Genomic DNA, 115,343 nt, shown 5'->3' with positions numbered 1-115,343 from the left:
TCTGACGCCTTTTCTGTACATCATCTTGTTCACGCTAATATTCGGAAGGCGATTCAGCCGACAGATCAGCACTCCGCTGCAGCGGCTTCTGCAAGGAGCCGAGCAGATTAAAGAGCGAAATTTACACTTTTCGATGACAGGGACATCGTCAATAACGGAAGTTAACCGGCTTACACATGCTTTTGAGGACATGCGTCAAGAGCTGGAGCAATCCATCGAGCGGGAATGGAGACTGGAGCAGGATAGAAGCACCATGTTTGCGGCTCTCGCTCACGATCTTCGAACACCGCTTACGATTATTCAAGGACATGTTGAGGGCTTGGAGCAGATGAACGGGGAATCGTACGAAGCCAAACGATCGCAATATCTGCAAGTCATCAAACGCAACACGACACGTGCTTCGAAGCTCCTTCAGGATATGAACACCATCGCGGAAATTGAGAAGGTCTCTTTTCGGCTTCAGCCGCTTCCCGTGGATCTTGAAGAACTGGCAGATGATAAAACCATGGAATATGCCGCTTTATGCGGCAATCACAACATAACCTTCCATACAGAGATCAACGATAATCGATTGAACAAAAAGCCCGTCCTCTTGGATCCCTATCGCATCATGCAGGTACTGGATAATCTCGTTTCGAACAGCATTCGATATACTCCTGAAGCCGGACAGATTCTATGGCGGATCGAAATCACCGAGGAGCAGGTGATGATGGCTGTTACGGATAATGGAGCAGGCTTTGGGCAGCAGCAGGATCTGCAGCAGGTATTTAAGCAGTTTTATCAAGGGGATCATCAATCCTCCAGACAAAAAGGCCATTCCGGTTTGGGGCTGTATATCGCCAAACTTCTCATTCAGCATCATGGAGGGCATATTTCTGCCGAGAACACCCCGCCTCGCGGGGCGACGGTGCGCTTTACCATACCGATATCGAGCCAAGAACCCTAAACTTTTCCAAGCATAACGAAGAGGCATCCTCCATGATCCAATGGATCGAAGGATGCCTCAACTCATTGTATGAAAGGCACTCTCTTTTCTTAGTCGTATTCAAGCAATCCTTATACCTTCAGTCGATAAATCGCCTTATTGTCGAGTCCGCGGATCATCGGTGTCCACGGCTCCGTTTCAAGTGTCGTATCCAGGGCATCCTCTACCATCTGCAGCTTGGCATCCAGCAGATCGATATGATGCAGCGCGACGGCTTCAGCCGTCTGCGGCTGAACCGGGCTCCCCCACTCTCCCAGGTTATGGTGGGAAAGTACGAGATGCTGTAGTCCCAATACCACTTCGGAATCCAGCGCGATGTCGTTCTGTATGGCCGCTTCCACGATCCAATTGGATGCCAGGGCGATATGTCCGATCAATTTTCCCTGATTGCTGTAGTCCGTAACAATGCCCATCTGAGCGATCATCTCTTCCGGCTTTGCGATATCATGAAGGATAATGCCCGCCCTAATCAAGTCCGGATTCAGAAACGGCCGCTGCTTGCAGATGAAATCGCCAATCTCCAGCATGCGGACAATATGATAGGCAAGTCCGGCAAAATAGGCATGATGATAGGTTTTGGCAGCCGGATAATGCATCAGCTTCTCTTCCACCTTCGACACACAATACTGCACAACGCTTCGTACCTGCGGCTCCGTAATCTCATTCATCGTAAGTTTGATTGTGTGTAGCAGATCCACGGGACGGATTGGCGCAGCCCTTACAAAATCGGTTAAGGAAACGCCGTCCTCATCTGTTGCTTTACGGATTCTGCTGATTTTGACTTGATGCTGATCCCGGTAGCTCAGCACGGTTCCCTGGATTTTGACTAATTGCATCGGCAGGAACGTTTCTTTATCCTGAATGGTCACATCCCAGTATTTGGCCGAGATCTGGCCGCTCGCATCCGAGAGAATAATGTCAAAATAATCTTTCGGCGGCGTGCCGTTGGTCTGTCTCATATTTAATTCCTTCAGCAAGTAAAATCCAACAAAATCATCTTGAACGCTAAGTTTATTAATAGGTTTCATCTGGTTCCTCCCCAAAAAATCCCGTTAAGTTAACTATAACAAAGTCCCGTGCAATGAGTCTATTACACTGGAATATTCGCTCTGCAAAATCACAGAATCATTAGCCAAACTTCAGCAGTTGACTTTGACACCAGTGTTATCGTTTAGCATGGGGTTAGACTTATTGAGAGGAGCTATAATTCAATATGAAAAACAATACGCAAAGTCAATCATCAGTGACGATCATAGGTCTGGGACCGATGGGTCAAGCCATGGCACGCACGTTACTGAATCACGGTTACGGGGTCACATTGTGGAATCGCACTGCCAGTAAAGCCAATGAGCTTATTGATCAGGGAGCGATCAGAGCGTCCACAGTCAAGGAAGCCTTGAATGCAAGCGAGGTAGTCATTCTCAGTCTTACGGATTACAATGCGATGTACGCTATTCTTGAAAACGACTCCGACATTCTCGCGGGTAAGGTATTCGTTAATCTAAGCTCGGACACCCCGGAGAAAGCCCGGGAAGCAGCCAAATGGCTGGCCGGACATGGCGCTTCGCATCTCACAGGCGGTGTGCAGGTTCCTCCGTCGGGAATCGGCAAGCCGGAGTCGTTCACCTTTTACAGCGGACCCTTGGATGTCTTCGAGTCACAAAAGGAGTTGCTTGAAGTGCTGACGAGCACGGATTATCGGGGTGAAGATCCTGGGCTCGCCGCGCTATATTATCAAATCGGAATGGATATGTTCTGGACGGGGATGCTTAGTTATTTGCACGCTGTTGCAGTAGGCAAAGCTAACGGCATCACAGCAGAGCAATTGAAGTCTCATGCGATCAGCACGATGGCATCGCTGCCGCAATTCATTGAGTTCTATACGCCGCGCATCGATGCAGGAGAATATCCGGGTGACGTGGATCGGCTTGCCATGGGCGCTGCCAGCGTTGAGCATATCGTCCATACCACACATGACGCAGGAATTGACGCTTCACTGCCTGAAGCCGTGCTGGAGATCTTTAAACGGGGGTTGGCCAACGGCCGTGGCGGAGACAGCTTTACCAGTCTGATTGAAACGTTCATGAAGCCCGCGGATCATGTCATTGAGCCATCCCGTGCTTCTACGAGTCATTTCTAAATTTCGATTCCGGCCTGCCAAGCGGATGGTTGCCGGTTTGCAGGCCGGATGTGGATGATACAAGAAAAAGCACCTCTACAGGTGCTTTTTCTAACATAGCCCAATTTGCACTCGAGTCTGGGCTGTACTAAGGTTTCCACGCTCCCGGATGATCGTCTTGGACCAGATCCAGCTCAACGGCTCTCGCATTCGTCTCCACCTGCTCCACGCTCTTGCAGCCGGGAATGACACAGCTGACAGCCGGATGCTTTAAGCACCAGGCCAGGGCCCACTCGGCCATATTCACGCCCTCAGGCACTTCGTTCTGCTTGATCTCTTCCACAAGCTTCAGCTTGGCATTGATCTCGTCCTGGTCACGATTCTTGCGCACATTGTCGCTGAACACCGTTCCCGGCTTGTACTTTCCGCTTAAGTACCCGCTCGCAAGCGGAACTCGCGCCAATACGCCAAGATCCTGCTTCAAACATGAAGGGAGGACCTCTTCCTCCGGAGCTTGGTCCAGACGGTTATATACGACCTGAATGGCTTTGGCATTCACCTCCGCTGCCTTATCGGTTTGATAGATATTTCTGTTGCTTCCGATGGATATGCCCAGATTGCGGATCGTTCCCGCCTGAACCTGCTTGTCCAGCATCGTCCACATGTCATCATTGTTGAACACTTCATCCGAGCCGGAATGGAATTGATACAGGTCGATGTAATCGGTACGAAGCGCTTTAAGTGACTCCTCCAGCTGAATTCGGATCTGCTTCGCATCCCAAGCGTTCTCCCACTGCTCATGCCATCGATGACCAAACTTCGAGGCAATGACCCAATCCTCGCGGCGGTCGCGCGACAAGAAATCACCGATGAAATTCTCAGACATATGATGAGGACCATAACATTCGGCTGTATCGAGCAGATTAACGCCGAGCTCCTTCGCATGCGTTAAGATGGCGTCGACTTCCTTTTGGTTGAAATCCTTCCCCCAATCACCGCCAAACTGCCAGGTTCCCACACCGACTACCGATACTTTCAGATCGGTTTTTCCAAGACGTCTGTATTTCATATACTCACCCCTACTCTTAGATTTCTGCGCCTATATCTTATGTGATATTGCAACCGTTTGCAACTCATGCTGTGGTCTCTTTTTTCTCGTCCATCACCCTTATTTTCATCCACTCGGATTGTTTAATAATAAGTCGTTATGGTGAACCCTATAATATGTAATCATTTCGTTATCATAGAACGGAATCAGAAAGGAGGATTGTCGGCGTGAATACCCGGACACTGGAGCAATGGATGCCGGACATTATAGAGAGTCTGAAAGCAAAAACACCCAATGACTTTCAGCGAATGATCGATGAATTTCTTCCTTATGACCTGGCCAGAATACATAGCCACCTCAGCGATACGGACCAAACCCGATTTCTGCAGTTTCTGAACGAGGAACAGCTGGCCGATATGATTCAGGAAATGGAGCATGACCAGCAGATCGAAGTTTTGGGCAAGCTGGGAAAAGAAAAAACAGCCATCATCCTGGACTTGATGGATAACGACGACCTCGCCATTCTGCTTGATGAGCTGTCGCCTGAGCAGAAAGACGAATTCCTCAAGGGAATGCGGGACGAGGAATCCCAATTTGTCCTGAACCTGATGAAATACCCGGCGGAAACTGCGGGACGAATCATGACCAATCGTTATGTGTGGATTCCCCAGCATTACACCGTATCAGAGGTCGTCCAGAAGCTGAAAACTTACGTCTCCATTTCCGAAACGATCAACTATCTGTACGTCATTGACCAAGACAAGAAGCTGATGGGCGTGGTGTCCTACCGTGGTCTTATCTTGGCCGAACCGGATGAATATATGGTCGATATCATGCACAGCCGGGTACTGTCCGTACCTGTGGATGCCGATCAGGAGGAAGTCGCGCAGATGATCCAAAAATACGATTTGGTCGCCATCCCCGTCGTTGAACAGGATAACAAACTTGTAGGCATCATTACGGTTGACGATATTCTCGACGTCGTCATCAAGGAAGCCGATGAGGACATTCGGAAAATGAACGCCACCGGGGGCAAATCCATTGACTTCAACACCAAAGCAACCGTTGCCGCCTTTCGAAGATTACCTTGGCTGGTCCTGCTCTTATTCATCGGTCTGATCTCGGGAACGATCATTTCCCGATTTGAAGAGACGCTGGCACAGGTTGTGGCGCTGGCCTTCTTCATGCCCATGATTGCCGGAATGACCGGCAACACCGGCACGCAGTCGCTAGCTGTTATTGTACGCGGCCTGACTACGAAAGAAATGACCAAGTCGCTGGTGTACCGGCTGTTAGCGAGAGAGCTGAAGGTCGGCTTGATGATCGGGGTCACATGCGGGATCCTGATATCCTTGATCGCCTACTTCTGGCAGGGCAATCTTTATCTGGGGCTTGTGGTCGGAAGCTCGTTGATTGCAACACTCATCGTGGGCACGATGGCCGGCACCATCATCCCCCTCATTCTGTTCAAATTCAAGATCGATCCGGCTGTGGCCTCCGGTCCACTGATTACAACCATTAACGATATTCTCTCGCTTGTCATCTACTTTGGTATCGCCACCCTGTTTCTTTCTTACATTTAGCCGAGCATGAGCTACTTCTTTTTTGGTTTACGGGCCAAATCGTGTGTGCACCTAGCCGCATTATGCCGCTTTTGATATAAGCATACAGGTTGCACGTTGTTGTCCTAATTATATGGTGAGTTTATCATATTTCCTTAGCAAAAAAGGGTTGCCTTACTTAAACATTACCAAAAAGTGACTAGGTCACTTCAAAGTGCGTACTTCTCAAGCCGAACCCTAACGTGCAAAATGACATTAATCAAGAACAAGACGTTAGGAGATGAATATATGAATACAGATCAACGTTCACATCATTCGCAAAAGACGGCATTGGTTGTAGGGGCCAACGGGGTGATCGGCCGCAACCTCATCGAATACCTTGCGACGCTTCCCGATTGGAATATCGTCGGCGTATCGCGCCGAGGCGGCGAATCCACGAAACGTATAAGCTATCTATCGGCCGATTTACTTGATCGCGAGGATACGGTCGCCAAATTAAGTCACTTATCGGAAGTAACTCACATCTTCTATGCCGCCTATCAGGACCGGCCAACTTGGGCCGAGCTCGTTGCCCCGAATCTGGCAATGCTCGTTCATGTTGTGGAAGCTATTGAGCCCATTGCTGCCAACCTGCAGCATGTCAGCCTAATGCAGGGCTACAAGGTATACGGTGCTCATCTCGGTCCATTCAAAACGCCAGCACGGGAGACGGATGCAAACCATATGCCGCCAGAATTCAATATCGATCAGCAGAACTTTCTTGAGGAGCGGCAACAAGGCAAAACCTGGACCTGGTCAGCCCTGCGTCCATCCGTAGTCAGCGGCTTCTCCCTTGGAAATCCGATGAATCTGGCGATGGTCATTGCCGTCTATGCCTCGATTTCGAAAGAGCTCGGCATACCTCTGCGTTTTCCAGGTAAGCCGGGGGCCTATCACAGTCTGCTGGAGATGACCGATGCCGATCTGCTCGCGAAGGCTACAGTATGGGCCGCAACCGATGAACGATGCGCCAATCAAGCATTTAACATCACGAATGGGGATCTGTTCCGTTGGAACGAGTTATGGCCAAAGATTGCGCAGTATTTTGAGATGGAAACCGCACCGCCTCTACAGATGAATCTGGAAGTTGTCATGGCAGATAAAGAGCCGGTCTGGAATCGTATGGTTGAGAAGCATGGACTTGCGGAGCACACGTATCAAGAGGTTTCCTCCTGGAAGTTCGGTGATTTTGTGTTCTCATGGGATTATGATTTCTTTGCAGACGGTTCGAAGGCCCGCCGCTTCGGATTTCATGAGTATGTCGATACAGAGGCCATGTTCATGAATATCTTTGACGAGCTCCGGCGGCGTAAGGTCATTCCCTAAGTTATCGTTCAAGCTGCATGACAAAGAGCCGGCTATACGTGAATAGTCGGCTCCTTCATTTATCATACCTGTTAATGACGATCCTCAAATGCAGGCTTCTCCAGCACCATGGCGGATTCGCCGTATTTTCGCTCGATATGAATATCGCCCCATCTGCACATTAAATGGAGAATTTCCTTCAAGCTCCAGCCATACTCGCTCAGTTCATACTCCACCTTGGGTGGAACCTGATTGTACGTTTTTCGTACGATAACGCCCTCCTCCTCCAGCTCCCGCAGATGCTGTGTCAGCATTTTTTGCGTGATCTGGGGAATCAGGCTTAAAAATTCGCTATTTCGTCTTTTACCGAAAGTAAGATGAAAGAGAATGACAGGTTTCCACTTTCCGCCAATGACCTCAAGCGTAGCTTCGACCGCGGTGTTGTACACTTTTTCCTTATACTCCATGAAAAGCCTCGCTCCTTCGTTCCACGATATGGCATTACCAGCGACTTCCGACCTCCCGCTTTACTTCTTCCACTATAACACGAACCCCTTCCTCAATCTGATCCAATCGTGCTCTGGAAATGCTGATACGTATAAACTTCTCGCGCATAAGGTTGTCAGATAGATAAAACAGCTTGCCGGACACCACATGAATGTTCCGCTCTTTCAGCCGCCTGATCAACCGCTCCAGGTTAACGGTCTGCGGCAGCTTAAACAGCTTATATATGCCGCCGTCGCCAGGTACGGCTTCAATCCATCCGGCTCCCTCGTATCGCTGCACCGCCGCATTCAGGGCTTGCATTCGAGTTTCATACTGGCTGTAAATCTTCTGTTTATGCCGTTCATACATTCCGTTGCTAATATAAATTTCAAGCGCCGCTTGGGACAGCAGCGACGTATCCCCATAACTTTTAAAAGCATGGAACGTATCGAGCAAACGTTCCGGCAGGACGACGGCTCCCAGGCGTAAACCGGGGAAAATAATCTTCGAGAAGCTCTTCAAATACACCACATGCGATGTTCGGTTGTAGGCATAGATGGGATCATATCCCCGTTCCTCGCCCAGATCGGCCATATAATCGTCTTCCACGATATAAACGTCATATTTCGCCGCCAGATTAGCAATGGCCTTTCTCTGCTCTGCGCTGTAGGAGTTGCCCAGCGGATTATGGTATCTCGACATCGTATAGAAAAATTTAATATGTCCGGATCGAAATTGCTCCTCCAGAGCCTGCAGGTCAATCCCCGCTGCAGTGCGGGTGATTCCGATAACGGGCACTCCTTCACTCTCCAACAGCTGCAAATAATTATTGTAGCTGGGCTGTTCGACCAGAATGACGGACTTTCCGCCGGGAAACGGCATTTTCGTCAAAATCTCAAGCGCCTGCTGGGCGCCTGCCGTAATCATAATCCTCTCCGCGGAAGTGAACACTTGAGCTCCTGCCAAATGGGAGACCAGGGTGCGGCGCAGTTTCTCCATTCCTTGCGGATCACCATAGGTAAACAGCTCATATTTATAGGTATCAATCGCCTTGTTCAGGCAATGCTGAAAATCCAGATACGGGAATACGTTCACGTCCGGAGAAGCCGAGGCAAAATCAATCAAACTCTTATCCATGTTATTCGAATCCCCATCTTTCTGGACTACATAATAACCGCTTTGCGAAACCGAATAAATGGCGTGCCGTTTCTCAAGCTCAGTATAAGCACGAATCACCGTACTAATGCTGCACCTGTAGGATTGTGCCGCACTTCGAACGGAAGGGAGCTTCTGCCCTGAACGATATTGGCCTTCCTGAATTTTCGATTCCATATCGGTAAGAATGGATAAATATTTTTTCATGATCCCGCCCCCTCGCGACTCTTATTATACAGGATCTCACCACTGTATCGGTACAGTTGTCAAAATAGGGAATGGTTTCGAACACATCATTATCCTATATTCAAGTAACCGTTCGCTGCGTTGGGAACACCTTCCCGGCCTTAAGAATGAAGAAAACTACGATAGGGAGCTGATTCATATGCCATCCATTTCGCATGCCGATTTTTTAACTACCGTACGTGAACGTCAAGCGGTAAAACATTTTGACCCCCAACACAACCTCAGCCATGAAGAGATTAAAGAAATGCTAGAGATCGCGAGTACCGCACCTTCCGCCTGGAATCTGCAGCATTGGACGTATCTTGCCATTACAGATAAGGCCACCAAAGACAAACTGTTACCCATCGCATATGGACAAAGGCAAATCGTAGAAGCCTCCGCTATCATCGCGATATTGGGAAACCTGCAGGCCCATCAACATGCTGAAGCGATATATGACCAAGCGGTTCAGGCGGGATTCATGCCAGATGAGGTCAAAACGAATCTGGTCCGGCAAATAATGAATTCCTACACCAATGCGCCTGAACTTGCCCGGGAAGAAGCGATACGGAGCGCCTCCATGGCCGCCATGCAGCTCATGCTGGCTGCAAGGGCGCGCGGTCTTGATTCATGCCCGATGGGCGGATACAACTCAAGCCTCTTTATTGAAGCATTCGGGGTTCCGCGCCATTTGATTCCCGTTATGCTGGTTGCGATCGGTAAGAAGTCCGTACCGGCTCATCCTTCAACCCGTTTACCCCTAGAAGAGACGGTCTTTTGGAATCACTTCTAATGGCAATAAAAAAAATCTAATATTTTTAGGTGAAAAACCTAATTTTATTAGGTTTTTGGAGAGGATCACGTCTGATAAAATGAATACAAGCGCTTACAATGTGATGATCCAAGGAGGAACCGTAATGAACAAGCCCGTACAGCCTAACGAACCGATCGTAACCCATATCTATACTGCAGACCCATCCGCCCACGTATTCGAGGGTAAAATTTATATTTATCCATCCCATGACCTGGATCATGAGAACACGTCCAATGATAACGGCGACCAGTATGACATGGAAGACTACCATGTTCTCTCGATGGAGAATGTGGATGCTCCATGCGTGGACCATGGCGAAGCTCTTCATGTGAAGGATGTGCCATGGGCCAAGAAGCAAATGTGGGCACCGGATGCTGCCTTCAAGAACGACACTTACTATTTATACTTCCCTGCCAGGGATCATGACGATATTTTCCGTCTTGGCGTAGCGACAAGCTCGTCTCCTTACGGCCCCTTTAAACCGGAGCCTCATTACATCCCGGGCAGCTACAGCATCGACCCCGCCGTATTCGTGGATGACGACAACCGTGCCTATATTTACTTCGGCGGCCTCTGGGGCGGACAGCTGGAACAATGGCAGACCGGATCGCACATTCCGGATGCGGAAGGGCCTGCCGCAGACGCGCCTGCCATCGGACCGCGGGTCGCTGAGCTGAGCGACGACATGCTTACTTTTAAGGAGGCGCCCCAAGAAATATCCATCGTGGATGACAAAGGCAACCCGATTGTTGCAGGGGATGAAGAGCGAAGATATTTTGAAGGACCTTGGGTCCATAAATACAACGGAACCTACTATCTTTCTTATTCCACCGGCTCAACGCACAAAATCGTCTACGGCACGAGTCAAAGTCCAACGGGGCCTTTCGAGTTCAAAGGCACGATTCTAACTCCCGTAATCGGCTGGACGACCCATCACTCCATCGTTCAGTTCCAGGATAAATGGTACCTCTTCTACCATGACAGCTCCCTTTCCGGCGGAGCGGACAACAAACGCAGCGTCAAGTTTACCGAGCTGACCTATAATGATGACGGCACCATTCAGACGATTGACCCGTACGGCAAATAAGGCAAGAGAAAGGCTGGATTCCAAGATGTGGAGTCCGGCTTTTTCTTTTCATTTTGTGTACCGCTCCTACGCTGTCGTTGTTTAGGGATATAAGGTTATGGCTGCCATTTTTATGATATCCTGTGGTTAAATGATCACATATTGATTATAATGAGTGGTAAGAGACGAAGAACGTCCCAGCGCATTCCTAACACGGAGTGAGGCCGGGACGTTCTTTTTTTATTTAGGAGGTAGGCGGTCGAATGGATTTTGAAAAGGCACATGGGATTTTTATGCATTTCCATCTGAGGAACAGAACCGGAGAACGAAGGGTCCGTCTGGAACGAGGACATGACGAGGCCGGGGCCTTATTCTGCCAAAATATATGGTGGCCGCTGCGTGGTGATTTCCGCGATCTACATCCTCAATTCGAGGTGTTGGATTGGCGCGGACGGTCATATTACTGCAGCTTTGCTTTCATCACCCCACATCTGAGACTAATCATCGAGGTTAAACCATTCAGCACGTATACAACCGAGATGGACCGGCAGAAATATTGTAACGATCTGAATCGGGAAACCTTTTTATTCGCCATGGGGTATCAGGTGATTTCATTTGCTTGCGATGATGTGACTCACCGCCCGGAGCTGTGTAAAGCACTCCTGCGAATGGTTATGAACCGATATCTGTCAGAACCACATTCAACAAGCATATCTTCGGTAACAGAACGTGAAATTATCCGATTTGCATGCATGCTTGCACGGCCCCTCCGTCCGATCGATGTGAAGACACATCTGCGCCTGAATCATCGGACGGCCCTTCGCTTCCTTCATTCTCTTTGCGACAAAGGACTGCTGATTCCCGTCACCGGATCGCAAGGCAAACATGTCGTGAAATATGAGCTTCATCCTTATGCAGCGCAGTGTCTATAACTGCTATGGAGAAGGCCTCCCGAACGGATGGGCTCGCGCTCTGCCGTAAAATAAACAAGCTGACCCATCGTTCATGGAGTCAGCTTGTTTGGCAGTTCGCATCGTTCATGTGCTGCAATCCCGCCCATTACACGCCCTTTTTAAACAAAGAGAATGAGTAAATCGCTGGAGCCGCCACAATCAGTATAATGACGGGGACTATGGCGACGGCGAGGCTCGCCTTCAGAAATGCCGTCAGGATCATGAATGCTCCGCCTGCCATCCATAAATACCCCGCAAAACGATGCGTTTTATTCCAATTATCCTGGCTATTCAGCGTCCAAGGCAGCTTAATGCCAACCGTATAGTTCTGTTTGCTCTTCGGCAAATAATTGCCGATGACCACGAGAAGCATGCCCACGATAGCCGGCGCAATCGTCTGGATCGGCAGCTCGGCCCCTATGGCCTTGAACAGCGTGATCGGCATGAGAATGAGAGACAACGCGGGGATGAGCCATAGACCCATCGTTCTTAAAACCGGGGCAGCGTTCATTTTCTTAGGATCGTTGTTAAGCGCTACATTGACAATGATGTTAATAACCGCCGTAATCAACGGAAGCACAAACGCCGCAACCGCCTTCGACACATAATTATCCGGATTGCCCGCCGCGTCCCAGTGAACTGCCACCTGCTCAGGCAATTGGCTGTACAGCGTCATCGATAAAATAATCGGCAGCAAGCATATCAGCGTTGTTATAACCAGCATCGAACTATTCTTTTTCTTCATCTTGTTTCCCCCCGTTAAATTGTGAAAACCACAGCATGATTTCTTCGAAGACGGACACGTTGATCTCATAGTAAATATAATTTTTATATTTCGTTTCAAATATAAGACCGGCCTTCTTCAGCTGCGACAGATGATACGAAATGGTTGCCCCGGTCATATCGAAATGCTGCCCGATCTCTCCGGCTGACATTTTGCCGCGCTTGAGCATAACCAGGATGTCCCGTCTCACCGGATCAGATAACGCTTTGAATGTTTCCGGAAACCCCAATGTGCATCACCCATATTTCTATTTAGAATTTCATCTAAATACATTATCTCTTATTCCTGTACCGAATTGCAATACCTATTTTGAAAAAAATCTAAATAGATGGTAAAAGGGCATCCCGGCAAGCCCCATCGCCATGATAGTAATTGTAGTTTTCCTATAAACAACAAAAGTCCACCTCGGACCAGCATACCGCTGATCCTCAGCAGACTAACTTCATGACTTGTTTATCCAAGCACCTTCTCAAATACCGGAAAGCTTGCCGCTCTCCCTGGGAAATTCACTTCTCCCCGCAGGTCATAACCTAAGCCTTGATACAGCTTGAGCGCAGCCGTGTTCTTGGCATAGGTATCCAATCGTAGACTCGTGTAACCCTCTCGCACGGCATATTCTTCGGAGAAGGCTATCAGTTTTCGCGCAACTCCCTGTCCTTGGGCTTTCGGATCGACAGCAAGCCGATGCATCATTAAATGAGGCCCTTTCAACTGCTTCCAGTTAATGGTCTCATACTGCTCATCCTGCGATTCGTCAAGAACGATGATCCCTAAGATGCGGCCTTCGCCCTCAGCTGCAAACAACGTTCCTCGCTGCAAATCCTCACCAATGACCTCTCGGTTCGGATACTGATCATCCCATTGATCACTGCCTCCAGCCTGCATGACCGCAACACAGCGGGCTATCAAATCCATGATTTCTTGAAGCTCCTCTATTCGTCCTGTCCGTATGTTCATATTCATCGATGCACCTACTATTGTTTTTTAGAACATTTTACTATGCTTGGACGGCTGCAACAACATGTACACATGAAACTCAACGTCATCCCACGAATTACTTGGGTGGGATAATACCTTTAAAGGTTCCATTACAGACACCCTTTTATTTAAGCAATGTAAGGGTCACCTCTATCGTATTCGTTACGAATGAGCGCTCCGGACGGGATTTCAACATGACGGTCAACCCAATCAGCGATACGATGAGCACCTGGGATAAAGCTTTCGCGTCCGTGTCGCTCGCAAGCTCGCCCGATTGTATGCCTCGTTCAATGGTTTCTTGAAATATGACCGCCAAGTACATCTGATGCTCCCTTGTCAGAATTTCAAATTTCTCATCATGAGGCGCAAGCTCAACCATCGTATTGATGCAAAAGCATCCTCGGCTGTGGCTTTCGGAATATTCCTCATCGACCACATTCTCAAAAAACGCTCGAAACGCCTCCCTGACCGATCGATGGTTTTGCAGCCTGGTCCGCACCTCGGAAGCATGTGACATCGTGTATTTGCGCAGAGCGGTTTCGAACAGCTCCTTCTTGTCTCCAAAGGCTGAGTAAATACTGGGCCGCTGAATGCCCATTCTGGAAGTCAAATCGCTTAATGAGGTAGCCTCATACCCCTTCTCCCAAAATAACTGCATCGCTGCATCTAATACTTTCTCTTCATCAAATTCGCGGACTCGTCCCATATTGAATTACCTCTCGTTACATTATTATTTTAAAGAAATTATATGATCACACTGGGAAGTAAATGGTTTTTCATTACCAATCAGTATAATAATTTTATGGTGTGTGGATGCTTTTGTCAAACACCAATTTTCTGTATATTGCAGAGTTATATTAAAAAAATCCGTTGTCACCTTTACGCTTGAAATAAACCCGTTGACATGGATCGTAAGGATAGGATATATTTATCAGGCGATTTATCATACCGATCAGTACATATAAAACTCGAAAGGGTTGGTGCACACAATGGAAGAGATGATAGCACAAAAAGCAGTCCATGACGAAACAGCGGCGAATGCATCAAAAGGGACGGTGACCACGGCCGAATCCGGTAATCGTATGCCTCTGACTCGATACGTTACCTTATTGTTTGCGATTGCTTGCGGTATGTCCGTTGCCAATATCTACTTCGCTCAGCCGCTGCTCGATGAGCTGTCGTACGAGTTCAACATGGACTATGCCGTCATTGGAATTCTGATTACCGTCACACAGATCTTTTATGCATTGGGACTGCTGCTGCTGGTGCCTCTGGGGGATTTACTGAACCAGCGCCGATTAATTATCGGGCAAATGGCGATCTCCATGGCGGCTCTCGTGATCGTTGGTACTGCTTCATCCGGCGCGATGCTCTTCGCAGGTTTGGCTTTGGTCGGATTGCTTGCCGTAGTAACGCAGACGATTGTGGCGTTCGTGGCGACCGTAGCTGCTCCTGCTGAACGAGGGCGAGCCGTAGGTATGGTAACCAGCGGAATTGTGATCGGGATCCTTCTTGCGCGAACCATTTCCGGAGTTTTGAAGGATCTTGCAGGATGGCGTTCGGTTTATCTATTTTCTGCCGCGTTGATGCTGCTCATGGTTTACGCCTTATATAAGACACTTCCAAATGTTGAGCGTAAGATAAAAACTCTTTCCTATTCTCAACTGCTGAAGTCGGTACTGGTGTTGTTCCTTCAAGAACGTCTACTACGTGTCCGCGCTGTTTTGGCTATGCTGATTTTTACAGCTTTCAGCATTTTGTGGACGCCATTAGTGCTGCCTCTTAGCGCGCCCCCACTATCCCTTTCGCACTCTGCCATCGGGGCGTTTGGTCTCGTAGGCGTCGTGGGTGCATTGGCTGCAGCAAAAGCCGGTAAGCTAGCCGATCGAGGTTACGGACAAAGAACGACCGGAATTGCATTGTCCCTGCTATTGCTGTCATGGCTGCCGATCAGCTATACAGAACGGTCCCTGTTTGCCTTAGTCATTGGTATTATTCTGTTGGACTTGGCGGTACAGGCCGTGCATGTCACGAATCAGAGTATGATTTTTGCATTGCGCCCGCAGGCGCGCAGTCGCATGGTTGCCGGGTATATGATTTTTTATTCCATCGGAAGTGCCGCCGGTTCCATTGCTTCGACCCATATCTATGCACAGTATGGTTGGCATGGAGTTTGTGTGCTTGGAGCCTCCGTCAGCGCTGTTGCTCTTATATTTTGGGCTGTGACCAAAGGCGATAAAGGTGCCCATTGACAATAAATTCAAACTACAATAGATCGCTCCCACAGGGTGGCGATCTTTTAGAATATCCACGAACAGTAGCAGCCTTGCCGGCCCATACGTCAATCATTTTGGAAACTCTGCGTTAAGGATGGCGTTCCTCAGAATAACAAAAGACACGCCGTATGGGCGTGCCTTCAACATATTCTTATGGTGTTTTCCCCAGGATCACTTCGCCTGTCGTCTTATTCCAGGACATCGGAATGCCAAGCTTTGTCGTGATCGGATCTCTACAGGATCTGTAATCCCTTCGGTGTGTGGTCCGGGACGTGCTCTACATTGTTATCCCTTCATCTACAGTGTGCGTTGTGAATAGCATACTCCTTGTGTATGTACTCTTAACGGCGGAACCGGTTGGCACATCGCTAAGCTAGCTCACCTTAGCGATTGCGCGAACCCTGTTCGCCACGTGGGATGTAGCGGCTCCCAGCCGTACTCCTTCCGAGCTTTGGCATTCGAAGCGCCGCGTTCGCCGCGCTTGCTCCCCGCTTGATATGCTGGAGCAGGCGCGTGCAGCGCCTCAGCATACACCGGCAGCCACGACGTTCCGGCAGCAGGCTCGTCATCTACGATATTGACCGGACCCGTCGGCCAGTCCAATGCCTGCAGTGCGGCATTCGCCGCATCCTCGACATGGAGAAATGACATAACGCCATCCGTTGCTGGAAGAGCTCGAGTTCGTACCTTTTCCGCCATCACCCCGTCGGCATCGTACCACGTGCCGGGACCGTAGAACATACCGTACCTTAAAATGACGTGGTTCGGCAGTTGTGCGACGGCATGTTCCAGTGAGATGATACCCTCTATCGTGGACTTGCGCGGCGCAGGCGCCTGGACATCTAGAGGAACATTCTCAGTGGCAGGATGATCCCCGGGTTCATAGGCCCAGGCAATGCTCTGGGCAATCATTCGTGTAACGCTATGGATCTGCGTGGCTTCTACCAGATGACGGGTGCCCTCCATCCGAATCCTCGCATTATCCTCCAGATTCCATTGGCTTAACGAAGTGAGCTGATGGATAATGACATCCGGCCGCACTCCCCCAATCGAGGCTATGATCCCTTCCCGATCAAAGGCATCCGCAACGATCCCCTTGGCTCCCCATGATTCAATCAACCCTTTCCGCTGAGGGTCGTGGATCATGCCTATAACTTCATGGCCAGCTTGCACCAGTCTGGGAAGTAAACGCTGGCCGATAACGCCGGTAGAGCCCGCTACGAATATTTTCATAAATGACAACCTCCATTCCGCTGCATATGTCCCACCCATCAAAAATGGGATATTGGCAGTTTCATCTTAGCATGACGGATGGGCAGCTATAAGTACCACTTTTCATCAAGTCAACCATGCCATTTCATTCGATTGAGAGGTTATCCCGCAGTTGAAAAGAGTATAGGACGCTCGCGTTTTTGACAAACGTGACCGAGCATCGTAGTTTGGCAAGCACGACAAGACACATTGGGACAAGCATGGATATAGCACCCGCCTTTTGATAAATGCACACATTATCGTAGTATTACAAGCACGACAGAGCACGCAGCAATAAGCACTCTTCATTCAACACAAAAACGCACCACATCAAGTGGTGCGTTTTTGCGGGTACAGCCTTCTTCTATCATTACTCTTCGTCTGTTACATCACTAACTGATACTTGCATGTGGCTGTGCAGCTGCCGGCACTCCGGCTGATCACACACGCCATAGAAGGTAGCGATTCGATTCGTATCCACCGTATCGACTTCAGCGCTGCAATGCCTGCACAAGATGACGCCCATTTCCAACTTTTTAACGGAAGTGTTCATGCTTCACTCATCCTCTCAAGTATCAGATTGTTATGCATTTTTTTTAATCATCCCATGTAATTAATGTACAATATAAATAAATAATACACAATATATATTAATTAAATTGTTATACATCGTTATATATGACGTCATATATATGGAGATAACATAAAAAAGCGCTCCATGTAGTAACATGAAGCGCTTCATGGCATGAATTTGCGAAAAATCACGCAATCACATGTTTTTTATCTTGGAAGAACTATATAGCTGTCACACATAGCTGGAGGCAATACTATTGCAAAACCCGCAAAACACGAGTTATACTAGCCATCATAAGGACGTGAAGAACACGCCGCTTCTATGCAAAGTGCTCCAATGAAGGATTGGGGTTGCATTGTATGGAGCGGTTTTTTTATTTTCTAGCGCAATCGCATTCCATCTAATACTAAGGAGGAAAATTGAACATGTCACGGTTTGATCAACAATATGAGCTCTGGATACACACGAATATTTTGAATGAAAAGAACCCCCGCAGGCTCGAAATCCTTCATAAAGGGTTAGGCCACGGTACCGTCGAGTTTCTGCGCTCGGTGTGGTTTCCCGCGATCGGTAATTTCAATGACTTGCATCCGGAATGGGAAGTACGAGATTTCAGCAATGGTTATCGTTATTTAGACCTTGCCTACATGCCCGGTGGTGCGAGAGGAGGCATCGAAATCCAAGGATACGGCCCGCATGCCCGCGATTTGGACGTAAGAAGGTTTAAGGATTTATGCCGCCGTCACTGCTTACTGGCACTGGATGGTTGGACATTCCTTCCCATTGCCTACCCCTCCATCGTCGAAGAGCCAAAACAATGCCAGCAGCTCATTTTATCCTTCGTCGGCAGATTTGTGGCGTCAGATGTACCTGCTTCCTTAAGTTGGCTTGAGGCAGAAGCTGTCCGATTTGCGCGGCGATTGCTGCGCCCGATAACCCCATTAGAACTCGCTAATCATCTTAGGGTGAGTGACCGGCATACCCGACGCTTATTGCATAAACTGGTCGAGCTTCAGATACTGGACATAGCAAGCGGTGAACAACGAGCCCGTACCTATAAACTCCGCTTGTAACACAGTACCGACGGGAGCATGCATCAGTTCCTGCAGATACCCAAGTGACGAATAAACAAACTAGTGGACACCCGATCCGTTATTCCGAAAAAACAGCCACTCTTCCCGTACTTCCGGACTCAGAATCCGCTATTTACTTTAATAACCACAAATTATCGCCCTTCTTTATGTAATAGCGGATCTGGTGTCCTCATATTGTCCAAAACCCACCCATCGAGACGTAATAGCAGAACCTCTGTCCTCATATTACCCTAAACCCACCCATCCAGACGTATAGCGGAACCTCTGTCCTCATATTACCCTAAACCCACCCATCCAGACGTATAGCGGAACCTCTGTCCTCATAACATCGCAGTAGCCAAACGCGAGACCACGCCTCATCAAAAACATCTCTAAACTCCGCTCATCTCTAAAGTCAACTTGTAACACAGTACCTGACGGGTACATGCATCAGTCATGCAGATATCCAAGAGACGAATAAACAAACTAAGTGGACACCAGATCCGTTATTCCGAAAAAAACAGCCACTTTCCCCGTACTTCCGGACTCAGAGTCCGCTATTTACTTTAAAAACCACAAATTATCGCCATTCTCCTGCAATAGCGGATCTGGTGTCCTCATATTACCCAAAATCTACCCATTCAGACGTAATAGCGGAACCTCTGTCCTCATATTGCCCATAACCCACCCGTGCAGACGTAATAGCGGAACCTTAGTCCTCATATTGCCCATAACCCACCCGTGCAGACGTAATAGCGGAACCTCTGTCCTCATAACGTTGCAGTAGCTAACCACGAGACCACGCATCATAAAAAACATCTGCTCTTCTTTCAATTCAACTTGTAACACAGTACCGACGGGAGCATGCAACAGTTCTTGCAGATACCCAAGAGACGAATAAACAAACTAATGGACACCAGATCCGTTATTCCGAAAAAAACAGCCACATTTCCCGTACTTCCGGACTCAGAATCCGCTATTTACTTAAAAAACCACAAATTATCGCCCTTCTCTATGCAATAGCGGATCTGGTATCCTCATATTACCCAAAATCTACCCATTCAGACGTAATAGCGAACCTTAGTCCTCATAACGTTGGAGTAGCTAACCACGAGACCACGCATCATTAAAAACATATCTAAGCTCTGCTCATCTTTCAATTCAACTTGTAACACAGTACCTGACGGGAGCATGCATCAGTTCTTGCCGATACCCAAGAGACGAATAAACAAACTAGTGGACACCAGATCCGTTATTCCGAAAAAAACAGCCACTTTTCCCGTACTTCCGGACTCAGAATCCGCTATTTACTTTAAAAACCACAAATTATCGCCCTTCTTTATGTAATAGCGGATCTGGTGTCCTCATATTGTCCAAAACCCACCCATCGAGACGTAATAGCAGAACCTCTGTCCTCATATTACCCTAAACCCACCCATCCAGACGTATAGCGGAACCTCTGTCCTCATAACGTTGCACCAGCCAAACGCGAGACCACGCCTCATAAAAAACATCTCTAAACTCCGCTCATCTCTAATCTCAGCTTGTAACACAGTACCTCGGGAGCATGCAACAGTTCTTGCAGATACCCAAGAGCAAGAGACGAATAAACAAACTAGTGGACACCAGATTCGTTATTCCGAAAAAAACAGCCACTTTTCCCGTTCTTCCGGACTCAGAATCCGCTATTTACTTTAAAAACCACAAATTATCGCCATTCTTTATGTAATAGCGGATCTGGTGTCCTCATATTGTCCAAAATCTACCGATTCAGACGTAATAGCGGAACCTCTGTCCTCATATTACCCTAAACCCACCCGTCCAGACGTAATAGCGGAACCTCTGTCCTCATATTACCCAAAACCCTCCCATCGAGGCGTAATAGCGGAACCTCTGTCCTCATATTACCCTAAACCCACCCTCCGAGACGTAATAGCGAACCGCAGTCCTCATAACGTTGGAGTAGTCAATTCAATCCAGTTGATAAACCCTAAGTCCCATATAACAGAATCCGTTCAGTTCGGCACCATCACCCGGTTTTGCAGCGTCGTCAGCATCTCATCCCAATAACGCCTCATGACCTCTCTCATATAAACGTCATCCAGCATCTCCTGGTGAATCGCGATGGTTGTTTTTCCAGTCTTAGTGGACAACACATAGATTTGCAGCCGGGACGGGTTGTCCCACTCCTTGCGTTTCCAGGTCAAGCGCAACTTATGGTAGGGTACGACCACCGTAAGTTTGCCGGTCACGCCTTCCTTCGATTCATACTCAAGCCCGACCTGCAGCTCCAGAGAAGGGACATCTCCGATCCATAACGACAGTCCCTCAGAAGACATGAGGAAATCCCAAACTCTCTCTTTTGTCACGGCCATCGTCTTTCTGACCCCAATCTGCACCCCGGCATCTTTGGATAAGCCGACCGGCACCCGCCCCATGACCTGCTCATACATGACGGCGATCCACTCGCTCCATTCACCGGATACCTGATGCTTCTCAACGATATGGTTTCGGATCTGCTCGTGTGACCAGAGCGGGCCCACTTCCTGCCCAAGGGCCACAATCCATTCCTCCCACGAACGTTCGGTTGCCTTCATCACTTCTTGTTTAAAAATCGTGCCTGCCATCGAGCTCTCTCCTCCCTGACGCTATCTGATGGAGTTTATTATATAATACAAACACTGACAAAGAAGGTCAGTGTTTATCTTCAGGATTGATAATATTTTAAGAGGGATTCCGCAATGTCGATCATGCCTGATTTCAGTTCCTCGGGCCCGATGATTCGAATCTTCCCGCCAAATGACAATAGGTAGTAGGCAACTTGCGTGTATAACATATGCTCATCCAGCCTGAACACCGCATGCTCCGCCGTACGTTCGACGAGGGCTTGACTGAGCAGCCAATGCGCGCATAAATCGTCCAAAGCTTGAGGGAGGCCTTGGATATGTACGGAAACCAAATGAGGATTGGATTCGGAACCTTGCCCCGATAACAAGCTGTCCAATACGTATTCCCGCGGGGAAAACGACGCCGGACGGTCAAACGCGTTGTCGGTATGCCGGATATCGCGCATACGGTCGACGCGGAAGCAGCGAATTTCACCGCGCAGATGGCAATGGCCCACCGCGTACCATTTGCTTTTCCAATGGACGAGTCCGTAAGGATCCAGGATACGTGGTTGTGTTATACCGTCATAGCCTGTGGCGTAGTCGATCTCGAGGCTGGATTGCCGGTCGATCCCCGCCTCGATCTCATGCAGTATCCTGGTAAGCGAAGAAGCTGTAGGAGGATGGATGGCCTCAATACTGCTTTCGTGGCGCTCCAAACGCTCCAGCTGTTCCGGATTCGTATATCGTTTTATTTTGGAAACGGCTCGATTAAGCGGCTCTTCGGATGGATAACCCGCTTCCCGTGCGAATGCGGCGGCATGAAGAAGCGCCTTTTGCTCATCGGCCTCAAAAAACAGCGGCTCCAGCTTGATATGCTCCGGGATGGAATAGCCTCCATCGCGCCCAATCTCGGATACGACAGGCACGCCGGACATGCAGAGCGCGTCAATGCATCGGTAAACCGTCCGGATATGTACGCCCAGCTCCTCCGATAGTTGTTTAGCGGTCATTCTTCTTCGTGATTTCAGCAGCCATAGCATCGCCAGCATATTATCGGCTTTAGACATCGTTATGCAGCAGCCCTTCCCTTGGAATTCATATATGTGATCACATTATATATCACTTCCTAGTAGAAGGTTTAGAGATTTCTTCCTGCTTAATCCGGATGGTAATCGATCCCCCACATTCCGATGAGAAAAGCCGACCCTCTGCAGGATCGGCTAGTCAATGAGTACATCGTGTGGCACTGCTACCTGTGTCGCACGGTGAGTGGTCCGTGGCATGCTTTTGAATGTCTGTCTATATCCTTGGATGGCTACTATATCTATGGATGGCTACTATATCTATGAATGGCTGCTATATCCTTGAATGATGCCTAACTTCATCAGCTGTCATAATCATGCCTCGCCAAAAATGATGACTTTTCCTCAATGATCATGGTCCACCGTGATGACAACGCTGCCCCTCTTGCGACCTTCATCCACATACCGGTGCGCCTCGGCCATTTGCTCCAATGCATACCTTCTGTCGATAACCGGCTTGATCTTCCCCGTTCCCAGCAGCTCCGCAAGCAATCTCAGATCCTCCATCAGCACCTTGGCTACCCCTTGCCCTTCAACGGTTACATAGCTCCCGCCCGGGGTGAGCAAATGCTTGCATCTGGATTTTGGCAGTTTACCGACCGCGTCCAGAATAATGTCGTATCGATCTCCGGTCGTCGTAATGTCCTCTTTGGTATAATCAAGGACCCGATCGGCTCCGAGCGACCTCACCAGTCCCACATTCACGGCACTACAAACGCCGGTTACCTCTGCTCCATAATGTTGCTTAGCAAGCTGTACGGCTAACGTCCCAACCGCACCGGACGCTCCATAAATCAGAACCTTGTGTCCCTGCCGGATATTCCCTTTTCTAAGAAAATGCAGGGCCGTCGTTCCTCCGAAAGATACGGCGGCGGCATCGTCATAAGTCACATGATCGGGCTTTAACAGCAATAACGCATCTTCACGCATGCAGATATATTGGGCATACGTACCGAATCGCATTCCCCTGAATGCCAAGACCTGATCGCCTACCTTGAATTGCGTAACATCCCTGCCAATCGCTTCGACTTCCCCCGCCAGCTCTACCCCGAGTATCGGTTGTCTTGGCTTTCTCAGACCCAGCACCAGCCGCATGGGAATCCTGTACAAAAGAGGACTGCGAAATCCCCGCACGCGGCAATCCCCCGAATTGACGGTGGTTGCATAAATTTTGATCCGAATTTCGCGATCCTTTGGGATCGGCTTCTCTATCTCTTGCAGCTGTAAAACATCCGGTGCTCCATAAGCGGTACATACCATTGCTTTCATGGGTTTCCTCCAAACTGGCATTTGCAATCAGTATATCTGCCGTCAGGTACCGGAACATAGATACTTAAGTATGGTTTTCTTATGGACAGCACAGTATGGTTCTCTCATGAATAGCGGTATTGGAAGGGAGATAGCTATGGATTAATATTTATACTACGATTGTCACCTTATAGTAAACCCAGCTCTCGTGCTCGCGCTACAGCTTCGGTACGGCGCGTGGCCTGGAGTTTATCGAAAATCATCCGGTTATGCCCTTTCACGGTGCTGAGCGTAACAAAAAGCCCCTCGCTAATCTGACGATTCGATAGCCCCTCGGCAATGAGACGCAGAACCTCCATCTCCCGCCGGCTTAGCGGCTCAAAATGAGTATCCGCAGGCCGAACAAACCCAGGAACGAATACGGATGTGACTCCACGTTCCAGTCCTTCAGCCTTAAATGCATGCAGCAGTCGCTCCAGATAGTCATGGATGGGCCATAACAGCTTCTGCTCCGGCTTGTTTACAGCACCTCTTAAGGGCAGCTGCTTCGGTTTGTCTACAGCTTCGCTTAACAACTTCTGCTTCGGTTTGTTTGCAGCCTCCCTTAATGGCCACTGCTTCGGCTTAACTATCTTCCGCCTCGGTTTGCTCAAAGCTGCTGCGCTTATCAATTCCCGCATCGGCTCCCCTTCATCGATAAACATCCGGATGAAACCGCCCGGCTCGCCCATCTCCAGCACATCCGCAATAACTTGTGCCGCTCTCCGTTTCTCCCCATGGGCATGAAGGGCCAAAGCCTGCAGCACCATCACCTTAAGCTGTTCGTTCACCCATTCCTTAACTTCCATATCCGTCCGCAGCTGTTCGAGGATCACCAGCGCTGTCGCCGTATCCCCCTGTGCCAGCAGCACCCTGGCTAGGCTTAGCTTGAGCTCAAACCTCTGGGCAAGCTGCAACGCTGAACTGACATCCCCTTGCTGCAGCAGGGCAAGCACCTGTGCCTCGGCAATATGGGGCAGCTGATGCGTGAAATGATGCTGACGAGCGAAGTGATCCGCCTTGGCTAACATGGCAGCCGCTTCGCTCACCGCTCCCCGTGTAAGCTTCAGCCTTGCGAGAAACACCTCGCAGGCCACGCCCCTGTCGATATGCTCGAACTGCCCGGCCAAGTGGAGGGCCTGCTGCCCATGCTGTTCCGCGGCATCCAGATCATTCCACTCGCTGCATATTCGGGCCAGTCCCAGATACGCCTCGCATGCTGCCGGCAGCGGAGGATCACCCGCCAAATCCAGAACGCGCCGATACGTCTCGGCCGCAACATATAACTGATTCTCCGCTTCCTGAATCATTCCGAGTCCGAGCGTCGCCATCATGTTGATCGTGATGTGCCCAATCTTCTGACTGATGATCACGGCTTCCTGATACGCCTTGCCAGCCGCGGCACGCTCCCCCTGCAGCTGGTAGGCATACCCCAGCGTCCATATCGTCGCTGTGCGCACGGGCAGATTATGCGGACTCAAAAATTCCAAGGCCCGGCGCGATTCCGCCATGATGGTTTCCGTCTGATGTTGACTGACAGCAAGCGTGGCACGTATGGAGGCGATATGCCCTATAAGATCCCGGGTATAATCGTCCTCCGCAGCTTGCAGATAGGTTTCGGCGGCTTGAAGTTTAGGTTCGATACCGGTCATTTGACCGACCATTAACATCGCAGAAGCATGCATGACATGTAGCGCGGGCCTTGCATCCATCTCCCCCTTAGGCAAGGAATCCAGCCAATGGAGCACAGGGCCTATTGCTCCACGGAAGATCAAAGGTGTCCCCTTCCCTTCAATAAGGCGTGCGGCGCGATCCACATCCGAAGCGGCAATCGCATGCTGGAAAGCTTCCAGCAGAAGATCTTGACGTTCATGCCATTCGCTGGCACGACGATGCAATTCGGACACGTCCCTCTCACCGCCAACCGCAGAAGCACCCGTTCGGGTCAGACGCTGCCGAAGCGCATCCGAGAACAGATGGTGATATCGGTACCAGCGCCTCTCCTTGTCCAGCGGAACAATGAACAGGTTGACGCGCTCCAGGTACTCCAAGGTTTCTTGCCCGGAGATGGCGCTCAGCCGAGAATCACGAACTTCGCTCCGAAGAACGTAGTCACACAATGGACCACACAACTGCTCAAGAATGGAGGTGTTTAGCAAAAAATCCTGAATATCCTCGGGCTGCTGCTGCAGTGCTTCTTCAACCAGGTAGTCCAGTACGTCACGGTGCTTGCCGCCGAAGGATCGGATAAAGGTGGCAGCGTCATGATGGACCTGCAAAGACAGCGCCGCTAATTGCAGGCCGGCAATCCAGCCCTCCGTGCGCGATTCGAGGAGCGCTGCATCCTCCGCTGACAAATCCAGTCCCATGGAGCGGCGCAGAAATTCAGAGGCTTCATCGGATGTGAAGCGCAAGTCTGATGTCCGCACTTCCGTCAACTGGTCCCGGACACGCAGCCGGGCCAAGGGCAGAGCGAGATCCTGGCGGCTGGCGATAACTACATGCATCTGCGGCGGCATGTGCTCGATGAGAAAATCAAGAGCGCTGTCTATCGCTTTGGAATCCAACACGTGGTAATCGTCAAGAACCAGAATGAACCGATTCGGCAGGGCCGCTATGTGGTTAAGGATGGCCGTGACGATACCTTCGAGCGGCAGAGGAAGAGGGGACGGCGCTTGGAGTTTGCTCATAATGCCCTCTCCGATTTCAACCCCGACGGTTTGCAGGGCGGCCACAAGATAAGCCAGGAATCTTGTTGGCTCACGATCCCCCTCCTCCAAAGACAGCCAGGCGACGGGCAGCGGGGAGTCTTTGATCCATTGGCTGAGCAGCGTAGTTTTACCGCAGCCTGCAGAGGCGGAAATCATAGTGAGCTTGCGCTGCAAACGCAGCCCCTCGTTCAAACGCTCGATTAGGCGGAGGCGAAGAACAGCCCTCGATCGGGGAGAAGGTATATACAATTTTGTAGACAAAATAGGCGTGGACATCATAACCCCCGTTATGCCGTCATTGCAGCATTTTTCAACATATATATTATGATAAAGTGTTCGACAGCCTACCGGTTTTCCCTCTTGTGCGCGATATTCGCTTGCTGCAGTCAAACGCAGAAGCATGATTTGCAGGGTGTGGCATACGATGTATCCGAAATGCTGGAGGCCCTGTAATTGAACCCATCAATCATGCAAAAGGAGGTTTCAGATGAAAATTCACCATTCAATTCCCTGGCGTGACAATCTGTATCTGTTCAACTATCGAAGCGTACATACCGAGCCGGTGGAATATTTTCATTATCATGAGGGGTTGGAGATTCTGTACATTCACGAAGGCGCCGGAAGATATATCGTCGATAATCAAACGTACTCGCTGAAGCCCGGCACTTTGGTGTTGATTAAACCTTTTCAAATTCACCATATTAAAGTCATCGTACCGCCGAATTACATTCGCAGCCTGCTGAAAATCAAAGCCTCCGTCATCGAGCGTTTCCTCACCGCACTCCCGCAGCTGACAACCGCGGTTTCACAATTGCTGGATCATCCGTGGTCCAATCAGGTGTTTCATCTGTCGTCCAAGGATTCCATATATTTAGAAAATCAGTTTCTGCAATTGCATGAAATGCTGGCCAGCGTTCCGCCCAAGGTTCAGAAGGAAGTTGTTGCCTTGTTTTTATTTCATTTCTTCACCTACTTTAATAGCCATATTTACCCGCCGGATCGTAGCGGGGGTTTCAAGTATCCTGCTCCCGCTGCTTCGATCGAGCCTGTCGGCGCCATGGTAAGGTGGATCGGCAAGCACTATCATCTATCCTTCACGATTAACGAAATGGCTGCGGAGCTTCATTTCTCTCCCAGTTATTTGTCCAAGCTGTTCAAAGAGCAGATGGGCATGACCATCATCGAATATACGAACAACAAGCGCTTGGAGGAAGCCAGAACGCTTCTTGGCTTGCCGTCTCTAACAATCGAAGACGTCAGTAAACAGACCGGATTCAACTACCCCTCGTATTTTATCGCCATGTTCAAAAAAAAGTACGGTTTGACGCCTCTTCAGTATCGAATGCAGACGGAATTATGATATTTTCAAGCAGCAATGTGGTATGGGGATTGGATTATAATTAGAGCGCTTAAACAATGATTCTGATCCTTGTTAAGTGAGGTGATGTGTTTCGCACAGAAAGATTTGTAAGGCAATTCATGCGACAGTACGGTGAATCGTGTCCAAAATAGCGAGGAGGTATCATGATGATCAAGCCATCCATCAAGTTCGGCATCGTATCCTTATTTTGCTTCATGCTTGTATTTGCATTCTACCCTGGTCATATCGTAAAGGCGGCAACCAAAACGGTCCCGGCCGGTGACGTCGCGACGCTGCGGAGCTACCTAGCCAGCGCGAATCCCGGTGACATTATTGAAGTATCCGGGACCTACTCGGTGTCGGATGGAACCATTGCAACCTCCCGGAACGGATCGTCAGGCAATTACATTACGATTCGCGGCACGGGCAGCGGAGCCACCTTTCATTTCACCGCATCGGCAGGCAATGCGGCTTTCCATATCAAGAACAGCTATTATAAGCTGGAGAATGTGACGATCAACTCCAACTCCAAATCAAACAAAGGCCTGCTAATTGAAGCCTCTCACGGCTACGTTACCAATGTAACGGTCAAAAATACGACGGCAGAAGCTTTCAAGATTCGGAAAAACAGCCAGTACTGGCTTGTCTCGAACAGTACCGCCCATAGCGCGGGGCAAGGCGGGAAGTTCGGCGAGGGCTTCTATGTGGGGGATGCCGATCAGAACTGGACCACACTGCCGAATCCGGATCGAAGCGGATATATTACGTTCCTGAATTGCAGCGCCATACAGACCAAAAACGACGGCTTTGATTTTAAAGAGGGTACGCATCATATCAAAGTGATCGGCAGCACGGTTGACTTTCAGAATACGGTGCCAGAGTCGACCGTGGGCAACAACGGAATATTCATGCGGGCCAATGACGTACAGATCATCAACACCACCGTCAAAAACAATGCGGCCACGGGCCAAGCGTTCAGAACAAGCAAAACCACGGCCTCGGACGGGGTGTCCTACGGAAGCAATCTGGAGCTTAAGAACGTAACCGCATCGAATATTTCGGGAGCGATGATTTACACGAACTATACTTCGAACAAATTGTATACCGACTATACTATGACCGGTGTTGCCGGAGGACTCTACGCTTCCGGCTCCAAAACAGCGACTTCTTCCAATCCGTCCTCCTTCGTGGAGATGACGTGGAGCGGCGAAGGCGGAGATACTTACAGCTTCTAGCACAAAGATATGCAGGCCACCTTATGGGTTTTCTTCAGGTGGCCTGCTGCTTCATGTTTTCCTAAGCGAATAACATAATCCGCTCTCATCTCCAATGATCGGATTTACGAAGAAAATGAGCAGATCAACAACGCTTCCCGGATCGTCTCGGCCACAATATCCGCTGCCGTTTGTCCCGCAGTCAGCCCTCTGGTGCCTTGCCCCGCCCACAATGACATATACTCCGGATTGTCTTGGCGATTAGCCGCGTTTCGGATGTCGCGGGTCACCGTATTCTGCGTAGGAAAAGGCAGCGGCTCTATGCCGCTCTCGTCCCATTGCCGGATGAATGCATTGCGGATTCCCCTTGCAGGCCGTCCCGAGAACGCTTTGGTGATTACCGCGCTCTCTTCCGTACTCTGAAGGAGCGCTTGCTTATAAACCTCATGCGCACCCGATTCGACCGCGGTCAGGAATCGCGTCCCCATCTGAACGCCTTGGGCTCCAAGAACAAGCGAAGCTGCGAGCCCCCGTCCATCCATCACGCCTCCGGCGGCAATAACGGGGATCTTGACGCGATCCACGATTTGCGGTACCAAGGCAAACGTTCCGATCTGGGCCCCCATCGGGTGCTCCGAAATATCAAACGTTCCACGGTGTCCGCCCGCTTCGCTACCTTGGGCAACGACGGCATCATACCCTGCCTGCTCAGCCAGCATGGCTTCGCGGACTGTGGTAGCCATCGCAACAACCCGAAGCCTAGCCGCTTTTGCTTGCTGCATATGAGGCTCATCCAGAATCCCGAATGCCGTACTGATGACAGGCACCTTCTCTTCGATCAGAACCGCGAATTGCTGCTCGAACCAATCCGGGGTTGCTACGTGGTCCTTGCCCGCATAGGGAATGCCAAGATCATCCCGCATCCGGTTTAACTCCTGTTGAACCTCTCCGATTCGCTCATGACGATCCCGGGCACCGGGCACAAAAAGGTTGACGGCAAAAGGCTGATCCGTCCGCTTGCGGATTTCCTGAATGCTGTCGCGAATGGCAGCCGGCTCCATATAAGCTGCACCCAACGTGCCAAGTCCGCCTGCGTTGGATACGGCGGCGACCAGTTCTACTGTTGTCGGTCCCCCGGCCATCCCTGCCTGCAAGAGCGGATAACGGATTTGGAACAGCTCGCACAGCTCGGTCTGCAGTTGAATGTTCATGATATCATCTACCTCCTTTAACACTACAGATATTATCCTATTAAATGAGAGAAACTTTCAAATAAAAGAAAAACGCCAATAGGCCAACCAAAAGATTCTGGATAACCTGGTAACATGAAAGCCGCTAAGCACATGAAACGTGTTTAGCGGCTTTTTATGGGTGTTTTCGTCCGGGGAGACCGTTCTCCCCGATGGTTACAACGTCTTCTAGGACATTTTCACCAAGCTGTAGTTTTTCTTGCCTTTGCGAATGATGATGAAGCGGCCGCCAATCGCTTGGTCGGCTGTCACCTCGTGACCGACGTCGCTGATACGCTCGCCGTTCATCAAGATGGCGCCTTTGGTAATATCCTCACGAGCTTGCCGCTTGGAAGGCTCGATGCCCAGATCCACGAGCCAGTCCACGATATTCTTCGTTTCCGGCGTAGCTTCAAATGTCGGCATCTCCTTAAATCCCTGCTCGATCTCATCGGCCGTAAGGGATTTAATATCGCCGCTGAACAAAGCCGCCGTAATGCGCTTGGCCTGCTCCAGCATCTCTTCGCCGTGCACGAATCTCGTCATTTCCTCAGCCAGCATTTTTTGCGCTTCGCGTTTATGCGGCTCGCTCTGCACCTTTTCGGCCAACTCGTCAATTTGCTCTTTGGTCAAGAAGGTGAAGTACTTCAGGTATTTCACAACGTCGCGGTCGTCGGTGTTCGCCCAGAACTGGTAGAACTCGAACGGTGTCGTTTTGTTCGGGTCGAGCCAGATCGCGCCGCCGGCCGTTTTGCCGAACTTCGTGCCGTCGGCCTTCAGCATGAGCGGTATGGTCAGGCCGAATGCTTTTGCTTCGGGCCCTTCTTTCTTCCGGATCAGATCCAGGCCGCTTGTAATGTTGCCCCATTGGTCCGATCCGCCGATTTGCAGCTGCACGTCCTCATGCTGGTACAGATGCAGGTAGTCGACCGACTGCAGGATTTGGTACGAGAATTCCGTAAACGAAATCCCGCTGTCAAGCCGGCTCGCAACCACGTCCTTCGCCAGCATCGAGTTAATGCTGAAGTTCTTGCCGTAATCGCGCAGGAATTCGATGATGTTGATTTTATGCGTCCAGTCGTAGTTGTTAACCATGCGGATTTGATTGTCACCCTCGGTTACGAAGAGCTTTTTCATTTGTCCGGTCAGCGCGTCAACGTTAGCCTGAACCTGCTCCAGCGTCTGCAGGGAACGCTCGGTTTGACGCCCGCTTGGATCCCCGATGGTGCCTGTCGCGCCCCCGATCAGAATGACCGGACGATGGCCGGCAAGCTGGAAGCGTTTGAGCATGATAAAGGGAATCAGGTGACCGATATGCATGCTGTCGCCCGTTGGGTCCACGCCGCAGTACAGCGAGATGGATTTTTCATTCGTAAGCTCCCGGAGGCCTTCGGCATCCGTCTGTTGGTTAATCGCATCGCGCCATTCCAGTTCGTCGATAATATTCACAGTGTTAACACTCCTTTTAGTTCAGTAATTTCCTTATAACGAAACGTCCAACTCGTTGAAAAACAAAAAATCGCCCCTTGTCTGTAAAGACATAGGGACGATTATTAACCGTGTTACCACCCAGATTGCACGAATGCTCTGCACGCTGCCGCGCGTCATTCATGCCGCTCATTAGACGAGATATCGTTCGTCGTTTCCGCTCGGCATTACCCGAGATACTCCAGAGTGTAATTCGCCGCCTTGGTGTGTACCGGGTTCCATCATCCCCCGGCTTTCTAGAACAGGGACCAAGCTGCTACTGGGCTCTTTCAACGTATGTCGCTTATAAGATTACAGACAGTATAGTGAATTCATAAATCAATGTCAACCTGCGTTTCGGACGGAAGTCCTGCTTTCCCCGGCAGGATGGGTAAACGCCGTTAGGCGAGCCCCCTTGGCATCAAGTGCGGCGCATGTACGCACGAACCGTAATGGGAGCAAAGATCGCCACGATAACCGCGGCACCAACCAAGGATATCGTGAGATCCCAGCCCACGGTGCCAGCGTTGGTGAGATCCCGAACGGCTGTCACAAGATGCGAGATCGGATTCATATTGACGAACCACTGCAGCCAGCCCGGCATCGTATCCACCGGCACGAACGCGTTGGAGAGAAACGTGAGCGGAAACAGCACGATCATCGATATCCCCTGCACGCCGGAGGCGGATCTTGCAATCACGCCGCAGAAAGCAAAAATCCAGCTAATGGCCCATGAGCACAAAATTACGACCAACCCCGCAAGCGCAACATAACCCAAGCCGCCCTCGGGCCGGTACCCCATAATATATCCCATCGTAAAGGTAAGCACTGTCGCAATGGTATACCGAATCGTGTCTGCCAGCAGGGCACCGGCCAGCGGTGCGATGCGCGCAATCGGCAGCGATTTGAATCGGTCGAATACGCCTTTATCCATATCCTCGCGCAGCTGAACGCCTGTGACGACGGAGGTCGTGATCACGGTCTGGACGAGGATGCCGGGAATGATGACGGGCAAATAACTCGCCACGTCACCGGAGATGGCGCCCCCAAAAATATAAGTGAACATCAGCGTAAAAATAATGGGCTGAAACGTGACGTCAAACAACTGCTCGGGCGTGCGCCGGAGCTTCAGCAGCCCGCGGTAGGCCATCGTCAACGAATTTCGAATCGTCTGACCCAAACTCGTGCGGTTCTTAAGCTGACGTTCCGTCCCAGGCTGAATCATGGTGCTGCTCATACCCGTGCCACCTCCCGATCATTGGATTCATAAGACTCTTGGGCAGCGTCTTCCTTCACGCCGTGGCCTGTGATCGTCAGGAATACCTCATCCAGGGTCGGCTTCTGCACGCTCATCTCGGACAAGCCGATTCCTGCTGTTCGCAGCTCGATCAACAGGTCTGTAACAAGACCCGCATTAGCCATCGGCGCTGTGATCTTTCCGGCTTCCGGCGATACATTGGCATGGACGCCTAACACTTGTTCCACGGTATGGCGGGCGCGATCCATGTCAACCGAATCCTCGACAGTCAAATGCAGCGAGGAAGTGCCCACCGACATCTTCAGTTCATCGGCCGTACCCTCGGCCACAACCCGGCCGTAATCGATAACGGCGATGCGGTCTGCCAGCTGGTCCGCCTCCTCGAGATACTGCGTGGTCAGCAATACCGTTGAACCGGTATTCACCAATCGGCGGATCGTATCCCACATCTGGGAACGCGTCCTTGGATCCAGCCCCGTCGTCGGTTCATCGAGGAAGATGAGTGGCGGCTGGGCAATGAGGCTTGCCGCCAGATCCAGCCTTCTCCGCATGCCGCCGGAGAAATTTTTTAGCGGCCGCTTCGCGGCTTCCGACAAACCGAATTCCTCGAGCAGCTCTTCCGCCTTGCGCCTTGCCTCCTTACGCCCCAAACCAAGCAAACGTGAGAATATAATCAGATTCTCCGTAGCGCTGAGCGATTCGTCCACCGACGCGTATTGGCCGGTTACCCCGATCAACTGACGGACAATCTGCGATTCCGCCTGCACATCATGTCCGAAGATTCGGGCCGAACCCGCATCCGGTCTTAGCAAGGTCGCCAGCATTCGGATGGTGGTCGTCTTGCCTGCCCCATTCGGGCCAAGTACACCGTAGATCGTTCCGGTACGTACGTTCAGATCCACCCCATCCACGGCGCGGTTATCTCCGAATGTTTTGATCAGTCCGTAAGCCTCAACGGCCAAGTCGCCAGGTTTTGGCTCTATTTTCTTTTTGTATGCATGCTCCATTATGATTTCCTCCTCTTCGCTAATGGATGATGATTGAATCGTAGCACCCCTATTTAAACGGAATGTAAACCGGGAAAAGAATGGGCTCTTTTTATGAAAATGATCCTCATTCGATAAGGATTCGCGTGTTACTCCGAATACTTCTGACGGCAAACAAAAAAAAGTGGCAGCACAGAAATACCTTCTGCACTGCCACTTTATCCTTTATCTAAACGGGAAACCTCTCCGCCAACTAGCTGCCGCCGGATTTGCCTCTTCTTCGTCAACAGCTGAGCCTTCGGCCACTTATACAAGCGTGATTAAAGGTCTTCCCCATCCTGATCCATCGTATATTTCAACTGCATGATGATATTCTGTTCGTGATCTCCAAACTGGCGACCGAACAGATTCAGCCCTCCTTGATTGACGGCATCGGGCTTAATGCCGATACGCAGCCGCAATTTGGGACTCTCGGAAAGATTCAGCTCAGCCAATGTAACACCCGACACTTTCTCCATATCCAGCGTCGTCTTCTCATGATCGACCCGCCAAGTCTTGAGAAACCCGTACTGCGTTGCCCAATCATACCACCAATTCGGGTTCAGCTTGCCGCGCCGATCCCCGAAATCGCCGGGGCTTGTCCACATGCCGATTTCCACGCCATTGACCCACACGGAAATATTCGAAGGCCAGTTATGATCATAATTGGGCGCCTCGGAACACATCTCCATGGACAATTCAAGCGATTCGATGCGAGCTCCGGCCGGAATATCCATCGGCATCAAATATTCCAAATATCCCTTGCGCAGCCAGATGATCTGGGCATTAACATGCTTGGGATGGTAAAAGCTCGCCGGCTCGTCTTCCTTTATGATATACCCGTCGGCATTCGCCATTCCGCATGTCGGCGATACTTCGCAATCGCTGTAATGGCCAATCGGCATCTCTACTTCATAGACATGCGTTACTCCTTTGGGTACCGAATTTCTCAAATTCAACGCAATATGAATATCATCATAATTCCGGCTGCAGACCTTCATGGCCCCACGTGACGCCGGAAGCAATTCCGTATTAATTAACTCAGCCGCTTCCAACACTTTGATATTGCTCGCTACCGTCGAAACGGGGAGTTTGAGCTTCTCGGCGATTTCAATGATATTCAAGTTCTTGGAATTCAAGAGCCTTAGGATATCAACCCGAGAACGTGTTGACAAGGCATGGGCCACCGTGACCAATCTTTCCGGGTCGTTAAAACCAAGTTCCAGCACAAATCTGCTCTCCTTTAAACATATTCATTACAATAATTTTACTTCTTAATGAAATGAAAAACAATCACACTGGAAAGGCTTACACCAGCCATTTTCCTGCCTCTTGCCATACGGCATCAAATAGCCGGACATAGCAAACCATGACTTTCATAGCCAGAAATGGCCTCCGGGAGAACCGGAAGCCATCCATGATCAAGCTAACAACTCTTTATTTATCGGCCCTCTATGCCATCGGTTATGACCTAATTCGCCGGCTTGATGTCAAAAAAGTCGATTTCTCCGTATCCCTCGCCTTTTGAAAAACGTATCGTGTTCACGCCGGCCTTCAACTGAATCCGCGCCGTGGACAGTCCCCAGTTCTCCCATCCTTTATTCGTGATATGGAACTTGCTCGCCGTACCGGCATTTACGCTGAGCATGAGATGGGACCAATTCCCCCCGGCTGTCCCGTTCGCCGTGCGGGCGAGCAGAATGTATTCGCCTGCCGACGCGGCATGAACCGTGAATTCCACATAGCTTTCCGGCGTATCGATATGCCCGGCCTTCATGCCTCCCGAGCCGTTAGGGCTCTGAGATGCATAGGCGATACCGCCGAATGTCCCTTCCTCACCTTCGTAACGGATATGTGCTGCTTCGCCGGAAGGCAAGGTTATCGGGGCATTCGGATTCGCCGGGACGCCGAGATTTGGCGTGTTGTCGGCATGCCACGTGAATTTCTGCATTCGAACTTCGCGGTTCCACCCGGCATTATTGTATTTGGCGACATGATAGAGTATCCAGTCCTCCGTACCGTCGGGCGACTTGGTGAACGAATGATGACCCGGTCCGTACAAACCGTTACCGGACTTGAATATAGGCTGACTGCGTTTGCTCCATGATGCCGGATTCATCAGATCGCTGGTTGCGCTGGCCGTGATGAGGCCCAGGCAATAGTCGTTCGTCCAGCTTCCGCTTGCCGAGTATACCAGATTGATGAGACCGTTTCGCACAATCACCTGAGGCCCCTCGTTTACGTGCGGGGAATGATTCGTTTCCCAGCTGTGGGTAGGCCTTGCGATTTCAACGCGATTCGAATCGATCGTCCAGGGATTGCTCATGCGGGCGATATACAAATTCTGCCGGACATTGGTGTCGCCTTCCCAGCCGGACCATATAAAGTACAGCTGACCGCCTGTTTGCAGCACTGTGCCGTCAATCGCCCATTTGTTCGTCGGGTCCGTAATCTGGCCTTTGTACTGCCAGGTTCCCTGCGTCGGGTCCGCCGACGTGTTCTCCATGACATACATGCGGTGGTTGACGTTATCCCCGTCATCCTTGGCATAGTAGATATACCAGGCGCCATTGATGTAATGCAATTCCGGAGCCCAGATGCTGCAGCAGCCCGTTTCCACGACCCTCGTCGGAGCTGCATCAATCGTCGTAAGCTGTGCGGACTTCCATATGGTCACATTTCCGCCGGTCGTTTTTGTGAAGTAGTAAAAGCCGTCGGTATGTTTATATACCCATGGATCCGCGCCCTCCTGCATGACCACGTTGTAGAAGTTATTTTGAAGCGTAGCCGCATGTGTCGCCTGACCCATAGGAAGAATAAGGAATGCGCATATCGTGAGCAATAATTTATTCCGGTAATTCACCTTCATCCTTCGTCACGTTCCTTTCGGATAATATGCAATCATACACCATGCAGAAATGAAACACCGCCTACTTCGATAACGGTCATGATAACGGCTCAGTCTTCAATCGCGGCCTTACGGGAATTGATGCGGCGGATCACTTCAGGATCGAATTTCGATCGTCTGTCATAGGTGTACAATCCGTTCACTTCCTGTTCCACATCGTACAGCTGGGTATAACAGAACCCGAACATCATGGGATGATCCAGCAGCGCATTCGTTAAGCCCGCATAACGCGTTAGAAACGCCTCTTCGGATGTCGGCCTGTCGCCGTAACCCCAAGACTTCTCGTCTTTTTGGTCCGGATTCCACCATATGCCGCCATATTCGCTGATGAAGTAAGGCTGGCCTTCATACTTCTGCCGATTCGGGAAGCTATTGTACACCTCTCCACCGTTCTTCATCGGCTCATATCGCTGCTTGAACGTCTCCGGGTTCTGGTCGTAATCATGGATATCGAAAATATCCGTCACGACATGGAAGTTGCCGCTCGTATCAATCACAGGACGCGTCGGGTCCATTTTCTTCGTAACCTCGTATACAATGCGCAGTACGTCGTTATTTTGCTTGGAGCCGTCCCGGTCCCACGTCTCGTTGAAAGGACACCAGCCGATGAGGGCCGGATGATTGAAATCGCGCTCCATCCCTTCGAGCCATTCCGGCAGAAAATGGGACAACCCCTCCGCCGTGGTAATGTCAAGCCCCCAATTCGCATGCTCTCCCCATACCAGATACCCTAACCGGTCAGCCCAATACAGAAAGCGCGGTTCGAACATCTTCTCGTGAAGCCTTGCGCCGTTAAAGCCGAGTCCCATCGAAATTTCGATATCTTTGCGGAGATCCTCATCGCTTGGCGCGGTGTAGACCCCATCCGGATAGAAGCCTTGATCCAGCACAAGTCGTTGAAATACGGATTTGCCGTTGATGTGGAAGGCCATTCCGTCCAGCATGACGGTTCGGAGCCCAAAATAGGATTGGACGGTGTCGCACACCTGATCCTGTCCTTGCAGGGATAATTCCAGATCGTACAGCCTGGCCTGACCCACCTCCCACAAGTGAACCTCCGATAATGGAATGGTAAGTTTGACGTACGGCCCGGATACGACGGCACTCGCATTCCCTACCGCTTTCCCTTCATACAGGGCGGATGCGGTCAGTTTATGACCTGCTGCGTTCCCGTTGATCTTAATCTCGAGGTGGGCACAGCCATTATCCGGGTCACCCACCAGCTTCATGTCGGACATATAGACCTGCGGCACTTGCTCCAGCCATACCGTCTGCCAAATCCCCGTCGTACGGGTATAATCGCAGCCATGCGAGTGGAAGCGTCCGCTTTGTTTCCCGCGCGGCTGGCGTCCGGAACGGACGTCATCCTCCGCACAGACGGTAATTACGTTCTTGCCCGGTATCACATGCGAGGTGATATCCAAGCTAAAGGGCGTATATCCCCCGCGATGCGATCCTACGGATACACCGTTAACCCATACTTCCGCCTCGTAATCCACAGCCCCGAAGTGAAGCAGGATGCTGCCTTCCCATGCTTCAGGCACGGTAAAATCCCGCTTATACCATACGGCTGCCATGAAATCCTTATATTCAACACCGGACAGCTTGCTTTCGGGGCAGAAAGGAACGGTGATCGTTCCGGACAGATCATGTCCCGGCTCATGGAATCCGCGCTCCTTCCCGCTTTTCCCATGATCGATTTCGAATTGCCAAGAACCGTTCAGATTGATCCAGTCGGGTCTTACCCATTGCGGACGGGGGTACTCCGGACGCGGCAGTGTTAATTCAGTCATGTTTAACTCCTTCTTATATGTTTAATTTGTCGGCATTTATCTTTCTGCCGACTGTCACCTGCGGCTTTTAGCCTTGGCTTTCCGTCACATACAGCCTGCTGGTCTCTTCCCAGATTTCATTCGGTTCAAGGCTGAAACATCCGATCTCTTCAGCTTCCAAGTCCACATTGGGTGCATTGACCAGATTGATCTGCGGCTCAGGGCAAAAGAAACCCTCGGTCGCTTCGTTGTTCCAGATCATCCATTGCTTATAGGAGGTGCCTACGTCATAGACCAGCCTCAGTTTCTTCGCCCCATCGGTAAGCTCCATCCGGTTTCTTCCGTTTTGGGGCTCGGCGGTATAATGATTGTCCATCCTTTCAAAGAAAGGATAAACACCTGCTCCTTGCATGGCCTGCTCGTTCGCCGACAGCTCCTGGTGGGAGCCGGTGGGCAGCATTCGACCATCCAGCTCCCATCGCTTCCCGACGGTCAGCTTTAAACGGTAATCCCGAGCGTCGCCTCCCTCGGTAAATGGCGCATTAACGGATGTATGAAACGCCAGCAGACACGGCATGGCTTCTTGGCCTGTATTGGTGATCGTTACCCGCTGGGATAACCCCTGCCGGCTTAAGCCGTACCGAAGCTGAATATGGAAACGGAACGGGAAGTTCCGGAATACCGGATGCCGTTCATCCACGCGGACAGACACGGTCACATAAGCCTCCTGCCCGGAATGCCCGTATTCATCAACCTCCCATGGAATATTGTACAGAAATCCATGCAGATGATGACCGGTTGCCTCTTCATTCACCGGCAGCTGATGGACTTTGCCGTTCCAACGGAACCGGCCATCTTGATACCGGTTGGGGGGGAACAACACCGGAATGCCATGAATCATCGGCCTTGCTTTGAACGCCGGCATTTCGTCAAGCGTCGGTTCATGCAGAAACCGGCAGCCCTTATCGAGATCCCGGAACGATATCAAATTCCCGCCGATATCCGGAAGCATGATAGCCTCATAACTCCCGGCTCTTAAATAAACTGCTTTCTCGTTATGGTATACTCCTTCATAAGCATTCGTCCCGTCCATTTCTCCACCTCCTATTGCCCTGTCATGATGCTGCGTATGGTTTCAAGCGGCGCCTTGGGCTTGCGGTCATACGTCAGCAAGCCGTTGATCTCCTGCTCGACATCCGTCAGCTGCGTGTAGCAGTATCCCTGGATCACCGGGGAAGAGAACATGGGATCCACTACGGCCTTAAGCCGGATCAGGAAGTCCTCCTCGTTCTCGGCTCCGGAATATCCCCAGCCTTCCCAATCGCTCTTCTTGAAGGCAATGCCGCCAAACTCCGACACCAGAATGGGTTGGCCTTCATAGGAAGCACCGCCAACGAATATCCTCCGGTTGGCCGGCATGGCTTCCACCGCCGACGCGGCTGATGCATACCGTTCTTCCAGCACTTCCTGGCGGCTCTCATAGTCGTGAATGGTGACCAAGTCCGTGGTCATATGCTCCCATCCATCGTTATAAACAACCGGCCTGCTATCGTCCAAAGACTTCGTTAAATGATACATCGCAAGCCCATGCTGCTGCTGACGCTTATCCAGCTGAACATTCGGAACTCCCCAGCTCTCATTGAGCGGAACCCAGGTTATGATGCAAGGATGGTTATAGTCCCGCTCGATGATCTCCTGCCATTCCGCTGTGAAGCGGCGAACATACGACTCGGAATATTCATATGCGTTGGCCGCCTCGCTCCATAACAGCAGGCCGAGCTTGTCGCACCAGTACAGAAACCTGGGGTCCTCCGTCTTCTGGTGCTTTCTCACGCCGTTGAATCCCATTTCCTTCGCCAGCTCCACATCGCGCTTCAAAGCCTCGTCCGACGGCGCCGTTAGGATTCCCTCAGGGAAATACCCCTGATCCAGCACCAGCCTTTGGAAATACGGCCGGTTATTCAGGCATAACTTGCCGTTCTCGATCGATACCTTCCGCATCCCGAAATAGCTGGATACTTGATCGACGACGTTCTCATCCTGGACAAGACGGAACTCAATATCATACAGGTTCGGATGTTCAGGGCTCCACAGGCGTCCCAGACCATGATCGGTAAAATCACTCAAACCGATGGTCCGCAGCTGCTCTGCGTTTCGGATTGCATATTGATCTTCGGCGACCCGTTCCCCCTTATACGATACGGTGATCTGCAGCTTGAGATCCTCCGTCGGCTTGTAACCCTCAAGGAACGTCCGAATGCGAATTTCGTTCCGGTCAATGTCGGGTGTCATCCTTATTTTGCTCAGATGTACCGGGGACACCGGCTCCAGCCACACGCTCTGCCAGATGCCGGTCGTACGGGTATAGAAAATGCTTGCCGAATGCTCAAGCCAGTATTGTTTGCCTCGCGGCAGGGTGACGTCGCGGCTGAAATCCTCCGCGCGCAGGACGACCGTATTGCTTCCTTTCACAAGCGAAGCTGTAATGTCCGCCTGGAACGGCGTATGTCCGCCTTCATGCATCGCCACCAAATGTCCGTTCACCCACACTTTGGCGAAATAATCCACGGCGCCGAAATGAAGCAATATTCGTTTTCCGTCCCAGTCCTGAGGGATCTCGAACGTTCTGCGGTACCATACCACATCATGAAAGGAAGGGTCGCCGATGCCGCTCAGCTTGCTTTGGAACGTATAGGGCACGTTGATCTTCCTTGTAAAGGAAGCCTGCGCTTCCGCCCGATACCACCCTGCATCCTCGCCGATGGCTTCATCATCAAAACTGAAATCCCATTCGCCATTGAGGGTTAACCACTCTTTGCGCTGAAACTGGGGTCTCGGATATTCGTTTCGAACCGTTTGTGCCTTGCTAACTTCTGTCGTCAAGATGCAACTCACTCCTAATGATTCAGTCTCTCTATCTGCTCGTTTGAACGTTTAGCCTTTGATCGAACCCACATAAACGCCTTTCACGAAATACTTTTGCAGGAACGGATATACCATTAATATAGGCACCGTCGAAACCACGATCGCGCAATATTTAACCAGCTCCCGGAACGCGGTCGAGCTCTGGGCGCTGTTAATAACGACCCCGCCCGCGCTGCCGATCGTGGTGGCCGTCGAATCATTGGCAACCAGGATTTCCTTCATCAACAGCTGCAGCGGGAACAATTCCCTATCCTTCAGCAGGACCATCGCGTTAAACCATGAGTTCCAATTCCCGACCAGATAGTACAAGAAAATAACGGCCAGCGTGGCTTTCGACAGCGGCAGGATCACCGTCATCAGGATGTTGGCCTGGCTTGCACCGTCAATCAATGCCGCTTCTTCCAGCTCTCTCGGAATCGATTGGAACCCAGTCCTTAATATGATGATGTTCCATGTGCTTAAAGCGGTCGGCAGAATCATCGCCCACAGATTGTTGTACAAGCCGATGTCCTTCATTAACAGGAACCAGGGAATCAGCCCGCCGCCAAAGAACATCGTGATCGTAATCAGAATCATGATGAAATTCTTGAAATACAATTCCCGCCTGGACAGTACGTAAGCGCCCAATATCGTCATGATCATATTGACTAACGTACCCAGTCCAACATATATGATCGTATTCATGTACCCCTTTAGCAGGCTGTTGTCTTTAAATACCAGCTTGTAACCGTCGAGCGTGAATCCCAGCGGCTTTAACAATATCCCTTTATGTGCCATCAAGGCGCTGGGATCGCTGACGGAAGCAAACAAGATATGCAATATGGGATAAAAACACACCAAGGTCAATGCCGTCAAAACCGTGTAGTTCGTAAAGTCGAACACGCGGTCCCCTATGCTTTTATGCTTCCTTCTTCGTTTCACTTTGAATTGCTTGATATCCTCCATAACCTTCCCTCTCTCTTACCATAAGCTGGATTCAGATCTGCGCTTCACGATGGTATTTGTCATCCATAACAGCCCGAAGTTCACGATGGAGCTTATTAATCCGACGGCTGTGGAATAACTCAGGCTTGCTTCCCTCAAGCCCCTTCGGTAAACATAGGAGGCTATGACATCCGCCGTATCATAGATCAAAGGATTGTAGAGCAGGATAATTTTCTCGTAGCCGGAAGCCATCAATCCGCCGATCGCAAAGATAAACAGGATGATGATGACCGGACTGATCTGAGGCAGCGTAATGTACCACATTTTCTTCACCCTGCCGACCCCGTCGATATCGGCCGCTTCATATAATGAAGGATCGATGGAGCTCATCGCAGCCAGGTAAATGATGCTGTCCCATCCGATGCTCTGCCAGATTCCGGAAAAGGTATAAATCGGGCGGAACAAATCCGAGTACCCGAGAAGGGACGAGTAGTCTTTGCCCGTTATAAACGAAAGCAGCTGCGTAACGACCCCTTCATTGGCCGTAAAGATGTGAATGATCCCGCATACAACCACCAGTGAAATAAAATGCGGCATATACGTAATGGTTTGAACGGTCCGCTTAAACTTGGAAGAGCGAACTTCATTCAGCAGTAATGCCAGGATGATCGGTGCCGTAAATCCAAACACGATGCCCCACACATTCAGCAGGAGCGTATTCTTGACGACCCTCCAAAAATAGGGTCCGGAGAAAAAATCGATAAAATGCTTGAAGCCCACCCAATCGCTTTCACCGAATCCAAGCAAAGGTTTGAAATCCTTAAATGCGATCATGACGCCCCACATCGGCCCGTAGCAGAATATTAAGAACCACGCCACCACGGGAAGGGCCATGAGATAGACAAACCAATTCTTTTTCAGATCCTTTTGTATCAAACGTTTGGTATTCTTCGGTTGTGAGGTCGCACGAACATGGTCTATTTTCCTGTTTTTCCGTAATATCTCCATGAATCAACCACCTGTTCTTAATATGGAAACTATCGTTGGTTATACCGATCCAGGGCCGCCTGATGGAGACTCAAGAATTCGTCCAGTCCCATGCTCTGCGCTTCCTTCAAAAATTTATCGTAAGCATCGATCGGCAATTCACCCATGATGATCTTCGCAAAGTATTCTCCGCGCAGCGTGGATAACTGGTTTCCAAGCTCGGCCTCACGCGAGGCTTCTTCTTTCGTAAACGTGATCGGCGGCATCGCCATGCTGGTATCCATGTTCTCCGTCCAGTCCTTGCGAATATCTCCAGAATAGCTTCCTTTCGCCGTAATCAACGGGTTGGCGTGATGCTCGTCGCGGATATTCGGCCAACTGTGCCAGCGGTATTTCCAAAGCGTAACATCGACCGGCTGGCCTTCCGGATCATTGTACATGTAACTGTTTTCCGGATAATAAGGCATTCCTTGCTCATCCACCAGATGCACGGTACCGTACTCGCCGAAGTTGATGAGCTCCCAGCCTTTTTTGGAATAGTTGAAATCCAGCCACGCCATCGCGGCTTCAACATTTTCGCTCTGGGTGGTAATGGCCGCACTGGTTCCCGTTCTTTTGAAGTTTTTATAGGTGGTTGCGGATTTATCCCCTTCATTCAGAACAGGATTCAGCGCCCCCACGAAATCAATATCGTTCTGCACTTTCCAATAGCTCCACATCGTGTCAGGGGAATCCATCATGACGGCCGTATCGTCGGAAATCGCGCTTGCCATCCGTTGATTGAAATCGGCGGTGGCCCAGTCCCGATTCAGCAAGCCTTCCTTGTTCCACTGCTGCATGGTCGCGAGATATTCCTTGGCTTTCGGCTGTGCCGGGCCCCATGCGACCTTGCCGTTTTCATCCAAGAAGGTCCAGTCCCAGACGCCATATGCGCCATTAATGATGCCGGTAAAAATTTGGCCGTACGTCGAGCCGTAATTCAGCGGCGCCTTGTATCCGACTTCCTTGCTTTTTTTCAGGAATTCATACCATTCGTCTATCGTCGTCGGGACTGGAAGTCCTGTCTTGTCCAGCGCTTCCTGCTTAATTAGCATGCCGAACCAGGTCCATTCGGAGTACGGCGCGATGCCGTAGAAGCCCAGCAGCCTGCCATCGTCGGTCACGGTCGTTTTTCTTCTCGTTTCGTCCGAGTTCCGCCATGCCGAATAATTCGGAGCGTGCTTTTCCATCAGGTCGGTCAGATCGAGGTAAGCGCCATCGTTTACCCCCGCTTCGAAACCTCCCGGATAACGCCCCGGATCAATGATGATGTCCGGCAGCTCGCCGGAGGAGATCATCAAGGTAAAAGCATCCGCTTCCTGTCCGACGGGAGGCGTAATGAAGTTCACCTTAATGCCGGTCAGCTTCTCCACCTGCTTCTGAACCAAGTGATTATTCATATCCGGGATGTTGGAGTTGGCAGGCATCCATACATCCAGCACCACATCGCCTTTGACGGGATAAGCAGAATAATCGCTAGGAATGACTTCGTCAAATACATCACCGAGGTATGTATCATTGAGTGTGCCGTTGACTTCATCGATTTGTTCCTGTGTCGGTGCTTTATTGCCCCGTATGTCCCCGCTGATATCTTCGAATGTCACCTCATTCTTCTCTACGCTTTCCTCTTGGGTTACGGTATTGTCTGGCTCGTCACTTGCCTTGCCGCTGCAAGCGGTTACCGTCGAAATGATCAATATGGATATGAATAACAGAGTGAAATAACGCTTCATCGTTCTGTTCATGCTTAACCTCCCATGATATGAATAATTACGAGCATCCTCCGCATTAGCGCAGAGGATCTATATTCCGTAGTTTTTCAGAGGTGCCAGTTTAAAACTTGCTATCTATCATCCTTCATCTTCGCAGTGTCTAAGCACCCCCAGTCTGAAATGCAAATCTTCCTCATGGTCATTCCAATGGATCCCCTTTTTCACATGGTAATTGACGGCATTGCCAAACCCTACACACTCATTTAATACAATTATCCTGTATCTTTAACCGAAGTATAAGCATATAACTTTACCTTGTCAACGCTTTCATACATAAATTCCGTAACTAAATTTATTCATTTTGTAAAATCCGCACTTTTAATTTCGGATATCGGAAACAATCCATAGACTTATAACTCTTATGTAAAAAGGAATCGCCGTTTTAATCCCACGTTTTTCGTTATGGATATGTGTGTCTTACACGTTTTACTCTCATTCGTAATAAACCCCCATTCATTACAGATAATCTGTAATGAATGGGGGTTTATCGAATTCTATGAATATTCACTTACACCCTTGCAGCATTTACCGCCCCTTGCCACTATCATCTACTCTTGGATCTTGTTATGAATCCGCATACATTATTCACCGGACGGTTTGGCCAGAGCCTCAGACTCGCCGGCGGGTACGCCGAAATCCGGAGTTCCATCCGGCTTCCAGCCGAATGTCTGAATGCGGGTTGATCGCAAGACCGTATCTACTCCAGGTGCTGGAAGCGCATGGTAGACAATCCAGTCCTCCTTGCCATCCGGAGATTGCGTGAAGCTGTTATGGCCGGTAGCATACACCCCGTTTTCCACGCTTTTGCAAAATACAGGCTCCATGGACTTAGTCCAGGAAAGCGGGTCCATCGGATCCGCAGCTTCATCCATCGTGAGCATCCCCAGCGCATAATCCTCAGACCATGTAGTGCTGGCCGAGTATACCAGGAAGATGCGGCCGTTTCGCTGAAGGACGACAGGTCCTTCGTTAATGGCCATTCCGCCTTGTTTTTCCCAGGATAGGGTCGGGGCAGTAAGTAATACATGATCTCCCGTCAATGTCCAAGGGTTTGTCATGCGCATGATATATATAGCGGACCCATAATCTGGGAAGTGACCGTACCCGGCATACAGGAAATAAAGCTGATCCCCTATGGACATAACCGTACCATCCAGGCCGGGGACGGGAGTCGGCAGCGCACCTTTCCATTCCCACTCGCCTTCCATCGGATCAGGCTCCCCGTTCTCCAGCACGCATATTTGGCGCGACTCATCGCCTCCCCCATCATTTGCCGTGAAATAAATGTACCATGTGTTGTCCACATAATGAATTTCCGGCGCCCACAGGTTATGACTATGACGTCCGCCGGCTTCCGGAGTCCAGATCGTTTTCTTGCGGCCCTCCGCAAGGCCTGTTAAGGTAGCGGATTGCGTCAGCTCCAGATATCCGCGTCTCGTCGACATAAAGTAATAATAGCCGTCGGTATGCTTCCATACCCAAGGATCGGCTGCTTGCTCTACAATCGGATTGTTGAATGTTGGTCCATGCACCATCTTCTTATCCCCCTTATCCCTTGAATTTCCTGGTTTTTGATCAACACTCCGGCAATTCAACCCTTAACTCCCTTTAGCTCCCCACACCTCCCGCGAAAAGTTAAACCCAATCTTACTGATGTCTTCCAGCCTTGTCTATACGCAATTTAACGAACATTCATCGCGTTAGATTATGTGACATGTCATTGACGGCGTTTCGATGCGTTTATTGGAAATTCGCTAGGTGCTGCACGATCAAAAAAAAGCTGGTCCCGAAGGATCAGCTTTATCGTGAAATCGATCTTGCCAAACGAAACCCGAGATCCTCAATCCGAAACGTCGGATGGCTTCGGCGGCGGCATGTCGCCCCGCAGCCCCTGGCCTCTTCCGCCCAGCTTCCGCCGCGGAATACTCTGTACGAGCCGTATACATCCGGATCGTATACATCCCAGCACCACTCCCACACATTTCCGAGCATATCGTAAAAGCCCCACGCATTCGGACGCTTTGTGCCTACCTCATGCAGGGCTCCCCCGGAATTCCCTTCATACCAAGCGATGTCATCAAGTTCTCCGTAACGATAGCCATCACTCCCGGCTCTGCACGCATATTGCCATTCCGCTTCCGTCGGAAGGCGGTATCCATCCGCCTCCCAGTTACACACGACACGTTCACCTTCGTCCGAGACCGAATAACATTCGTCCAGACCTGAGTGTCGAGATAGCACATTACAGAATTCAATCGCATCATTCCATGATACATTGACGACCGGAGCCTGCATGACCTCAGTGAATCTGGTTGACTGTGGCATGAGCGAGTAATATAAAGCCTCTGTAACAGGAACCGGTGCAAGCTGAAAAGCGTTCACTTCAACCGCCCACGAAGATTGGATACGGTCGTCCCTTAATTGAATTTCGCCTGCCGGAATGCTCACCATCGGGTATTCTTTTGGATTAAATCCAGGTGCTGACAATGATCTTCCTCCCGGTTTTCATCTCTTAGTTCACCCTGCTTAACCGTTCAATCCCTTGCTGTTCAGTCGGCAAGAAAAAGAAGTCGTTCCCCTTATTGCATTCATATATGAAATCTTGCAAGCTTTGGCTCGGGTACACAGAAAAATCACCGATGATCGCAACCTTCACATGATAATTGATATACTTCTGAAGGATTTCACCTGCAAGGCGGGTCTTCAAATCGAAGAAGGCTTGACTGAATATCGATTGATTCATTACCATACGATGGCTGCCCGTTTCATATTGCACGGTTGCTATAAGATCCAATGCAGACTGAACATCCTCAATTAATATTTCATTACTGCTAACAACCGCTATCGTTCCTCCATCTGTTTCAATCTTCTCTATATTCATAGTCACCCTCCTGTTTTGGTAAGTCTTCTCACATAATCCTCACATATGTACCGATTGTCGTCGCCGTTGGCTGGCGGAACGTTAGCCACTCGAAAAAAACTCAGACCTATAGCCATCGCCAGCACACCATAGGCAGCACTTTGTGGATCCTCAACGGACATCTGTCCCGCCCGATTACCATAATCCATGATCTTGGCGATGCCTTGGAGATCCGTCTCGTAGCTCTTCGATACAACTTCCTGCAAATTGCGATCCAGCATGGCCTTTGAGTAAAACTGGACAAAGAGCTTGGCTTGATCCGCAAGCGGAATATACATCTTGTCGACCCCGTCCAGCTGCGACACATTAATCGTGCGATCCGCGTCATCGCTGAGCGGGGGAAGTATAAATTTCAGGGTAAGATCCATCATTTCTCCCGGTGTCATCGTATGCTCAATGCCTGATTCGATTTTCAGTCCATAGTACGCCAAGAATGATTTGAAGGCTTCGATCGTCAGTTGATCCTTATTCTTGAAATAATATGTGACAACTCCTTTGGAACAGTTTGCATGATCGGCCACCTTATCCAGCGTCATGCCGTCAATCCCATACATGCTGATGCAGGTTAACGTGGCATTAATGACCTCTGCCCTGCGCTTCGGTCCCATTCCTAATTTGGGCATGATTTCTTCACCTGTATCTTTGTATTTTATTTATACTGAACAGTCGGAATAAAAAGAGTGTACACAAAAGTAGCACATATTGTCAATGGAGGCTTTTGATCAGACCCGGCACGATAGCCTTTTTTGTTATAACTCGCAAGAATGAAATGCTCCTATATAAAAAAAAGAGATATTTCCTTATTCAGAAAATACCTCTTTCAGTGTTACACATCCTTTATCTCTGCTCATCCTCGAAGCTTGCAGCTTATCCGATTTAGAATTGGAACAAAAGTAGATACAAGCTGTTATTTCCCCGCCAAAAACTCATCCAGCTGACGCTGGATCTCAGCGACATAGTCATCAATGCCCGCCGCCTTCAGCTTCTCGATGGCTTTAGGATACTCCGTCTCAAAATCGACGAAACCGGAACGGATAGCGGCTAAATCCTTGCCTGCGACTTCTTTCAGGGCCGTCTCGATTAACTTGACCTTTTCATTGTTAAATCGGAAGCCCAATGAATCGGATCGAATAGCCGTCTCATCCCAGCTCTTGTACTTATCGATGGACTCTTGCGCCACACTCGGCCCGAACAATTGGTAATTTTGGTTTCTAAACATCCATTCATAGAAGAATTCACTAGCGGTGAGCTTATTGATTCTTCCATCCACCATCTCGTAATCCTTGCCTTCGACGCCATAGAGAGCAAACAGATAATTCTCCTGGGATTTATAAATCCAGTTCACGAACTTCATGGCGCCTTCCGGATTAGGAGCATTGACAGGTATGCCCAACACTTCTCCGCCTGCGGCTGTCACATAACGCGGTTTATCCTCGGCTAACAGATACGTCTTCACCTCGGCATCCGGCGCATTGGCTTTGATGGCATCAACGATTTCCATTTCCTTGCCCAAAGATCCTTCAACCCATAAGTATAAGCCTGTCTGCATCCGGGAGTCTCTCTCGTTATATTTGATGGTCAAATCCTCTGTATACAACCCTGCATCATACATGGAGTGATTAAACTTCGCGACTTCCTGGAACGCTTCCGTTTCATAGTAGCTGTATGCTTTTTTACTCTCTTCCCCGAATACGACCAAATCTTCTACGGCGATCCAGTTATATTGTTCATCGGTAAAATATCGGGTCAACGGTTTAAAGATAATATCGGCGGGTCCCTTCATTTCAGGAAATTTCCCTTTCGCCCTTGTTGCGAATTCCTTTAAGTCGTCTGCTGTCTTCAAGTCCGTCATCCCTACCGCTTCGAGGATATCCTGACGAACGGCCACCAGCTGGTACATGGCAGAGGAAGGTGCATAAGCGGATGGAATGCCATGAATCTTCCCGTCGATCGTTGCCCCCTGAAGCTGCTCCATCGGCAGGACCTTTAGCATATCCTGACCATATTCCTCGATTAAATCATCCAATACCATGGCTTGTTTCTTGTTGACGATGGTCGAAAGGTCCGGGAGACCGTCCCAATATAAATCGATCGGTTCATTTGCGGCCAGCATGATATCTTTTTGTTCCCAATACTGGGCCCACGGCACAAATGTAACTTCGACCTTCAAACCAAGATCGGCTGCCATCTTCTCGGCAAACTCGTTGTCCAGAAATTCGCTCATGCGATCGCTTCGCTCCCCCGGATACAGAATCGTGACGGTTTCGAGCTTGGCTGCCCCCTCTTTTTTGTCGCTGCATCCTGTCATAACCGAAACGGACGCCATCAATAAGACCAACAAGATCAGCATTGTCCTTGCTTTCATGAAAGACCCTCCCTAATAAAATAGTTTATCTATGTTAAAAGCCGATATCGGCCAGTAACCACGCAGGCGTCTATTCTTTGACGGCACCAGCCATAATCCCGTGCACGAAGTATTTTTGAATGTAAGGGTAGAGGAAAATGATCGGGCCGATCGTAATGACCGTAATGGCCATCTTCACGGTCTCCGCAGGCAGTGTAATGTTGCCTGATGCCCCTGATGGAATTCGTCCGGAGCTTATTGCATTGACGTTCGACAAGATGTTGTAGAGGAAATACTGGAGCGGAAATAAATCGCGATCATTAATAAAAATCAGAGCATGCCACCAATCATTCCAATATTGAAGCGCATACATTAATCCAACGGTCAGCAATGCGGTCTTGCTTAATGGGAGGGCTATTTTTACATAGATCGTAAAGTAATTGGCGCCGTCCATCTCGGCAGCTTCATATAAAGATGGAGAGATGCTTGCAAAATACGTGCGCATCAGAAACATGTTCCATACGCTGAATATGGAAGGCAGGATCAAAGCCAGAATGCTGTTTTTCAGTCCATAATAATTGACGCTGACCATGTACCACGGAATGAGGCCAGCCGAGAAAATAATCGTAAAATTGCTAATGAAGGCGAGTACGTTACGGTATTTCAGCTTTTTGATCGATAGGGAAAAGGCAATCATGCTGGTAATCAGCAGCGCCCCCATCGTCCCCACGGTCGTTACAAGCAGGGTCACGCCATAGGATCTGAGCAATTTCATTCCACTATTAACAAAGATATATTTATAGGTATCCAAGCTGGGGCTCAGCGGGATGATCGAATATCCGTTTCTCGCAACGGCCTGCTCCGAAGAAAAGGACACGCTTAAGGTTAAAACAAGGGGATACAGACACACGAGCGCGAATAAGCCAATGAAACCATAGGCAAAGGCTATCACCAATTGATCGCCAAGCAATCTATTCTTTTGTTTCATCAAAATAGACCCTCTCCGTCATTTATTTTCTTAGCCGATTGGTTTGCAGCCGTAATCAGAATCAATCCCATCAAGGACTGAAATAACCCGATTGCCGTAGAGTAAGAAAAGCCCAGCGTACGCATCGACTGGTAAACATAAGTATCGATAACCGTGACTTCTTCAGCCAGGACCGGGTTGTTGCCGACAATACCGTAAATCATCCCAAAGTCCCCATAGAAGATTCGTCCGACACTCAGCAAGCTCAAAACGATGATCGTCGGCTTCAGCATAGGCACGGTCAAGTAAAATATCCGCTGCAATTTGTTGGCGCCATCCACCTTAGCCGCTTCGTATAAGCTCCCATCAAAATTGGACATCGCCGCCATATAGATAATGGAACTGTACCCGCTCCATTTCCAGACGCTCGACAGAATGATGATCCATTTCCAATACTTCGGCTCCGAGTACCATCTGATCGGCTCTGCTCCGAAGAACTCCAGAATATGATTGGCAACGCCCACATCGGTAGAGAAAATCCCGTACAGAATCGCCCCAACGACGACCCACGAGATGAAATAGGGAAAAAACATCATGCTCTGAGCGACCTTTTTGTAGGTTTTATGCCGGATTTCGTTGATCAGAATGGCTATGCTGACTGGTATGATAATGCCTAAGATGAGACCAAAAAAGTTGATGTACAGCGTGTTATAGGTAACCTTCCATCCCATGCTGTTTTCCGAGAAAAAGTATTTGAAATTGTCCAGACCCACAAATTCACTGCCGAAGATGCCATCAACCACATTAAAATCGGTAAATGCCATCCATATTCCGGCAAACGGGATATAGGAGAACATGATCAGCACGATCAGAGCAGGCACGCACATCAGATATAGTATTCTGTTTTTCGTTATTTCATATAGAAACCCCTTAACCACGGAACCCATTCCATCACTACCTTTGCAATGTGATTAAACGATTATGCCAAAATGCTCTGCTGCAGCCTCTCCTTAAGTTGATCCAGATCGATCACGGTACCAGTAATTCTCGCCTCTTCCGCGGCATAGGCCATGATATGGCTTTCGACGGACATGTCGATGGAGGATCTGCTGCTGAAGTCGGCATTCCCCAGATTCTCCAAAAAGTCGTTCATCAGACCGGTATCGCCGCCGTTATGTCCGCCGCTCACCGTTGCTGGCCGAATGACGGTTTGCTGAACGGGTTCTGCCATATTGGAGTTAAAGCGGGTGACTTCGATAATGTTCATGTTATCGTCGCCTCGAATCTCCCCGTGCTCGCACATGATTTTGAGCGTACGGTACATTTTGTTGGTGAATCCGCTTAAATTAAACGTTGCCGTTACTCCGTTCTTGAACTCGATCACGGTGACCTGATGGTCGCACACATCATTGTCGAGCCGATAAACACAGCGTCCGTAAGGACTCGTTGCGAGCGCTTGGAGCAGTCCCTCTTCGCTCTGATCCGCCGAAATGACGGTAGCGGGCCATTGGCCCCTTATAGGCAAATAAGCTTTTCTGGCATCGAATCGGCAGTTCGCTGCTACCTTACAGTCGAGGCATCGTTCCGCACTGCCTGCCGGAGCATTCTCCGCCTTAAAATAAGTCAGGCTGCCATAGGAAGAGATCCGTTTCGCTTGACTATCCACCAGCCAGGCCAGAATATCCATGTCATGGCAGGACTTCTGCATGATAATTGGACTGGCCAGATCGCTTCTCCTCCAGTTGCCTCGTACAAAGGAGTGTGCCATATGGAAATTGCCGATGTTCTCGTTGTGCTGTATGGTCACGATCTTGCCGAGCTCTTGGCTATCGATGATTTTCTTGATTTCCGCAAAGAAGTTCGTATATCTGAGGACATGGCATACAATCACTTTCCGGCCTGTTTCATTGGCTTTTCGTTGTATTCTCAAGCTTTCTTCCGGACTTGGCGAAATGGGCTTTTCCAGCAAAATATCATACCCAAGATCAAGCGCTCTCATCGTTTGCCCGTAATGATCGCGGTCCATGGAAGAAACAATGACGGCATCGCAAATTTTGCCGAGCCGATAAAATTCATCTACGGATTCAAATTGTTTCTCCAAAGGAATCTGAAACTCGTCCGCTGCCGCCTTTCTTCTGCTGTCATCCGGTTCAACGACCGCAACGATGTCCTCGCTTGGGTATGCATGCCTTGCGTAGATCATGCCTCTTTGTCCTGCGCCGATTAATGCTAACTTCAAATCCATAACCTCCAGCAAACTCGTATTTGTCCTAACCATCTTGTTCGAAACATCTATTCCTGTTCCGGAATCACGGGATCTTCCAAGGGATAATATCCTTCCGGATCATAGTCATCCCAAATATTCCTAAGCGGATCCTCATCGGATATTTCGACTTGGATCATGCCTGCCTCATAATATCCATCCTGCTGCGGGTTCTGTATATGCAGCGGGATATACGACCGGTCTTCGAAAAAGAGTGCTATACTCAGCTTATATTCTCCCGGTAACATATCCTTCAAGGGGACCATCTCATTATGGACAAGGTCCCCGGTTAACCAGGAATGCGTGGCGGCGTGCAGAGGATATTCATAGGAAACCTCCCCCTGCTGTAACTGCACCCATAACTGAAACTCCCGGTATATTCTCGAGCTGCCCTCGTTGACGAACCAGAAACGCAGCGGCAAGCTTCCACGACTATATACCGTTTCCGGATACGTCAGTCTGCGTAAAGTTAGATGATATCCAAGTCCTATATTCAGATTGGAGAGGGCGGCGTGCCAGCGATATGCCTCGCGTCTGGTATGAGGACCGCAAACGTTATCGGTCACATCAAGGACCACCTGGTAACGCTTCCATACCTTCTGCAGCCTATGTATGGCAAAAGCCTCACAGCATTCGATCCAATTCTCCTCACCGCACTTCACCAGCAGGCCAAATCCGCGGCCGCGGTCTCTTACATGTTGAATCAATCTGTCATTCTGCAGTTCGGCTAGCAGCGTCTGCGTCTCAAACGACTCCACATAAGCGTTCCATTCTTCCTTACTGTCAGCTAAGGTTGATATCAGAACGGCTGTTAAGCGTCTGTCGGAGTCGATATAACTCCCGATTTTTCGGACCAAGGCCGCAAAACAATCAGGTTCGTAACCCTGAACCCAGATCGGCAATTCCGGTACCAGGACAAGAATGGGATTATGGGCCGTACGCAGTGCTTCTTTGATCGCTTCAAGCCTGTATTCACCTCGAACCGGCTCAAGCGCTCTCCAGAAAAAGGAGACGTATTCGAATGGACCCTGGCTTACATCAAACTCCCGGTTCAATAAGGGCTGCGGTCGGATTTTTACGGTTTTATACTTCTCGTAATTTTCAAGCGAGTATTTCCCCATCCTCTTCTCTCCCTTGCAAATGGCTGTCAACGGTGCGATGGAATTGCTCGATGTCTGCGTCGGTTATGTACGGCCGGCTGCCAATCTTGTCGATATCCTCCCGCAATACAACCATGCTTAATGTGTTAAAACGGGCTCCCGTCTCCATATATGCCGCTGCTGCTTTTTGCAGGGAGGTTGTATATTCGCCTGGGTTTCGGGCCGGGTCTGCCTTCCTGTCCCCAAAGGCTTCATAACGCAGCATGCCGTCCCCTTCCATGGTCGGATAATTATAGAATTGTCGTTGAACGAGGACAATATTGCTTCTTTCATGATCCAGGATCAGCGACAGCCTGGTATCATAAAGCCAGCTTGAGCTCCAGAAGCCTTTGATGGGTAACTCCGGAAAGTACTGGTCATAGAATGCAGCAGCCATCTCCATGGAATTCTTCAACCTGTCCGGCGTGTACCCGGGGCCGGATGGAATGTGGAGCGCTAACAGCGTATCCCCTGTTTGAAGTACCGTCTCCCATTCCTTCTTCAGGATCGGCGTCGTTTCTCTTTCAACGAATCCCATGGGATTTATCCGATTAGCGATGACAAACTCGGCATTCTCGTGCCATTCTGAGGTGAAGTTTCCTTGAAGATCATATACATCATTGATTCCGTTCCGTTGTCCATCGCTGCGAAATTCTTCGCCTGCGTGCCGAAGCGCAATAACCTCCTGCGTGTTCACATGACGGAACATGGTGAAAGGATCCTCAAATCGGTAGGGGATAAAATAAAACCGGTCTAACAGAAAGATGGAGCAGGTATAAAAATTCATCACCCATGGAAAATCATGAACCTTGGCATCGCCGCGGAGCACCAGCTTTTCCAATTGAAGCTTCAGGGGCTGTTGAGGGATCTGCTCGTAGTAAGCTTTAGGTATGGCACGCGCCTCCAGCATCTTCATGGAAGGAACAACGCAGGCCAGCAGCAAAAGAAAGGAGTATAATTCTCCGTATTGCGCCATGCATCCTGGCGTCATATTCGTATAATGGGTCTCATCACAGCGATTGCGCAAAGTGCACATATCCTCTACTAAGAATTGGGTAAAATGAAATAGTACGTCATCCTTTTCTACCGCCTCAACCCCATGAACGAGCCATTGGCGGATAGGTTCAGGAATTTGATACTGCTCAAAGATTCCGGACAAGAACTCCCGCGGGATAAGATGGGGCTTGCCATCCGGCTTATATCGATCATATTTAGCTTCCAACCCTTCTGGCAGGTAATCAAAGTTGCAGATTGCGATACACTCGTTAAACTTCAACAGACTCTCCATTTCCTTGTCTCCCCCGTTCAACTGTTAACTTGCCCATCGGGTAATAACCGTCCTTGTTCCCCTCGATGGCCAGCTGGATATTCCCGATTTCCTTAACCCCGGTTTCGATGCCTATCTCCAACTGATATTCGCCTTCGGACATATTACCGGGTAAACCGAAACCCTCTTCCCACACAATATCTTCGTCCGGCAGCCACTCCCTAATATCCTCTCTGCTGCGCAGCGTATAGGTTTGATCTTGGCCAGTAAGCCTCACAACCAGCGGATAAGGATTATAAATCGGCGCTACTCCTACATTAGCCCACAATGCACTGATTTTTAGCTGACCACCCGTCTTCACCAACGAATCGTACGTGAACTTTCTCAATTCAAAGCGGTATCCCATCTTGTTCAGCCAAGCCTTGACCTTCTCTTTCCACGGTTCGGGGACTACCGTTCCTTTATTGTTAAAGGATGAAATATGCCACTTCAGCGTTTCTTGAATGATATAATCCATATCCCAGCCCTGAAGATACCAATCATTCATGTGCCAGCATGCTTCAAATAGAACCGGAGCCTTCTCCCAGGCATCGCCCATCTTGAAATTCTGAATATTCTGGGGATAGAAATCCGTCATATGTGACCACTCATTTCCATGAAAGCCGCCCATATCACCCAAGCAATCGACGCGAAAGCCCACTTTGGCTTTGCGCTCCTTCATGATGCTGATCGACAAGGCATCATGCAGCAATGCTTGGAGAGGGGTTATCTTAAACCCATCCAGGTAGGCATCTGTAATGTGTTTAATGGCCTCCGGCTTTAAAAACTCCGTTCCGCCGCCTTCTCCCCAGGCCCCTACAATCGTCAAATCAACCGAGCTTATGACCGGATGTCCGTCAAACCGTGCGGCAAACGCTTTGATAAAGTCAGACCAATACAACACATAGGGTGTTGTCTCAGGATCTACTCTCCAGAACGGAAAGTCCGGCTCCTCCGGATGTTCCGCACGATACCAGGCGGGTATATCATCCTCTTCGCTTAACGCGTATGGGGAACAGCGAACCACGGCCGTACAGCCTATCGATTTGGCGTAGTCCAGCCTCTCCTCAAGAACCTCCCACCTGTACTCTCCTTGGCGAACTTCCAGATCCCGCCAGCGCACGCTGCAGAAATACACTTTGCTGTCGGGATGATTGTACGTTCTGCTGTCTTCCGTGAACTTATATTTCTTGTGCTCTTCCCCTCGATTGTCGCAGATCCGATCCAGGTCTCCCATTAACCCTGGTGCTGCCGTAAAACCTATGCCCGGGTTGTTTAGGATGTCTTCTAACATCATGGGGTAAACCGTTACTGCTTTGTTCATGTTTTAATCCGCCCCCCGCCGCCTGCTAAACAAACTCTCCCGTTTTGTTACGTTAATATAACGTAACAAAACGACGTAATACTTGTAACATTTCGTGATTTCATGTTATATCATCCCTGCGTATCCTTGCAATAATAATTTTGGTTTTTTTAAAAATTTGTAGTAACACAGCACGACAGAAACATGTTATGATTGATTTTAATCGTGAATATAGGTACACTTGAATAACGTAACGTTATCACGCAACAAATTACGCAACAAGACGTTTATCAAGTCCATCATTGTTTACCATGTAACATTCCTATAAACTCTAAATGGTGACTATTCGTAACTAAAAAGGAGAATGTGTTTATTTATGAGTACCATTCGGGATGTTGCTAAATTAGCAAATGTATCTACCGCCACCGTATCCAGAGTGTTAAACAATGATACGAAATATAAAATTACGGACGAAACCCGGGAACGGGTGTGGCAGGCTGTTACGCAGCTCAACTATAAAATCACTTCAAGTCCCAAGCGGAAAGTTGTAACCACGGATCATTCCGACAGCAAGTCGCACATCAAAATCGGGTGTGTACTAAGCGTTACAAAGGATAAATACAACGATCCTTATTTCATGTCGATTTTATCCGGCGTGGAAGAGCGATTGCTGAGTGCGGGATATAACATTTCCTTTATTCGGACTGGAATTGAACTGAATGACAGCAAGATTTTATTCCATACATTCAGCGAACCGATTACCGGCCTGATTCTTATGGAATCGTTGAACGGTGAAACCTATGAGTATATACGCAAGCAGGTTCCTTATATCGTGGGGATTGATACCGAACGCGGGGATATCGATAATGTGGGCTATGATCATTACAATGTCGCTTCGATGGCCGTCAACCATCTCATTGACAAAGGTCACACCCGGATTGGATACATCGGGGGGAGCGGATTAACGAATAACCTGAAAGACAGCCGCCGTTATCGAGGCTACTACGCCAGCATGCATGCTGCCGGAATGTCGGTGAATCCCGATTGGGTTATTGATTGCATGTGGGATGAAGCGGTCTGCATTGAAAAAGTGAATCATTTATGCAAAACCAAAAATTGCCCGACCGCCTTCTTTGCAGGCAGCGATCTAATGGCTATGGCCGCCCTCAATGGCTTGTATAACAACGGCATTTCCGTTCCTAATGAAGTAGCCGTCATAGGCTTATCTAATATTGAGGTATCCAAATATTCCAATCCCCCCCTATCAACGATCGACGTACCGACAAAAGAAATCGGCATGGTTGCCGTCGACAACCTGATCGACAGAATAAACGGAAATCAACTGCTGCCTAAGAAAGTGATTTTGCCTACCCGCTTGATCGTACGCAGTTCTACTTAATGACTGCAACAAAGACGAGATGAATATGTTCTTTGCCCATAGACCCACTGCACAAGAAGCACCCGACACGGTGCTCTTTTTTTCATGGTGGATGCGGGAACTTCAATTGGAAAGGGGGTGAAAGCTTCAGATTCGGTAGAATGATTTCTACCGTTAATAAAGAAGTTTGGATTTGCGGGCTTTATGACATCCATCATTTTGTGAGGAGGTTTGACATGAAAGCATGGGGTATCAAAATGAAGTTGACGCTTACTGTTTTTACGATGACGGCCATTCTTATTGCCTTATTCCCTTCTCCCCTCTTTATTTCGACTGCGGAAGCAGCCTCCATCGTTATCGATGGTAATCCGGGCGACTGGGAAGGGATTCCGGTTATTTCCACGAATTCGGGAACAGCTGGCGTCCTAAAGGCTGCCCACGATGACAGCAATCTGTATCTGCTTGTGGAAGGCGCCGGCCTTAGCACCAACATGGGGAGCTTCTGGCTGAATACGGACGGGAAAACTTCCACCGGATATCAAGCCTTCGGATGGGGTGCGTCGGGTATTGAATGGCTCCTCGAAAATCAATCGCTATATCGATATGCAGGAAATGGAACCACCTGGAATTGGAATTTGTCTTCGACTCTTCCTTCTTCTCAATATGTACGTACCTCATCGACCATTGAAGCTGCACTCCCTCTCGCTACGCTTGGACTTGCAACAGGCAGCAGTGTGAACATCGGATATCTGGATAACAACTCGGATATAAACCGACTGCCAGCGCAGAACCAGTCCCTTCCCGTTTATACGCTTAAGGCAGGTAATCCCGGAGAAGATCGGATCGAATTTTACCCAAGCGAGCTGGATGATCCGCTTAATAACCCGTTTAAGGGCTGGGCACCTTCAGCGAAATCTACCCATTACCCTCAGGACCACCGTCTCGTGTATGCCGGTGTCACCTGGAAGGAGTTAGAGCCAACCAAAGGCAACTATGATTTCAATGCGATTGAAGCGTCCAACCATTTCGACTATTGGCAAAGCCGCGGAGTCAAGGTAGTCCTTCGCGTTATTCTGGACAGTCCTTCCGGCGTGCCTCACCGGGATATACCTGACTGGCTCTATCATGACATGGTAAGTCTGGGACAATCTCCAGGCAAGGCCTACCAGGATGCAACCGGAGGCATGGGAGCCGGCAACAACACGGGCTTCTCACCCAATTACAGTTCCGAGTATCTGATCGCCAGACATAAGCTTACCATTGAGGCGATTGCGGAGCATTACGACACGGCTGACAGCCCGATTGCTTTTGTACAAATCGGTTCGCTTGGCCATTGGGCGGAATTCCACACCTGGCCTTACATCGGACCGAACGGGGAAAGCAACTATACGGGCGCATTTCCTCCGAACGAAATATCCAATCAGTACATTCAGCATTATATCGATGCATTTGCCGATCAGGAGGATCATACGCAGCTCTTGATCAGACGAAGCGTGGAATTGGCCAAGAATAATAACAAGGGTCTGGTTCTTGGAATGTATAATGATATGTTCGGCGATCAGCCGAGCTTCGATTCCGAATGGGGATGGTATACCGGCACACAGAACGGTTATTGGGATGATATCGGCCAGCAGCAGCCAAACCATGCCAACTTCTGGGACACGCGCGTATCTGGCGGTGAATTTTACGGCGGTGCCTATGGCATGAATGCTGCACTTACAACTGGCAGCGGCTTCAATGAGACACTGCGGCAGACCGAGCTCAGCAAACCGAGCTGGCTGGGACCGAATGCTCCGGCTTCCTTGGCGCTGGGCAATCCTTTGCAGGGCAATATGGATACACTGAAGAAACGAATGGGCTATCACTTTGTCGTGAAGAAGGCGGCATATCCGAACGTGAATACCGGAGACTCATTAGATGTATCCATCGCTGTGGAAAATAAGGGGGTTCAGCACTTCCCGTTCAACTGGCCTGTTGAAATCCAGCTGCGCAGCGGCGGGAACATCGTGGCGCGTCAAACGACAACCGCAGACGTAACAACCTGGAGAACCGGCTTGCATACGGTCTCAGGCTCTATCTCCACCAACACGCTGGCAAACGGAACCTATGAGCTGGCAATAGCTATTCTTGATCCGTCTACAAACCACCAACCTGGGGTTGATTTTGCTAATACGGAACGTCTATCAGACGGAGCTTATAAGATCGGTACATGGACAAAATAACGAAAGCGGCAGACTGATATCCGAAACGATGAAAACAGCTATCGGGATATTCCCGATAGCTGTTTTTCGTCTCAGTTTCCAATAAAACCACTCTCTGGCTGCGCGCTCCACAGTTCAGGTAACCGTGTTCCTGATATGACTACACTTCACACCAAGCCTTTCAATTGGTAAGATTCCCCTTATTTTCCCTATGCTTCATTCCGGCCCATGCTATAATGGACTCACTATTTAAGCATACGGAACAGGGGCGACTATTTCATGAATTCTCCTAAAACAGTACTGATCATTGAAGATGAACAGGATATCTCGCGCATTGTGAATGATTATTTGCGTGTTCAGGGATTCAGCACATTCATCACGGAAAATGCCAGCGACGGATTGCAGGAAGTCCGCAACCGGCAGCCGGATTTTATCATTCTCGATCTGACATTGCCTGATGCTGACGGAATTGAAGTATGCCGCAAGCTCCGTACGTTGACGGCTGCGCCCATTCTTATTTTAAGTGCCCGCAGCAGCGATACGGACAAAGTGCTTGCCCTTGGTTTCGGCGCCGATGATTATATGACCAAGCCTTTCTCGCTCAGTGAACTGGTCGCCCGCGTTCAGGCACATTTGCGCAGAATTGCAGACCCGAAACTCCAGGCATCCCCACAGCAGCGACTGCAATTCGGCGCTCTATCGATTGATAAAAATGCCCGCAAAGTCATGGTCGGACAGCAGGAAATTTCGTTATCCGCTAAAGAATTTGATCTGCTTTACTTCCTGGCATCCAACCCGAATCAAGTGTTTACCAAGTCGCAGCTGCTGGATCAGGTCTGGGGGTATTCAGCATATGTCGAGGATAATACCATCACGGTCTACATTAGGCGGCTCCGCGAGAAGCTGGAGAGGGCCGAGATCAACTCCTCCTATATCAAAACGGTTTGGGGCGTCGGTTATAAATTCAACCCCGATGAGACGGCGTAGCCCCCATGTACTGGAAATCGTGGCATACAAGAAGGCTCTGGGCAGCCTGCCTATCTGTTATGGTTATTTTGCTATCCGTCGTCTGGCTCGCTTGGCCCTCAAACCAACCCGCTTCGTCATCCATTGTCAACCCAATTCGCGTGCTGACAAATACGGTTGTCCATAGCCTGGAGAATGAGCATGCTGACTTGCTGCTGGCCGATGCTCCGATTCGGCGGCAATTAACCAGCTGGAGTCAAGAGACAGGGATCGGCCTCAAGGTTGTATTTCCTGACGGAACGATGATCTATGACAGCGATGATTCATCCGTGCGCCATATTGATCCGCGCTTTGAACTCGACTACACGCTGCGTATTTCTGACGGCGAACCGCCCTATTATCATCTCGCTTTTCCGCTGCTGGACGCCGGCAGCAAGAGCTTTGTGGGCTACGCTCAGTTTGCTGTGCCTGCATCTGTCGTGACTGCAGTAATGCCCCCCTCCGACTCCTTTATCTATGTGCCATGGATCATGCTATCTCTGGCACTCTTGACGCTGCTTTACTTATTCTTCTCCATCGGACGTCGGGTGCAGCGTGATTGGGTTCAGCCTGTTGCCGGGCTCAAGCCTTATGCCGAAGCTATATTGAAAGGCAACTACGAGCAGCGTGCCGAATGGACCAGCGATAACGAGGTCGGGGAGCTCTATGCCGTATTTGATCTCATGCGTGAAGAGATTCGTAATTTGCATATGCAGCAAGCCGCGCACAGCCAGTCGCACAAAGAGCTGATTTCCAATCTGTCTCATGACTTAAAAACTCCGCTGGCAACGATCAAAGCCTATATCGATGCAATTCGGGAAGGTATATGCCCGGATCTGCCGAGTGTGATGGCATACCTTGAGGTGGTGCATGCGAATACGAGCAAGATGACCGTGCTCGTAGACGATTTGCTGCTGCACGCGCTGCGTGATCTGGAGCAGATTGCCGTACATCCGATTGAGCAATACAGCGCTCCAACGCTGGAGCCGATCTTGCGGGCGATGGCCCATTATATCCGTACGATGGGCGTACACTGCCAAGAACCCTCTGCTATTCCCAACGTGCTTGTCGTTATCGATGCCATACGGATCGAGCAAGTTCTGTCCAATCTCGTCACGAACGCACTGAAGCATACGGAGCCCGGGGATACGATTCGACTCGCTGTTGAAGAACACTCGGAAACATCCTGCCTGCAGATCATCGTCTCCGATACAGGGAGCGGAATTTCCCCGCAGGATATGCCTTTTATTTTTGATCGGTACTACCAAGGCAGCGTTTCACAACGAACGGCCAGCCAACCGACCGAGCGCCACGGGGTCGGACTTGGGTTGTCGATTTGCAAGTATATTATGGAAGCGCATGGCGGCACGATCTCTTTTCACAGCCAACAGCAGCAGGGAACGACTTTCTACTTGACTCTGCCCCTCAGCTGACCCCTGTCATACTTTATTTATAATTTGATAACAACTGTGCAAGAATCGTTCTCTATAATTTGGTGGCATGGGAAGATAAGAGAGGAGATCAGAATATGCCTTCAAGCAAAACCATCATGCTGCAAGCTGCAAATTTATGTAAAACATACACCACCGGCAAGGAGCAGTATCATGCCATTCGGAATGTCGATCTGTCGATTTACGCGGGAGATTTTACGGTCATCATGGGGGACTCGGGGTCGGGAAAGTCCACCTTGCTGTACTTGCTCAGCGGACTTGATGAAGTGACAACCGGAGAAGTCTGTCTGCAGGGACAGCGCTTTGATCAATTTTCAGCCAAGGAGCTTGCACGCTTTCGGGCGAATCGGATCGGTTTTATCTATCAAAACAGCAACCTTGTACCCGATCTGTCGCTGTTCGATAACATTGCCCTCCCTGGATATATCGCAAATCAGGACAAGGAACAAGTACGGCAACGGGCAAATGACTTGATGGTCAATCTCTCCCTCGATAAACAGAGCAGCCGGTTGCCTTCCCAAGTATCCGGAGGGCAGCAGCAGCGGGCGGCAATCGCCAGGGCGCTCATCAATAACCCGGACATCATTTTCGCTGATGAACCTACCGGCAGTCTGAACTTCGAGCAAGGCGTTACGGTGCTTGATATATTGAGCCGGATGCATGCGGACGGTCAATCGATTGTCATGGTCACCCACGACATGAAGGCAGCCTGCCGGGGCAATCGCCTTATCTACATTCGCGACGGCAAGATCGGTGGCACGCTGGATATGGGGCCCTACAGTCCGGAACAGGCCTCCGAGCGGGAAGCGATGATCTTCGCTTATGTCACCGGGAGGAGGTAGTCTGGGATGCGAGCCATATTAACACTCTGCTGGGGCAACCTGCGCAAAAGAAAATTGCAAAACACGCTGATCGCATTGCTTATTGCCCTATCCGCTCTACTCGTCAGCACCGCATTCACGGTCTTGATGAATACGGAAAATGTATTCAATGATCGCCATACGGCTGCTCATGGTGCGCACGAAGTCATAAATATGACCCGTGGGCTGCATGACGAACAGTTGGTAGCCGACTGGTGGTCCAGCCAAGAAGGCGTAAACACGTCCAGCTTAATCCCTTACAAGCCATGGACCGGACTGGTCTTTAACGGGGAAGAATTGCCCAATCTTTATCTGTATATGATCAATACCCCGCCGATGCCGCATGGGGTCAACAATCCTCTTCCCGGTACAGGCCCTGAGCATCTGACGGTTCCGGAAGTCGGCGAAATCTGGATACCCACCTCGCTTGCCTACAAATACAACATGCATATCGGCGATGAATTGCTATTCACCTCAGGGTCTGCACCGGCACAATTCACGATCGGTGCGATTGTCATTGACATATCCCATGGCGGTCCTTTCTCGACCACTGCCCGCATCTGGATGAACGAAGCCGACTATCGGTCAACCATGGGTAGCTTGTCCACTCAGGAGCAATACATGTTGTCGCTTCGCTATGCGTATCCTGAACAAAGCGAGGAATACTGGCAGCGCTTTGAGCAGGCGCTCGGTTCGCCGTTTTTAGAGGAACGCGTTTCGTTTGCCGAATTGTCGGCCTTTTATTTTATCATGAACAAAGTGATCGGCTTTGTGATGAGTTTCCTCGGACTGGTCATGATCCTCGTCGCCTTGCTCACAATCGGCTTTACGATCACGGACACAATCCTTGCCAATTACCGCACGATCGGCATTCTCAAATCGATTGGCATGACCTCCGAACGCATCATCGGCACCTACTTGCTGCAGTACGGTTTAATGACGATTGTCGCCTTGGTCCCGGCACTGATTGCAAGCCACTTCCTTTCAGATGTCATCATCCAGAATTCCCTGTCTTTCCTCAAATCCGACACAGCTCCTGTTCCCGTTCAAGCGGCAGACGTTGCGATCTGGACTGGCTGCGGCCTGCTGCTCATCATCCTTCTATGCGTCCTTGTTTATGCTTCCAAGACACGCCATATCGAGCCCATTCAAGCGATCCGTTACGGCATGTCGGAGTCTTCACATAGTCGTATCCATCGGCATGGTGCCCGCAAAAAACTGCTGGATCGATGGTCCGTACCCACGGTTATCGGCTGGAAGCATGTGAGCGGCAACAAAAAAAGCGCAGCGCTGATCTTTTTGTTGATGAGCATCACAGTGGCTGTGCTCGTCTTTGGCGCCGTGCTGGTGACCAGCATCTATCGCATCAGTGAAACGTCGGCCCAGTGGGGTTATGACGATGCGGATATCGCGATTATGGTTATCCATGCGGAAGGTATGGATCGGGCGGAAATGCAATCTTATATCCAAAGCGACCCTCGGGTTCACAGTCTGAACTGGTCCGGATCAGCCACCGGCGTCATCGCCATGGCCGAAGTGGATGACAAGCCTCAACAGACATTTAGTCTCCCTTTGACGGTCGTAGAAGGCAGCATGGACGAGATCGGATTTGCCTCGCTTGCAGGCCGTAATCCTGCACTCCCTAATGAAATTTCTATCGGAATCAATATTGCCCGTAAATTGCATAAAGGCATCGGCGACGTACTCACGATCTACATTGAAGGCGAACCGCATCCAGTGCTGATCACCGGCACTTTTCAGTCCATTTCCAATATGTCGAACGTCGCCAGGGTCACATCGGATCTTGTCGAGCAGTTGAATCCGGACGCCGGGTTTATTCAACTAAAGGACAATACGGACAGCGATGCGTTTGTGCAGCAGTTGAACGAACGTTACAGCCCTTCCATTCAAGCGCTGAAGCAGGAAGTGCTGCTCGATTCCGTATTCAAAGAAGCTGCGGCGGTTTTGCTCATTCCGATGAGTATGCTGGCCCTACTGTTTATGGCTGTCACTTGTCTTATTGTTTATACAACTTGCCGGCTGCATATTCGTAAGGAAACGAAAACATATGGCATTTATGCCTCGCTCGGCCTGACCGCAACCGACATTCGTCGTGCCTTGACAAGCGGCATTGCCGGACTGGCTGCGCTCGGTGCGCTGGCTGGCATCGCTTGCGGCGTCTACGCATTGCCGGCCGTGCTGCGCGGTCTGCTCTCTGCCTATGGGATTGTCAAGCTGCCGCTTATCATGGAATGGCCGCTCGTCATTGGGCTGACTCTGATCGCGCTTGTTATCGCCATCAGCGGCTGCTGGCTGGCTTCGCGAATCCTCCGCCGCACCTCCCTTCGCGTGCTGGTCATGGATTCATGAAGGCCGTCCATGAACAGAAGATGACCTCCGAATGTCGGAGGTCATCTTTTTACTTCTTGCCTTAATAAATCTTCTTATTTTAATTCACATCGTATTTGTTCTTTCCACTTGATAATATTTGCGATGGCATTTGTTTCACCGCCTAAATAGATATCTTCTATGGTCATTGACCAAAATTTGGGCTTGTGATCTCTTTCGTTATGCGGAAGAGGATTTGTTATTTTACCCACCTTGGTTACTGACTCTCGATTTTTCTTGAACGCTGGAAACACATAAGGCACAGAAGGTATCTTCTGTGCCTTGATTCAAATATGAAGAAGATCTACTTTTTTTTAATATATTCCTCTTGGTTTTTTAATTCCATGTAACGAATAATCAGCTTATCCAACGACTGTGAAATTGCGACAACATCTTGATGCACCAATTCGAAACTGCTGGCCACTCGCTCAAGTTCTCTTCGGAGAAGTTCGAGTTTTTTCGATACTTGTTTGAGTTCACTCTCGATAGAAATCACCTTGTTCACCCACCCCCGTCGTAACAAGTGATTGATGACAGTTGCCACAGTTATCGATAACGCGAATCAGTATATATAACTTACTTATCATTATAAATTTCGACGGTAACAAAAAAAATACCCATAATTGGGTAATCTTTATTTTAAGACAAGTTTTATGACGGTTATGTAAATTTTTTAAGAAATGCTCCTTTGTGGTTGACTCTCGTTTTTGCATAGATCTTTTTAATAAAAGTACGAACCGTGCTTTGGCTAATACCATAAATATCAGCAATTTCAGGGACATTTTTATTCTCAAGCCACCCATAGGCTATTTCTTTCTCGCGATTCGTTAATTCATATTGGTGAAAGTGAGAATAGATCAGCTCCCTTTGCAGAACGGGATCCTTTTGAGGTAATTTTTCTTCAATATTCTTGGCCAGGTGTTCAATGAGCGGTATGGCAAATGTAACTTCGTGCAAATAATGAAAACTAAGACCAAGGTAGCCTATGATCACATTTTTTATTCGAAGGGGAGTACAAACACACGCCAATTCTGAAAACACGCGATTACAATGCTCGGCCCCAATTACGACAGAAAGCGCTTGTTGTTCCATAGATAATGAAATAGCGTTGCTTCCTGCGTCTTTCATTGCCAACGAGGTCCCATTTTTTATATTATTCCTCTCGAGGAAACTTCTTAAAGAACCTGTTCCGCAATAATCGATAACGGCACCATCCGTATCTGTTATAACAAATAAATAAGGTATGGACAGCAAATTGTTCATATTCCTGGTTTCCTCTTGCAGCAAATAAAGAATTTCTTTCCGTTCAATCAACCTTTGTTTTATTTCAGTCATACTGAGGATATTAGGAAAATGATTGTTTACTTCTACCAGTGTTCTTTGACCCATTATTTCCCTTCTTCCCTTGTAAGAATAAGCGTTAAATAATGAAATCGATCTACTATTCATCGCTGCTGCATTCGACAGCTCACAGCAAAAAATAAAAAAACCATCCATTATGAACCATAGCAAAATAGGACGGAGGCTTCCGTCGTATTCGGCAGCTGGCTGGCATCGCGGTCTGAAGAAGATCCACATTAGCCCCTGTAGCTTTGCGTCGCCGCTTTTCAGCGGGTTTGCTATTGTCGTACGAAGAGTATGAATTTGTCGAATATCCAAACATGTTATGACTTATTCAAACTATAACTTACATTGTTTTTCATTTAATATAGGTCGTACGACCCAAATTTCCATATTTTTGTTATATTTGTCAATCACTCTTACCCATATACAGAATCACTTTTTGCGCCAAGCGGGTTGATAGACCGATTTCGGGGGAGGGAACTGGTGAATCCAGTTAATGATCCGGGTCGATATCCACTGGCATACAACTGCAAGGATAATAATTTTCCAATCGATCACATAGGCAGCGAAAGCGAATATGATTCCATTCATCCAGAACAATGAGGTGCCCGGGTTGATTCTTTTATACTTATAAATGGCTAAGGCAACATAACCGATTCCCCCATTCGATACCCTCTGCTTTATGAGGATGGCGACACCTGTTCCGAGAATAACCGAGCCGAATAGAAGATCGATCCATACGTTGCCGAACGGGGGTTCTAGAAACACCTCGAAGAAATTAACGGAAACGGACGTCACTGTTATAACAAATATGGTTCCAAAGGCACTGACACCATCAAGATAAGGGACTGTAAAGGCAAGGAAAATAAAATTAGCGAGCCACAGTCCGAGACTCATCGGGATCTCAAACGCATGGTTCAGAAGCACCGCGATTCCAGCTCCTCCCCCCGAAGGAATGGCGTGAGGAAACAAGAACATGGCCATGGCAAAACCTTGAATGATGGAGCCGGCGGTAATGTAGAAAAGTTTCTTGGAAGCATGACGATAGAAAAAGGGGCTCTTCCGCCCGGGTATGATCTGTAAGTTCACACGGAATCATCCTTCATAGATTAGAGTAACAAGCTAGTCCTGCTTTTTTAAGTGTATGCTTGTTCCCTGGAGGGGATACCGGGATAGATCTTTTTAACGAAAATATGTATAGGCTGACTCTGGAGATATCCATAGGCAGCCCTCTAGTATTTATCATTCTCTTGTGGTTTGGTCTATGTTTAAATTACGTAACAAAATCCATCGGTTTGTTTCTCTCTCACCCCGAGTTCAAACGTATCTTGACGAAGACCCCGCCGCATCGTTTCAAGGGAAAGCACTTCGGTGGGTTGGATATTTCCCAAATGTACGTGAGATCCAAATTTGCGGAGAAGCATCGCTTGCTGCTGCTTAAGAGGTGCCTCCCAAATCAGCTTTCTTGCATCCGACACGTTGTCGATGATATTATTTATCATTTCTTCCTGACACTCACCATGCTTATCGTAAATACCGATGCCTAGTCCAGACTCGCGCGCTTCAACAATGATAAACTCGGCGCCTACGTCTAAATCCGCTTCCATTGTATAGGCTAGCATTTCGGCGTCGATGTGGGAACCGGATTGTTTTTTACCATACTCCGTATAAACCCGAAGTCCGCGTTGTTTACCTTCCCGGATGAGTTCCGTTCGTTTTTTTCGAGACATCTCAATCGTGCCGTCAGATACTTCTATCGCGTTAAATCCAAGACGGCAAACGGTATTAAAAAATGCGGGGACGACATCTTGCTGCACGGCTGTCTCAAGCAAGGTCCCGCCGGGCATGACCGTGATTCCATGTTGTTTGGCTAGATTGATCTTGTATAGCAGCATTTCCGTTTTATACAGCGGAGCCGTCCCAAAACCGAATTTGACACAATCGATGTAATCCGAGGCTGTTTCGATCACATCTGAGAACATGTTTCTACCCAGGCCTTTATCAATTACCATCGTCATCCCGCGTTCCATGACCCCGTAGGTGTCGTGGTCTTTTTTGCCGTGTTCGGGATTTTCGCGCAGCCCGCTCGGATCACATATCTCCATGGGCCAAACTGTTCGCAGGGAACTGTTCATTCTAGGATCTCCTCAATTCTTTTTGATTTAGTCGTTTAATCCAATGACATTGGCATAATATGCTCATACCCATTGACAGGTGCCCATCTTTTGTCATAGGGATTTGTCCGGTCATCCGATCTGCCGCGGCGGCTTAATCAAAAAGAACACCAAACCTAGAGTAACCAAAGATAGTGAAGACACGGTTATAAAAACAACCTGATCCGATTTATCCATCATCCATCCGAACAAGGGCGGCCCTGCTGCAACTCCCAAAAATCGCAAGCTATTGTAAAGGGACGTAATCATCCCACGCTCACTTTTCTCAACTGCACCGGTGATCATCGTATTCAAGCAAGGAAGAAGCATTCCGGTTCCGATACAGCTGACTGTCAGCAGCCCGATAAACACGTAAATGTTCTTAAAAAAGAAAAGTGTAGCTGCCAGAGACAGGGTCATGGCAATCAGCCCGATATTCATCAGCCAACGAATCAACAGGCCATTCTTCTTGATCAAGCTTCCCGTCGTATAGGAAGTGATAACCATCCCAAGCAATGGAATGGCCAAAATCAAGCCCTTCACGACCCCGTCAATGTTATAAGGCTTGTCTTCAAGAATGTTGGATAGATAAAACAGTATGCCAAACAAAATGAATAGCCCCAGCGAACCGGCAAAAAAAGCAGTGATGAGCCAGCGGCCTTTTTCTTTAAAGATGTCTCCGATTTTTCCGAGGTACTTCCTTAGTTCTTGCTTTGAATGTTGTTTTGATTCTTTGATCATAAAAATGACGGCCAGCAACGATAGTGCACAGAACACGGGAAATGCAAAGAAGGAAGCATACCATACGATCAGCATAAGCAAGGAGCCGATGATCGGGCTGAGTACCTTGCCGGCTCCATTGGAGGCTTCGATTAAGCCCAGTGCCTTGCTCTCTGTCCCGCCATCGTATAAATCGCCGACGAGCGCCATGGCAATCGGTGCTGTTCCGGCGGCCGCTAGCCCCTGAATCGCCCTCGCGGTAATAATCACCCCAAAAGAGTTCCAAATGGCACCGAATCCTGCCAGAATACCGGCACCTCCATATATGATCAGGGCGGGTATAATAATAACTTTGCGTCCAAATCGATCGGACAAATAACCAATAATCGGAATAAACAAGCCTGCTGCCAAGGAGAAAATCGTGATGATTAAGCTGCTTTGGAATTTACTGATACCCAGTTCCCTTTGCATTTCAGGAAGCCCCGGAACTAGCATGGAATTGCCAAAAACGAGCACGATCGGGATCGTTGCCAGTGCGATAAATTCCCACACTTGACCCTTTGAGCCGGTAGAAGTTTTTGATTTTCCGGCGGATTCGCTGTCTTGTGTCTCCTCGGAGTCGGTCTGCAGGTCGATATCGCTATGAAAGCTGATATTCAGTTTTCGCTTTTTGGTCTTCTCCATGGTATCGCTCCTCGGACTTGAAGTTCGTGTAGAACAGAACATTTTCTTTATTTCCATGCTTCCTAATTATCACCACATCCGGATTTAATATTCCATCACTGCTGCTGAATCCATCAGAGGATTTGAGCACTCCTTGGGTTTGGGCAAATATACTGTTACTAAAATAGCCCATTATGCCGGGTAAAAGGGGATACGACATGCCAATACAGATTATTCAAGGACACCATCACACCTTGGACGCATCACACATCAATATTGTAATTGATGTTATAAGGGCTTTTACCGTAGCGCACTTCGCCTTTATCCATGGGGTTCAGGGTATCATTCTGGCAGGAACTCTGGACGATGCCTTGCGTCTAAAGAAAATCTATCCTGACTTTTTATTGGCGGGAGAGATACAGGGTCTGCCGATTCCGGGGTTTGAGCTGGATAATTCGCCTGCGCGTTTACATGACTTCGATCTTCGGGAGAAATTTCTGATCCAAAAGACAACCAATGGAGTTACAGCCACCCTAAACGCATTGAGCACCGAGCATCTATTCGTTACCGGGTTCACAAATGCAAGAACAACCGCAGAGTTTATAAAGAGGAACTTATTAAAAGACGATCACATGATGATTAATGTAATTGCTTCGCATCCGTCAGGGGATGATGATCTGGCCTGCGCACAATATATATCGGAAATTCTCCAAGGCACTAATCGTATATCTGCCGAGCAAACCATTGAGCGAATTCGAAAGTCAGAAGCGGCCGGGAAATTTTACGATATTGAAAGACCGGAATTTTTACAGGAGGATATTTCGTTTTGCATCCAAGAGATCCCTTCCGACTTTGTAATGAAAGTGAATCTGAACAAAAACCATCCGTTGATTGAAAGGTTCCAGGTGGGGGCTTCAATCACTGATTATGATGGGTACCGCCTGTGAGTTTCTGATTCGTCATCATAAGGGTATAATTTACATTGATAAAAGAACGAATGTTCGCATATAATACAAACAAACGTTCCCGTCAATGAGGTGGTTAATGATGTTGAGTATTGGGTTGAAACCAGATGAGACCCAACTGGTGAAGGATTATATTTTATTACCCCTTTTACTTGATGTGTTAGAGCATGACCGTTCGATTCTATGCAGAGCAGATTTAAAGACCCCGGAGCTAACGAATGCGATGATCGACCATTTGCAGGCAGCCGCATTATCCGATTTAGCCCAGGCTCGCAGAAAAATGCGCGAATACGCCATTAAGGTGTACGAGGATCGAAAAACAAAGCTTGGCATTGAGGTTGAATTCATCTGCAGAGGGTATCATCACAAGCTGTCCATACTGTGGGGGCTAATTGAGGCAGAGATCGAGCAGAGATCGTACACCTACCTGGGGCTGAAAATCGCAGATAAGGGGAGTACGCTGTGAAATCATCTAACCGAGTGATCATGTTAGGGGATTGCCAGTCCTTTTATGCATCTGTTGAGAAAGCAGACCACCCCGAGTATCAAAACCGCCCGTTGGTCGTTGCAGGGGATCCGGAAAGACGTTCAGGCATCGTGTTGGCTGCTTGTCCGCTCGCTAAAGCAAAAGGAATAACGACAGCAGAGCGATTAGGAGAGGCACTATCCAAGTGTCCCGACCTTGTCGTCATCAAACCCAGAATGCAGAAGTATATTGACGTCTCGATGCAAATCACGGAGATATACAAGAGTTATACCGATTTAGTTGAGCCTTACAGTATCGATGAGCAATTTTTAGACGTTACCGGTTCGCTGCATCTGTTCGGCACACCGGATGAGTTAGCCAGAACCATTCAGCGTCATATCATGGATGCCACGGGTGTGTACGCTCGCTTCGGCATCGGCGAAACCAAAATCCTGGCTAAAACGGCCTGTGATAACTACGCCAAGAAAAATCCGTCCGGCATCTACACGTTGTCCAAGGACTCGCTTCCAGATACCCTCTGGAAACTGCCCGTCAGCTGCATGTTTATGGCCGGCAGCAAGATGACCCGCCACTTTAACGTCATGGGGCTGCCCACGATCGGCAGCGTGGCTCAGACGCCTCTTGCTAAATTGAAGCAGATGATGCGCCGTAAATTCGGTAAAAATTCCGATATTTCAGCCGAGATGTACTGGCGAATTGCCAACGGAATCGATGATAGCCCGGTAAGGCCAGGCACGCACCAGGTTGACCCTAAATCGGTTGGACACATGATGACCCTCCCTCGCGATTATACCAAGCTGGAAGAAATCAAGGTCGTACTGCTGGAGCTGACGGAGTTGGTTTGCCAGCGATGCCGCGGTCTTGGTTTTATGGGGCATGTGGTGTCGGTCGGTTGTATGGGGGCAGACTTTGACCGCCCTACGGGATTTAGCCGACAGATGAAGATGGAGGATCCATCGAATATTACGAATCAGGTTTACCGCTGGGCATGCCGGCTGCTTGAAACGTATTGGGACGGCCTGCCGATTCGGCGGGTCGGTATTAGCTTGTCACAGTTTTCCCCGGATACGGAATACCAATTGTCATTGTTTGATACCGGACGGGAGCGGTCGATGGCACTTGAACGGGTGACCGATGCCCTGAAAAATAAATACGGGAATTCGATTGTGATCCGAGCCGTATCCAAAACGGACGCAGGCCAAGCGCTGGATCGATCAGCCAAGATAGGAGGACACTATAAATGACAACACGAAAAAAGCTTGAGGGCAATGGGCTGTGGGAATCCAGTCGGATGATGCTGCCGGAACACAAAGAAACCATCATTCGCAGGCAGCTGGAAGAAGGCCGGAAAGGCCGGCCGACGCTGGACCCGCAAGAAATGGAATTAATCGAGGGTGCGCTCGCCGAGTCATTTCATGAACACCGTATGATTACCGTAAGGCTATTCGATGAATATGAGGACACGGAATTGACAGGAATTGTCGTGCTGATCCATACGTTTAGACGGGAGATCAAACTATCCATGGCCGAAGAGGAATCACGTTGGATTAAAATTGACGAGATCATTTCAGCAGGATCATGATTTATAAAGCTAAACCCAGAGTGAGATGAACACACATAAAATACCTCTGATTTCGATCAGAGGTATTTTATGTTATTGTACATTGGTTTAAACGCGATGCTTGCTCTCCTATATAAAAATCAGATCGAGAAAAGAATCGAGAAGATGGGTTGGCTGATCCAGTCCCTTTTCCGATTCCGTATGCTGGGCTGAATTCAATTCAACCAAGCCATGAATGAACGCATACATGATGGCGGTTGATTCGGTTGGGGATTTCCGAATGTTTTCTGCCTTTTCTAAACAATTTTCTACAAGCTTAAATATCTCAAAAGCAGAATGATAAAGATCAGGATACAACTCCTTATCCCATTGCTTTCGAAACATCAAGCGGTAATGCTCCTGATGGTTAATACCAAATTCAAAATACGTACACAAAATAGCATATATAAGTTTTCGCGAATCGTTTATGCTTTCCATTGTTTTTCGAATCGTGCTGGTCAGCATCTCAAAATTTTCAACCGCAACAGCCGCCAGCAAGTCTTCCTTATTTTTAAAATGTCTGTACATGGCACTGCGGGACAAGTTCATTTCTTTACCAAGCTCGCGCATGCTGACAGCATCAATGCCTTGTCGATCAATCATTTGTCTGGTGATATGAATCAGCTTTTGTTTGGTATCGTTCATAATATCCTCTTAAGGTATGGATTGTAATTTCATGTCTTAAATTTTACACCAACGATGTTGACAGTGTCAACTTTGCAGGTATATAATCACCGTATGTTGACACTGTCAACGTATGAAATACCAAAATAGGAGCGTGGTTAGGAATGAGTCCACAGAAACAAACGGTGATCGTAACAGGCGGGAACTCTGGTTTAGGATATGAATGCGCTAAGATAATAGCTAGGCATGACAATAGTTATCATGTGGTGATCGCCTGCCGCGACGCTGCTAAAGCCAATCAAGCAGTAGATGCGTTAATTCAAGAAACCAATAATAAAAACATATCCTTTTTGGAGCTCGATCTTTCATCTTTGGCATCCATAAGGGGTTTTATAAGCAAGTTTACACAAATGGATTATCCGCCTTTATATGCACTTGTATGCAATGCAGGCGTACAGTTTATCGATAAAACGCATTATACGAAAGATGGGTTTGAAGCTACATTTGGCGTAAATCATCTTGGACATTTTCTCCTGGCTAATATGCTGCTTGGACAAATAACGCAGTCCGGCAGAATCGTGTTAGTCAGCAGCGGAACCCATGATCCATTGAAAAAGACAGGAATGCCTGCACCTGATTTTGTAGATCCCCAAATATTAGCCTATCCTGACCAGGCGAGCTCGATCGGAGCTATATCTCTCATTGGCAGACGGCGCTACACGACTTCAAAGTTATGTAATTTATATTTCACCTACGAGTTGGCCAATCGAATAAAGCAGCAAACCCAAAAAAATATTACCGTAAATGCTTTCGATCCGGGAATGATGCCAGGCACGGGCCTTGCTCAAAGCTATACGCCGATTATGAGATTTGTTTGGAACTATCTTATGCCTGTTTTAACGCTATTTTACCCTAACGTGAATACGGTGCGTCAGTCCGGGAAAGCTTTGGCTGCTCTAGTAACCGATAGCAAGTTCAACCAAACGACAGGGAAATATTTTGAAGGTACGAAACAAATAAAATCCTCCGAACTTTCTTATAACAATGAAAATAGGAAACAGTTATGGGAGGCTAGTGTAGCGTTGACCAATTTGAATCAAACGGAGACGATTTTAGAAACAGGGTTTTAAGCCTTATAGAAGGTCTAACTGAATGGAATTGAAACCAAACAAAACCTCTGAGCAGCTCAGAGGTTTTGTTGTCCCTCCAATCAGCGATTGAGACCACCTAGAATTAATGGAATTCGAAACCATGTTCTGGCAATCCTTTGTCAAACGAATCTTTCAAATCTAACGTTTGTTGACTATAGTATCAAGTTTGTTATCTGGAAGCATCGAATCTTCCTCTTATACAATAAAACTAACAAGTGCACGACAAGCGAGATAACACCGTAAGGAGTGACAGACATGAGCTCACAAGCCGAACCCAAAAAACGAAAGCGCTTACGAATACGCTGGCACAAGCAGGATACGGAGCTAACCCTCTTGGCGCTGCCGACCACGATTTGGTACATCCTGTTTAGTTTCTTACCGATGTTCGGGATCATTATCGCCTTTAAAAATTTCAGGATTAGCGGCGGATTTCTGAGCAATGTGTTTAACAGTCCATGGGTAGGCTTCAAAAACTTCGAATTCTTGTTCAAATCGAATGACGCCTGGATCATTATCCGCAACACCATTGGATACAACATTGTGTTTATCGTTCTAGGGATTGTTCTGCCCGTTCTATTCGCGATTATGATCGGACTGCTCCACAGCCGCAAAGCGAGCAAAGTCTATCAGACAATGATGTTCCTCCCCTATTTCCTATCCTGGGTGGTCGTATCTGCGGTAGGCTGGGCATTCTTAAGCTTCGACAAAGGAATTGTCAATCAAATGCTCGTCAGTATGGGCAGCGATCCTATTAACTGGTATATGGAGCCGCAATATTGGCCATTCTTCTTGATTCTCTTAAATGTGTGGAAGGGCCTGGGCTATGGTATGGTCATTTATTTGGCAACCATCACGAGCATCGACAGCACCTATTATGAAGCAGCTGTTATTGATGGCGCTTCGATTTGGCAGCAGACGAGATTCATTACATTGCCCATGCTCAAGCTGGTGATCGTCATGATGTTCATCCTGGCCGTAGGGCGCATATTTTACACCGATTTCGGTTTGTTCTATCAGGTCACGCGAGACTCCAATTCACTGTTCAACGTGGCGACCACCATCGATGTCATGGTGTATAAACAATTGAAAACCGCCACCGTAGGGATGGCATCCGCAGCCGCATTCGTACAGTCTGTTCTGGGATGCGCTACGATTCTGGTCGCTAACTGGATTGTTCGTCGAATCGATCCCGATAGCGCGATGATGTAAGGAGGCAAGACGATGACACCAAAAACCAATTACGAGACGGGCCTTGAGAAATTTAACCGTACAAACAAAGCCGTCAACCTGTTCTTCAACCTGGTATTTATTATGCTGGCCCTGCTCTGCGTCATACCTGTAATCGTTGTTCTGTCCATCTCCTTCTCCAGTGAGGAGTCCATCCGTGAGACCGGATATCATCTGCTGCCGGTTGCTTTGTCGGCCGAGGCTTACGTTTACATCATCAAGCAGGGAACGATGATTCTGCGGGCCCTCGGTGTATCCGCCCTCGTTACCGTGGTCGGTACCGTGCTCGGCGTATTGCTGACCGCTTCCATGGGTTACGTTCTCTCTCGCCCCAACTACAAGCTGAGGGGTTTTCTCACCTGGGTGGTATTCATCCCGATGGTATTCAACGGCGGCTTGGTATCCAGCTACTTCATTAACACGAATTTACTGGGACTGAAAGACAGCATATGGGCGCTTATTCTCCCGCTCGCCGTTTCATCGTTCAACGTCATCATATGTAAAACCTTTTTCAAAAGCACGATTCCCGACGGGCTGATCGAATCAGCCGAAATCGACGGCGCGAGCCAGCTGCGAATCTTCTTCTCGATCATCATGCCGATCTCGCTGCCCGTCATCGCCACCATCGGATTGTTTCTCTGCTTTGCTTACTGGAATGACTGGTTTCAATCGATGCTGTATATCGACAACCAGAACCTGTATTCCCTGCAAGCGCTGCTCAACAGCTTAATGAGCAATGTCGATGCACTCGCCAAGAATGCAGCGAGTATGGGCGTTAGCTACGCCATGCTCGTCGCAACGATGCCGAAGGAATCCGCCCGCATGGCGGTCGCCATTCTCATCGTGCTGCCTGTAGCATTCGCCTACCCTTTCTTCCAGAAGTATTTTATTTCCGGATTGACGGTCGGCGCCGTGAAGGGCTAATGACGAAATAAGCCAAGACAAGCTTGGTTTATGATAAATATCCGCATTACAACATTCAGGTAATTCAACTTCAAAAAGGGGGAAATGAAATGAAAAGAGCATTAAAGTTCATCTCTACGCTGTGCGTGCTGACGCTTATGTTGACCGCTTTGGCAGCCTGCGGCGGCTCGAAGCCTGCTTCCACAACAGACGGATCCCAAGCGACGCCGGACACATCCAAAGACTCCGAAACGACAAGCAAGGATATTCCGACGCTAACCTGGTGGACCATCGGCGGCCAAGTACCGAACAATTTCAGCAAGGCGGTGGATGCCATGAATGCCTATACGGCCGAGAAGATTGGCGTGAAGGTCGACATCAAGGTAGCCAGCTGGGGCGAATGGGACACCAAAATGAACACCATCGTGAATACCGGCGAGCCCTTCGACATCATGTTCACGAACAGCGGTAAATACAGCAAGCAAGTAGCAATGGGCGCGTTTGCCGATATTACGGATCTGGTTCAGAGCGAAACGCCGGACTTGTACAAATTGATTCCCGAAAAGGTATGGGAAGGCACAAAGATCGGCGGCAAATATTATTCCGTTCCGACGTACAAGGATTCCGCACTGACGCAGTACTGGGTATTCGATGACAAGTATGTGCAAAAGTACAATATCGACATCAACAATATCAAAACATTGCAGGATCTGGATAAGCCGCTTCGTGACATGAAGGCCGGCGAAGGCAAAAGCTTCTATCCGCTGCCAATGACGCAAGGCGAAGGCTTGAACGGTTTCTTTAACGAATATGACGATTTAACGCTAGGCTTCCCTCCTATCGGCGTAAAAGCGGACGATGAATCGCGTACGGTTGTCTCCGTGCTGGAGCAGCCTGATGTCATGGCCAATCTGAAGCTCCTGCACCAGTGGTATCAGGATGGCATCATCAACCCGGATGCTCCGACAAAGACGGAGAACGACAAAGGCAGACCGTTCTTTGCAGCCCAGGCATTCCCGGGAGCCGAGGTCAGCTGGCAAATCAATGACGCCATTGAAAAGTATAATATGGTTCAGCATTATGGACCGATCTATACCACCAGTACGATCCAAGGCTCGCTAAACGCGATTTCAGCGAATTCCAAATATAAGAAGGAAGCATTGAAATACCTTGAATTAGTGAATACCGATCCTAAACTTCGCAATATGCTGGCATTCGGCGAGTTAGGCGTCGACTACAACAATGTCGATGGCGAAAAGGTGATTGAGCGTACATCCGATACTTGGCCGCTGGCTGCCTACACGCAAGGCACATTCTTCAATTTGGCGGTGACCAAGGGCGCCCCTGAAGATCAATGGGAACAGGTTAAAAAGCTGAACGATGCAGCCACCTCCTCTACGATCCTCGGCTTTGCGCTGGACATCACCGATCTTCAGACCGAAGTGGCGAATTGCCAAGCCGTATGGGATAAATACAAATATGAGCTGATCACGGGCGCATCCGATCCGGAAACCATGGTGCCGAAGATTACGGCTGAATTAAAGTCAGCCGGCATGGACACGATTATGCAAGCCGCCCAAGAGCAAATCAACAATTACTTCAAGTAAGATTACAATCAGGCGCATCCCTTAATGAGGCTCTCTTAAGGGGTGCTTTTTCCTTAGATCTATGAAGCTTTGCGTAAATCGTGTTAAATTGAGATATGGCAACATCTGTTTCAACGACCTGCTGCAATCGAGGTGTCATATGGGCTCTTTTTTGCAAATCAAAATTTATCGTCACAAGTTTATTGCCTATGTCATCTTCGTCGTGGCCATCGGACTTACGCTGGGTACGCTGACCTGTGCCATGCTGTTGAATCAATGGGTTGGCAATGCCCGCATCGAGGCGGCTAATGCCTTCTCGCGTGTAGAGAATGAGCTACAGTATGATGCCGACCGCATCGAGGCTTACATGCAGCGAATGTATTCCAATCCCGCTCTGATGGATGATGCTCGCAGCTTTTTAAGCAGCAGCGCTGAGGGATACTTAACCCGCAGGCTGCAGAACAGCCAATTCTCACAGCCGCTGGTTTCTTTTCCGGAGGATGTAAAAACCTATCTGTACAGCTGGGCGCAGGGCGAAATCACGCAGATAAGCACGCATACCGATAAGCATGGCAATGTCGTCCGTTTTAATGATAACGGAATTGCAAGCTTTACCTTCGGGCTTCCGAATACGGATGAAACTTTTCGCGATACCCTGATGAAGGGGTTCGTATATCGCAAGAAACTGTCGGATCCAACGTCAGGTTCCCAGGAATTCGGTGAGCTGCGCTTCTTGGTCAGCAGTGAACAGATCTTTAAATCCGTTCAAAGCTTCCGATTGGGTAATGCCGCTGCAGTCAGCCCTTCCGGTGAAATATATCTGATCGGGAACGAACAGGACCGGGATCTGGAGGAGTTATCCCGACTAGCCGCGGCGAAAGGACGCAGTCACGGCATTATTTCGAAAGGTGTTTTGAAACATATCTTTTTTGTCTCCTTTCCATCCACCAAGTTTAATTTCAAATTCGTCAGCATCATCGATTTATCCATGCTCATCCGTCAGCATGCCGGGATGCTGATCACCATCTTTATGATCATATTGACGGCCATGGTCAGCGTGCTTCTGCTCATTGCATACAATATGCGGGATGATGCCCTCTTCCTGCGCCGCATCATTCAATCGATTGGACGTGTGAAGATGGCCAATTTCACGCCTAACCGCCCTGCCCGTTACCGTCGAAATGAATACGGCATGATCGCCCGGGAATTGGACGATATGATTCAGCAGCTGGATAAGCATATCCGTAATGAATATCTGTTAAAGATCAAACAGCAGGAAACTGAAATGAAAGCGCTTCAACATCAAATCAACCCTCATTTTTTATACAATACATTGGAGGTGATCCGCTCCACTGCTCTTGTCAATCAGGACAGGGACACCGCTGACGCCATTGCAACGCTGGGGACGCTCTATCGTGAAATCGTCAAAAAGGGAAATATCATTTCGATTGCGAGCGAGCTGGAATTGCTGCAGAAGTACTTGGAGATTATGGAGTTTAAGTATCCCGAGCGTTTTTATTATCAAGTGAATGTAGAGCCGGCGCTGCTGCAAATCCCTACCGTGAAATTCTGGATGCAGCCTTTGGCTGAGAACTTTTTCATCCATGGCTTTAACGCGAATCATGAGTTTAATTTGTATGTCGTTAACGGCTATGAAGCCGAAGATGGTTACGTACTGGAATTCGTGGACAATGGACGCGGTATTCCTCCGGAGCGTTTACGTACCGTCCGAAGCACAATGTCTAATCATGATGAACCTTCTTCCCATAGTATCGGGCTGCGCAACGTATATACGCGCCTTCATTTTTTCTACGGGAGCGGCTTTTCGATCGAGATTGCGAATAATGAGGAAGCTGGAGTCAGCATATCCGTGCGGATTTCAAAAGAGGTGATTGAACATGTACAAACTGATGATTGTGGATGACGAACCTCAGATTTTGGAGGGAATGAAGCGAATCCTGGATTGGAAGCAATACGGATTTGGCCGGATCGAAACCTGCGAATCCACGGAGGAAGCCATGTCCAAGGTGGTCGACCTGCTGCCGGATGTCGCCATATTCGATGTTTGCATTGGCAAGGAGCTTGGATACGAAGCGATCCGCAGGCTGAACGAATTTCAAATTCCTACGAAATATATCATTATGAGCGGCTATAGTGAATTTACATATGCCCAGGAAGCCATTCGGTGTGGTGTCAAAGACTATCTGCTCAAGCCTGTGGAACGCACCAAGCTGCAGCAAGTGATTGAGAAGATCATCGTCGAGGATCTGGGCGGTTCGATAGGTAACAGGAACGGTGAAAGCTTGAACCAGGATCCGGTGCTTGGTGTAAGCTATGACAGCTTATCCAAGCTGGTCAACCGCATCCTGCTGATGATCAGGACAGAGTATGCTCAGAATATCACGTTGAAATCCGTAGCGGAGCGTTTCCAGATGAACAGCACCTACCTTGGACAATTGTTTCTTAAAGAAACCAACATGAAGTTTTCCGAATACCTCATGGCCTACCGAATGCTTCTTGCACAAGAACGAATTCAATCAACAGATGAGAAGATTTCCTACATCGCCTTTTCCGTCGGCTACAACAATCTCAACTATTTCTATACGCATTTTCACAGCTTTTTCCGAAAATCTCCTTCAGAACTGCGAGGAAAAGGGTAACAGCGAACGCGGCGAAAAAAGGAGGATATCGATGATGTTAAAGCACCCAAGGCCCAAGCGCATCTTCATGATCATCAGTCTCATAATGCTGCTGACATCATTTACAACCGGCTGCTTCCGACAGCCCGGATACAACAGCGAAACCTATGATGGGGACACGGTAAATCTGGTCTATTATACGATCGGAGAGCCTGACAAGGATCTGCAGCTCGTAAATGATAAAATCAATGAAATCATGGCTCGTAAAATCGGTGTGACGATCACCTATGTCAAGGTAAGCTGGCAGGAGTATGAGGATCGGCTGAACACACTCATATCCGCCGGCAGCCCGTTTGATATTGCCTTTGCACCTGAGTATGCAACTACCGCTATGCGCGGCGCCTGGCTGAAGCTGGATGACTACCTTGCCGGCCTGGGCAAGGAAATGTACGATGCCATTGACCCAACCTTTTGGCAGGGGGTACGGATGAACGATGGCAGCATTTACGGTGTGCCGACCAATAAAGAGTTAGCCGTGCTTGATCACTGGATGTACCCCGCTTCCATCGTGAATAAATATAATATCGACATTACCAAATACAATACGCTGGAATCGCTTGAGCCGCTGCTTCGGATGATTCATCGGGAAGAGCCGGCCTACATCCCCATGGAACTGGATCGGGATTCCCACAATTTCTTCACTTTCCATGGATACGAATATATTATGAACCATAAATTGCCCTTGATGATCAAATCACTGGACCCGAGCGCTCAGGTGGTGAATATCTTCGAAACCAGGGAAGCGCGGCAGGTGCTGGATACGTTGCGGCGTTACTACAAGGAGGGCTTCATTAATGAGGATGCTGCGCTGCGAGAGCCCGGAGGACTTAAACGCGGGGCCAAAGTGTTCTGGAAGTCTTCAGGCGGCGGTCCGCTCTCGGAGACGACTTGGAGTAAGGATCGCGGCTACAAGATTGTAGCCCATCCCGTAACCCCAAGCACCGTCACGACGGAATCCGTTCGGGGAGGCATCATGGCCGTGAATGCCAACACCAAACATCCCGTAGAGTGTATTAAATTTTTGAATTTACTCAATACGGACCCCGAAATACGAAACTTATTCAACTATGGAATTGAAGGCGTGCACTACACGCTGGACGAACAGGGGCAAGTCGTTCCAAATACGGACAAGGACAGCCATGGCGACCAGCTCCCGGATGCGCCTGCAAGCCGCTATTCAGGTGTACAATACACGCAGGGAAATTGGTTTATCCTGAAAACCATGGGCGGCGATAACCCGGATCCCCTCGACAAGTGGGATCAATTCCGCAAGTACAACGCTGGCGTCGTCAAGTCCACCGTGCTCGGCTTTACGCCCGATCTATCCAAGCTGACCGCCCAAACCGATAACATCGAGATGGTCTGGCATAAATATTATCCGAGCCTCATGACAGGCTCCGTCGATGTGGATGCGATCCTCCCCAAGTTTAACGCGGAACTGAAGCAGGCAGGCATAGACGACGTACGGCAGGAAGTGCAGAGGCAGCTGGATGCTTGGCGGGAAATGAGATGAGTGCTGGCAGCTTTTGCTTCACTGAACGGAGGGAGAACAGCCATTGATATTCTGGACTACGGATTTGGAGGTGTGGGCACAGCGGGTTCTCCCTCGCGGCCAAGCCGCCGGCTTGCCGTTTCCCTGCGCCCCGTCGCGGGGACGTGGGCCCCGGCTTTGGCCAAACCGAACCTCGGCATGTTGTTGTACAGGCATTCATGCTGCCCTTCCTGGACAAGATAGGTTTCGTGGAAAATCCCTACGTCCCCTCCCGTTCCAACTTTGCGGTTGAAATCCCGCCATGCCTTCAGGTGATTGGCTCCGTGACGGGCATAATGCTCCAGGTGTTCAAAGCTTCTCCAATATTGAATAAGTGTAAGTCCCCGCCCTGAAAAATGGTAGGTACCGTCCATGAACCCGAGCTCCTCCTTGTTCCGGTACAGCTCCTGAAGCATCGGGGACATGGCGTTCATGACAGGCAGCCACTTATGCACCGCCCACCATTTGTTAATCCGAAACCCGATCACGAATACAACGAAGGAACCGTCCATGTGTGCGGTATATCGACCTGGAATCACTTTACCCATGCTTGCTCACTCCCCTTCCTTTACTTCAAGCAGACCCAGATGCGTTTCATAAAAGCGGCCAATATCCGTTGAATTGTACAATTGAGCCGTCAGAAACGCGCCATAAAAAATGGTGAAACAGATCTGCACGGCTTGCTCCAAGGTAATATCTTTGTTGAGCCTTCCGACTTGCTCTTCTTCCTTCATGAACTGCTGGAACAACGCATACATGTTAGGCGATTGGCTTCCCGCTTCCTCGTAACGGGGAAAAAGCAGCGATACTTCCGCAGGGCTAAGCTCCGGCATGCAGGGCTGCATGTTCTGCTCCGCAAGAAAGGAGATCAGGCTCGGCATCATGCCTGGTCTTACGTGATGCTCCTGGGCTACTTGAGACAACAGATGCCGAAAAGCCTGAAACCCTTTCTTCCCTTCTGCGTCGATCTCGATGATCCGCTCGGTCAGCCATACCCGCATAAAATAAATCAGCAGATCCTCTTTGCGTTGATAGAACTTAAAAAAAGTAACCTTGGATATTTCTGCGCGCTTGCAAATGTCCTCCACCATGACCTGGCTGAACATCCGGTCCCTCATCAGGGATATTCCCGCTTCATACAATGCGATTTTGTTCTTGGCTTTCTTTAACTCCCGTAATGAGATATCCGGATCCATCGCGATTGCACCTCCGTTAAATTAACTCATGTAAATAAATTAACACGAGTTAATTTATTTTGTCAATACCGCCAAACAGACAAACAAAACACCCCTAACATCAGCGACACTGATGCAGGGGTACTACTTTCAAGGCCCGGATAAAATATCAACGGTGACAGGGAGGAAATACATTTGAGGTAACTAGCTACTCCCATTTATCGTAGGCTGCGTGCAAATTGACTTCGGACAGGAGCCCTTTTTGCAGCTGTGGATTCGGAACCATTCGGTTGTACTTTATAATTTTTTGATTAATGGCCTCTAACTCTGTCTCTGGAATCGCAGTCGACTCCGGACGCTCCAAAAGCCGCTTGATGTCGGCAGCGATTTCTTTTCTCAGCTCGACCCATGCGGGCTGGTAATTCGCGTTCTTCATAATTCCGGTTAGAACATCCCCGTCTTCGATCTTAATCGGCTTTCCCTTCAACGGCGAATCGTCAAAGCCGCCTTCTCTGGCAAATTTGTCGATGGCCGATTCCAGAAGCCCGCTGCTGGTCGACATGGGGCGTTGTTCCTTTTCTTCGCTATGATCTTCTTCAGAAGCAAGAGCTGAATTTCTTGGATCATCATTCCGTTCCATTTTGGTCACCTCCGTCTTACATATCAGGGAAATACATTCTTTCCTTCGATGAAATGTCGAAGATCCCCCCTTGAATTATCCAAAATATAACATACCATTTCTAAAATTAACAGTTCGTTTCAGCGTATACCGCAGATCATTTTGGATTGTCATGGTTCTTCATGATATCAACCTGTCCGCTCGTTATGCGGATCATATTGCGCTTCATAACGGATTGCTTGTGGCTGAGGGGGCTCCCTCGCAAGTCATTACGAGCACCATGATCAAAGACATATTCGGGCTTGATTGCTCGGTAATCGAAGACCCCGTGTCAGGCTTCACCCCATGTGATACCCAAAGGACGATATCATGTTCTATGATGTAGTGGATTCATTTTCTAGAAACAAGGTCTTTTACTGCACCTATTAAAGCTGCCGGGAGTAATGTAACGGTAAAAATGGCAGTGAATAAGTTATGTTCTTGGGTTTTATAAGGTGTGAACCATTCCGTAAATAACTTCGATTCAGAAAAATCGGCAAATAATGACCCTTCTTTAACTTTGAATGGGGTCCACAAGGCATTATCAAAAGCGATAAACAGTATTTGTAATACAATAAGTCCCCCTAAGAAATACATCCAGCTTTTTATCCGGGAAGAACCAGCTTTATGTTGTGTATCTTTCAATGGATGCGCTCTCCTTTTTTATCATTTATTACTTCATCATGCATCCGCGGGGACTCTTATAAGTCTTTCCTCTTAAACAGGCTTATCGTTAAGAAATAGGAAGCAATGAATACAACGACGATACCGATTAGAATCAAAAGTAATGTTTGATCGTTTATGAGGCCTTTCTCGCTCACCATATTCATCAGCACCGCTGCAGGTTGTGCCAGGATAATTAAGGAGATCATGAATACGGCATTGATAATTCCGGCTCCTTTTTTGCTAAGTGCGTAAAAAAGAGGCATATAGATAGAGATGAGAACAAGCAGCATTCCTACGGAAACCAATAAGGACATCACCGTATAGTCCGGCTTGTCAAGCTGTGGGAATGAAAGATCAATGATCCGATGAATCCCGTATGAAGCAATGACTCCAAACAGTGTATACACGATGGCTGTTATGTATTTGGCCAGCACGATATGTTTGCGGCTAATCGGCAGCGTGACCAGAAATTTATGGTTATGGTTCTTGATATCGATCATCGTAGCTAGAATAATGGAGCCGAAAGCCGTATAGATTCCTACAAAATAGATAGACATTTCACTTTTTGGTATAAACGCGATGCTGAATACAGCGAGATAGAGAAGAATCGTCCACAGTGAACTTTTTAAAGCGATGAAATCTTTACGAAGCAAATTAAGCATGGACTCTTCCTCCCTTGGCAGTGAAATACATGATGTCTTCTAAGGTTGGTTTTTCTAAAATAGCATTATTGCTAAACAGCTGCGCGGCCTTGCGTCTATTATCTACCAAGCCTTCAAACCCAAGCGTCGTCTCACGAATCCCGATAAATTCCTTTCGAATATCCGAATCAATCAGTTGCATATCGCCCTTCACGATCGCGTATCTCTCAAGCACATCATCTTTCGCTTCATTGAATACAAGTTTTCCGTCATTGACGAAAGTAATGTAGTCAGCAATACGGTCCAAATCCGTCGTAATATGTGTCGAGAAGATAATCGTATTTTTTTCGTCCTGCATCATATCCGCAAGCAGATCGAGCATTTCCCTTCTGAACACAGGATCAAGTCCCGAAGTCGGCTCATCCATGACCAGGAGCTCAGCCTCATGGGATAAGGCAACGGCAAGGGCGAGTTTAATCTTCATTCCCTTAGATAAATCTTCAACCTTCTTCTTAGGGGACAATTCGAATTGTTCGAGGTAGCGGTTAAATTTCTTTTCATTCCAATGGCTGTAAAAAGGTGCGATCATTCTCTTCGTATCACGAATCGTAAGATGCTCATAATAGAAGCAATCATCCGAGACGATGCCGATGCGCTGTTTAATGTCGACTTCATGTTGAGGCATATCCAGACCGAGTATTTTTACACTGCCGGAATCGGGACGTACCATACCGAGCATCATCTTGATCAAGGTGCTTTTACCAACACCATTCGGACCAATGAGTCCGGTAATGTAGCCTTGTTTCACATCCAGAGATACATGATCGACTTTGAAAAGAGGGTATGTTTTCGTTAAATTTCGTAATTCGATTGCATTCATGGTGTTTGTTCCTCCTCGAACAGTAAAGTCAGATGATCGATTACATCTTGTTGACTCATGTTTAATTCCTTGCTTTCTCGAATGATATGGATCATTTTCTCTTCTAATCGCTTCATGCGCTGCTCCCTGATAAAATCTTTATTTGCCCCTGATACGAAGCAACCCTTGCCTACGACCGAGTCGATTAGCTTTTCGTTCTCCAATTCTTCATAGGCACGCTTAGTCGTAATAACACTAACCTGCAAATCCTTAGCGAGCTGCCTTATAGAAGGGAGACTGTCGCCTGCGCGCAATTCTCCACTCAGGATACTCTGTCTAATCTGGTTCATAATCTGTATGTAAATCGGATCGTTCGATGCGTTGGATAATATGATTTTTATGCCGTTCACCTCACTGCTGTTAATTAAGTGCATACCGTATATATATAATATATACACTATACCCTCTTGTGTCAATTCATCCATCTGGGCAGTGATTCTCGTCCTCTACGATTGTTAACATAATAAAGCCGCGGGTTACGCGACTTCGTATGGGGATATATGCTTATCTCCGACAGGGCCATTATGGGAATATGACTAAAGCAGCCGCCCCTTGTGCCAGGAGCGGCTGCTTTAAGTTTAAACTGTATTAACACTAGGGATGATATTGGGGTCTCGGCGTTACGAACAAATTATGATCGGTTACTTTTGTTTTCGGTCCTCATTCATTTTTGCTGTAACTCTTCTAACATCTTCTGCATTTATTTTTCCGTCCTGGTTCACGTCCAGCTTCTGCAAATCGCCTACCGGTTCCTTTCCTATATGCCTTGCCACCAGCCTGATATCATGATGATCTACGGTTCCGTTTCCGTCCACGTCTTCGGGAATCGTTACTTTCGTTCCAATATGGATTCGGGACAAGTAGGTGCGGTCCGTACCGTCCGAATAATACAGATATCCGTCATCGCCTATCGTAAAGCTGTAAGCACTTGTTACCTCTCGATACTCCAGGGTAACCGGATCTATCGCAATGAGCTTGGAGCCGAAGAGCGCGTACAGTATACCGTCGGCATCCCATTTCAGCGGAACGGAAGACCATGCACCGTAATTGAACGATCCCGTGTGAACCTGCTTGCTCTTTACAATTTCCTTACCATCTGGGTCCATCGCGAAAATGGTACCGTTAACGGCTCCCCAAACCAGCCCATCATGGGGTCCTACTGTCAGTCGGCCGATAAATTCAGGTTTATCTATGCCTTCGATCTGTGGTGACCATTCCGCTAATTTCTCTCCAGTCAAGGCATTCATGGTAAACATTTTGGCTTCCTCTGCCGTCGGGTTGCTTCCGAGGCCGTTGTTAATATTCGTTGAACCGAAGATTATACCGTCTTTATAAGCAAGACCTACCACACTTTGATCTTGAACAACGTTTCGTATAACCTTCACGCCTGTCTTGTTCTCGGCATATGCGCTTGGATCAATGATCGTTACGGCTCCTCCATTAACCCCATATGCGGATACACTTCCAAAATAGATACGTCCGCCGCCGGATGTTGCTTCGATTAAACGATCCTGATGGGCCTCAGGGTCCACCTGCAGGAATTGGGAGGGATTGCCGTTACCCGGCGCTTTGGTTTGGTCATATTTATGAACATAGGCTTTGGGATACACTCCCATATACATGGCATTGTCATGATACACCATGCTGTCGGCCTGACCCAGGGAAATCGAAGTCACCTGATTCTGGTCCGGATCATAAACAGCCCCTGTACCTGCGCCCAATGTGCTCATAAACAACTGGTTATCCGAGCCTTTTTCAATGACGTGAATATTCAGCGGCGTCCCTTCAACGACCGGACGCGTAGCCGTCATCTTGTTCTGCGTTACGTTGAAATAAACGATGCCTCCGCCAAATTGCATGGTAACCAGATTCATGCCGATCAGATCCGGATTCTCATGCTGTTCGATTTCGACCCAATCGGCGCCTCTAAGCCCGCTGCCATAGGCCATGCCGGTGGAGCCGATCTCACCCGTTGCCAAGTTGAAATATTTTAACGTGTTATCCGCAATGAAGTAGACTTTGTTTTCATAAGAGTCCGTAACATGCAGACCGGTCACATTGGATAACACAACGTCCAGCCAGCTGGAAGACTGGAGATCATAGACATACATATTTTTGGATTCGGAATATCGGGCGAATATATAGCGGTTGTCAACCAGATTCATATCGTACACAAAGCCGGTTTCCTGTTGATCCATCAGCGGCTGGGCTATATTCATTTTGCTTCCGGTCGCTAAATCCAGTTTGATGATTTGACCGTGCGCCGTACCGGCATATATATGTCCTCCTTCTTCATCCAGTGCGATTGATCTTACGTATTCTTGCGGCTGGTTTCCAAGCATTCTGCCGTAATCTTCCGTAACGGTTCCCAGAACGAGATCGTATTTAAATACCTTTCCGCCGGGATAAGTACCGATATAGGCATTCCCCTTGCTATCGGTAACAAGTGACCACGGGCCTTCGTCAACAAAGTCGTGAACCAGGTTGATCTCTTTGGTCTCGGTTGAATACAGCCAGAGCGTTCTATGTGATGTCACATACACATGCTTTCCGTCCGGTGTGACTTCATGGTGCCAGGCATCTCCGCCGCCGCCCTGCAAGATCGATCTATAGATCACCTTATTCGTGGTCATGTCTACGACATTGAATTGGGCAGGAGAGCCTTTTACCGTTGTAAACATAACCCTTCTGCCATCCTGTTCCCCGACGGCCCCGTCATAGATGCTGATTCCCCGAATGGGTTGGGCCAGTCGTTCCGGCTCCCCATACACTTTATCCTCCAACTGTACGGGATTCGATAAACCTGCATCCATCCATGCTTGTGCATTTATCGGTTTAGCCGGGAGAATGGTTGTCATGCAAGCACACGATAGCATCATCAATAAACCCATCTTCACTTGGATACGCTTCAAATTTCCGCACCTTCCTTTTCAATAGAAGATATTTCAACCGTATAACCCTAACTTGATAGATGTTACTGAAGTGCCGATGCATCCCGAATCAAATAGGCTGCAGCTTCAGATGAAATATGCTTCCCCGTTTGGGCGTGGACTTGATTGATAAATGCGGAGATATTCCCTGTTGTGGCCTTCGCAGCAAGGCTGTTCGCAATACCAGGATTATCGATCCATCCCTGTTCAGCGAATCGATACACAAGCTCTTCCAGACTCTCGAAACTAGTGACGATCTGGATATTCATCTCTTGAACGGATTCGTTTCCTGCCAAATCGACTGCTCGTATCGTAAGCGTGTGCTCGCCCAGAGGGAGTCTGAATAACGGGAGGGCTGATGGATGCTCTACCCGCTCTCCGTCCAGAGTGATGACGGTTCCGTCCGTATCGGCACCCGACCATTCGTCCTGAAGTTCGAAGTCCAGCTTCAAATCATCAGCAGTGCTGATTTCTTCGGGTATGTCCGATTTCCAGCGGATTACGGGTCCCTCGCGGTCCACATGCAGCTGAAGCTTACCCGGTGCCTCCTCGTTGCCAGCTTTGTCAACGGACCGATAAGTAAGCACGTGACGTCCATCCTCCTGCACATGCAATGGCGAACCATCGTAGCTGGTCCAGCTTGCTCCTTCATCCCAGGAGTATAAAGTGGATTCAATCCCGGCTCCTTCATCATAAGCCGACAGCGTAACCGTTACAGGGCTAACGAACCATCCATCCTTTCCATCAGGCTTCTCCGGATTGGTCGCAGGTTCTGTCGTTGGGGTCTGGGTATCCTCTTCTTCAGCATCGGAGACGGGAATCATGTACATTCGTGTTTCTTGCGCATAATAGATGTTTCCGTCATCCCCCAAGGTAAAGAGTGCCGATTTGATTCCCAGTCCTTTATGCTCCATCGTGTCGGGATTCAAGATTGTTAACTGACCGTAGAGGTCGGTATAGAGCAGGCCATCGTTCCCCCATCTGAGGTGGATCGGCCTCCACATCCCGTAGTCCGTGACACCCGGATAAATGACCTTGCTTTTAACGACCTCCTGCGTGGCAGGGTCCACCGCAAACAGAATGCCGTCTGCTGCTGCCCAGAGGAGTCCGTCTTGATCGAAGGTCAGCCCGCTGATCATGATCGGGGATTTAACGGCGCCCGGAATATCAGGCGTGAATTCGCTAAGCTTTTCGCCGCTAACAGCATCCCACACAAACATTTTTGCTTCCGACTCGGTTGGATCGATGCCCAGACCGCCTCTTATGCTGGTCGAGCCGTAAATTTTGCCGTCCCGATAAGTCAGCCCTACGATGCTCTGGTTGTGCACGACATGGCGATGAACATCAAACGTTTCGGAGGCCGGGTCGTATGCCACAAGAGCTCCGCCCAATTCTCCGTAATACGGGATCGTCCCGAAGTAGATTTTGCCTCCGCCCGTAGTCTGGACATAAGGACGATCTTGGTCTTCCTCCATGTAAAATAAGGATTCCGGATTGAGGGTCGGCTTGTTCGGATCCGTTTGAACGGGAAGCGTTGTATCCAGCTTGCGAATCTCCGCTTTGGGATAAATGCCAAAGTATACGTCATTCCCGAGCGAGCCGATGCTTTCGGCTTGGCCCATCGGATACGTCGAATGAGTGCGCGTAACGGGATCGAACACGCCTCCCAATGCGGAGGTCATGCCGCTTGTATAGATTTTGCCGCCCGGTCCTTTCTCCAGAGCCTGAATAAGTGTGGGTTGTCCTTCGGCAACCGCAGGCAGCGTCTTATCAATGCCGGACTCGAAGTTGAACAGTGCCGTCTTCCCTCCGAATTGGATCGTCACTAAGGTCTCGCCGGGAAGCTCCGGATCATCCGGAAAACGGACCCAGCCGGTAGAGCGGAAACCCGTTCCATAAGCAATCCCCGTATCCGTGACCTGCCGCGTCGTCATATCAAAAGCTTGAACTTTCCGATTTTGGACGAAATACACTTTTCCTTCGCGTTCGGGCGACACATCAAGGCCGCCGTATCCGCTGTATACCTCATCCAGCCAGACGCCCCTCGCCATATCGTATATAATCAATGCGGTTGTTCCATTGCCGTTTAAGTAAGCGAAAAGGTAATCCCCCCTGGCATCCAGGCCATACACAAACGGGAGACTGCTTACGCCCGGTACGTCCCGAATCGGCAGTTCTGTCTTGTCCCCGGTAACCGGATCGAGCTTGACGATATGGCCTACCGTGCCGATACCTGCATATACAATACCATCCGCATAGGCAATAGAACGAACATACCCTTGGCCTTCTACCATGGTTCCGTAATTCGTGAACGAATTCGTTTTGGGATCGAATTTAAACACCTTGGCGTTGGGATACGTCCCGCCGTATACATTCCCTTGCTCATCCGTGACTAATCCCCAGATAGAGGTTTCGCCTGGTATCGCGGGTCCCAAATCATCAAGTTCTTTGGTCTGGGGCGAATATCGGTAAACTTTGGATTGACCTGCTATATATAGCGTTCCGTCTGGAGCAATGGTCTTAGCCCAGGAGCTGTCGGCATCCGGAAGCGGGATCGTCCGGAGCAGTTTGTTGTCCACGAGGTCAATAACGTTTAACATGGCCGGCTTTCCATTCACCGTGGTATACATGACGTCACGACCATCCTCTTGACCATAAGCGCTTTCAAAAATGGCAATCTGCTGAATAGGAGCTCCCACGGAAACAGGGTCCCCGAATTGTTTGTTGATTGACGATTGAGCTTCTACAGGCACTGGTTGCAGCGAAGACAATCCTAATAGGGTTATCGTAAGTATGATCAACTGGGTTTTGAACGGCACGATATTTAATTTCATCAAACTTCCCCTTTCGAATATGATTTAGCCTAGCGTTTGGAACAAACGATTGCCCCTCCCCTCAATTAACCTACAGGACGAAACAAGTATGGACTCCATTTCGTACTTGCTCATCATTGTAAAAATACTCAAGGGTTCCGTAAATGTCTCATTTTCAGAGATTTTGATTTTCTCCAAGTAGATTTGATGAATCCTTAAACATCCCTCAGGTACGGAGGATTCAAAAGTGGTGGAAAATACAAATGAAGTGGAGAAATCAAAAAAACCGAAACCCTTAAATAAGGATTTCGGCAATATTGTGGCAACGGTTATCGAAGCTCGCATTAAGCTCTGCGAATGGTAAATTCAAAGGACATGTCCGTCGAAGGATCGATCTGATACTCGTCATGAACCGGAGCCCCCCAGCTGTCGTCACCCCCAACCCCCATTTGCCGCCCGGCAATGGTAACAACGGTATGGTGAACGTTCGGCAGCTCATAATGATGCGTCGCGTTCTCCAGCTCAAATGCGGTATACGGCGATATATTGGCTTCTACCGGTGCTGCCGATGGTGCCTCAATCGTGATGCCATGACCTTGATCGCTGGTTATGGATACCTCCCGCACGCCTGTACGATTGCCCGATTCCTGCGGTACCAAGTATGCTGAAACTTGATCCGCCGCACGATTCCGGAAGCGACACAATTTAGCTCCAAATGCACGGTCGATATAATTCTCTTCCGGCCCGTTCGCATACCAATCCAGGTTGTCGTAGTCCGCCGGTACTTTGAAGGTAAGAGCAAAGATCGGCAGCTTCGGCAATTCCGGTGCACCTTGGTACCCCGACTTTACTTGAATGCTTCCATCGGTGAACACCGTATAAGATACGCGGACCCTTACTTCCTCGGACACGCTCAGTTTATACACATAGGTCACGGTCGCGTGATCCGAGTCTTCCGTAAGCTCGCAGCTTAACATTCTCCGAGTCAGGCTAGCAGCATACCAAAGCGCAGAATCAAACGGCAGTCCGGCCCCTTTATCGTTATCCGTCATCGCTCTCCAGAAGAGCGGAGCGGGCGGCGAAGAGATCATCTCCCGTCCCGCATACTTGACGGATATGAGGGTTCCTGCCTGCTTTGAGAACATGACGGAGAAATCACGCCCATGAACGCCGATGTTTACATCCCCTTCAACTACACGGAAATCATTCGCAGCCATATCATGCGAACCCCCTAAACATGGTTGCAGGCGTTCCGCCGCCGACGCTGACGTATTGCCAGGAGCGTCAACAGCGAGCGCGTTCTCCACTCGGAAAACAAACTGTCCAAAAGCCATTTCATAACCGGCTTTCGCCCACAACGAATCCTTCTTGAGCACGAGTGAAACGTCTAACGCATATTCACCAATCGGAAGCCCCACCTCAGGCAGTTCCAGCTTTACATATCGCTCTTCGCCGGGATCAACCTGGGTGGATACCGCTCCGCTGTAGATTTTCCTTCCCTCTACATTCACGCAATATATAACTTCATAAGCATCCAAGCCCACGAATAAATTCTCGTTTCTAATCGTGACGCCATAACGATCCGGGGTCAGCTTAACGTTCTGATACAGGAACTTCACTTCCTGCATTTTGGGGGACCATGTCCGATTCGCATAAACGATGCCGTTGCCGGAGAAGTTGTAATCGGTTGAACGATCATCAAAGTCCCCTCCATAAGCCATAAAAGGCTTGCCGTAACGATCATGTTTCACGATAACTTGATCCATGAAATCCCAGATGAAGCCGCCTTGATACATCGGATATTTCTGCTCCAGCTCCGTGTATTTATGCAATCCGCCGACGGAATTGCCCATGGCATGCATGTACTCGCAGCTAATATAGGGCTTGGAAGGATCGTTTTGCAGATACTGCTCAATATCCGCCGGTTTTGCATACATGCGGCTCTCCATATCGCTCGCATCGTCATATTTCCGGTTATGGAACACTCCTTCGTAATGGACCAGCCGGCTAGGGTCCCTCTCCCGGAACAAGTTCGCAACGTTCCGAATGACTTCTCCGGCGTAAGACTCATTGCCGCAAGACCAGATCAAAATCGATGGGTGATTCTTGTCCCTCTCGATCATGGAAATGGCACGGTCCAACACGATATCCTGCCATTCCGGCCTGCTGCCCGGTATGTTCCAGGATGGCTCAACGACTCCCATTTTCTGCCATGAACCATGCGTCTCCAGATTCATCTCGTCGATTACGTACACGCCGTACTCATCACACAGCTCGTACCACATCGTCTGATTCGGATAATGCGACGTCCGTACGGCGTTGATATTCGCCTGCTTCAATGTCTTGATATCCCACAGCATATCCTCTTTCGTAATGCTGCGTCCGCGGCGGGAATTGAATTCGTGCCGGTTGACGCCTTTGAACACAATGCGCTTGCCGTTTAAATGCATCACCTTGTCAATCATCTCGAATTTGCGAAAACCTATCTTTTGCGGCACGACCTCCACAAGGTTTCCGGATGCGTCATAGACGGATACGTACAATGTATATAAATTAGGCTCTTCTGCGCTCCACCGCTTGACCTTACCTGCAGCTAACGCAATCGATGCCGTTTCCCCGGAATCATGGGTCTCCCCCAGGACCACTGAATTTCCTGCTGCATCCTTGAGCTCTAGGGCTACTTTCGAAGCCGGCTTTCCCCTCAGCTGCATGGTAACCCTCAGCGTTCCACGTTCATACGTTTCATCCAAATCGGTTTGAACATGCAGATCCTGCACATGAACGTCAGGTACCGTGTACAGATACACATCGCGAAAAATACCGGAAAAGCGCCAAAAATCCTGATCCTCCAGCCAGCTTCCGGTGCTGCGTTGATAGACCTCGACAGCCAGCTTATTCTCGCCTTCCGTCAAGTACGGCGTGAGGTCGAAATCGCTCGGCGTAAAGCTGTCTTCGCTGTAACCGACAAACTCCCCGTTCAGCCATACATAGAAAGCCGATTCAACTCCCTGAAAAGAGATATACAGCGGACGCTGCTGCCAGCCGGCAGGAACGTTGAAAAACTTCACATAGCTGCCCACGGGATTGTGGTCCTCTGAGATCATCGGGGGTCTAAGAAACTCCTGACCGTCCCACGGGTACATCGTGTTCACGTACTGCGGCTGCCCATAACCCTGAAGCTGGATATGTCCGGGAACCTCAATATCATCCCATCCTCTGCAGGATTCGTCCGTTTTATAAAAATCCGCTTGGCGTTCCTTGGCATTATGGGCGTAACTAAACTTCCAGCTCCCATTCAGACTGCGGCGCCAAGGCATCTCTCCAAGCTGTTCGGCTTCCAGCATCGATTCGTAATACCGATGATCGGAGTGCGCGGGCATCCGGCCTACCGCAAATACACCGGGGTCGGACAACCATGCAAGACTTGGCGCGACTCCTCGTTCAACCTGCTGTTTCATCTGTTTTCCTCCATTTTCAACTTTATTTCACTGAACCTGTCATCCCAGCAACAAATTGTTTCTGCATCATAAAGAACACAAGCGCCGTCGGCAGCGTCGTAATGACGATGGCGGACATGATCAAACCGTAGTCTGGAGCATAGCCTGATCCCAGGTTCGATATCAGCAGCGGCACGGTCATATTCTCCGGCGACTGCAGCACGATCAGCGGCCACAGATAGTTGTTCCAGCTGTTCAAGAAAGTAATAATCGCTGCGGCTGCATAGGTCGATTTCATCGTCGGCATATAGATGCGGAAGAATAGGCCCAGCTCCGACAGACCATCGATGCGACCGGCTTCCATCATATCCTTGGGAAACATTTTGGTGCTTTGACGGAAGAAGAAGATTAGGAACGCTGTCGTGAATGTCGGCAGAATGACAGCCCCTGCCGTATCAATGCCTAGAAAAGGTACAACCCCCGATACTTTGGCAAACATCTGAAATAAAGGCACCATAATCGCCGCGAACGGAATCATCATCGAGGCCAGCAGGATATTAAATACGATATCTTTGCCGCGGCTGCGGTACATCTCAAAGCCATAACCTGCCGCTGAGGCTACCAGCAGTGAAAGCACGGTAGTCACCACCGAGATTTTCGCGGAATTCCAGAGAGCTTGCCACATGTCTACGGAGCTGAACAGATTGTTGATATTCTTGACCAGGTGCGAACCCGGCAGCAGCGTCCCTTTCGTTACGTCCACGGACGGATTGGTGGCACTGACAACCATCCAGATAAACGGAAAGATGGAGATCAGGGCAGCGATAATTAGAAACAGGTAAGTAAACACGCGTTTGGTTTTCATGATCTCTTGTCACCTCCAACTTTGTTCTGGATCATCGTCAATATGACCACCATGAGTACGATCGAGTAGGAAACGGTAGCAGCGTATCCAAAGTCAGGCGTGTATTCGAAGGAAAGATTGTAAATATATTGCGATATCGACATGGTTGCGTTTCCGGGGCCGCCCTTGGTGATGTTAACCACCTCGTCAAACAACTGGAGCGTTCCAATGGTCGATGTTATGGTCGTAAACAAAATGATCGGCTTCAGAAGCGGAATCGTAATTTTGAAGAACTGCATGAAGGCATTTGCACCATCGATGCGTGCAGCTTCATACACGGATTTATCGATATTTTGAAGTGATGATAAATAGAAAATCATATTATAGCCTGTAAAACGCCAGGTGATCGCGATGATAATCGTAACTTTCGCCCAGAAAGGGTCGGTAATCCATTGAATCGGTTCCTGGATCAGATGAAGATTCACCAGAAATTTATTGACGATGCCGTCGGCTCCGAACATGTACTTAAAGACGACGGAGTACGCGACAAGCGAGGTTACCGTTGGCAGGAAAATAGCCGTTCTGAAAAAACCTTTAAACTTCAGTCTATCGTCATTGAGCAGCACAGCGATAAAGAGCGCCAGCACCAGCATGACCGGAACCTGAATGAGTAAGTAAATAAATGTGTTCTTGACGGCCGTAAGGAAGGTGGTATCGCTGAACAGACGAATATAGTTGTCTATACCGACAAACTGCAGATTGCTGCCCCTGCCTGATTTGAAGGATAGGATTAACGCTTGAACCATCGGATAGAAATAAAAAATACTAATCATGACAACCGGCACAAGAACAAAGAGCCAGCCTGTCAAACGTATCCGCCTTTGACTGTTCAGGCCCTTATGAATTTGCGGGTTTAGCCTGGCTTTTTCTGTATTCATACCACTCCACACCCTTCTGTTGATCACATTTCTTATGGATAGAAATAATAAAGCCCTCGCTCCCCTTCCTTCAGCAGATGTCCACTTTACAGGAGAAGAAGGAGCAAGGGCATTTGTTATACTGCCTGAGTGTGTTTAACGAATTTGCGTATCGGCTTGCGTCTGCGCATCTTTCAGCACGGTTTCCACATCTTTACCGCCGAGATATGCCTGCATGGCAACGACCATAATGTCCTCGATGGCGTAGGTGTTCATGCCGTAGTTCACGTTAGGAATTTGTTCGGTCCAAGCGGCAAAGTCTGATACGACTTTTTGGCCCTGGAAATATTCATCCGCTGCCGCGTAAGCTTCTCCGCTTGCGGCGGCTTTCAGAGTGCCGATGACCCCGACTTTTGTGTTCAACGTCTGATACAGCTCAGCATCGGAAGCAAACGTCTTCGCGAGGAACTCCGCAGCTGCTTCTTTGCCTTCAACATTCATGACATACCAGGAGCTGCCCCCTAGATTCGATGCATGGACGGACCCCTCGGTAGCCGCAAGCTTAGGAAGCGGAGCTACCGCCCATTTACCGGATTGGGAAGCTTCGGCTTTGATCGAAGGCGTAATCCAGTTACCGGTCGGTACGGTAGCCACTTCGCCGCTGTTGAATGCTCCAACAAATTGGCTCCAGTCCGAGTTCACCTTCACGATGCCGGAATCCATCATTTCTTTGTATAATTCAAAGGCTTCCTGCAGCGCAGCATTGTCAGCAATCGTCGGAGTCTGGCCATCTTCCGCCGTATACCATGCCCCCGCCGATTGGATCATCATGCGGATGAGTCCCAGATCGTTAGGATCGAGCGTAATCATGCTTTTGCCGGTTTTCTCTTTGACGGCTTTGCCAATCTCGATGTACTGCTTCCAGTCGATGTCCTGCAGGTCATCCAGACTGTAACCTGCCTGCTCGAGATAATCCGTTCGCACGTACATTCCCGTCACGCCGGAGTCAAACGGAACGCCGTACTGCTTGCCTTCTACGCTGGTCGGGCCAATCTTATAGTCCGCAAAGTCATCCACTTTCACGATGTCCGTCAATTCGTAGAAGGAATCCGGATACGCTTGCAAGAAGCTCTGCGCACGGTAATCCTCAATGAGCACGATGTTAGGCAAGCCTTTCGTGGAACCGGAGTTCAACCCGGTGTTCAGCTTTTGAACGATATCGGCCTGCGCATTCTCTACAACATGAATCGTGACGTCCGGATTCACTTGGGCATAGGCTTCTTTAGCTACATTCATGGCGGCAATGTTAAATGCCGGGTCCCAAGCCCATACCGTAATTTCTTTTGGAGCGGCACTGCCTTCACCGCTAGAGCTGCCGTTACTGCCCGACCCGCCTTCCGTACCGCCGCCCGAAGAACATGCCGACAAGAGGACAACCCCGGCCAGCAGTAAGCTCATTAATTTTTTCAATGTGTAACCCCCTTTTAAGTCTGAAAATAATAAAAGATGGAAGCGTTTTCTCTGCTACGCATCCATCTTATCACCTTGTATTCGTTTTCATTGGCACTATCTTTGTTAGCTTTGGTGCTATTATTGGATCCTATTTTCGCTTTCATACCGGCTCTGGTACTATCTTTAGGTTCTTGTAATATCTTTAGCTTTTGGTCAATGGAAGCGTAATGATGATTTTCGTTCCTTCATTGCGTTTGCTTGTAATGTTGACCCCGTATTGCTCCCCGTACATCAATTTAATTCGGTCATCCACATTGCGTATCCCAATGCCGGAGAACAATTGGCGTTTACTCATCGGTGCAGGCAGCGATTGTTCCTCCGCCGGGTTCTGCTCCAGATACATACCGTCCCCGTCATCTGCAACTTCACATACAAGCTGCTCATCCTGAACGGCAATCATGATCAGAATCCTTCCCTCTCCCTTGATGTTGAATGCGTGGAAAAATGCATTCTCAATAAAAGGCTGGAGAATGAGCTTAGGCATATGATAATCCAGGCTATCCGGCTCCACAAAGTAATGAACGCGGATTTTCTCTCCGTATCGCACATGATTAATATACACATAATGCTTCAGCGTCTCCAGCTCCTGTCGAACAGGAATGGTGGAATGAATATCGCTGACTGTATTTTGCAGGAGCGATATAAGCGCGTTGATCGTACCCGCGGCTTTTTCCTTGTTGCCCTGCTGTACCAGAAATTTGATCGAAGCCAGCGTATTGTATAAAAAATGTGGATTGATTTGCATTTGGAGCGCGGCCAGCTCCGCATTTCGCTGCTGCTTCTGGGTTTCCATCAATTGGTCGACATAATCATGCAGCGCATCAAGCATATAGTTGAAGGCGTTCCCCAGCTCCTTGACTTCATAGCTGCTGTTTGCAACATCTACATGATGATCGAATCCGCTCGTCGGAATGCTCGACATCTGTTCGACGAGTACACGGAGTGACTGCGTCATTCGCCGGGTGATCAGAAAAACAATGACAAGTGATATCGCAACGATCGCCATGATCGTCAAGGTGACTGCTTTAGCGTTCACCATCTGTCCGGTCACGGCTTTCTTGTCGATCATATTCACCAAATAAAATCCAAATTCCGGCAGGTACTCCGAGAACACAATTCGTTCGTTTCCCATCACATAGGCAGATGGATCGTCCTCTCCCTCGCCCTGATCGGTTACGACTTCTTGAAGCAGCCCCTCATCCGACATCCCGATCAACTCGGTCCTGTTGCTGGATACAATGACCCCTTTCTCGTTCAATAGCACAACGTCATTGCCTTCGCTTGTAAAATTCGCATAGAAGGGTTTAAAATTCCGGTCACGAATGACCACGTACAGGGTGCCATAAATTCTGCCGGTAGGCTGATCAAAGAGAGCTTTGGAAGCCACTAACATGGGCTCCTTTGCGTCTGCGCTATGATCCTCGCCGCGATAGAGCTGGTATAAGATTTGCGCAGGGTGAGCCTTAGTCGCTTTTGTAAACGGGTGATCCTTCAATTCCTTGGCTGAGACAGACCAATACCAAGGATCTGTGGAATAACTTCTCCCATTCGCTCCAACGATCATGATGCCAACGTCATAAGCACTAAAGTTAGACTGGATCGACTTCATGCCCTCTGTCATCTGGTACGTTTTTATCGCAAGCGCCACGGCCTCCGTCTCTCCGCCCGATAAATAACTGCGGATTGCCGCATTCTGGGCGATCATGGTGGCACCGGTTGCTATAGCGTTATTATAGGACTCCAGGTTTGACTTCATCTGGTTTAACAGCTTGCCGTTCGTGATGCTGAATGTCTGCAGAAATAATTTTTCCGACATGCTGATGGTAATGGACAGCGTCAGAAGTGATACGGTAACGATGCTGATGAGGGTCACGAGAAACAGCTTAAGGAATAAGCCCTGTTTTCTAAGCTTGTTTATGGCTTGTCCAATCATGATTCCCGTATCTCCCGCGCGTCTTGCCTCCGAAACTGGCTCGGAGAGATGCCTGTCTGCTTCTTGAACACCTTGGTGAAGTAGCTCTGATCCGAGTATCCCACGCTGGCGCTGATTTCGGAAATCGTATGTTCCGTTGTCAGAAGCAGCTCCATGGCTTTTTCCAAGCGGATTTTGTTGAGGTATTCACTGAAACCTTCTCCATTATACGCAGCAAAATAACTCGACAGATAAGAAGCGTTGAAGTGGAACTGCCTGGCCACTCCGGTGAGTGTGATGGGGTCGGCATAATGGTCCTGAATATATTCGAGCAGCCGGTCCATATTGGGATTAACGGATGTATTCGTCTCGCCTATCGCACGTTCCGCTTCGCGGATGAACGCTTCGACAACAGCGATAGCTTCGCTGGCATACCTGGACTCGTCAATTTTTCGGAAATAATCGTATTTGGCATTCTCCAGACTTCCGGTCTCCACCTTCATTTTTCCAAGCGTGGTCGCCACGTTAAATATGAAATTCCCCAACGACGATTTGAATTCGAAAATATCGGTACGATAATCCATCGAGCGCAGGTGGACGTATTCCAAAAAGCCGATGAATGCCTTCCGGTACTGCTTGCGTTTCAACTGTTCCATGAGCTCGCCCATGTCATATTCGAGATGCGCATCCGGAAGGCCCGGCAAATGTTCGTATTCAATCAGCGTCCGGTCCTTCAGGAAGAAGCCGTATCGCATGAGTTTCAGATAATTATCATTATAAATCTCGCCAAGACTTTTAAAGTCGGTGAAGCTCTGGCTGATAACAAAATGCGTCTCTCTCACATCATGTGCCAATTTGGAGATCAAATGCCGGAGTTCAATAACAAGCTCGTCCCACCGCTCAGGATTCACATTGAGCAGAAAAAGTGCCGTATCGTTAATAAACTTTAACCGTATATACACGATCTCGGACAAAGCAAGCTGCTGAAGCCCTCGTTCCATTTCGTTTCCGAAACTCCATTTGTCACCGGAATCTTTCATGTGCTTCATATCCGCTCCAAAAAACAAATACTGTCCATAAGGGAATTTCGAATCCAGCAACACGGGATCCAGCGCAGGCTCATATCCGGTCATAAGTTTCTCGATGGCTTGCAGGATCTGTCCTTCCTCTCGATCCGCGCCTGGATCATCCTCCGGCTTCATGGCGACCATTTTGGCCGTAGTCTTATTTAGGATGGATAATAGATAATCTGCTTCCAGCTTTGGCTTCAGGATATAGTCCGCTACACCACTCTGAAAAGTAGACCGGACGTAATCGTACTCACTGAAACTGCTGAGCACGATGACTTCGATGTGAGGATACTTCTCCTTAACAATCTTGACCAGTTTCTCCCCGCCCATGACAGGCATTACGATATCTGTAAGAATGACGTGGGGATTCACCTCATCCATCAAATTCAGTGCTTCCAGACCGTTAGAAGCCTCACCGACGATTTGGTATCCTTCCTGTTCCCAATTGAGCAGGTGCTTAATCCCCTGCCTGACAAGCATTTCGTCATCCACAATCATGATCTTGAATAATGGTTTCATACCTGCCCCCCTTGCAGCCTTGTAACCGTTTACGATTTGCCGGATATGTCTTAGCCAACCTTCATTTCAACGGCATGATCTAATTAACTCAAAGATTATGGCATACAAATATCATACACTGCAACGTACGATACGGCATACCAAAAAGTCGACCCATTTAGGTCGACTTTCTGTTTTAAGTATTTAACTACGCCCAGATTTGATATTCGACTTGCGTTACTGGGAGGCAGCAGCTTTATTGACGCCGCTGATCTGCCCACCATGCTGAACGACCAGCACGTTTTGGCCGATAAGCGTCGGCAATGGAGTGCCTTTGTATTGAACGGAGGCCAGCGTACGTCCGCTGTTTGTATCGAGCGTTAATAGCTTACCGTTTTCCAGTCTTACATAGGCGATGCCCGCATCCCCGAGGGACCATTCGGCCACTCCCGCTTCAAATGCATAGGTTTGATCCGGCTCGGCTTTGGAACGGCTAGCCGCCGGGAATCGGGAGACTACAGCTTTCTTTTGAGTGTCATCATACTTTTCAATGACATAGAAATATTCCCCATCGGATACGACATCGGATGCACTTTGATCTTCCACGAAATCCACCGGTATATAGGATCGGGTAGCCATAATTTTTCCGTTGGTCAGATTAATTTCATCGATGTTCGCTGCATATCCGGCATCGATGCCTTCGGTTACGTCACGCGTATAGAACGACTTGTCATTCGAGAAGAGAATGGCCTGATGATCACCATCGGTCTGTGTCCATTTTACTTTGCCGTTCTGAGCATCGATTCCCTGTAACCCGGTCGTGGTCAATGCGCCGTCGATAATCGTGGTTGCGACAAGGATTTTTCCCGTTTGGAGCACTTTGTACCCATGGGCGCTGCCCTTCAATTTCCACTTAACCTTCCCGCTTGATGCGTTGTACGCCGTCAGCCCATAAGCATCCCCGACATAGATCACACCATCGGCTGCATGCAAGCTATGGTTCACATGGCTTTCTTTCTTTCCTGGCTGGGATTGTGTTTTAACCTTCCATTGCAGCTTGCCGGTTGCAGCATTGAGCTTAATTAATCGGCCTGTCGCATCCGTAAACCATACCGATTGGCCATCCGTTACGGTCTGTGAGACGGCAGCGGCGGGATACGTCCAGCGGGTTTTGCCTGCCATAGCGTCAAAAGCAATATATTTCTTCCCAACGGTATAGTATAAGTTGTTCTTAATTAATGTGGTTTGGGGGCAAATCTTGCTCGGATCTCCCAACGTCTTCGTCCATATCGGCTTTAGGTTGTGGGAAGACTTGTCCACAGCAGACGCAGCTGCTGCGACATGCCCCGGCCCTGGCAGCATGGAAGAGATTGGCGATGCGAGAAGAGCTACGGCCAAACCTGCTGTGACGAGTCGAGCGACGGTTTTCTTTTGAATGGTATACATGGATGTTATTCCTCCTATGACTGAATATACATATCAGACGTTAAGATTAAGATAAAGTTTCATGAAAATACTAAAAAACCCAAAAAATATATAAATATATTAAAATAATCCAAATCGGATCCATAACATGTTGAGAGTCCGTGTGAAAACGGAATAATGCCTTCTCTTTCTGACTGGGATCAAATGTTATTGTAGTATGACTAATTAGTTTTTTCAAGAACTATTTAGTTTTTTTGCGGATATAAGAAATGACACATTCGTTGGATAGCTAGGACCCATTAAATGCATCATCGTGGTTTAGTCGAATATAAACAGCTCCTCAATGGGCGCTCCCACCACCCGCGAAATATCGATTGCCAGCTTTAGAGAGGGATTATATTTCCCCGCCTCCAGACGGATGATGGTCTCTCTGCGAACCCCGACCTTTCCCGCCAACTCGTCCTGGGTCATCTCCGCTAACTGCCTGTACTTTTTTAAATTGCATTTGAATGGTTCCATGGGCATCCACCTAACAATATTTATCCAGATAATAAAAAGTTATGGAATACGTCAGAAACGTAGCTGCCCAACCCGCTGCGCTCACGATGATCATGAATTCTCTTGTTCCGAAGGGAAGCATGCTGCCGATTCCGATGATAAACAAACATACGGCAGGCACCCACATGGTGATGGACCGCGCCTTCTGAGCATTTATGTAATACCGCTCATCCGGCATTTCCTCCGCCAGCTTCCCATGGAAATAGAAACTGAAAAAGCCGAAAAAACTAAAGTAAAACAAAAATGAAGGATCATGGGTCTTGAAATACTGAAGGCCGTTAAACCCCAACAAACCAAGCAGCCATCCGTGCTTACCGATTCGTACGTAACGCTTCTTCTGTCCCTTATACATTCCTGATTCCTCTCCTGCGGTTAAAAATCAAAACCATCTCTGTCCCTACCAGCAGAGCGATCATATACACAGCCGACTCCATGCTTATCACCGTGACCGCCAATAAACACATGATGAGCGGAACGGCATATTTGCGGGAATGATGCCATAAGTCGCTCTCCACCTTCCAACGGAAAACGGGATGTTTCCATTCGAGCCAAACGGTCGAAATGGCGCATTGGGCGGCAAATAACACACTAAGTACATAATACATGATTTCCAACGATCCATGAAACAGTTGCCAGCATGCTAAGTAGATCGCATATATGAATAAGTTTACTGCCAGTATAAACAGCCCATACGGAACGACTATACGTTCAAGCTGGCCGGGCAGCATTTGGATTTTCCGGTGAAGCCCGCGATTACTCGACAGCAGGATACCGATCGGCGTGTTAAAGGATAGAACCGCGAATCCCAGCGGCAGGTACGAGTCAAGATGCATCTGCTCCAGCATATACGCCATGAAACCCGCAAAGATACATAATGCGAACGTATTGTATAAATAGCTTTTATGGGATAACAGGTAGCGCACAATATACCGAAAGAACGAAGAACTTCGAACCGGAGTTGAATGACTATCCTTCATCCTCGAGTCCTTATAGAATCGGTAAGCATCCGTCCGATGCAGCACGAACCCTTGGAGGATGGTGCTGATCAGCAGTCCCGTCAAACGAAAGAAGGGCTCAGGGAGCAGACAGAGTGCCGCTTGGAGAAGCATCAAGAGACAGGCCGGAACCCTGTTCCCCCTGTTCAGCAGGGCAAATACCACGAAGGCGGTCACCCCCGCATTCAGGAAGCTCAGCAGAAATGCCAGCGCATGCATACCCGTAAAGAGAGAAACCGAGATGTAAAAAACGAGAATGTACGAAGTCTTGGTGACCAAGGTATATAGTGCTATCGCAAGAAAATAAGCTGCGTTGAACATGCTTGGCCTGAATGGAAGCATGAACGCCCCCTTCAGCTTCCTCCGGTTATCATCCGACGATAAGGTTCTTACTACCATGCCAAACGTAAATACGGAGATGGCCGTCATGAATACATTTAAGGATACGTGGTAATCGATATCCAGGCTGCTCATCGCCGCATATAAAACAAGCAGGGCTGCGGCATGCTTCCACAAACGGTCGTAGCTTGAGCCCAGGAGCTTTTTGGCGAATCCATGAAATGTCGAGATCACTTGTTCAGTACCCCTCTAATAAACTCGGGATCCATGTCTCCCTGCAAAAAGGTATGACGGATCGATCCGGCTTCCAAAATGATGATGCTGTCTGATGTTAGACATAAACTCTCCAGAACGTGAGAAGAAAACAAGATCGTCCCATGTTTCCTGTACTCGTTCATCTTTTGATACAGAAATTCCGTGCTTTCGAAATCCAATCCGTTGACCGGCTCATCCAACAGCAGCAGCTCCGGGCGCAATGCAAATCCCGTGATCAGGTAGGCTTTCCTCCTGCTGCCCATCGATAATTGGCCCAAGTATGCGTTCCGGTAATTCTGAAAATGGAATCCTGCAACGAGTTCGTCCAAGATATCGTGACGGACCTCTTGTCCGTAGGATTGAAACACATGCCTTACATACTCCTCGAACGTGAAATACTCAAACGACTCGTCCTCCGAGAACACGGTATATCGATTACGTTTAAATGCAGGGCTTGTCAGCGAAGTTTCCTCGTTCTTCCACTGCAGCCGCTCCAGCGAATAATGCCGGTGAATGCCGCTCAGGACATGGAGCAGCGTGCTCTTGCCGGCCCCGTTCAATCCCACCAAACCTATGATCTGATTAGGGCCAATCTCCAAATTAAGATTGGAGATGACGGCGTCTGTTTCCGCACGGTACCAAGCAGCTAATCCCTTCATGCTTAATAAATGCCGCCGCTCCACCCCCTCATTGCTTGCCGACATTCCAACGTTTCCAGCCTGCATAAACAAAAAGAACGCCTCCTGCCAAAAATAATAGAGCCAGCGGGTACGACTGTTGGACAAGTCTCTGAATGCCAATGCCGATCCAGAGCAGTCCCATCGCGAATCGGAGAATGATTTTCATCGCAAACGCCTCTTTCAATAGTGATATATTTGTAACTTTACGTGATAAATATATCACCTTATGATCCAAGGGTCAAATGGGATCACGAATTGACATGCGTCAGGTAAACTTTTACAATACGGGACGTATATCCGTGACTAAACTTTATAAACTGGAGTGAATACGATGCAAATTCGATTGATGACCGACAAAGATATGGACAGCCTCATTGACATTTGGCTGGCCGCCTCGAAGGAGGCCCACCATTTCATTTCACCCGAATACTGGGAATCCAAGCAAAAGGACATGCGCGACGTGTATTTGCCAATGGCCGATACCTATGTCCTAGAGGAAGCGGGCGCCACGGTAGGCTTTATATCGACCGTTCAGCATGCCTTGGCCGCTTTGTTCGTTCACCCTCGGGATCAGGGCAAGGGATATGGCCGGGCTCTCCTTCAATTCATGAAGGAACGCAGCCCCAAACTCGAGCTCAAGGTATATAAAGAGAACGGGAACGCATTTCGTTTTTATTCCCGGAACGGCTTTGCCGTCGTTGAAGAAACCATCGACGAGGATACCGGTCAGGCGGAATTCGTCATGGCCTGGGAAGCACGATAAACGGCATCATGCGCCTTTTATATTCAAACAGACAGAAGGTGACCGGAATTTGTCCGGTCACCTTCTGCCTGTATTTTTTACTGAACCTTTTGGTGTCTTCAGAGCGAATTTATAGGTGAGGTCACATTAAAGGAGGAGCAAGCTTGCAAGGTTCAGACTTAACGCCGTGAATAGATTCTTTTACTTACCGGACAAATAGAGGCCAAACTCTGATAATAATGCACTTCCCACGTACGTTCCCGTGAACACGAAAACCGCAACAATGGCGACGCGCCACGAGGTTTTGCGAAGATCAACCAGCCTGTCGGCAACGGAAATGCCGGCAAACGCCAAGATCGGGGTCGTAATGGACAAGAAGTTGACGTTGGCGATGGCATCCACGAACACATCCGAAATCAGGCAGCAGATAAGCGAAACGATCGATACCCAGCCAAGAACCGGGAAGTCCTGCAAGAATTTCACCGGAGTCTTTTTCATGAGGGACGAGATCAGAACGCCAATAAAGGAAAAAAGCCACAGCACGGCCAAGCCGGCTATCGTCCCTAACGTAATATGGCCTTCGCCGTTTTTGATGAACTTCATTTGCTCCGTAAATAAAATAAGACCGACGCTAAGCAGCAGGACGAGGGCGTATTTTGCGTATTTATTCAAACCGGTGCTCATTTCTTATCACCTCTGACCATTAATTTGTACATGAACCGCTGCAGCGGCACCGCGAGAAATACCATCGTATACGTTCCGAGGAAGCTGGTAAGCAGCTGGCTCGCAGCAGCGTATCCGTTAATGGTCTCCGTCATCTCAGGAGAATGCGCGACTAGCGCGGAAGAAGAGCCTGTCATCATACTGGCGGAGCCGACGCCGGAGGACATGGCCAACGCTTCGATCGAGAAGCCGGCAGCAAGCATGATCGGCGCAAGAATGCTGAAAAACAGCGTGCCGAACAGGGTACCTATAATATAGAGGGACAGCACCCCGCGGCCTTCGTCGGAGTCAAGCGTATATTTCTCGGATATGTAAGCGAGTTCCCCTTCCCTCCCGAGTCCAAGCGTAGCGCCGATGGCTTCCCTTCTCAGACCGAGCAGAATGGCGATGGGAAGTCCGAGCAGAATCGTACCCAGGTTGCCGATTTCCTGAATGATAAACACCCAGCCTACTTTTAATATATCTTCAATTCGGGGCGCAACGTCGGCGCCGTATCTCGCCATAAGCGGCAGCATAATGAAGATTAGATACTTGCTGGAGAAACCGACGTTCTCCTTACTGTAAACTTTCTTCATAAAACCTTTCCGGAAAATCGACAAGCCAAGCAGCATCGTGATCAAAATGGCGAATACGAGCGGGAGCAGGCTGATTTTTACGGAGCCCACCTGGATCGACTGAATGCCGATAAATTCGGCAACCGCGATTACAATGAGCACGAATGCAAGCAAATAGAGATACTGTAGTTTTATCTTCATGCCATGATGTCCTCTTTTCTGTTCTTAGTTGGAGCTAACTATCGATGCAAGGAGCTGCTCGTATTCGGCAAATGTACGACGGTACAGCTTCGATCGATCAATACGTCCGCTCATTCGCTCCAGCACCTGGGTTAAAAATCTCGGGAACACTTCATAGATAAACTCGGGATCGATATCCTTGAAATCGTCGCCGTGGATCGTCCCCGTAAAACCACTGTAGCCGATTTGAATGCAAGGCATCATGAAGGCCAGATCGCCGATATCTCCTGCCGCGCTGATGGCGTTATTGTTCCAAATACGCGCGATCTCCTCGTTATCCTGGAACGCCTCCATCACGAATTCGGACAAATACCGGTCCTGAACGAACGGCAAATATCCCATCTGCGTCTTAATCTCGACCTCGCCTTGAAGGGCCAGCGCGCTGCCCTTGGCCGCATCGTCCATCTTGGAGGCCGCTTCCTTCATATAGTCGACCGACTGGGTGCGCAGATCGCTGCCCACCGTAATCCGGTTGGGAATGACGTTTGTCGACATGTCGGAGTCCAGAACGATCGGATTCATGCGAACCTTCTCACTGTCCTTCATTTGCTGCCTGCTGAGCCCTAACGCCACATTGAACAGGGTTGACATGCTGTAGGCATTTTTGGCGGAGAAAGGATCGAAACCCGCATGGGTTGCTTTTCCGGTAAACGTATAATGCTTGTATAGAAATCCAGCCAGGTCGCAGTTGATTTCGATCGTGCGCTCTGCAAACTCACCACCCATGGCGTGCACGCATAACCCGATGTCGATATCGTCGAACACGCCGAGTTTCATCGCTTCGGGTTTCCCCCCGTAATAGGAAATCTTACCGCTGGCAAGCAGTTCGTCCCTATAGGCGAGATCCAAATACTCCTCAGCAGGAATAAAAATAAACGTTAAACTATAATCAAGGGCTTCGTACGCCTTTGATTCAACATAATGTTTGTACAGAGCCAGTGCGATCGCCACCTGCGTATAATGACCGCAATTGTGTGCCGCACCCGTCTCCTTATCCGATCGCCAATGCGTTGGAGCGTAAACGGCGTCCAATTCCGCAATAAAAGCAATATTCAGCGGCTTGCCGCTGCCGAGGGTTGTCCGAAGCCCGGTCGTACTGAATGATTGCAGCTCAATATCCGGATTTACCTTCTTCAAAAATTCGGTCACTGTTTGATGGGTCTTAAATTCCTTGTAGCCAAGTTCGGGGTTATCGAATATGGTCCATCCAACGCCTGCAATTTCTTCGTACTGTTCTTTAAAGCTCATAGCTGCCTCCTTCTTGATGAAAATAATTCTTATGTTATTTTAATTCTCTTCATTATGTCAATAAAAATCACGTTATATTATTTTTCTATAGAGGTAATTATAATTTGATATAACTCGACCTTCCCGCACAATGATGAAGATGGTCTGGAATTCAAAGCCTATTTTTTGCCATTACGAAAAAATTAAACCTATTTTTCCGTAAAGCGCCAAAAATATCTGGTTTTAGCTTCGATGTAAGAAAAGTAAACATGGTACGTTTTATCACAGCTCAGGAACCAAAAACCCTTGATGATATACCATCAAGGGTTTTCTTATTATGGATCCTACGGGGATCGAACCGCTGACCTCAATCTTCCGATAGCGATGTCTTGGTGACATTTACTTTCTGCCGCCGTTCCAAGAAGGACTCCCAATCCATATGTTCATCGTTTTTGATTTATCATTACATTTCCTTCGAACGTATACGTCTTACCCGCCTCCGCGATAAAGGAGACGGGAGCGAAGCCGGGAGCCTCGATCTCGCATGGCCCAGACATTGTGCATTCTACGATGACTTCTGAAATCTTCGATTCTGCCCACTTGAAGCTGAACGTGAATCCGCCACGTGCGCGCAGCCCCTTAGCCTCGCCTTCGCTCCATACGTCCGGAATCGCTGGCAGCAACCGAATGATGCCGGCATGGCTTTGCAACAGCATTTCCGCGATACCGGCAGTTCCGCCGAAGTTTCCGTCAATCTGGAACGGAGGATGATTGTCAAACAGGTTGGCCATCGTAGAATGTTGCAGCAGTGCCATCACGTTGTCGTATGCGAGCATCCCGTCCTGGAGTCTGGCCCAGAAATTGATGATCCAGGCCCGACTCCAGCCGGTATGCCCCCCACCGGAAGACAGTCTGCGCGTCAGTGTGGTCCGCGCGGCTGCGGCTAGATTGGGCGTGTGCTCGGTCGTGAACGCATCGCCAGGATACAGGGCGAACAGATGGGAAATATGGCGGTGACCCGGCTCCTCCTCTTCGTAATCCTCCATCCACTCCTGGATTTGTCCGTATTTGCCGATCTTCGGCTGCGGCAGCCGTTTCAGGGCAGTCTCCAGTTCGCCCTTGAAAGTCTCATCCTTCCCAAGCAGCTTCGCGCCCTCAATGCAGGCGCCGAACAGCGCGCCAATAATCTGAAAATCCATGGACGCTCCTGCACATAACACACCCGCTTCCCCACTTGAAAGAATATATCGATTTTCGGGCGAGACGGATGGGCAAGTAATGAGCCTTCCCTGCTCGTCTTCGACCAGATAATCGAGCAGAAAGAGTGCAGCTTCCTTCATCGTATCGTATGCTCTATCAATGAAAGTGAGATCTCGCCCGAATCGGTAATGTTCCCATAAATGCAGACAGAGCCAGGCCGCACCCATTGGCCAGAACGAAGCCGGCAAATACGTATCCTGCGGCGCCGTATCCGCCCAGATATCGGTGTTGTGATGGGCCGTAAAGCCGCGGCAGCCGTACATCGCTTGTGCGGTTACCCTGCCCGGCTCCCGCATGCGTTCGATGAACTCGAACAGCGGCTCGTGACATTCCGCCAGGTTGCAAAGCTCTGCTGGCCAGTAGTTCATCTGAGTGTTGATATTGATCGTAAATTTACTGTCCCACGGCGGCGTGAAACTGTCGTTCCAGATGCCCTGCAGGTTCGCTGGTAGTGAACCGGGACGGCTGGACGCAATAAGCAGATACCGGCCGTAATGAAAATACAGGGCGACCAGGCCATGATCCGCTTCGCCCCGCTTTACGCGATCCAGCCGCTCGTCGGTAGGCAACCCGGCCAGCTCGATACTTCCCGGCAGCGACAGATTCGTACGGCCATAAAGTGACTGGTAATCGGCAAGATGCCGCTCCAGCAGCTCCGAGTAAGGTTGATTCAACAGGCCATTAAGATGCGATCTGCAGTGTGCGGAGGGATCCTTTTGGCGAAAGGTCGTTGCCGCAGCAAGGAACAATGTTACGGAATCGGCGTTCTCGATTACAAGATGCTCGCCGATCGTCTGGGCGGTGCCTCCGTTGCTAACCGCCTTCAAAGCGGCGCAGAAGGTGCTTCCGCCCTCCCCGCCGCTATGTCCTGTCATGACCAGTCCGTCTTCGCCCCATTTCTCGGTTTTCTCCAGGTACCTCCATCGACCGCGATTAAAACGAGCCTTGAACGAAATCGCGCCGATTTTATCGGCTGATAGTCGGATGACCAGCGCTTGATCGGGATAGCTAGACACAACTTCACGTGTATACATGATATCTCCGATCCGGTAACGTACCGTGGCTGTTCCGCGTTCAAGATCCAGCTCCCGGCTGTACTCCGTGAAGGGCTCATCCTGACCCTTAAACATCAGGAGAAGATCGCCTAGCGGAAGGTAGTGGCGCTGCGTTTCCGGAAGTCCGGGAAGGGCTAGCGAGGCCAGCTCCTCCGCTTCCTTCAGACGCCCCTCCAGGATCAGTTTCCGCAGCTCTGTCAAATTGGGTAGCGCGTCCGGATTGTTCCGGTCTCGTGGGCCTCCGTACCATAGGGAGTCCTCGTTGAGCTGTAAACGCTCCGCCGAAACTCCCCCGAAGACCATCGCCCCCAGCCGTCCGTTGCCTACCGGCAGCGCTTCGTTCCATTCCTTCGCGGGCTTTGAATACCACAAGCGGTGCTCCTGTAACCGGTTGTCCATTCTTATCTCTCCTCCTCTAAAAAACTGGTTTTAGTTGATCTCTACAATGGCTTTGACCACGCAGGATTCCGGCTTCAGCCAGGCGTCGAACTGCTCTGTCATCCGATCGAGCGTACAACGGTGCGTAATATAGGCGTTTAGATCCAATTTGGAGCTCTTCACCGCCTCGGCTACGCGTCTGAAATCTTCCCGTGTAGCGTTACGACTGCTTAGGAGCGTTAGTTCCCGTGCGTGAAACTCAGGATCGTTAAACGTAATATCGCCATTCACGAGTCCGACGTAAACAAGCGAGCCGCCGTGACCGACCAGCCCGAATGCATCCGTCATCGAACGCAGGTTACCTGTCGCGTCGATGACAACGGACGGCAGTTCTCCATCGTTCCATTCGAGAAGGCGATCCTTCAGACTTTCCGTCGCAAGAACGGTATGTACTGATTTGGCCCAGGATTTGGCGAAGGC

The 115,343-nt window shown here is 49.1% G+C and carries 98 protein-coding genes, 1 pseudogene, 1 riboswitch and 1 other annotated feature (1 of these 101 running past the window's edge); of the genes and pseudogenes, 30 read left to right on the top strand and 69 right to left on the bottom strand.

Going from position 1 to position 115,343, the window contains the following annotated elements:
• Positions 1-946 carry the 3' portion of a sensor histidine kinase gene (locus M4D81_RS27480; RefSeq protein ID WP_260068740.1) on the top strand. Its footprint begins 518 nt before the window's first position, so the window shows 946 of its 1,464 coding nt (coding positions 519-1,464); its start codon lies off the left edge, out of view; its stop codon occupies positions 944-946.
• A gap of 110 nt (positions 947-1,056) precedes the next feature.
• On the opposite strand, the gene M4D81_RS27475 is transcribed toward M4D81_RS27480, so the two are convergent.
• Entirely contained in the window at positions 1,057-2,013 is a 957-nt protein-coding gene (locus M4D81_RS27475; RefSeq protein ID WP_260068739.1) for a 3'-5' exoribonuclease YhaM family protein, read from the bottom strand.
• A 185-nt stretch (positions 2,014-2,198) separates the two neighbouring features.
• Between M4D81_RS27475 and M4D81_RS27470 the strand changes: the two genes are divergently transcribed.
• Positions 2,199-3,125, top strand: a complete 927-nt coding sequence (locus M4D81_RS27470) for an NAD(P)-dependent oxidoreductase (protein ID WP_260068738.1) — start codon at positions 2,199-2,201, stop codon at positions 3,123-3,125.
• Positions 3,126-3,252: 127 nt separating this feature from the next.
• Here M4D81_RS27470 and M4D81_RS27465 read toward each other — a convergent pair whose 3' ends face one another.
• Positions 3,253-4,173 carry an aldo/keto reductase gene (locus M4D81_RS27465; protein ID WP_260068737.1) on the bottom strand — a complete coding sequence of 307 codons (921 nt, stop codon included), beginning with the start codon at positions 4,171-4,173 and terminating at the stop codon, positions 3,253-3,255.
• Between the two features lie 206 nt (positions 4,174-4,379).
• On the opposite strand from M4D81_RS27465, the gene mgtE reads away from it, so the two are divergent.
• Both mgtE and M4D81_RS27455 read left to right on the top strand, forming a co-directional pair.
• Positions 4,380-5,735: a magnesium transporter gene (gene mgtE / locus M4D81_RS27460; RefSeq protein ID WP_260068736.1), complete on the top strand. Its 1,356-nt coding sequence runs from the start codon at positions 4,380-4,382 to the stop codon at positions 5,733-5,735.
• 267 nt (positions 5,736-6,002) lie between these two features.
• A complete protein-coding gene (locus M4D81_RS27455; protein WP_260068735.1) occupies positions 6,003-7,079 on the top strand; it encodes an SDR family oxidoreductase in 1,077 nt (358 codons plus the stop codon).
• Positions 7,080-7,150: 71 nt separating this feature from the next.
• Here M4D81_RS27455 and M4D81_RS27450 read toward each other — a convergent pair whose 3' ends face one another.
• Together M4D81_RS27450 and M4D81_RS27445 are read right to left on the bottom strand one after the other, a co-directional pair.
• Entirely contained in the window at positions 7,151-7,525 is a 375-nt protein-coding gene (locus M4D81_RS27450) for a winged helix-turn-helix transcriptional regulator (protein WP_260068734.1), read from the bottom strand.
• A 34-nt stretch (positions 7,526-7,559) separates the two neighbouring features.
• Positions 7,560-8,906: an aminotransferase-like domain-containing protein gene (locus M4D81_RS27445; RefSeq protein WP_260068733.1), complete on the bottom strand. Its 1,347-nt coding sequence runs from the start codon at positions 8,904-8,906 to the stop codon at positions 7,560-7,562.
• Positions 8,907-9,084: 178 nt separating this feature from the next.
• Here M4D81_RS27445 and M4D81_RS27440 point away from each other — a divergent pair, with 178 nt between their 5' ends.
• From M4D81_RS27440 to M4D81_RS27430, 3 genes are all read left to right on the top strand, one after another.
• Complete coding sequence (locus tag M4D81_RS27440) at positions 9,085-9,717, top strand: nitroreductase family protein (RefSeq protein ID WP_260068732.1); 633 nt, start codon at positions 9,085-9,087, stop codon at positions 9,715-9,717.
• Between the two features lie 124 nt (positions 9,718-9,841).
• Complete coding sequence (locus M4D81_RS27435; RefSeq protein ID WP_260068731.1) at positions 9,842-10,825, top strand: glycoside hydrolase family 43 protein; 984 nt, start codon at positions 9,842-9,844, stop codon at positions 10,823-10,825.
• Between the two features lie 242 nt (positions 10,826-11,067).
• A complete protein-coding gene (locus M4D81_RS27430; RefSeq protein ID WP_260068730.1) occupies positions 11,068-11,736 on the top strand; it encodes a hypothetical protein in 669 nt (222 codons plus the stop codon).
• Positions 11,737-11,863: 127 nt separating this feature from the next.
• On the opposite strand, the gene M4D81_RS27425 is transcribed toward M4D81_RS27430, so the two are convergent.
• The 4 genes from M4D81_RS27425 to M4D81_RS27410 all read right to left on the bottom strand — a co-directional run bounded on the left by M4D81_RS27425 (position 11,864) and on the right by M4D81_RS27410 (position 14,225).
• A complete protein-coding gene (locus M4D81_RS27425) occupies positions 11,864-12,502 on the bottom strand; it encodes an SdpI family protein (RefSeq protein WP_260068729.1) in 639 nt (212 codons plus the stop codon).
• Positions 12,486-12,770, bottom strand: a complete 285-nt coding sequence (locus M4D81_RS27420; RefSeq protein WP_015736836.1) for an autorepressor SdpR family transcription factor — start codon at positions 12,768-12,770, stop codon at positions 12,486-12,488. Before M4D81_RS27420 ends, M4D81_RS27425 begins: the two co-directional genes overlap by 17 nt.
• A 224-nt stretch (positions 12,771-12,994) precedes the next feature.
• Positions 12,995-13,498, bottom strand: a complete 504-nt coding sequence (locus M4D81_RS27415; protein ID WP_260068728.1) for a GNAT family N-acetyltransferase — start codon at positions 13,496-13,498, stop codon at positions 12,995-12,997.
• 145 nt (positions 13,499-13,643) lie between these two features.
• Complete coding sequence (locus M4D81_RS27410) at positions 13,644-14,225, bottom strand: TetR/AcrR family transcriptional regulator (RefSeq protein ID WP_260068727.1); 582 nt, start codon at positions 14,223-14,225, stop codon at positions 13,644-13,646.
• 376 nt (positions 14,226-14,601) lie between these two features.
• Between M4D81_RS27410 and M4D81_RS27405 the strand changes: the two genes are divergently transcribed.
• Positions 14,602-15,771, top strand: a complete 1,170-nt coding sequence (locus tag M4D81_RS27405; protein WP_260068759.1) for an MFS transporter — start codon at positions 14,602-14,604, stop codon at positions 15,769-15,771.
• A 402-nt stretch (positions 15,772-16,173) separates the two neighbouring features.
• Here the strand turns inward: M4D81_RS27405 and M4D81_RS27400 are convergent, their stop codons facing one another.
• Positions 16,174-17,028, bottom strand: a complete 855-nt coding sequence (locus M4D81_RS27400) for an NAD-dependent epimerase/dehydratase family protein (RefSeq protein ID WP_260068726.1) — start codon at positions 17,026-17,028, stop codon at positions 16,174-16,176.
• Positions 17,029-17,416: 388 nt separating this feature from the next.
• Complete coding sequence (locus M4D81_RS27395) at positions 17,417-17,599, bottom strand: GapA-binding peptide SR1P (protein WP_260068725.1); 183 nt, start codon at positions 17,597-17,599, stop codon at positions 17,417-17,419.
• Between the two features lie 446 nt (positions 17,600-18,045).
• Here M4D81_RS27395 and M4D81_RS27390 point away from each other — a divergent pair, with 446 nt between their 5' ends.
• Entirely contained in the window at positions 18,046-18,693 is a 648-nt protein-coding gene (locus M4D81_RS27390) for a transcriptional regulator (RefSeq protein WP_260068724.1), read from the top strand.
• Positions 18,694-20,708: 2,015 nt separating this feature from the next.
• On the opposite strand, the gene M4D81_RS27385 is transcribed toward M4D81_RS27390, so the two are convergent.
• From M4D81_RS27385 to M4D81_RS27370, 4 genes are all read right to left on the bottom strand, one after another.
• Positions 20,709-21,320 carry an SRPBCC domain-containing protein gene (locus tag M4D81_RS27385; RefSeq protein ID WP_260068723.1) on the bottom strand — a complete coding sequence of 204 codons (612 nt, stop codon included), beginning with the start codon at positions 21,318-21,320 and terminating at the stop codon, positions 20,709-20,711.
• Between the two features lie 80 nt (positions 21,321-21,400).
• A complete protein-coding gene (locus tag M4D81_RS27380) occupies positions 21,401-22,369 on the bottom strand; it encodes a helix-turn-helix transcriptional regulator (protein ID WP_260068722.1) in 969 nt (322 codons plus the stop codon).
• 360 nt (positions 22,370-22,729) lie between these two features.
• Positions 22,730-23,653, bottom strand: coding sequence for an NAD(P)-dependent alcohol dehydrogenase (locus M4D81_RS27375; RefSeq protein ID WP_260068721.1), 924 nt, complete (start codon positions 23,651-23,653; stop codon positions 22,730-22,732).
• Between the two features lie 167 nt (positions 23,654-23,820).
• On the bottom strand, positions 23,821-26,658 hold the full coding sequence (locus tag M4D81_RS27370) for a winged helix-turn-helix domain-containing protein (protein WP_260068758.1): 2,838 nt from the start codon (positions 26,656-26,658) through the stop codon (positions 23,821-23,823).
• Positions 26,659-26,869: 211 nt separating this feature from the next.
• Between M4D81_RS27370 and M4D81_RS27365 the strand changes: the two genes are divergently transcribed.
• Together M4D81_RS27365 and M4D81_RS27360 are read left to right on the top strand one after the other, a co-directional pair.
• Positions 26,870-27,742, top strand: a complete 873-nt coding sequence (locus tag M4D81_RS27365; RefSeq protein ID WP_260068720.1) for a helix-turn-helix transcriptional regulator — start codon at positions 26,870-26,872, stop codon at positions 27,740-27,742.
• A 164-nt stretch (positions 27,743-27,906) separates the two neighbouring features.
• The gene (locus M4D81_RS27360; RefSeq protein ID WP_260068719.1) at positions 27,907-28,977 is read left to right on the top strand and encodes a right-handed parallel beta-helix repeat-containing protein; all 1,071 of its coding nucleotides are present in this window, start codon (positions 27,907-27,909) and stop codon (positions 28,975-28,977) included.
• A gap of 104 nt (positions 28,978-29,081) precedes the next feature.
• Here M4D81_RS27360 and M4D81_RS27355 read toward each other — a convergent pair whose 3' ends face one another.
• From M4D81_RS27355 to M4D81_RS27245, 23 genes are all read right to left on the bottom strand, one after another.
• Positions 29,082-30,167, bottom strand: coding sequence for an NAD(P)H-dependent flavin oxidoreductase (locus M4D81_RS27355; RefSeq protein ID WP_260068718.1), 1,086 nt, complete (start codon positions 30,165-30,167; stop codon positions 29,082-29,084).
• 207 nt (positions 30,168-30,374) lie between these two features.
• On the bottom strand, positions 30,375-31,634 hold the full coding sequence (gene tyrS / locus M4D81_RS27350; RefSeq protein ID WP_260068717.1) for a tyrosine--tRNA ligase: 1,260 nt from the start codon (positions 31,632-31,634) through the stop codon (positions 30,375-30,377).
• 90 nt (positions 31,635-31,724) lie between these two features.
• Positions 31,725-31,955: a binding site (T-box leader), on the bottom strand.
• A gap of 118 nt (positions 31,956-32,073) precedes the next feature.
• Positions 32,074-32,889, bottom strand: a complete 816-nt coding sequence (gene tetB(58), locus M4D81_RS27345; RefSeq protein ID WP_260068716.1) for a tetracycline efflux ABC transporter Tet(58) subunit B — start codon at positions 32,887-32,889, stop codon at positions 32,074-32,076.
• Positions 32,886-33,917, bottom strand: coding sequence for a tetracycline efflux ABC transporter Tet(58) subunit A (gene tetA(58), locus M4D81_RS27340; protein WP_260068715.1), 1,032 nt, complete (start codon positions 33,915-33,917; stop codon positions 32,886-32,888). Before tetA(58) ends, tetB(58) begins: the two co-directional genes overlap by 4 nt.
• 299 nt (positions 33,918-34,216) lie before the next feature.
• Positions 34,217-35,164, bottom strand: a complete 948-nt coding sequence (locus M4D81_RS27335; protein WP_071223304.1) for an ArsR/SmtB family transcription factor — start codon at positions 35,162-35,164, stop codon at positions 34,217-34,219.
• A gap of 242 nt (positions 35,165-35,406) precedes the next feature.
• Entirely contained in the window at positions 35,407-36,804 is a 1,398-nt protein-coding gene (locus tag M4D81_RS27330; protein WP_260068714.1) for a family 43 glycosylhydrolase, read from the bottom strand.
• 89 nt (positions 36,805-36,893) lie between these two features.
• Entirely contained in the window at positions 36,894-38,636 is a 1,743-nt protein-coding gene (locus M4D81_RS27325; RefSeq protein WP_260068713.1) for a glycoside hydrolase family 2 protein, read from the bottom strand.
• A gap of 67 nt (positions 38,637-38,703) precedes the next feature.
• A complete protein-coding gene (locus M4D81_RS27320; RefSeq protein ID WP_260068712.1) occupies positions 38,704-39,708 on the bottom strand; it encodes an aldose 1-epimerase in 1,005 nt (334 codons plus the stop codon).
• An 11-nt stretch (positions 39,709-39,719) separates the two neighbouring features.
• Positions 39,720-41,498: a glycoside hydrolase family 2 protein gene (locus M4D81_RS27315; RefSeq protein WP_260068711.1), complete on the bottom strand. Its 1,779-nt coding sequence runs from the start codon at positions 41,496-41,498 to the stop codon at positions 39,720-39,722.
• A 51-nt stretch (positions 41,499-41,549) separates the two neighbouring features.
• Positions 41,550-42,485 carry a carbohydrate ABC transporter permease gene (locus tag M4D81_RS27310; protein ID WP_260068710.1) on the bottom strand — a complete coding sequence of 312 codons (936 nt, stop codon included), beginning with the start codon at positions 42,483-42,485 and terminating at the stop codon, positions 41,550-41,552.
• A 15-nt stretch (positions 42,486-42,500) separates the two neighbouring features.
• On the bottom strand, positions 42,501-43,472 hold the full coding sequence (locus tag M4D81_RS27305; protein WP_260068709.1) for an ABC transporter permease: 972 nt from the start codon (positions 43,470-43,472) through the stop codon (positions 42,501-42,503).
• Positions 43,473-43,501: 29 nt separating this feature from the next.
• On the bottom strand, positions 43,502-45,235 hold the full coding sequence (locus tag M4D81_RS27300; RefSeq protein WP_260068708.1) for an extracellular solute-binding protein: 1,734 nt from the start codon (positions 45,233-45,235) through the stop codon (positions 43,502-43,504).
• Between the two features lie 608 nt (positions 45,236-45,843).
• The gene (locus tag M4D81_RS27295; RefSeq protein WP_260068707.1) at positions 45,844-46,797 is read right to left on the bottom strand and encodes a glycoside hydrolase family 43 protein; all 954 of its coding nucleotides are present in this window, start codon (positions 46,795-46,797) and stop codon (positions 45,844-45,846) included.
• 265 nt (positions 46,798-47,062) lie between these two features.
• The gene (locus M4D81_RS27290) at positions 47,063-47,713 is read right to left on the bottom strand and encodes a formylglycine-generating enzyme family protein (RefSeq protein WP_260068757.1); all 651 of its coding nucleotides are present in this window, start codon (positions 47,711-47,713) and stop codon (positions 47,063-47,065) included.
• 61 nt (positions 47,714-47,774) lie between these two features.
• Positions 47,775-48,143 carry a DUF4180 domain-containing protein gene (locus tag M4D81_RS27285; RefSeq protein WP_071223313.1) on the bottom strand — a complete coding sequence of 123 codons (369 nt, stop codon included), beginning with the start codon at positions 48,141-48,143 and terminating at the stop codon, positions 47,775-47,777.
• Positions 48,144-48,145: 2 nt separating this feature from the next.
• Positions 48,146-48,805, bottom strand: a complete 660-nt coding sequence (locus M4D81_RS27280; RefSeq protein WP_260068706.1) for a TetR/AcrR family transcriptional regulator — start codon at positions 48,803-48,805, stop codon at positions 48,146-48,148.
• A 284-nt stretch (positions 48,806-49,089) separates the two neighbouring features.
• Positions 49,090-50,547: an ABC transporter substrate-binding protein gene (locus M4D81_RS27275; RefSeq protein ID WP_260068705.1), complete on the bottom strand. Its 1,458-nt coding sequence runs from the start codon at positions 50,545-50,547 to the stop codon at positions 49,090-49,092.
• 70 nt (positions 50,548-50,617) lie between these two features.
• Positions 50,618-51,514, bottom strand: a complete 897-nt coding sequence (locus M4D81_RS27270; protein ID WP_260068704.1) for a carbohydrate ABC transporter permease — start codon at positions 51,512-51,514, stop codon at positions 50,618-50,620.
• Positions 51,514-52,440 carry an ABC transporter permease gene (locus tag M4D81_RS27265; RefSeq protein WP_113061348.1) on the bottom strand — a complete coding sequence of 309 codons (927 nt, stop codon included), beginning with the start codon at positions 52,438-52,440 and terminating at the stop codon, positions 51,514-51,516. The genes M4D81_RS27270 and M4D81_RS27265 overlap by 1 nt, the downstream gene beginning before the upstream one ends.
• Before the next feature lie 32 nt (positions 52,441-52,472).
• Positions 52,473-53,738, bottom strand: coding sequence for a Gfo/Idh/MocA family protein (locus M4D81_RS27260; RefSeq protein WP_260068703.1), 1,266 nt, complete (start codon positions 53,736-53,738; stop codon positions 52,473-52,475).
• A 47-nt stretch (positions 53,739-53,785) separates the two neighbouring features.
• Complete coding sequence (locus tag M4D81_RS27255; RefSeq protein WP_260068702.1) at positions 53,786-54,877, bottom strand: DUF4832 domain-containing protein; 1,092 nt, start codon at positions 54,875-54,877, stop codon at positions 53,786-53,788.
• Positions 54,858-56,183, bottom strand: a complete 1,326-nt coding sequence (locus M4D81_RS27250) for an acyltransferase domain-containing protein (RefSeq protein ID WP_260068701.1) — start codon at positions 56,181-56,183, stop codon at positions 54,858-54,860. Before M4D81_RS27250 ends, M4D81_RS27255 begins: the two co-directional genes overlap by 20 nt.
• The gene (locus M4D81_RS27245; protein ID WP_260068700.1) at positions 56,161-57,525 is read right to left on the bottom strand and encodes a DUF4832 domain-containing protein; all 1,365 of its coding nucleotides are present in this window, start codon (positions 57,523-57,525) and stop codon (positions 56,161-56,163) included. Before M4D81_RS27245 ends, M4D81_RS27250 begins: the two co-directional genes overlap by 23 nt.
• Before the next feature lie 355 nt (positions 57,526-57,880).
• Here M4D81_RS27245 and M4D81_RS27240 point away from each other — a divergent pair, with 355 nt between their 5' ends.
• From M4D81_RS27240 to M4D81_RS27215, 6 genes are all read left to right on the top strand, one after another.
• Positions 57,881-58,903, top strand: a complete 1,023-nt coding sequence (locus tag M4D81_RS27240) for a LacI family DNA-binding transcriptional regulator (protein ID WP_260068699.1) — start codon at positions 57,881-57,883, stop codon at positions 58,901-58,903.
• Between the two features lie 215 nt (positions 58,904-59,118).
• The gene (locus M4D81_RS27235; RefSeq protein ID WP_260068698.1) at positions 59,119-61,104 is read left to right on the top strand and encodes a DUF4832 domain-containing protein; all 1,986 of its coding nucleotides are present in this window, start codon (positions 59,119-59,121) and stop codon (positions 61,102-61,104) included.
• Positions 61,105-61,362: 258 nt separating this feature from the next.
• Positions 61,363-62,070 carry a response regulator transcription factor gene (locus M4D81_RS27230; RefSeq protein WP_071223330.1) on the top strand — a complete coding sequence of 236 codons (708 nt, stop codon included), beginning with the start codon at positions 61,363-61,365 and terminating at the stop codon, positions 62,068-62,070.
• Positions 62,071-62,075: 5 nt separating this feature from the next.
• A complete protein-coding gene (locus tag M4D81_RS27225; protein ID WP_260068697.1) occupies positions 62,076-63,521 on the top strand; it encodes a HAMP domain-containing sensor histidine kinase in 1,446 nt (481 codons plus the stop codon).
• Positions 63,522-63,616: 95 nt separating this feature from the next.
• Entirely contained in the window at positions 63,617-64,381 is a 765-nt protein-coding gene (locus M4D81_RS27220; RefSeq protein WP_260068696.1) for an ABC transporter ATP-binding protein, read from the top strand.
• Between the two features lie 6 nt (positions 64,382-64,387).
• Entirely contained in the window at positions 64,388-66,769 is a 2,382-nt protein-coding gene (locus M4D81_RS27215) for an ABC transporter permease (protein WP_260068695.1), read from the top strand.
• A gap of 322 nt (positions 66,770-67,091) precedes the next feature.
• Here the strand turns inward: M4D81_RS27215 and M4D81_RS27210 are convergent, their stop codons facing one another.
• From M4D81_RS27210 to M4D81_RS27190, 5 genes are all read right to left on the bottom strand, one after another.
• Positions 67,092-67,283 carry a Spo0E family sporulation regulatory protein-aspartic acid phosphatase gene (locus M4D81_RS27210; RefSeq protein ID WP_071223335.1) on the bottom strand — a complete coding sequence of 64 codons (192 nt, stop codon included), beginning with the start codon at positions 67,281-67,283 and terminating at the stop codon, positions 67,092-67,094.
• Positions 67,284-67,447: 164 nt separating this feature from the next.
• On the bottom strand, positions 67,448-68,176 hold the full coding sequence (locus tag M4D81_RS27205) for a helix-turn-helix transcriptional regulator (RefSeq protein ID WP_162487663.1): 729 nt from the start codon (positions 68,174-68,176) through the stop codon (positions 67,448-67,450).
• Positions 68,177-68,323: 147 nt separating this feature from the next.
• Positions 68,324-68,418, bottom strand: a riboswitch (cyclic di-GMP riboswitch).
• Positions 68,419-68,563: 145 nt separating this feature from the next.
• The gene (locus tag M4D81_RS27200; protein ID WP_397376781.1) at positions 68,564-69,220 is read right to left on the bottom strand and encodes a YitT family protein; all 657 of its coding nucleotides are present in this window, start codon (positions 69,218-69,220) and stop codon (positions 68,564-68,566) included.
• 179 nt (positions 69,221-69,399) lie between these two features.
• A complete protein-coding gene (comA, locus tag M4D81_RS27195; protein WP_071223336.1) occupies positions 69,400-70,266 on the bottom strand; it encodes a phosphosulfolactate synthase in 867 nt (288 codons plus the stop codon).
• A gap of 111 nt (positions 70,267-70,377) precedes the next feature.
• Positions 70,378-71,688 (bottom strand): MFS transporter, encoded by a 1,311-nt coding sequence (locus M4D81_RS27190; protein WP_260068694.1) that lies wholly within the window; start codon positions 71,686-71,688, stop codon positions 70,378-70,380.
• 197 nt (positions 71,689-71,885) lie between these two features.
• Between M4D81_RS27190 and M4D81_RS27185 the strand changes: the two genes are divergently transcribed.
• The 4 genes from M4D81_RS27185 (at position 71,886) to M4D81_RS27170 (ending at position 74,701) form a co-directional block, all read left to right on the top strand.
• Complete coding sequence (locus M4D81_RS27185) at positions 71,886-72,614, top strand: 2-phosphosulfolactate phosphatase (RefSeq protein ID WP_260068693.1); 729 nt, start codon at positions 71,886-71,888, stop codon at positions 72,612-72,614.
• A gap of 97 nt (positions 72,615-72,711) precedes the next feature.
• Positions 72,712-73,098: a YhjD family protein gene (locus tag M4D81_RS27180; RefSeq protein ID WP_235613244.1), complete on the top strand. Its 387-nt coding sequence runs from the start codon at positions 72,712-72,714 to the stop codon at positions 73,096-73,098.
• Positions 73,095-74,363, top strand: coding sequence for a DNA polymerase IV (locus tag M4D81_RS27175; RefSeq protein WP_260068692.1), 1,269 nt, complete (start codon positions 73,095-73,097; stop codon positions 74,361-74,363). Before M4D81_RS27180 ends, M4D81_RS27175 begins: the two co-directional genes overlap by 4 nt.
• Positions 74,360-74,701: a YolD-like family protein gene (locus M4D81_RS27170; RefSeq protein WP_127593246.1), complete on the top strand. Its 342-nt coding sequence runs from the start codon at positions 74,360-74,362 to the stop codon at positions 74,699-74,701. Before M4D81_RS27175 ends, M4D81_RS27170 begins: the two co-directional genes overlap by 4 nt.
• A 108-nt stretch (positions 74,702-74,809) precedes the next feature.
• On the opposite strand, the gene M4D81_RS27165 is transcribed toward M4D81_RS27170, so the two are convergent.
• Positions 74,810-75,364: a TetR/AcrR family transcriptional regulator gene (locus M4D81_RS27165; RefSeq protein ID WP_260068691.1), complete on the bottom strand. Its 555-nt coding sequence runs from the start codon at positions 75,362-75,364 to the stop codon at positions 74,810-74,812.
• 143 nt (positions 75,365-75,507) lie between these two features.
• Here M4D81_RS27165 and M4D81_RS27160 point away from each other — a divergent pair, with 143 nt between their 5' ends.
• From M4D81_RS27160 to M4D81_RS27130, 7 genes are all read left to right on the top strand, one after another.
• Positions 75,508-76,473 carry an SDR family NAD(P)-dependent oxidoreductase gene (locus M4D81_RS27160; RefSeq protein WP_260068690.1) on the top strand — a complete coding sequence of 322 codons (966 nt, stop codon included), beginning with the start codon at positions 75,508-75,510 and terminating at the stop codon, positions 76,471-76,473.
• Between the two features lie 276 nt (positions 76,474-76,749).
• Positions 76,750-77,703: an ABC transporter permease gene (locus M4D81_RS27155; protein WP_260068689.1), complete on the top strand. Its 954-nt coding sequence runs from the start codon at positions 76,750-76,752 to the stop codon at positions 77,701-77,703.
• Positions 77,704-77,715: 12 nt separating this feature from the next.
• Positions 77,716-78,645: a carbohydrate ABC transporter permease gene (locus tag M4D81_RS27150; RefSeq protein ID WP_194544098.1), complete on the top strand. Its 930-nt coding sequence runs from the start codon at positions 77,716-77,718 to the stop codon at positions 78,643-78,645.
• Between the two features lie 89 nt (positions 78,646-78,734).
• Positions 78,735-80,231: an ABC transporter substrate-binding protein gene (locus M4D81_RS27145; protein WP_260068688.1), complete on the top strand. Its 1,497-nt coding sequence runs from the start codon at positions 78,735-78,737 to the stop codon at positions 80,229-80,231.
• A gap of 139 nt (positions 80,232-80,370) precedes the next feature.
• Entirely contained in the window at positions 80,371-82,134 is a 1,764-nt protein-coding gene (locus M4D81_RS27140) for a sensor histidine kinase (protein ID WP_260068687.1), read from the top strand.
• Entirely contained in the window at positions 82,109-82,870 is a 762-nt protein-coding gene (locus M4D81_RS27135) for a response regulator transcription factor (RefSeq protein ID WP_194544101.1), read from the top strand. Before M4D81_RS27140 ends, M4D81_RS27135 begins: the two co-directional genes overlap by 26 nt.
• A 31-nt stretch (positions 82,871-82,901) precedes the next feature.
• Positions 82,902-84,422 (top strand): ABC transporter substrate-binding protein, encoded by a 1,521-nt coding sequence (locus M4D81_RS27130; protein ID WP_260068686.1) that lies wholly within the window; start codon positions 82,902-82,904, stop codon positions 84,420-84,422.
• Between the two features lie 56 nt (positions 84,423-84,478).
• On the opposite strand, the gene M4D81_RS27125 is transcribed toward M4D81_RS27130, so the two are convergent.
• The 3 genes from M4D81_RS27125 to M4D81_RS27115 form a co-directional block, all read right to left on the bottom strand.
• Complete coding sequence (locus M4D81_RS27125; protein WP_220684187.1) at positions 84,479-84,988, bottom strand: DUF4188 domain-containing protein; 510 nt, start codon at positions 84,986-84,988, stop codon at positions 84,479-84,481.
• 6 nt (positions 84,989-84,994) lie between these two features.
• Positions 84,995-85,636, bottom strand: a complete 642-nt coding sequence (locus tag M4D81_RS27120) for a TetR/AcrR family transcriptional regulator (RefSeq protein WP_260068685.1) — start codon at positions 85,634-85,636, stop codon at positions 84,995-84,997.
• A gap of 187 nt (positions 85,637-85,823) precedes the next feature.
• Entirely contained in the window at positions 85,824-86,255 is a 432-nt protein-coding gene (locus M4D81_RS27115) for a DnaJ family domain-containing protein (RefSeq protein ID WP_260068684.1), read from the bottom strand.
• Positions 86,256-86,400: 145 nt separating this feature from the next.
• On the opposite strand from M4D81_RS27115, the pseudogene M4D81_RS27110 reads away from it, so the two are divergent.
• Positions 86,401-86,614, top strand: a pseudogene (locus M4D81_RS27110) (ABC transporter ATP-binding protein); the annotation flags it as partial.
• A gap of 10 nt (positions 86,615-86,624) precedes the next feature.
• Here the strand turns inward: M4D81_RS27110 and M4D81_RS27105 are convergent.
• The 18 genes from M4D81_RS27105 to M4D81_RS27020 form a co-directional block, all read right to left on the bottom strand.
• Positions 86,625-86,918 (bottom strand): YfzA family protein, encoded by a 294-nt coding sequence (locus M4D81_RS27105; RefSeq protein WP_260068683.1) that lies wholly within the window; start codon positions 86,916-86,918, stop codon positions 86,625-86,627.
• 56 nt (positions 86,919-86,974) lie between these two features.
• Positions 86,975-87,601, bottom strand: a complete 627-nt coding sequence (locus M4D81_RS27100; RefSeq protein WP_216530431.1) for an ABC-2 transporter permease — start codon at positions 87,599-87,601, stop codon at positions 86,975-86,977.
• Positions 87,594-88,460 carry an ABC transporter ATP-binding protein gene (locus tag M4D81_RS27095; RefSeq protein ID WP_071223354.1) on the bottom strand — a complete coding sequence of 289 codons (867 nt, stop codon included), beginning with the start codon at positions 88,458-88,460 and terminating at the stop codon, positions 87,594-87,596. The genes M4D81_RS27100 and M4D81_RS27095 overlap by 8 nt, the downstream gene beginning before the upstream one ends.
• Positions 88,457-88,840 (bottom strand): GntR family transcriptional regulator, encoded by a 384-nt coding sequence (locus tag M4D81_RS27090; RefSeq protein ID WP_071223391.1) that lies wholly within the window; start codon positions 88,838-88,840, stop codon positions 88,457-88,459. Before M4D81_RS27090 ends, M4D81_RS27095 begins: the two co-directional genes overlap by 4 nt.
• Positions 88,841-89,140: 300 nt before the next feature.
• Positions 89,141-91,411 carry a dockerin type I domain-containing protein gene (locus M4D81_RS27085; protein ID WP_260068682.1) on the bottom strand — a complete coding sequence of 757 codons (2,271 nt, stop codon included), beginning with the start codon at positions 91,409-91,411 and terminating at the stop codon, positions 89,141-89,143.
• 62 nt (positions 91,412-91,473) lie between these two features.
• Complete coding sequence (locus tag M4D81_RS27080) at positions 91,474-94,263, bottom strand: OmpL47-type beta-barrel domain-containing protein (protein ID WP_260068681.1); 2,790 nt, start codon at positions 94,261-94,263, stop codon at positions 91,474-91,476.
• A gap of 323 nt (positions 94,264-94,586) precedes the next feature.
• Positions 94,587-97,700, bottom strand: coding sequence for a beta-galactosidase, LacZ type (lacZ, locus tag M4D81_RS27075; RefSeq protein ID WP_260068680.1), 3,114 nt, complete (start codon positions 97,698-97,700; stop codon positions 94,587-94,589).
• Positions 97,701-97,722: 22 nt separating this feature from the next.
• Positions 97,723-98,544 carry a carbohydrate ABC transporter permease gene (locus tag M4D81_RS27070; RefSeq protein WP_194544115.1) on the bottom strand — a complete coding sequence of 274 codons (822 nt, stop codon included), beginning with the start codon at positions 98,542-98,544 and terminating at the stop codon, positions 97,723-97,725.
• The gene (locus M4D81_RS27065; RefSeq protein ID WP_397376782.1) at positions 98,541-99,356 is read right to left on the bottom strand and encodes a carbohydrate ABC transporter permease; all 816 of its coding nucleotides are present in this window, start codon (positions 99,354-99,356) and stop codon (positions 98,541-98,543) included. Before M4D81_RS27065 ends, M4D81_RS27070 begins: the two co-directional genes overlap by 4 nt.
• A gap of 240 nt (positions 99,357-99,596) precedes the next feature.
• Positions 99,597-100,910 (bottom strand): ABC transporter substrate-binding protein, encoded by a 1,314-nt coding sequence (locus M4D81_RS27060; RefSeq protein WP_260068678.1) that lies wholly within the window; start codon positions 100,908-100,910, stop codon positions 99,597-99,599.
• A 184-nt stretch (positions 100,911-101,094) separates the two neighbouring features.
• Positions 101,095-102,885: a cache domain-containing sensor histidine kinase gene (locus M4D81_RS27055; RefSeq protein ID WP_260068677.1), complete on the bottom strand. Its 1,791-nt coding sequence runs from the start codon at positions 102,883-102,885 to the stop codon at positions 101,095-101,097.
• Complete coding sequence (locus M4D81_RS27050) at positions 102,882-104,453, bottom strand: response regulator transcription factor (RefSeq protein ID WP_260068676.1); 1,572 nt, start codon at positions 104,451-104,453, stop codon at positions 102,882-102,884. Before M4D81_RS27050 ends, M4D81_RS27055 begins: the two co-directional genes overlap by 4 nt.
• A 216-nt stretch (positions 104,454-104,669) precedes the next feature.
• Positions 104,670-105,878, bottom strand: coding sequence for a PQQ-like beta-propeller repeat protein (locus M4D81_RS27045; RefSeq protein ID WP_260068675.1), 1,209 nt, complete (start codon positions 105,876-105,878; stop codon positions 104,670-104,672).
• Positions 105,879-106,175: 297 nt separating this feature from the next.
• Positions 106,176-106,376, bottom strand: a complete 201-nt coding sequence (locus M4D81_RS27040; protein WP_071223363.1) for a helix-turn-helix transcriptional regulator — start codon at positions 106,374-106,376, stop codon at positions 106,176-106,178.
• A gap of 10 nt (positions 106,377-106,386) precedes the next feature.
• Entirely contained in the window at positions 106,387-106,767 is a 381-nt protein-coding gene (locus M4D81_RS27035) for a DUF2178 domain-containing protein (RefSeq protein ID WP_260068674.1), read from the bottom strand.
• Positions 106,760-107,983 carry a hypothetical protein gene (locus tag M4D81_RS27030; protein WP_260068673.1) on the bottom strand — a complete coding sequence of 408 codons (1,224 nt, stop codon included), beginning with the start codon at positions 107,981-107,983 and terminating at the stop codon, positions 106,760-106,762. The genes M4D81_RS27035 and M4D81_RS27030 overlap by 8 nt, the downstream gene beginning before the upstream one ends.
• The gene (locus M4D81_RS27025; RefSeq protein ID WP_260068672.1) at positions 107,980-108,729 is read right to left on the bottom strand and encodes an ATP-binding cassette domain-containing protein; all 750 of its coding nucleotides are present in this window, start codon (positions 108,727-108,729) and stop codon (positions 107,980-107,982) included. Before M4D81_RS27025 ends, M4D81_RS27030 begins: the two co-directional genes overlap by 4 nt.
• The gene (locus M4D81_RS27020) at positions 108,692-108,850 is read right to left on the bottom strand and encodes a hypothetical protein (protein WP_162487664.1); all 159 of its coding nucleotides are present in this window, start codon (positions 108,848-108,850) and stop codon (positions 108,692-108,694) included. Before M4D81_RS27020 ends, M4D81_RS27025 begins: the two co-directional genes overlap by 38 nt.
• 165 nt (positions 108,851-109,015) lie before the next feature.
• On the opposite strand from M4D81_RS27020, the gene M4D81_RS27015 reads away from it, so the two are divergent.
• A complete protein-coding gene (locus M4D81_RS27015) occupies positions 109,016-109,447 on the top strand; it encodes an N-acetyltransferase (RefSeq protein WP_260068671.1) in 432 nt (143 codons plus the stop codon).
• Between the two features lie 180 nt (positions 109,448-109,627).
• Here M4D81_RS27015 and M4D81_RS27010 read toward each other — a convergent pair whose 3' ends face one another.
• From M4D81_RS27010 to M4D81_RS26990, 5 genes are all read right to left on the bottom strand, one after another.
• Positions 109,628-110,110: a hypothetical protein gene (locus M4D81_RS27010; RefSeq protein ID WP_113057461.1), complete on the bottom strand. Its 483-nt coding sequence runs from the start codon at positions 110,108-110,110 to the stop codon at positions 109,628-109,630.
• On the bottom strand, positions 110,107-110,904 hold the full coding sequence (locus M4D81_RS27005) for a DUF3100 domain-containing protein (RefSeq protein ID WP_260068670.1): 798 nt from the start codon (positions 110,902-110,904) through the stop codon (positions 110,107-110,109). The genes M4D81_RS27010 and M4D81_RS27005 overlap by 4 nt, the downstream gene beginning before the upstream one ends.
• Before the next feature lie 24 nt (positions 110,905-110,928).
• Positions 110,929-112,191, bottom strand: a complete 1,263-nt coding sequence (locus tag M4D81_RS27000) for a M20/M25/M40 family metallo-hydrolase (RefSeq protein WP_260068669.1) — start codon at positions 112,189-112,191, stop codon at positions 110,929-110,931.
• Between the two features lie 422 nt (positions 112,192-112,613).
• Positions 112,614-114,884: a glycoside hydrolase family 95 protein gene (locus M4D81_RS26995; protein ID WP_260068668.1), complete on the bottom strand. Its 2,271-nt coding sequence runs from the start codon at positions 114,882-114,884 to the stop codon at positions 112,614-112,616.
• A 30-nt stretch (positions 114,885-114,914) separates the two neighbouring features.
• The coding region (locus M4D81_RS26990; RefSeq protein WP_260068667.1) for a zinc-binding dehydrogenase at positions 114,915-115,343 on the bottom strand (429 nt) is incomplete at its 5' end.

It is taken from the genome of Paenibacillus sp. p3-SID867, assembly GCF_025142895.1.
Classification (GTDB): domain Bacteria; phylum Bacillota; class Bacilli; order Paenibacillales; family Paenibacillaceae; genus Paenibacillus_AQ.
Note: the sequence above shows the minus strand (reverse complement) of the source record. Positions and strands in the feature narration are given on the sequence as shown.

Coding starts and splice junctions, on each gene's coding strand:
- M4D81_RS27475 (WP_260068739.1), bottom strand. CDS start 2,013: ATGAAACCTATTAATAAACTTAGCGTTCAAGATGATTTTGTTGGATTT.
- M4D81_RS27470 (WP_260068738.1), top strand. CDS start 2,199: ATGAAAAACAATACGCAAAGTCAATCATCAGTGACGATCATAGGTCTG.
- M4D81_RS27465 (WP_260068737.1), bottom strand. CDS start 4,173: ATGAAATACAGACGTCTTGGAAAAACCGATCTGAAAGTATCGGTAGTC.
- M4D81_RS27455 (WP_260068735.1), top strand. CDS start 6,003: ATGAATACAGATCAACGTTCACATCATTCGCAAAAGACGGCATTGGTT.
- M4D81_RS27450 (WP_260068734.1), bottom strand. CDS start 7,525: ATGGAGTATAAGGAAAAAGTGTACAACACCGCGGTCGAAGCTACGCTT.
- M4D81_RS27445 (WP_260068733.1), bottom strand. CDS start 8,906: ATGAAAAAATATTTATCCATTCTTACCGATATGGAATCGAAAATTCAG.
- M4D81_RS27440 (WP_260068732.1), top strand. CDS start 9,085: ATGCCATCCATTTCGCATGCCGATTTTTTAACTACCGTACGTGAACGT.
- M4D81_RS27435 (WP_260068731.1), top strand. CDS start 9,842: ATGAACAAGCCCGTACAGCCTAACGAACCGATCGTAACCCATATCTAT.
- M4D81_RS27430 (WP_260068730.1), top strand. CDS start 11,068: ATGGATTTTGAAAAGGCACATGGGATTTTTATGCATTTCCATCTGAGG.
- M4D81_RS27425 (WP_260068729.1), bottom strand. CDS start 12,502: ATGAAGAAAAAGAATAGTTCGATGCTGGTTATAACAACGCTGATATGC.
- M4D81_RS27415 (WP_260068728.1), bottom strand. CDS start 13,498: ATGAACATACGGACAGGACGAATAGAGGAGCTTCAAGAAATCATGGAT.
- M4D81_RS27410 (WP_260068727.1), bottom strand. CDS start 14,225: ATGGGACGAGTCCGCGAATTTGATGAAGAGAAAGTATTAGATGCAGCG.
- M4D81_RS27405 (WP_260068759.1), top strand. CDS start 14,602: ATGCCTCTGACTCGATACGTTACCTTATTGTTTGCGATTGCTTGCGGT.
- M4D81_RS27400 (WP_260068726.1), bottom strand. CDS start 17,028: ATGAAAATATTCGTAGCGGGCTCTACCGGCGTTATCGGCCAGCGTTTA.
- M4D81_RS27395 (WP_260068725.1), bottom strand. CDS start 17,599: ATGAACACTTCCGTTAAAAAGTTGGAAATGGGCGTCATCTTGTGCAGG.
- M4D81_RS27390 (WP_260068724.1), top strand. CDS start 18,046: ATGTCACGGTTTGATCAACAATATGAGCTCTGGATACACACGAATATT.
- M4D81_RS27385 (WP_260068723.1), bottom strand. CDS start 21,320: ATGGCAGGCACGATTTTTAAACAAGAAGTGATGAAGGCAACCGAACGT.
- M4D81_RS27380 (WP_260068722.1), bottom strand. CDS start 22,369: ATGTCTAAAGCCGATAATATGCTGGCGATGCTATGGCTGCTGAAATCA.
- M4D81_RS27375 (WP_260068721.1), bottom strand. CDS start 23,653: ATGAAAGCAATGGTATGTACCGCTTATGGAGCACCGGATGTTTTACAG.
- M4D81_RS27370 (WP_260068758.1), bottom strand. CDS start 26,658: ATGTCCACGCCTATTTTGTCTACAAAATTGTATATACCTTCTCCCCGA.
- M4D81_RS27365 (WP_260068720.1), top strand. CDS start 26,870: ATGAAAATTCACCATTCAATTCCCTGGCGTGACAATCTGTATCTGTTC.
- M4D81_RS27360 (WP_260068719.1), top strand. CDS start 27,907: ATGATGATCAAGCCATCCATCAAGTTCGGCATCGTATCCTTATTTTGC.
- M4D81_RS27355 (WP_260068718.1), bottom strand. CDS start 30,167: ATGAACATTCAACTGCAGACCGAGCTGTGCGAGCTGTTCCAAATCCGT.
- M4D81_RS27330 (WP_260068714.1), bottom strand. CDS start 36,804: ATGAAGGTGAATTACCGGAATAAATTATTGCTCACGATATGCGCATTC.
- M4D81_RS27325 (WP_260068713.1), bottom strand. CDS start 38,636: ATGACTGAATTAACACTGCCGCGTCCGGAGTACCCCCGTCCGCAATGG.
- M4D81_RS27320 (WP_260068712.1), bottom strand. CDS start 39,708: ATGGACGGGACGAATGCTTATGAAGGAGTATACCATAACGAGAAAGCA.
- M4D81_RS27310 (WP_260068710.1), bottom strand. CDS start 42,485: ATGGAGGATATCAAGCAATTCAAAGTGAAACGAAGAAGGAAGCATAAA.
- M4D81_RS27305 (WP_260068709.1), bottom strand. CDS start 43,472: ATGGAGATATTACGGAAAAACAGGAAAATAGACCATGTTCGTGCGACC.
- M4D81_RS27300 (WP_260068708.1), bottom strand. CDS start 45,235: ATGAACAGAACGATGAAGCGTTATTTCACTCTGTTATTCATATCCATA.
- M4D81_RS27295 (WP_260068707.1), bottom strand. CDS start 46,797: ATGGTGCATGGACCAACATTCAACAATCCGATTGTAGAGCAAGCAGCC.
- M4D81_RS27290 (WP_260068757.1), bottom strand. CDS start 47,713: ATGGTGAGCATTCCGGCAGGCGAAATTCAATTAAGGGACGACCGTATC.
- M4D81_RS27285 (WP_071223313.1), bottom strand. CDS start 48,143: ATGAATATAGAGAAGATTGAAACAGATGGAGGAACGATAGCGGTTGTT.
- M4D81_RS27280 (WP_260068706.1), bottom strand. CDS start 48,805: ATGCCCAAATTAGGAATGGGACCGAAGCGCAGGGCAGAGGTCATTAAT.
- M4D81_RS27275 (WP_260068705.1), bottom strand. CDS start 50,547: ATGAAAGCAAGGACAATGCTGATCTTGTTGGTCTTATTGATGGCGTCC.
- M4D81_RS27270 (WP_260068704.1), bottom strand. CDS start 51,514: ATGAAACAAAAGAATAGATTGCTTGGCGATCAATTGGTGATAGCCTTT.
- M4D81_RS27265 (WP_113061348.1), bottom strand. CDS start 52,440: ATGGGTTCCGTGGTTAAGGGGTTTCTATATGAAATAACGAAAAACAGA.
- M4D81_RS27260 (WP_260068703.1), bottom strand. CDS start 53,738: ATGGATTTGAAGTTAGCATTAATCGGCGCAGGACAAAGAGGCATGATC.
- M4D81_RS27255 (WP_260068702.1), bottom strand. CDS start 54,877: ATGGGGAAATACTCGCTTGAAAATTACGAGAAGTATAAAACCGTAAAA.
- M4D81_RS27250 (WP_260068701.1), bottom strand. CDS start 56,183: ATGGAGAGTCTGTTGAAGTTTAACGAGTGTATCGCAATCTGCAACTTT.
- M4D81_RS27245 (WP_260068700.1), bottom strand. CDS start 57,525: ATGAACAAAGCAGTAACGGTTTACCCCATGATGTTAGAAGACATCCTA.
- M4D81_RS27240 (WP_260068699.1), top strand. CDS start 57,881: ATGAGTACCATTCGGGATGTTGCTAAATTAGCAAATGTATCTACCGCC.
- M4D81_RS27235 (WP_260068698.1), top strand. CDS start 59,119: ATGAAAGCATGGGGTATCAAAATGAAGTTGACGCTTACTGTTTTTACG.
- M4D81_RS27230 (WP_071223330.1), top strand. CDS start 61,363: ATGAATTCTCCTAAAACAGTACTGATCATTGAAGATGAACAGGATATC.
- M4D81_RS27225 (WP_260068697.1), top strand. CDS start 62,076: ATGTACTGGAAATCGTGGCATACAAGAAGGCTCTGGGCAGCCTGCCTA.
- M4D81_RS27220 (WP_260068696.1), top strand. CDS start 63,617: ATGCCTTCAAGCAAAACCATCATGCTGCAAGCTGCAAATTTATGTAAA.
- M4D81_RS27215 (WP_260068695.1), top strand. CDS start 64,388: ATGCGAGCCATATTAACACTCTGCTGGGGCAACCTGCGCAAAAGAAAA.
- M4D81_RS27205 (WP_162487663.1), bottom strand. CDS start 68,176: ATGGGTCAAAGAACACTGGTAGAAGTAAACAATCATTTTCCTAATATC.
- comA (WP_071223336.1), bottom strand. CDS start 70,266: ATGAACAGTTCCCTGCGAACAGTTTGGCCCATGGAGATATGTGATCCG.
- M4D81_RS27190 (WP_260068694.1), bottom strand. CDS start 71,688: ATGGAGAAGACCAAAAAGCGAAAACTGAATATCAGCTTTCATAGCGAT.
- M4D81_RS27185 (WP_260068693.1), top strand. CDS start 71,886: ATGCCAATACAGATTATTCAAGGACACCATCACACCTTGGACGCATCA.
- M4D81_RS27180 (WP_235613244.1), top strand. CDS start 72,712: ATGATGTTGAGTATTGGGTTGAAACCAGATGAGACCCAACTGGTGAAG.
- M4D81_RS27170 (WP_127593246.1), top strand. CDS start 74,360: ATGACAACACGAAAAAAGCTTGAGGGCAATGGGCTGTGGGAATCCAGT.
- M4D81_RS27165 (WP_260068691.1), bottom strand. CDS start 75,364: ATGAACGATACCAAACAAAAGCTGATTCATATCACCAGACAAATGATT.
- M4D81_RS27160 (WP_260068690.1), top strand. CDS start 75,508: ATGAGTCCACAGAAACAAACGGTGATCGTAACAGGCGGGAACTCTGGT.
- M4D81_RS27155 (WP_260068689.1), top strand. CDS start 76,750: ATGAGCTCACAAGCCGAACCCAAAAAACGAAAGCGCTTACGAATACGC.
- M4D81_RS27150 (WP_194544098.1), top strand. CDS start 77,716: ATGACACCAAAAACCAATTACGAGACGGGCCTTGAGAAATTTAACCGT.
- M4D81_RS27145 (WP_260068688.1), top strand. CDS start 78,735: ATGAAAAGAGCATTAAAGTTCATCTCTACGCTGTGCGTGCTGACGCTT.
- M4D81_RS27140 (WP_260068687.1), top strand. CDS start 80,371: ATGGGCTCTTTTTTGCAAATCAAAATTTATCGTCACAAGTTTATTGCC.
- M4D81_RS27135 (WP_194544101.1), top strand. CDS start 82,109: ATGTACAAACTGATGATTGTGGATGACGAACCTCAGATTTTGGAGGGA.
- M4D81_RS27130 (WP_260068686.1), top strand. CDS start 82,902: ATGATGTTAAAGCACCCAAGGCCCAAGCGCATCTTCATGATCATCAGT.
- M4D81_RS27125 (WP_220684187.1), bottom strand. CDS start 84,988: ATGGGTAAAGTGATTCCAGGTCGATATACCGCACACATGGACGGTTCC.
- M4D81_RS27120 (WP_260068685.1), bottom strand. CDS start 85,636: ATGGATCCGGATATCTCATTACGGGAGTTAAAGAAAGCCAAGAACAAA.
- M4D81_RS27115 (WP_260068684.1), bottom strand. CDS start 86,255: ATGGAACGGAATGATGATCCAAGAAATTCAGCTCTTGCTTCTGAAGAA.
- M4D81_RS27100 (WP_216530431.1), bottom strand. CDS start 87,601: ATGCTTAATTTGCTTCGTAAAGATTTCATCGCTTTAAAAAGTTCACTG.
- M4D81_RS27095 (WP_071223354.1), bottom strand. CDS start 88,460: ATGAATGCAATCGAATTACGAAATTTAACGAAAACATACCCTCTTTTC.
- M4D81_RS27080 (WP_260068681.1), bottom strand. CDS start 94,263: ATGAAATTAAATATCGTGCCGTTCAAAACCCAGTTGATCATACTTACG.
- lacZ (WP_260068680.1), bottom strand. CDS start 97,700: ATGAAACAGCAGGTTGAACGAGGAGTCGCGCCAAGTCTTGCATGGTTG.
- M4D81_RS27070 (WP_194544115.1), bottom strand. CDS start 98,544: ATGAAAACCAAACGCGTGTTTACTTACCTGTTTCTAATTATCGCTGCC.
- M4D81_RS27065 (WP_397376782.1), bottom strand. CDS start 99,356: ATGATTAGTATTTTTTATTTCTATCCGATGGTTCAAGCGTTAATCCTA.
- M4D81_RS27055 (WP_260068677.1), bottom strand. CDS start 102,885: ATGATTGGACAAGCCATAAACAAGCTTAGAAAACAGGGCTTATTCCTT.
- M4D81_RS27050 (WP_260068676.1), bottom strand. CDS start 104,453: ATGAAACCATTATTCAAGATCATGATTGTGGATGACGAAATGCTTGTC.
- M4D81_RS27045 (WP_260068675.1), bottom strand. CDS start 105,878: ATGTATACCATTCAAAAGAAAACCGTCGCTCGACTCGTCACAGCAGGT.
- M4D81_RS27040 (WP_071223363.1), bottom strand. CDS start 106,376: ATGGAACCATTCAAATGCAATTTAAAAAAGTACAGGCAGTTAGCGGAG.
- M4D81_RS27035 (WP_260068674.1), bottom strand. CDS start 106,767: ATGTATAAGGGACAGAAGAAGCGTTACGTACGAATCGGTAAGCACGGA.
- M4D81_RS27025 (WP_260068672.1), bottom strand. CDS start 108,729: ATGCAGGCTGGAAACGTTGGAATGTCGGCAAGCAATGAGGGGGTGGAG.
- M4D81_RS27020 (WP_162487664.1), bottom strand. CDS start 108,850: ATGAAAATCATTCTCCGATTCGCGATGGGACTGCTCTGGATCGGCATT.
- M4D81_RS27015 (WP_260068671.1), top strand. CDS start 109,016: ATGCAAATTCGATTGATGACCGACAAAGATATGGACAGCCTCATTGAC.
- M4D81_RS27010 (WP_113057461.1), bottom strand. CDS start 110,110: ATGAGCACCGGTTTGAATAAATACGCAAAATACGCCCTCGTCCTGCTG.
- M4D81_RS27005 (WP_260068670.1), bottom strand. CDS start 110,904: ATGAAGATAAAACTACAGTATCTCTATTTGCTTGCATTCGTGCTCATT.
- M4D81_RS27000 (WP_260068669.1), bottom strand. CDS start 112,191: ATGAGCTTTAAAGAACAGTACGAAGAAATTGCAGGCGTTGGATGGACC.
- M4D81_RS26995 (WP_260068668.1), bottom strand. CDS start 114,884: ATGGACAACCGGTTACAGGAGCACCGCTTGTGGTATTCAAAGCCCGCG.